We start from the raw sequence: 115,343 nt of genomic DNA, 5'->3' as shown, positions 1-115,343 counted from the left end.
AATCCGTAAAGCAGGTTCGGACAACGAACATGGAACATCTGACAACTCGTCTAAAAGCAAGCGGCAAGCTGGACAGGGTCGTGAAACGTTCGCTTCAGGTGCTGAATATCGCTTTTTATTACTTGGTTATTCTCAGCTTAACGTTCGTATTCCTATATCCCTTGTTATACATGGTATCCAAATCCATGATGCAAGTAACAGACGTGGCCGATGCCACAGTGCAATGGCTTCCGAAAAAGATAAGTTTTGGCAACTATTTTCTGGCATGGGATTCGCTAAAATTCTGGGCCGGGTTCGCAAATAGTACGATTATTTCCTTCGGGAGTGCGGTTCTGCAAATCTTAAGCTGTTCCTTAATCGGTTATGGCTTTGCCAGATACCGTTTTCCAGGCTACGCAGTGTGTTTCGTTCTGCTGTTGTTTACTTTTCTAGTTCCACCGCAGACGATTGTTGTGCCACTGTATTTGTTCTTTAGTGACTTGGGGTGGATTAATACACATTTGCCGTTTGTGGTTCCCTCTATGTTTGGGCACGGGTTGAAGGGGGCATTATTCGTACTGATCTTTATTCAGTTCTACCGCGGAATGCCTAAAGTGTTGGAGGAAGCAGCACGTATCGACGGTGCAGGCGCATTCAGAACGTACTGGAAAATCATGTTTCCTATCGCCAAGCCCGCAATGCTGATCGTATTCTTATTCTCTGTGGTATGGCACTGGAATGACAGCTTTGAACCGAATACGTATTTAACAACACCGGATTTCTATAATCTGTCGCAGCGATTAGCGATGTTTTATGGTTCCAATAATCAGGCAGCGGAGACGATGTCGCAAATGACTTCGGGTTCTATTGGGATGGCCCCAACTGGACTGAATCAGGTTATGGCGGCGTGTATTCTAACCATTCTGCCAATTCTGATTCTGTATTTGTTCGTACAGCGTCATTTCGTAGAAAGTGTGGAACGCTCCGGTATTGCCGGGGAATAAGAACAAAGCTCTAGTCAGAAAAAACCAGCAAGCCTCCCGTATGTGGGGGCTTGCTGGTTTTATTTTAGGCAAAGGGGCTTCAAATTAGTATATCAATTCGGTTAAGATGGATAAGTATTCGATAAACTGTATTAGAAATACACATCCAAACCAAGGGAGTCAGACGATGAATAAACGCACATCGGGATTTGAGCACAGTACAGCATCCATTGCTGAGAAGAAAGTTACTTGGCTGGAGCTATTTTATGATCTGCTTTTTGTAGCAGCAGTTTCAAAAGCGAGCCATGTCCTATTGCATGTAGAGGCGGGTAAAATCCCACTTGAATACTTATCTAAATTTATCTTGATATTTGTTCCGATCTGGTGGGCCTGGGTAGGGCAATCGCTTTTTGTAAATCGGTTTGGGCAAGACATCTTTTCACATCGGATATTTCTGATTCTACAATTATTTTTTGTATTAATAATGACGGCGAGCTTATCGGTTAACTTTGATCAATATTATATGCCATTCTTAATAGGTTATGTTGGTTTAAGAGCTATGACAGCCATTCAATATCTTACGGTAAATAAGAATGAAGAGGATGATAGAAAGGGCACTGCCCGGTATCTGGGAAGCAGATTTTGGATTGGATTAGTGATCTCTTCTTTATCACTTTTCTTTGACTCTTGGATGCGTTATGTAGTTTTGTATGCGGGAATTACTGTAGACATTTTGCTTCCATTAGTCGGTCGGAAATACTTGGTGAAAAGTCCGATCAATACTCATCATTTATTAGAACGCTTCTCGTTGTTTACGCTTATTCTGCTTGGGGAATCAGTGGTCAGTATCCTTGCGGTTTTACAGTCTAGCCACTGGACGTGGCAATCTATTGTATTTGCATTATTAACTTTTCTATTAATTATAGCTATGTGGTGGCAATATTTTGATAATGTTGAAAAGAAAGTGGACAAAACTATAGAGACTGCCGGGCAAACCATAATTTATGGACATTTATTTATTTATGTATCCTTGAGTATGATTGCAGCTTCGATCCAACTGTTATTTTTAGATCAATTAAATTATATATTTATGGTGTGTTTTATTTTTGGATCGGTCCTGCTTTACTTCTTCTCTACCTCACTGGTCTTCCATAAATATAGACGTATACAGCAACGGTTAGGGATATTCCATTTGGCGTTATTATTAGGTTTACTTGGTGTTTTTTTCGCAGTAGATTTGTTGTTCCTTATACCTAATTACCTGATCATTGGTGAAATGATGTTATTTTTTGTGGTATATGCAAAATTAACGACGTAAGTTTGTTGTGCCGAAGCTGAATAAGAAAACAAGAAGGAAGCCGATCCATGTGATCGGCTTCCTTCTTGTTTTAGATCCCATGAAATATAATCTATCTAGTTACGTTCGAACGGGGAGGCTTATTTCATAATATGTATAAGATTGTATTTTTTGATGTGGACGGTACTCTAGTAAGTGAAATTGATAGAAGCATCCCGCTTAGCACGATAGAAGCAATTGAGAAGTTGATAGAGAGAGGAATTAAAGTCGTAGTTGCAACAGGGAGACCGCATAACTTATGTGAAGAGTTCAAGTCTATGGGCATTGATACCTTTATTTCTGCTAACGGTGCGCTTATCAAATGTAAGGATAACGTTATCTATAAATCAATGCTTTCAACAGAAACCGTGCGGGATGTCTCGGCTTTTGCTGAGTTAAACGGACATGGCATGTCCTATTTAACCGAACTTATAACTATGAACGGAATGGGTTCCGAGGATGAGCGCGTTATGAAGGCATTAATGGAGACTTTGAGTCTTACACAATATCCCGAAAAAATGAGCGCTCTGCCAGAGGAGGTTTACTGTATATGCTTGTATGCGGACGAAAATGAAGCGCAAAAATTCCAAGATAGATTTCCTGAATTACGGTTCGAACGTTTTCACGGATACGTTATGAATGTGCTTGAAGAAACAAAAGTTTCTAAATCAATTGCGATTAAACAAGTGCTGAATTATCTGAATATTTGCAGGTCAGAAGCTATCGCGTTTGGTGATGGTGGAAATGATATCGACATGTTGGAGTATGTGGGATTGGGAATTGCGATGGGAAATGGTGCGGAACAGTTAAAACAAAAAGCGGATTTTGTTACAAAAAAAACAAGTGAAGGCGGGATAGCCTACGCATTAAAGAAATTTGGTGTCATTTAAGCTTGCAGCAAACTAATTGATGAAAAATTGAGAACGATCTTTCGTTCAAATCAAACAGCGACAGCCCAAGACTTTATCAGTCTATGGCTGTGGCTGCTTTATGGATTGTGTGGTATCCACACATAGAACTGCATGTGATTCCTGGTTCTTACTGCCCTAGAAGAGCAGGTACAATAAACCGGCCGAAAACATTTGCAGGAGAGCCTTTTTTGTACTTATCCGCGGTGATAACGGCAACCAGCTCGTAAGCAGGAACTACAATAATATGCTGCCCTTTGAAGCCGAGTGCAAAATAATAAGGGATCTCGTTCGGCTGCTGCTCTGAACCTGCATTGAACTGGGATACCCACCAATGCCAGCCGTAGAATCCTTTTTGCGGATGATTGGCTTCAACGTAAGGGCGAGTGGATTGCTGAATTGTATCCGAAAAAAGGATCTGCTGATTCTTCCAGCGTCCCTCCTGCAAATAAAGTAAGCCGAATTTCAGCATATCCTCTGGCTTCAGATGAAGTCCGAACCCACCGGTATGTATGCCTTGCGGATCGCTCTCCCAGTGATAGCTTTGAATACCAAGCGGTTGAAACAGCTGGTCTTCGGCAAATTCTGCAACCGCTTGTCCAGAACAATCACGCAGGATTGCGGACAAAAGCTGGGAGGAGCCTGAGTTATAGGTCATCACGGTTCCTGGTGTATGAGCTAATGGCTGTGCAAGCACGTATTTTATCCAGTCCGCGGTTTTAGTCATGGCCGGAAAAGAATTCTGCCCACCGAACTCTGTCCAGTTAAAGCCTCCGGTCATCGTTAATAAGTGTTCGATAGTGATCTCTCTTTTACGTGGGTCACGATCTTCTTTTAATGAAGGAAAAAATAAAGAAATAGGTGTGTCTGGAGGTGGAATGATTAGTTTATCTATGGCTATGCAAACTAAGGCAGAAAGTACGCTTTTGGTGCACGAGTTGATTTTGCCAAGCTCTGCAGCGATTTGTGGATCACGGTAATGCTCCAGTATGGTTTCTCCATGTTGAACGATTAGACAACTGCGAATGTCTAGGCTAGTAATACCGTCAATAAGCGGCTGAAGGTTCCAGTCAGTAATGTTGGTGACCCCCTTTCTAGATGAATTAAAGCTGCAACTGTTTACCATTATAGCTCACATCACCAAAATGTCGTAATTTCCTGTCGTTAAATAATTATGGAAAATACAAGAAAATATCTGTATAATAATATGAATCACGTGTTAGAGGAGGATGAATTCTTTTGAAAAGCAATAGTACTCTTTTTGTTCATCAAACGGCTAAAACGGTATTGATCACTTCAGTTGCACTCGCGTTACTCTTACCCCCTGGCTTAGCCGCAGCCGATTCTATATCTGTTAGCAGCAACACTTCCGTAACGCAGGTTAGTACGCAATCAGCGGCTCCAGCTACGACTACGAACTCTGAGGCTGATCCTACAAAAGTGAAATTCACGCAGGAGCAAGCCATTGCAAAGTTAAAAGAACTATTCCCATCCCTAAAAGATGCAACTGTAAACAATGTTCAACTGGGATCTAACCAAAGCTACCCAGCACCAGCAAATCAAATGATCTGGCATATTCAGTGGCAGGTTCAAGAAGGGAATATGGGATATGGTTTTAGCAGTGAGGTAGACGCCATTAATGGTGATATCATCAATACCTATCTCTCATTCTCGCAGGAAAAGAACGAGTCCTATTATCCACCGAAAGTATCGCAGACTCAGGCATTGGAGATCGCCAAGACTTTTGTGGCTAAGGCAGCCTCATCAGTTAAGAGCAGTGAGCTGCAATTAAATGAGAATGTCGGTTATAGTTATTTTTCGGAATCATTATTCGGTCCTGTTCAATATGGGTATAACTTCAGTATTCTGAAGAATGGTATTCCTTCTGGATCGGACAGCATTAACATAGTTGTGGATGGTAACGGAAATGTAACGCAATTCTCTAAGTCTTCTCAAGGGCTTGAGTACCCGTCTGCACAGCCCAAGATTACCTTGGAGCAAGCACAGAAGCAATTTGCGGAACAGTTTGATGTGGGCCTATTTTACATTCCTATTTATAAGAACGGAAAACCTAACAACTGGATTCTAGGCTGGCGTCCAATAGATCAGTCTCTATATCCTATCGATGCATTAACGGGCAAGCGGATAGATTATGAAGGAAAAGAATCCGTATCCACCTCAGTCGTGTATTCAGAAGTAGCGAAGAGTAAGGATGTTTTTCAGGCAAGAAGTTCTAGTACAGAGCTTTCTGCAAAAGAAGCAGCACAACTTGTAGAGAAGGTTGCTTATATTCCAGCAGACCGTAAATTGATCTCGCAAACCTTGAGAAATGACTATCAGGATTCAGATCGAAAAATCTGGCAGCTATACTGGGGCAGTAATGGAAATGATCGTTACATTGGTGCTGGCTTTCCAGAGCAATCCTCTGCCGAGATCGATGCAAAGACCGGTGAAGTATTGCAGTACCAGGTTCAAGCTTATGGTGCTATTCAGGATAAGAAGAAGGAAGAGCCGGCACCTGCTGGAGGTAAGAAGCTTAGTGAGGCTGAAGCGAAGGTGAAAGCGCTTAGTATAATTAATAGTCTATATCCTCAGGCGAGCCAGAAGCTAAAGCTGGTAGAATACGGGGATAATTCGAGTTTGACTTCAGACGGATCAGGATATGGATATCAGTTTATTAGATATCATCAAGGAATTCCTGTGAGTGGCAGCACCATTACGGTAAGCTTGGATCTTTACGGCAGACTGACTTCTTATATGGGGAATCGGATAAGCAGTATCGATGAAATCACATTATCGCCTGATGCAACAATTTCCAAGAAAGAAGCGCTCGAAAGTTATAAACCTAAATATCAGACTAAGCTGAAGTATACTCAGGTTGGCGGATATAATACTTATAGAAACTATGTCGCACCGAAGGTGAAGCTGGTATATGATACAACCTTTGATGAATCTAACGGATTGAATCAGGTTTTGGATGCAGTCACTGGAAAATGGATTGCGGTCTATGATTATCTCGGTCAGCAGGATGCTCAACTATCTGCAACGGATATCAAAGGCCATACAGCAGAGCGAGAATTATCAGAATTGGTAAACCACCATGTGATTACACCGGATGCCGATGGCAAAGTGAACCCGGATCAAGAAATAACTGTCGGTGATTGGTTAACCTATCTTGCCAAAGCTTCTAGCCCAAATTTCACCAATTATTATAATAATAATGAACGGAAAACTGTAGCAGGCGTGAAGCCAGAGAATTCATATTATGACGCTGTTATTTTTGCAGCAGATCGTAAATGGATCAATAAGGATGAAAGCCTGCAAGTAGAGAGTAAGTTAACCCGGGAACAGCTTGCTGTTCATCTGGCTAATTTCTTGAAATACAATAAACTTACAGCTTATCTTGATAAAGATGTGACTGTAAGTCAGTTTAGTGATAGCTCAGCTATAAACAATAAGGGGGCGGTGGCTCTTGTTGTGAAATTGGGACTCTTAAAGGATGACAACGGCAAGTTTAATCCGCAGCAGAATGTAACAAAAGCGCTGGCGGCTTCGGTGATCATGAAGCTAGTGGAGCTGCAAGGAAAGACTGATCAGATCATAGGTCAATAAGTGTTAAAAAGACAGCCAGGCAGCGATTCTCCGACGATTGGAGAAGCGCTGCCTGGTTTTTTAGTTTGCAGCGCGGCGGATTGACTAAAGCATCTCTATCTGGCAGATGCAGTTTTCGGTCTCCACCCAGCATTTTTTTTGTGCGCCGATTCTTGCTGGAATCCGCGAAATAACTGCATTCTATACAGTTATTTCTTATGCAAAAGGTGAATGTGTATCTTTAATTGCATTCTCTGCAACTAAAAACTAGAGAATTCACCTATCGGCGAGAAAAGCAAGCATATAAGTGTACGAAATACACTTATATCCTTTGGCTGAGTGATTTGATGCATTATAAGTGTACTAAATACAATTAAACGCGTAATGCCGCGTAATGCCGCGTAATTCAATGCTGAATTCAACGTTGAATTTATCCTCAGGGCAATCCTCAACGCAATCCTCAGTCCATACCTCCTACACTATGTACCGACGGCTCACTATATAGGTAATCTTGATGGCTAAGATTCTTAAGGGGTAGCATAAGGATCAGCCTCTTTTTCGTGTAATTAATTACCAATACATAGACACTAACAATCTCACAGTATTATGATAATCAGAGTGACCCTAAAGCGGAGCTTTGTTAGGCGAACATGAATAGGTAAAGAAAAGATACCGAATGTAAACGGTTCACACTCGCTGTGTTAACGCTTTCTTCTTACAATTAGGATATAGAAAATAAGGGAGGTTCAATAGATGAAAAGTAAGATTAAAGGCTTGCCTTTAATGGCATCGGCCATTGTTTTATCATTAGTTTTCAGTGGTTGCTCCAGCAATAATAGTGGAAACAGTAGTAGTTCCGCAGAGGGAAACACTAGTGCGCAAACGGAAATGGAAGGCGGTCCTTTAACCAAATATGATCCGCCGATCAAACTTCGCTCCACGATGAACGAAACAGGCAAAGAGACGTTGGCGCAGGGCGATACACATTCCAATAACATCTGGACCAGAGGATACGAGGAAGAACTTGGGATTAAAGTGTCCTATGACTGGATTGTGGCTGATGCCAACTATAACGATAAAATGAACGTTACCTTGGCGAGCGGCGATTTGCCTGATTTGTTAAAGGTGTCCACGGTGCAATTCGAGCAGCTTTATGAAGCTGGCATGTTGGAGGATTTGACCGGGGTGTTTGATAAATATGCTTCGGATCTTGTCAAAGAATATTACGCTGAAGAAGACGGAGCAGGACTAAAGCCGGTTACGAAAGATGGAAAACTGATGGCGATGGTAAGCTTCCCGGGTTCGCTGGATTCCTCTGATATGATATGGATTCGAAAAGACTGGATGGACAAGCTGGGTCTGGCAGAACCAACATCCATGCAGGATATTATTAAGATTGCAGAAGACTTTACATTTAAAGATCCAGACGGAAATGGCAAACAGGACACTTACGGCATTTCGTTGAACAAGGACTTGCCAATCAATGCGTTTCTTCTCGGGTACCATGCTTACCTGGAAACTTGGATCAAAAATGCCGATGGCGAGGTTGTGAATGGTACGATTCAACCGGAGGTAAAGGCTGGACTTGCGGAGCTGCAAAGATTGTATAAAGAAGGAGTCATTGATCCAGAGTTTGGGGTAAAAGACTTTGCCAAAGCGATGGAGGATGTGAATGCTGGTAAATCCGGTATGTTATTTTTGCCGCAATGGGCACCTTTCCAAGTAAAGGACATGATTAAAAAAGATCAAAATGTTAACTGGGTGCCTTATCCAGTACAATCTATTGATGACCAACCTGCCAAAACTCAAAACCATCTTACAATTGGTGGCGTATTCGCGGTCCGTAAGGGCTACGAGCATCCGGAGGCATTGATCAAGCTGCTTAACTTCCAAGCAGAGAAAATGTTTGGGGAGTCCGCTAAAACAGAACGGGCAAAATATTTGAACGGGGACACAGGTCTGGGCTTCCAAAACGCGGTTGTATCCAACCTGCCACCGAACAAAAATGTAAAGGCACAGGATGAAGTGGAAAAAGCCCTTGAATCGGGAGATACCTCAAACATGGGCCTTGAAGCTAAATTATTCTATGATGATATTCAAAGCTACCGCGGTGGAGATCTTGATAAATGGCATATGGAACGGATCTTTGGGCCGCTTAGCTCACAATCGGTTATCAAACACTACCGCGACAATGACTTGGTGTTGATGAATGAGTTCATTTATGCCCCAACCAAAACGATGAACAGCAAAGCGGCTACCTTGGATAAACTGCGTGCAGAGACCTTTGTCAAAATCATTTACGGAAGTCTTCCTATCGATGAATTCGACAAATTCGTAGCCAACTGGAAAAAGCTCGGTGGAGATCAAATAACGAAAGAAGTAAATGATATCGTAAAAGCAAACTAGTAAAAACTACGCAGAAGAGGACTGCCCCTAGTCATGATAATGACAAACGGGCAGTTCTTTTTTTGGCTGAGCAGCTATTCGGTTCGATAACCAGGTCAACAAAAGATACTTAAAGTCAATACGCTACACTATTAAGGCAATTTGGGGCTGCTCTATAATTGAGATACAAGGAGGAGAAAGCATATGCACTTTAATACTAAGCAATTTCTACGTAATATTCCGCTCCATTTAATGATTTTACCTGCCTTAATAGTAATCATTATTTTCAGTTATATTCCGATGGCTGGCCTTGTAATTGCCTTCCAGAATTTTTCCCCGATCTCAGGGTTTAAGAATATGAACTGGACAGGGCTCGAAAACTTTCGTTATTTGTTTGAGCTTCCCGGTTTTGGTCAGGTCGTATGGAATACTGTATTTATCTCCGTCATGAAAATTATTGCTGGCCTGACCGTGCCAGTTATAGCGGCTCTATTGCTTAATGAGGTTCGTGTAAACGGCTTCAAACGTTCGATTCAGACGATTATTTATATGCCGCACTTTTTCTCATGGGTTATCTTGGGCGGGATTATCGTAGATGTACTGTCTCCGAGCAGCGGGATTGTCAACATGCTTTTAAAAGCACTAGGCATGCAGCCTATTCAATTTCTAGCGGACAATAGCTGGTTCCCATACGTACTAGTGATCACAGATCAATGGAAGGAGTTTGGATTCGGGACGATCATTTATTTGGCGGCTTTAACCAGCATTGACTCCTCCCTTTATGAAGCTGCTGTAATCGATGGTGCCGGAAGATGGAAGCAGACCTGGCATATTACGCTTCCGGGCATTCGCCCGATTATGATCCTGATGCTTACACTCAGTCTTGGCAACGTCCTGAACGGGGGATTTGACCAAGTGTTCAACCTGTACAATCCGCTAGTGTATGAATCAGGTGATATTTTGGACACGATGATTTACCGAATTGGTCTTCAGGATGCTCAATACTCTGTATCGACCGCACTAGGATTGATAAAATCGGTAGTTTCCTTCGTATTTATCGGGCTGGGTTATTATCTGGCGTATCGTTTTGCTAAATATCGGATTTTTTAGAGAGAAAGGAGTGGACTAAATGCACCATACTTCAACTGCTTATCGTTGGTTTCTCCGCTGCAATTATGTATTTCTGACTTTGCTCGCAGTGCTTTGTCTTTTTCCGATCGTGAACATTCTGGCGATCTCCTTCAGCTCCAGCGCAGCTGTTAACGCGGGTAGCGTAACCTTCTGGCCTGTGGATTTCACACTTTCTTCCTATAAATATATCCTTCAGAACAACCAGTTCATTCACTCCTTCGGAACTAGTCTGCTCCGGGTAGTGCTTGGCGTATCCGTTAACCTGTTGTTTACGATTCTAGTAGCTTATCCATTGTCTAAAGAGGCAAAGTCCTTCCGCTCACGGACCGTGTATGCCTGGGTTTTTGTGTTCACGATGCTCTTCAGTGGGGGTCTGATTCCTGGCTATTTAATTGTAAAAGAAATGGGGCTGCTGGATAGCATCTGGGCGCTTGTTATACCGGGCGCGGTGCCGATCTTTAATGTTCTGCTTATGCTCAATTTCTTCAGAGGTTTGCCAAAAGAATTGGAGGAAGCCGCATGGATGGATGGCGCAGGACACTTACGTACGTTATGGAGTGTGTATCTGCCGGTATCTATGCCAAGTATTGCGACCATTACGTTGTTCGCTTTGGTGGGGCACTGGAATGCATGGTTCGATGGTATGATTTATATGAGAAGCCCGGAACATTATCCGCTGGCCACCTATTTACAATCCATACTTCAGCAGGTATCGATCCAGACTGAAAATATTACTTTTGAACAAGCTGCGTTATTAAATCAAATCTCAGACCGTACAACGCAAGCCTCCCAGATCTTCTTGTCTATCATTCCGATCCTGGCGATTTATCCGTTCCTGCAAAGATATTTTGTGCATGGACTAGTCGTGGGTAGTGTAAAGGGGTAAACTGGACTGGACCTAAATATAAGAAGGAGCCTGAACATGGCTCCTTCTTTATTATTATTCGATAGAAGAGGGAGAAAATTCCAATGAAATCATTCTCCATCGGGTGGAACCCCGATTCCATTGTGATCAAGCTGATCGGAGCTTTCCTATTGGTCATGCTTCCACTCTGTGCGCTGAGTATATCTATTACCTACTATAGCTCCAACCAAATGCAAGCTGAAGTGGAGAGGGCGAACGAATCGAAGGTTCATTTTTACTATAGCCATCTTGAATTTGAGCTGCAACGGATAACGGGCTTAGTCACGGAGTACTCTCAGGATGAAACGCTGGCTACCTTCAGTACCCGTATTCCAATTATGAGCCGGTACGAAGTGGATTCTAATCTGAACAATATATACACCAAGCTAAAACAAATCAAAGAAACCAGTCCTTATATTAGTGATGTTGTGTATTATGTACCGGAAATTAATAAGCGGGTTAGCGCTGCGGTGGGGGTTAGGGATGTCACCAATGAGGAATGGCAAAGTCTGCTGGCCACTATGGGCAATCTGAAGGGCGCTTTATCTAAATACGAAGACGAGTTGTATTTACTGCGCAGTAATCCCTATAACCTGGATCGCAATCTTTCACCTAATTTTTTGCTGGGAGTGAAGCTTTCCTCGCCTGAGCTTGAGTTGCGTTTGAAAGAATTTGCTGTATCAGGGGGGAGCGATATTACGTTGGCCTTCGGCAATAACGATTATGTGATATCAACTTCTGACCAGAAGCCCAGGTTATTCCCAGTAGAGAAACCGCTAAATAGTGAAGATACTGTAAGTGTGCAGCGGTATCGTTATGATGACTCTTTTTATTATTCGCTCTACGATCACAGCAATAACTTTAGGCTGACCGCAAATATTCCCAACACGGTGCTCATGAAGCCGATTCATGTGTACTCATTGCTGCTGTGGCTGTTGTTCGTTGTCTCGATAGTGATCATTATCTTGTTCTCTTTATGGACGTACAGGATGATTCATCGACCGATGTCTATTCTTATCAGAGGGTTTAAGAAAGCGGAGCAGGGGCAGACGGGGATCTTTATTACTCACTCCCGCAGGGATGAGTTTGGGTATCTATATTCTCGTTTCAATGAGATGCTTAAGCATTTAAATACACTAATTGATGAGAACTACGTGCAGCGTATCCGGACAGGGGAAGCGGAGCTTAAACATTTACAATCGCAGATCACGCCTCATTTTCTCTACAACAGTCTATTTAGCATAAAACAGATGGCTGAGGTGGAAAATGTAGAGCTGATCAAGGAGTTCTCTGATTATTTAGGGCAATATTTTCGGTACATGACCCGGGATTCCGCCCAGGAGGTTACTTTGCAGCAAGAGCAGGAGCATGCTTTGGTCTATCTGGCTATACAACGGATTCGTTTTGGCGCGAGAATTAGAGCTGAAGTAGATGAGATTGCAGCGGATTGCCGGGACATCAAAGTCCCACGGGTCCTCCTGCAGCCCATTATTGAAAATGTATTCGAACATGGGCTTAAGCAAAAAAGCAGCAATGGCCTATTAAAAATGAGTTATGAAAAAGTTGAGCATACGCTGACTATTATAATAGAAGATAACGGTGACTCGCTTAGTGAGGACAAGTTAAATCTCTTGCAGCGCCAGTTCTCCGAGCAGAATGCCATTCAGGGGGAGATCACAGGTTTATTAAATGTAAATCAGAGATTGAGGATCAAATTTGGTTCTCCTTATGGCTTGCAGGCAGAGAGAAGTTGTTTGGGCGGGCTTTGTGTAAGAGTCAATTTACCGCTTAAAGGGGACGTGCAGGATGCAACGAATGATGATAGTTGATGATGAGCCTAATATTTTGGATGGGCTGTACGAATTTTTTGTAAAGGCAGATTTTAAAGATTTGGAGATCATAAAGGTTCATTCAGCGGATCATGCCATAGATTGGCTTAATACCGTAAAAATAGATATTGTGCTTAGTGACATCTGTATGCCAGGTATGGATGGGATGGCGTTAATTCAGGAAATTGTCGACCGCTGGCCGCGTTGTAAAGTAATTCTGCTGACAGGACATAATGAATTCGATTTTGCCCATCAGGCGATCCGAAATCCATGTGTAGTTGACTATTTATTGAAGACAGAGGGGATGGATAAAATTCGTGCCGCTGTGGAGCTGACTTTGGAGAAAATATCTTCAGAAGAGGATTATTTCTATAAAAGCCAATGGCTTCGCGATAAGCTCCCGCGTGCTCTGCCCCAGTTACAGCAGCAATTATTACACGATATTCTAAGACGCACTGAACGGATAGACCGGCAGAGCTTACAGGTTGAATTTGACGCCATTCAGCTCCCGTTCAAAGCGGATGGACCCGTCCTGCCTATTATTCTGCGAATGGAGGCTTGGCGAAATTATGAAACGGCTTCAGACCGGAGCTTAATTCGTTATGCGGTAGCCAATATTGCGGAGGAGCTGCTCAGCGACAAAGTTGAAGTTAAGGCTGTGGATCTGGACCCGGGGACGATAGCTTGTTTTGTTCAGCCTAAAAGTGAAAGTGTATCCTCAATCAAGGAAGAAGAGCTCTGGTTAAAAACGCTCCGTTTCGTCCATGGAACCATGGAATCCGTTCAGCAAGCCTGTGGCAAATGTCTGCAACTATCTGTGTCTATTATCGCCAGTGATCAGGAAGTGCATTGGCATGAGCTGAACTATGCCTTGAACCGTTTACGATTAGCCATTTTTGATAGCCCCGGACTTGGGATGGAAAAGCTGCTGAGGATAAATACCAAGGAAGTGAGCCCAAGTCCAGGTTCTATGCATAATCGAAATGCAACAGCAGAACTACTGCTCGACTATTTAAAACAACGGCTGCTTGAAGGTGATCTCGATTGGGGCACATCTTTTCGCAAATGGGTGGAGCTCTCGGGGGAAGGTGGGCCGGAGGATCCTTTTTTGAGATTAAGATTAATGTCTGGGATCAGTAACACCCTGCTGCAGACTTTACAAGAGTTAGGTTTAACGGAAAAAGCCCATAGCGGTATGAATTTATCACGTATGTTATATTTTAATATCAATACACACTGGTCGGACGTCATCTCTTTTTATCACACGTTTTTTGAATGGATTATCTCGAACAGAAGCGCTACCTATAAACATGATGAATCGAATATCCTGTCCATGATCCACCAATATATTAAATCCCATCTGGCCGATGATTTGTCCTTAACCCGGATTGCGCAGGAAGTCTCACTTAATCCGTCCTATCTGTCACGCTGGTATAAAAGAACGACAGGGAAGGGGATTTCTGATTATATTCTGGAGAAAAAAGTGGAGCTGAGTAAGGAGCTGCTGCTTGGAACTGCTCTAAAAATGCACGAGATCTCCGGCCAGCTCGGGTTTAGTGATCAGCACTATTTTTTTCGATTCTTCAAAAAAACCGTTGGCTGTACGCCGCAGGAATATCGAGAGCAAAAACGAGGATAAATAACAATACCCCGAAAGACGTACACCTGTTCAGAAGGTGCATCTTACGGGGTATTGTTTGTGGCTGTATTTTAACGATTATTTACCGAGTTGTTTGTCTACTTCTCTAACCGGATTCTCGCCAACATTCTCTTCAACCTTGTGGCTACTCATAAACCAGCCGATTACAGCGATGAGTACAAGCACAACGTAGAAGGTGGCTTTCCACCAGGTACTATGAGCGAAATCTTCGGACAGAACACCAAGTGAAGGGTGCGCCAATGTAATGACTGAGAGCTTAACACCCACCCAACCTACGATAAAGAAGGCTGCAATTTCAAGTCCTGGACGGGAATGCAGCAGCTTAACGAAGAAGGAAGCTGCGAAACGCATAATGACCAGACCGATAAATCCACCGGCAAAGATGACGAGGAATTGTCCGCCATCGAGGCCTCCGATTTTTGGAAGACCACTTGCAGGAAGAGCAACCGCGAGTGCAACTGCGGCTAGGATGGAATCGACCGCGAAGGCGATGTCAGCGACTTCTACCTTCAGAACAGTAAACCAAAAGCTGGATTTCTTTTTATTGACCGCACCGTCAGTGCCGCTTTCAGCAGCTTCATCTGTGACGGGCTTCTTAAACAACAGTTTTCGGAAAATATGATTACCCGCGATAAATAATAAATAAATCGCGCCGATGGCTTGTACTTGCCAGATATCGACCAGATAGGAGATGACAAATAGCGAACCGAATCGGAACACGAAGGCCCCCGCTAATCCGTAAAACAGCGCTTTTTTTCTTTCCTCATCAGGAAGGTGCTTAACCATAATTGCCAATACCAATGCGTTATCTGCGGCGAGTAGTCCCTCTAGTGCTACCAGAACAAGCAATACCCAACCGTACTCTAATAATAATCCCCAATCCATTACTGTTGTCCTCCCTTTTTGAATGCAAATATCTACCAAAAGATATCTACCCTACCATTTTAACCAAATTTATATAAAAAAGACCTTTACCAAACAGATTAGCCTTTGGAATAAAGGTCTAACCTGATTGGTAAAGGTCTCGCTAACAATGTGAATTGCCAATAAAGCCGGAGAATATCCTCATATTCTCGTATTGACGACTTTATTTAACAGCTACTCCCCTTTACGGGATATATTAAATTTTTAAGATTATTCAATGTGTTCTTGCCTAAAGAGATCATATACGAGATGAAAGTCATTGTCAATAAAAGTTGCAGAAATAAATGGATTCTATCTTTTAAGAATCATTAAAATGGCCAGAAACATGACATGATGACGGAAATCAACAGAGATTGAATAAAAATGGAAACGGAAACATGATACATTTAGGTTATATAAACTAACATTTAATATGACGAAACTGCAAACGTAAGGAAAAACAGGGCTTAAAAAGGAAAAACTCGATTGACGATGTAGGTTGATGAAAATATGATGAAACTAATCAAAGCAATCGAACATGATTTGTGTTAACTAAAATTACATCAGTTGTTCTGTTGAAGTGAGTTTTACTGCGAAGAAGTACTAGAAGTTCATGCTGCATAAAACTTTTAGGAGGTGGGGAAATGCCGCAGACGTCATCGAGGTTATCCATTGAAGCAGAGGAGGAGCTCAGCCGCCATCCCTGCTACAGCGAGGAAGCTCATCGTTTTTTTGCTAGGATGCACATCCCGGTTGCTCCCGCCTGTAACATCCAATGTAATTACTGCAACCGAAAATTCGATTGTGTGAATGAAAGCAGGCCTGGTGTAGTTAGTGAAGTGCTAACTCCAGAGCAAGCTGAAAGAAAAGTGAAAGGTGTAGCCGCACAGCTGATGCAACTGTCGGTAGTTGGGATTGCAGGTCCGGGTGATCCGCTGGCGAATCCAGAACGAACCTTTGACACGTTCGAACGAGTCAAGCGGCAGGTGCCTGATGTTACCCTTTGCCTAAGTACTAATGGATTGACCCTTTACAGGCATGTAGACGCCATACTAGCGCTAGGTATCCGTCATGTCACGATCACCATCAATGCCATTGATCCCAATGTGGGCCGTGAAATTTATCCATGGGTTGTTGACGAAGGGATCCGGTACGAAGGAGAAGAAGCAGCGGAGCTGCTGATCAGCCGCCAGCTTCAAGGTTTGGAGCTGCTGGCACAGCAAGGCGTTCTTGTTAAAGTTAATTCCGTTATGATTCCAGGGATCAATGATCATCATCTCCCTGAAGTATCGCGAACAGTTAAAGCGCTCGGGGCAACTCTGCATAATGTGACGCCTTTAATTATCGCACCGGGAAGTCAGTATGAACGGGATGGGCGCAAGGCGCCGCGTCCTAAAGAACTGCACAACCTGCAGGAAGTGCTTGGGCGCGAAGGAATGAAGGTCATGCGCCATTGTCGACAATGCCGTGCTGATGCCATTGGGCTGCTAGGTCAGGATCGTAATCAGGATTTTATATTAGAAAAGATGGATGAAAATCCAGTTATAAATGAGCAAGCTAGAGCGCTCTTTCAACGTGAACTCGATGCTAAAATCCGTCAGCGTGTCAAAGCCAAAGAGCTAAGGCAGAACTCTTTCCAGCAAGGGCAGCACACCACCAAAGTCGCTGTTGCTACACGCGGTGGGGATAAGGTCAATCAACATTTTGGCCACGCGACAGAGTTCATGGTTTATGAAACAGATGGAGTAAGCGTGAAGCTGCTAGGTGTCCGAAAGATTCAGGCCTATTGCCACGGTAAAGCGGATTGTAATGGGGATAAGAATACCACGCTACAAGAAATTATTTCTATATTACAGGACTGTCAAATATTGCTCTGCTCTGGCATTGGCGATGTCCCTCGCGCCAGCTTAAATAAAGCCGGGGTATTGCCTCTGGTGCGTAAAGGTGAAATACAGGATGTGATTCTCGAAAGTGTGAAGATCAGCTCTTATTTTGAAAATATATCGATTTCGAAGGGATGATGAATGATGAGACAAATTGCTTTTTACGGTAAGGGCGGTATCGGTAAATCCACAACTTCGCAGAACACTTTGGCGCAGCTCGCCACTAAATTTGGTCAAAAAACAATGATCGTAGGCTGTGATCCTAAAGCGGACTCCACACGGTTGATTCTGAACACCAAAGCTCAGAATTCAGTGCTCCAATTGGCAGCTGAAAGAGGAACGGTTGAGGATTTGGAGCTTGAGGATGTAGTTCAGTTGGGATATGGCGACATTCTTAATGTGGAGTGCGGTGGACCTGAACCGGGTGTGGGGTGTGCCGGCCGCGGGATTATTACAGCGATTAATTTTTTGGAGCAGCAAGGGGCTTATGAAGGATTGGATTTTGTATCCTATGACGTACTTGGTGACGTGGTATGTGGTGGATTTGCAATGCCGATCCGTGAGAATAAAGCACAGGAAATTTATATCGTATGCTCCGGGGAAATGATGGCTATGTATGCGGCCAATAACATTGCGCGCGGAATTCTAAAGTATGCCAACAGCGGTGGCGTAAGATTGGGCGGTCTGATCTGCAACAGTCGTAATACGGACCGTGAGGATGAGCTCATTATGGAGCTGGCACGCCGTTTGAATACACAAATGATCCATTTTGTCCCGCGGAATAATGTGGTTCAGCATGCAGAGCTGAGAAGAATGACCGTAGCCCAATATAATCCTCATCATCAGCAAGCTAGAGAATATGAGATTTTGGCAGAAAAGATTCTGAATAACAATATGATGACAATCCCGACCCCGATTTCTATGGAAGAGCTGGAGGATTTACTCATGGAATTTGGTGTGATTGAGGATGAAGAGACCGCGCTGAAAAAGCTGAAGGCATCTGGCCAATAATTAGGTTCGTCCGGTGAACAGGAGTGGAGAGACGGCTGTTCACCGGATCACTCTAAGGGATGAGGAGGATTCAGAATGGGGCTAAATATCGAAGATAACCAAAAGATGCTCGAAGAGATTCTTGAGGTTTACCCGGAAAAGGCACGGAAGGATCGTCAGAAGCATTTTGAAATCAATAATGAAGAGTTAATAAACTGTGGCAAATGCGCCATCAAATCGAATATGAAGTCCCGTCCGGGGGTTATGACCCAAAGAGGATGTGCTTATGCCGGTTCGAAGGGCGTGGTCTGGGGCCCGATCAAGGATATGGTGCATATCAGCCATGGTCCTGTAGGTTGTGGACAATATAGCTGGGGAACAAGACGGAATTATGCCAATGGAACACTGGGCATTGATAATTTTACGGCTATGCAGGTGACGAGTGATTTTCAGGAGACAGATATTGTATTTGGCGGTGACAAGAAGCTTGAAGTCATTTGCCGTGAAATTAAAGAAATGTTCCCACTGGCTAAAGGAATTTCGATCCAATCAGAGTGTCCTGTGGGGCTAATCGGAGACGATATTGAAGCGGTGTCCAAAAAAATGTCTATCGAGCTAGGTATCCCGATCATTCCCGTTCGTTGTGAAGGGTTCCGTGGGGTTAGCCAATCCTTGGGTCATCATATTGCTAACGATGCGATCCGTGATTTTCTGATGGGGAAGAAGGAGCTTGCGGAATGTGGTCCTTACGATATTAATATTATCGGAGATTATAACATCGGCGGGGACGCTTGGGCTTCACGCATTTTACTGGAGGAAATGGGGCTGCGTGTTATTGCGCAGTGGTCTGGGGATGGAACCATCAATGAATTGGCGATCGCGCATAAGGCGAAGCTCAATCTGATTCACTGTCATCGCTCCATGAACTATATGGTAACGACGATGGAGAAAGCATATGGGATTCCTTGGCTGGAATACAACTTTTTCGGGCCGACCAAAACAGCTGAAAGCCTTCGAGCCATCGCCGCAAGGTTTGATGAGTATATTCAGGAAAATTGCGAGAAAGTCATCGCTAAATACACGCCACAAATGGAGGCGATTATCTCTAAATTTAAACCCCGGCTGGAAGGTAAAAAGGTCATGCTGCTGGTAGGCGGATTACGTGCCCGCCATACACTGGGGGCTTATGAGGATCTGGGTATGGAGGTAGTGGGCACAGGTTATGAGTTCGCTCACAAGGATGATTACGAGAAAACATTCCCTGAACTGCCGGAAGGCACTATTATCTACGATGATCCAACCGCTTACGAGCTGGAAGAGCTTGCGCAAAGACTTGATATTGATCTGATGGGCTCGGGTGTGAAGGAGAAATATGTGTATCACAAGATGGGTATTCCTTTCCGGCAAATGCACTCTTGGGATTATAGTGGTCCTTACCATGGCTATGACGGGTTTAAGATTTTTGCTAAGGACATGGACATGACCATTAACAGCCCAGTGTGGAGCTTGATCAATTCAGGGAAAACAGGATCACTCCCTAAAAAGGAGGCGGGCGTATGAAGGACAAACTGGAGATCCCGGATTACAATACATTATTTCAAACTGAACCCTATGTGAAGCAACGTGAAGGGAAAAAAGCATTCGAGGCACCCTGCAGTGAGCAAGAGACAGCAGAAGCATTAGCCTACTCGAAGTCGTCTGAATATAAGGATAAGAATTTTGCCCGAACCTCACTGGTAGTTAATCCTCATAAAGCATGCCAGCCCCTAGGAGCCTTGATGGCTGCGCTGGGATTCGAAAAAACTCTGCCGTTTATACATGGCTCCCAAGGCTGCACTGCGTATTTTCGTAGTCATTTGAGCCGTCATTTCAAGGAGCCAACCCCCGCGGTTTCTTCCTCTATGACAGAAGATGGTGCGGTGTTCGGAGGGATGAACAATCTTATTGATGGTCTTGAAAATAGTGTGGCGCTCTATAAGCCAGAGATGATAGCTGTATCCACTACATGTATGGCTGAGGTTATAGGGGATGATCTGCAGGCTTTTATATCCAATGCCCGCCAGAAGGGTGCAATTTCGAACGAAATTCCAGTGCCCTACGCCAACACGCCAAGTTTTTCCGGATCACATATTACAGGTTACGATTCCATGTTAAAGTCCATCCTCAGTACCTTGTTCATCCGCTCTGGGATTGAAGCTACCCCTGGCAGTGGAGAGGGAACTGGAGAGAAGCTGAATGTAATTTTAGGGTTTGAGCCTTATACGGGGAATTTTGCGGAAATTCGAAAAATCCTTGCCGCGTTTGATACAGGCTACACCTTCCTTGGTGACCACAGCAGCAATTTTGATTCCCCGGCTACAGGAGAATATTCCTATTATTATGGGGGAACGAAGCTGGCAGATGTGCCGAAGGCAGCTAATGCGTTGGGAACTCTATCACTTCAGAAATATTCTGTCAAAAAAACATTGGAATACATCAGCAGCACATGGAAACAACAGACCGTTGCGATGTCGACTCCACTGGGCATTCATGCGACAGATCGGCTCATAGAGTCTATCAGTGAATTAACGGGATTGCCCATTCCGCCTGAGCTTGTGGAAGAACGTGGCCGGGTAGTGGATGCTTTGCTCGATAGCCACCCTTATCTGCATGGCAAACGAGTGGCTTTAGTTGGCGATCCGGATTTGCTGATCGGCCTGATTGAATTCTGTCTGGAAGTCGGTATAGAGCCTATTCATATTGTGTGCTCCAATGGGGAAAACGGATTTAAAGAAGAAGCGAAAGCTCTGCTTGCTGCCAGTCCCTACGGAGCAGAAACAACGGTTCATATCGGAAATGATTTGTGGCATATGCGCTCGCTGCTGATTGATGATCCTGTGGATCTGGCCATTGGAAGCTCTCATCTTAAATTTGCTGCCAAAGATGCCGACGTTCCTTTGATCCGTGTAGGCTTCCCTGTCTTTGATCGCCATCATCTGCATCGTTATCCGATTATCGGTTATCAAGGTGCCTTGAACTTGTTAACTACTATAGTAAATACAATCCTGCAGGGGTTGGATGAGGATTCATCTGGCTTCAACCACGATCTTGTTCGTTAGTCCAATATTTATCGTAGTGACACTGAATAATTGAGCATTTTAAGAGTAAGGAGTATTCAGTTACGGGAGGTGGTACGATGGAGTCCATCAGAAACGATGTATTCGACGCGCAAGCTTGCGGGAGCTTAACTCCGAAATCGAAGCCATGTCCACGCCCCAAGCCGGGCGAAGCGGCTGGGGGCTGCTCCTTCGACGGAGCCCAAATCACGCTGCTGCCGATTATGGATGCTGCGCATCTCGTCCATGGGCCGGCTGCTTGTGCCGGGAATAGCTGGGAAAGTAGAGGGGCTTTGTCAAGCGGGCCATCACTTTCACAATACGGATTTACTACAGATCTCAACGATAACGACATTATTTTTGGCGGAGAAAAGAAACTTAAAGATAGCATTGACTATATTGCCGGGCGCTTTATGCCTCCGGCAATATTTGTATATGCGACCTGTGTGACAGCATTGATTGGCGAGGATTTGGATGCGGTATGCAAGGAAGCGGCAGGCAGATTGGGGCTTCCTGTGATCCCCGTGAACAGTCCCGGATTCGTAGGCAGTAAGAATCTTGGAAATCGGCTGGCTGGTGAAGCGCTGCTACAATATGTCATTGGCACAGGTGAACCAGAGATTGAGATTCCTTTAGGTGTGAATTTGATTGGAGAGTACAATATCGCGGGTGAAATGTGGGATATCGAGAAATTAATGAAGAGTGTTGGAATTACGCTAATGTCCAGAATTACAGGGGATGCAAGATATAAGGAAATTACATGGGCACATCATGCAAAAGTGAATATGGTTGTGTGCAGCCGTGCATTGTTAGGTCTGGCAAAAGAAATGGAGGCAAGATACCACATTCCCTATTTCGAAGGCTCCTTCTATGGGGCCAAAGAGACAACTTATTCCTTACGTCAAATGGCTTATTTGCTGAATGACCGTGAGATGGAGCGGCGTGTGGATCGGTTGACGGAACGAGAGGAAAACAGACTGATTCAGGAGCTGCGGCCCTACCGCAAGCTGCTTAAAGGAAAGAAAGCAGTTCTCTATACGGGTGGAGTAAAAAGCTGGTCGATTATTTCCGCACTGAAGGAGTTAGGCGTTCAGGTGGTAGGTGTAGGCACGAACAAAAGCACGGAAGATGATGTACGGCGTATAGCGGATCGTGTTGGTGATGACACCGAATATATTCCGGAGGGCGGGGCAAGCCGAATTATCAAAACCGTCCGGGATCGTAAGGCAGATATTATGATTGCTGGCGGACGGAATATGTATGTGGCAATGAAAGAGCAGATTCCGTTTATCGATATTAATCAAGAAAGACACAAGGCCTATGCTGGTTACGAAGGTTTACTAAGGCTGGCTAAGGAGCTGACGTATTCTCTTGCTAATCCAATCTGGAAGCTGGCTGCCAGTGCCGCTCCCTGGGATAAGGGGGAACCTTCCTATGACCGTTAACAAAAGGAGTAAACCGACTTCGGTTAATCCAATGAAAATAGGCCAATCCCTTGGTTCCGTACTGGCATTTCAGGGTTGCTACAAGGCATTACCTATTGTGCATGGTGCGCAAGGTTGTTCCGCATTTCCGAAGGCGCTGCTTACCCGGCATTTTCGTGAGCCTATAGCCGTACAGACCTCTGCTTTGCAGGAGATGGATGTAATCTTTGATGCGAATCGTAATTTAGAGGAAGCTCTAAATACCATACTCAGTAAACACCGACCAGACATTATAGGCATTATTGGGACTGAGCTGACGGATGTGGCAGGAGTGGATTATCAATCCATGCTCAAGACCTATAAAAGGGAGCGGAACATGCGGGGTGGGCTTGCTTTTTCCGTCACCTTACCAGACTTTCGTGGTTCATTGGAATCGGGGTTCAGCTCTACCGTGGAGGCGATGCTTGATGAGATGATCCAGCAGGTAGGCCATCGGGGTTCAAGGAGTGTAAATACACGTCAGATTACCCTCTTGCCGGGATCGTTTCTGACGCCGGGTGATGTGATGGAGCTGAAAGAAATGATATCCTCCTTCGGTTTTGAGGTAATCGCTGTACCTGATATTTCGACCTCTTTGTCTGGGCATCTGCTGACAGGATTTTCACCGCTGACAAGAGGTGGGGTGCCTCTGGATTCGATGCTGCAAAGCTTGCATTCGGGTCTAACCATTGCCATCGGCGGAAGTATGGAGCGTCCAGCTAGAAGACTGCATAATGCGCTGGGAACTCCCTACAAAGTATTCGAGAGTGCGATGGGGCTTAAAGCAACGGATGATATTTTGCAATTCCTGCATCAAATTAGCGGGGAGCCGGTACAGCTTCGTTATTGCTGGCAACGGGAGAATTTATTGGATAGCATGCTGGATGCTCATTTTCAATTTGCGGGGATGTCTGCACTTGTCGCGCTGGAGCCAGATCATTTGTATACCGTATCTTCTTGGCTCGAAGAGCTGGGGGTGGAGCAAAAGGCCCTGGTCACCTCCTATGAAACTCCTTTGGTGGTTGAGATGGAACGAGAGGTATGGGTCGGTGATCTGGATGATGTTGAGCTTTTGGGCAAAGGTGCAGATTTATGGATCGGTAACTCACATGGGATAAATGGAGCGGCGCGGTTAGATGCTGCTTTTATGGCGGCTGGATTTCCCGTTTGGAATGAGCTTGGTGCTTATATGGCCACCTCTGTAGGGTATCGGGGAGCGATGGAGTGGTCGAATAAAGCGGCGAATCTGTTAATGCGAAGGGAGGAGGAACATCGTGAAAGTAGCATTCGCTACAGAGGATGGAATTAGAGTGAATGCCCATTTTGGGCAGAGTCCGATGTTCGCAATTTATAAAGTTACCAAAGGTGGCGGGGAGCTTATAGGTCTTCGTAAACTGCCAACGATTCTCAATCAGGATGAAGCAGGCAAAATAGAGAGTCGTCTGGAGGTGGTAGAGGATTGCACGCTAATATTCATCATGCAGATTGGAGCCTCAGCAGCGGCAAGAGTCACACGTCGTAAAATTATGCCGGTAAAGGTTCCACCAGGCAGTCCTATTGATGAGCAAGTGAAGCGGATTGTTGAAATGCTACAGGGCAAACCACCGATGTGGCTAGCCAAGGTATTACATGCTGAAAATGAAGCGGAAGGGGCGAGTGTAGATGGATCCCATAGCTAATGAGAGTGCTGCATTAATGGGCCGGGTTGCTCCGGAAGCGGCAGTATTAAAACGCCGTTGTCGAACCACGGAGAAAAAGCTGGATAAAGATATAGCAGAGATGCTCATACGCCGGTTGTGTCAATTGCTTGATACAGAAGACTTTTTTGGAAGGCATGCTTCTCTTTCACCACAGAAGAAGATCGAACGATTGTTTCTCGCTTCCCCTGAAGACAAGAACAAATCTGATTTTAACTGCGCGGTTTCTCCAAAGGTCCGTTTGCAGGTTCCTCTCTTGTTTCAGGCGGTGGCGGGCGTGATCGAGGAGAAAAGTGGGGTTCTGGTTCAAAGCTCTTCTGAAATAAATGGGGAAGGATTTGGGCGTGCTCTTTTATATAGTGATCGGATTATTCTTGTGTTAAAAAGCTTGAGAGCAGGTTTTCCGTTTCCTTTTACCTCGGAGGATAAAGTAATTCGCTACGGCGTTGCTTGTGTAGAAGAAGGGCTGGCCTTTATGGATAAATTTAATGAAATGACAGCTCTCTATGGAACGGATGGTCTGGAGGGTTAGATTCCAATGATGCAGCTCAGCCACAGGGAGGGAGCAAAATGGAGCAGCTTGTAGGCGGCACCGAACTGGAACGATACGCACGCCAATTGAAGCTGCTTGGAGAAGGCGGGCAGAAAGCGCTAAAAGAAGCTACAGTGATGATTGCTGGAATTGGTGGGCTTGGAGGCACTGCCGCACTTTATTTAGCTGCTGCCGGAATCGGCAAGCTGATCTTGGCGCATGAAGGAAACATTGTGCCTCCAGATTTAAATCGACAGATTTTGATGGACAGTGATCATTTGGGTATGGAAAGGATGAGCACAGCAATTCAGCAGCTAAAACGTCTGAATCCAAATGTTGAAATTGAAGGATATAATTCGAAGATTGAATACAATATGGCAAAACCTTGGGTAGAGCAAGCTAATATAGTGATTGATGCACGGTATGATTTTCCGGAAAGATATACGTTGAACCGCCTATGTGTAGAAACCGGCACGCCAATGATAGAGGCGGCGATGTATGGATTTGAGATTTCACTAACAACGGTTATACCTGGTGAAACCCCTTGCTTAGAGTGTCTTTATCCGGATGTTAATCCAGAATGGGAACCGTTTGGCTTTCCAGTATTGGGAGCAACCTCCGGAATTGCGGGTTGTCTGGCTGCGTTGGAAGCCGTAAAATGGGTTACAAGGGTAGGGACGACTTATGCGGGCGTAATGCATCGCTTCAATTCACTCGACTTCGCCTGTTACAGCGTCCATATTACCCGTAATCCGAATTGCACTTGCTGCGGAGAGGAAGGTAAACCGTGAAAAGTCTCAGGCTATGTGACACGACACTTAGGGATGGTGAACAAGCGGCTGGAGTTTCATTCACGAGGGAAGAAAAGCTGGAAATCGCAAGGTTGCTGTCGGAATGCGGAGTGGAGCAAGCAGAGGTAGGAATTCCTGCCATGGGCAAGCAAGAGCAAGAAGATATTGCGGCTATCGCTGATTTAGGTCTTCCTATGAAGATGATGACCTGGAATCGGGCCTTGGAAAGTGATATCGACAAAGCATGGGCGACGGGTGTGAACTGGAGTCATGTATCGATCCCTGTCTCGGAAATTCAATTACAAGGTAAGCTAGGTTTAACACCTGCCAAAGGTCTGACAAGATTACTGCATGCGACGGAATATGGTCAACGGCTAGGAATGACTGTGTCGGTGGGGATGGAGGACTCTTCAAGGGCAAGTATGGAGTACTTGGTTGAACTGGTAAATACATTATATAAAGAAGGCATTCGTTGGTTCCGTTATGCAGATACGGTATCTGCTCATCATCCGGGTCAAATGGCAGAGCGGGTAAGCACATTACTTAGTGCTGTTCCTGCAGATGTAGAGCTTGAGGTACACTGCCACAATGATTTTGGTCTTGCGGCAGCAAACACACTTAGCGGTATTGCCGCGGGTGCGGTCTGGGCAAGCACTACGGTGGCAGGGATTGGTGAACGCACCGGGAATGCAGCAATGGAAGAAGTAGTGATGGCTTGGCGTTATCTTTATGGCGGGGAGAACAGCGTGCGTCCAGAGTGTCTGAAGGGGGTGGCGGATAGGGTGATCGCAGCCTCGGGCCGAAGTGTCGGCGATGCCAAACCAATCGTCGGATCACTCGCCTTCACACATGAATCTGGGATACATGTTGACGGTTTGTTGAAAGAAACAGCCACCTACCAGACCTTTGATCCCACTGAGGTGGGGAGAGCACATCATTTTGTGTTAGGTAAACATTCCGGAAGTGGTGGAATCATGCATGTTCTGAACGCACATGGTTTAGAGGTTAGTGCGGGAACCGCGGGACGTTTGCTGGAACGGGTGAGAGATTATGCCGAAGTTAATAAAGTGAATGTGCCAGAACTCCTCTTGGTTGAATGGCTGAGGGAGGATTGGCAACGACCGTAAGAGATATCAGTAAGAATGAATAAAGGCTGACAAGACGGGTACGAAACCTGTCTTGTCAGCTTTTTTATGTTGTTATGATTAAGTTTATTGTGTTAGCCCTTAACCGCCCCGGCGGTAATTCCCTTGGTCATCTGTTCTGTGAAGAGCAGGTAGATCAGGATGGTTGGGATAGCGATGATCGTCATAACCGCGAACTGTGCACCATAGTTGGATGAATACTCACCAGTGAATTTCATAATGGAGAAGGGAATCGTCTTAAGATCTTCCGAGGTGAGGAAGGTGTTCGCCATAATGAATTCATTCCAAGTGCTGATGAAATTGAGTACACAGATGGTTGCCAGCGCCGGTTTGGTGATGGGCAGGATGATACGGAAGATTAACCCGTAAATGCCACTGCCATCAATAACGGCGGACTCTTCAATAGCCCGTGGGATGGTCTCCAGGAACCCGGTCATAATCAGGACACTCATGGGGATGACAATGGCTGAGTAAGGCAAAATCAATGTGTACATATTGTTCAGCATCCCAAGCTTGTTAAACAGAATGAAGTTTGGCAGCAATGTGGCGTGAATGGGAATGATCATGCCTAACATGATTAGAGAGAGGACGATGCCACTTAGCTTCCATTTCATCCGGGTAAACGCATATCCCATCATCAGGGACACCAGCGCAGAGAGCATAACAGTAATCACTGTAATGATAAGACTGTTGGCAAAATAACGTGGCACACGCCCGTAGGTAAAAGCGTTTCGATAGTTCTCCCACTGGGGTGGAGAGGGCCATTTCAGAAATGAGCTTCCAAAGAACTCACCGCTCTTGAGCAGGGAATAATCGATCAACCAAATAAGCGGAAATAACTGAATCAACGCCATGATACACAGGAACACCATCATTAGGATTTTGCCCGTTGTAGGCTTTCTGCGTTCTTGTTTGTGAAGGTTTAGCTTAGGGGGTGAAGCGGCAGGCGATAAGGAATTATTCATAGGATTTCCTCCGGTTACAGGGTTTCTTTAAAATTCTCCGATATCTTTCTTTAAAATCTTGTTGAGGATAACGGTTAGGATCAGGCAGAACACAATAAACAGAATCGAAATGGCATTACCATAACCGTATAGCGATGATGAGAAGGCAGTTTTGTACAGATAGTTCCCTAGGAACTGTGTGCTATTTGCAGGGCCACCGTTGGTCATTAAGAATACGGTTTCCATTTGCTTAAGGCAGGTGGTGACGGCAATGATGATGGCAACCCGCATCATCGGCGAAAGCAGCGGAATGATGATACGCGTGTAGAGGGTGAAGTTGTTGGCGCCGTCGATTCTTGCGGCTTCGCTTAAATCTTCCGGAATGCCTTGCAGACCTGAATAATACAGCAGCAGTGCATACCCAAAGCCTTGCCACATAACAACAATGATGATGCACCAGATGGCCGTCTTTGGATCACCGAGCCAATCATGCGTAAGTGCATCCAATCCAACTCCGCTTAGCAGCTTGTTGAGCAGTCCGTAGTTTGGATGGAAAATTCCGGTCCACAGCTTGGCTGTAACGACGACGGAAATTACAGCGGGGATAAAAAAGATCGTCCGGAATATTTTTTCGTATTTGCCGGAATTGGTTAGGAATATCCCCATGAGAATGGCAAAGGGATGTTGTAAAAATACAGTGGCGGCGGTCAGGAGCAGGGCATTGACTAGCGATCTCCAGAACACTTTGTCATGAAATAGAATTTCACGGTAGTTATCAAAGCCGATGAAATTGTATTTGCCGATTCCGCCCCAATCCGTAGAACCGTAATAAGCGCTCATGAAGATAGGGATGCAGATCATAAAAGCAAATAGGAACAGTCCAGGTGCGATGAGTAAGAATATCGCTTTTTTGTCGCTTAACACTCTGTGCATGGAAATCTCCGTCCTTTTAAAGAGTAATCTATCTATTACCATCGTAACGGGAAGCCAGGCACCGGAACATGCCGTAAATTTCAGATCGGTGTATACATTTTTTCGAAAACAAAACCCCGGCCTCTGGGGGAAGCCGGGGTTTGCGCACTGCCATCTATTAGGTTACTTCAGGAGCGCTAAGGTTCATGTTTTTTGTAGTTCTCTGGTTTATTTACCAGCGAATTTATCGGATGCAGCATCCAGTGCTTTGGCGAATTCCTCAGGGGTAATTGCATCAGAAAGCAGGCTTTGATGCGCCTCCATTACCTTTTGCTTGAACTCATCGTCACCCACATCCTGCAGTGGAGTACCGCTGGAAGAGGTCATGGAGCTGAATACTTCAATCAATTCTTTTTGCAGCTGGGTTTCGTTACCCGTTAGGAATTGATCGAATTGCTGCGCAGGTGTACCCGCGCCGGCTTGCCATAGCATTTTAGACCAATGCTCTGGAGCGAAGAAATATTTCAAGAAATCAACAGCGGCTTCAGCATGTTTGGAATTTTTGCTGACTGCATATCCACCACCATACCAAGCGGCATCATCGGTTGCTTTACCTTTATCTGAAGCTGGGAAAGCGAAAGCACCTACGTTATTGCGGAATTCTTCAGAGAAGTTCTCGTCTGTTGCCAGACCCGACTCCCAAGCGCCCATAAAGAACATGGCAGCTTGCCCTTGTCCGAACAAGTTGCGTGCAGCACCGTAATCGGCAGTCAGCCAGCCATCGGCAAAACCTTTAGCATCGGCAAATTGCTGCATTTCAGTTGCGGCTGCAACGAGACTAGGATCTGTAAAGGATATTTTACGCGCAACAGCTTCATCCATTGTATTGAAATCGCCAGTCTGACGTTGGGCTACAAATTCATACCAGATAGGCAGTGTCCAAGCGTCCATACCATTCATAGCGATCGGGTTAATTTTCTTGGCACGAAGTGTTTTGACGGCGGCAAGCAAATCATCTGTGGTTTTTGGAACCTCGATGCCGTTGTCAGCGAATATTTTTTTGTTATAGTACATGACCATGTAGTCGGCACCACGCGGCAAGCCGTAAAGTTTACCATCTTTACTGAAGCCGTCCATGGATCCGGACACAAACTGATTACCTTCGAAGTCAGCGCTGTTCAGTTCAAGCAGCAGATCGTTATCCAGCAGGGGACTCAGGAAGGAGGGCTGACCCCAGGCTTGAATGATATCAGGCAGCTGATTGCTGGAGGCATACACTTTGATTTTTGATTTGTAAGGCTCATCTTGAAGCGCTTCCACTTCAATCTTGACGTTAGGGTTCTCTTTCATGTAAGCATCGATAATGTCTTGCTCTACCTTACCTGAACCATTTGCCCGATCCGCGAGCGCGGTGAAGAACTTCAGTGTGATTTTTTCGGCGGGTGTGTTTTCCCCTGCACTTGCTGTTGCTTCGGCAGTAGCTTCGGCCTTGTCATTTGTAGGTGCATTGGTAGCTTTCGCATTGTTATTTCCGCCACCGCAGCCTGCGAGCAGAGCTGGTAGCATTAGACTCATAAGTGCTAGCTTTATTCCTTTACCTTTCATCAAAAACCCACCTTTTTTATGAGATATATTTCCACGAGAACGGCTGTCATCAAACGAGGACGACAATGTCGTTTCTTCTTGCATCCCCATCTTAAGAGTTTATGACCGATAGAAACATGGTCCATATTTAAGAACTATGTAGGCATTTTTCAGTGATTGTAAAAAGCTGGTTCAGGGTTTAATGATTTCAGTTATACTTGGTTTACACATTTATTGATTATACATGAAGGTGGTTCTCATGAATCGAAACATCCGCTTATTAAGCCGTTATCGCCATCTTCCGCTCCAGTTTAAGCTGTTATTATGGTTTGTGCCGCTGCTTCTCGTGACTATATTCGCTATGGGGTGGAACTCCTATCAGATCTCTTCGCAGCAGGTGGTGGAGAAAATGAAACAGTCACAGGATCACCTGACCCGAAAAACAGCAGAGCAGATTGATGAGATGGTGAGGGGAATGATTTCTTTTTCCAATACACTCTTTCTGGATGAAAGTGTGCAGCGGCTCTTAGTGTCGTCAGAAGCACAAAAAGAACGAAATTCCGTATTTAAAACGGTCACCAACCTGATGGTCGCTGGCAACTCGATTCAATCCCTGATTCTATACTCTTTGGAAGACCAGAATAACGGGGCGGAGCCTTTTGCTGCGAACCAAGCCGGATTGACAACTGGCATGAAGTTCTCTAACTTTATCCAAACCTCGTACTACAAGGAAGCCGTTGAAGCCGCAGGTAGTCCAACCTTTGGATTGTCCAGACCCACGGATGGCATATTTGTTGGTGATCATTATCATAAGATTGTACTTTCCAGAATTATCAAGAATGTATATACTTTAAAACCGGCAGGGCTTGCGGTGATCGGGGTCGATGCTGGTAAGATTGGAAGCCAATATCTAGACAACTCTGAAGATGATGTAGATATGTTTGTGGTAGATCGAGACGGGCTCATCATTACGGCTTCTAACAAGAGCTGGATCGGCAAAAGAGATCTTGATCTTCCGTATTTTGCGGACAGCGATCCTAAGTTGAGCCTAAAGGAGAGGCTGGAGTCTACAGCGGATCACAAACAGTGGATTGTCTCGCATCTGCAGTCAGAAACGACGGGTTGGTATGTAGTGGTGGTGCATTCCAAACGGCAGCTTGTCAAAGAGCTGGGACAGATTTCACAGGTCACGGTGACGATCGCTTTTCTGTGCTTAGCAGTTAGCTTAATGGTTACCTGGCTCGCCGCCGCCTCAATAACGAAACCGCTGAAAAAGCTTTCCCGCTCCATGCGCAGATTGCAGACAGGGGATTTCACGCAGCGCGTATTTTTTGAAGGAAATGATGAGATTGGTCTCTTGGGCCATGGTTATAATCTAATGGTGCAGCGGATCAAATCGCTCATCAATGATGTATATGCCTCCAAACTGAAGCAGCAGGAAGCAGAATTGAAAACGCTTCAGGCGCAGATCAGGCCGCACTTTTTATATAACACGCTGAATACGATTTGTTGGGAAGCTGAGAAGAAGGGCGACAAAGAAATAGCGGATATGGTCTATTCGCTTTCTCAAGTATTCCGGCTGAGCTTAAATGATGGGCGGGATACGTTTACATTAGAACAGGAAGTAGAGCTTGTGACGAATTATTTGTTCCTGCAAAAAAATCGGTTTCGAGAACGTTTTGAGTTCGAAATTGCCTTGGATGAGAGTATCAAGGATTTCACAGTTCCGAAGCTGCTGCTCCAGCCACTGGCGGAAAATGCAGTGATTCATGGGATCGAGCCACTGGCTGGAAGTGGACTCATCTCGATTCGCGCCTTCCGCAAAGATAGAACTATTGTGCTCGAGGTTCAAGATAACGGGGTGGGAATCACGCCGGAAAGACTTCAGGAGCTACATCAGCGTTTAGCGAGAGGAAGCTCTATTTCGGAGGAAGAGGAGAATGCTGGACGTTCGGGGTTTGCACTCTCGAATGTACAGGAACGTTTAGCTTTGTTTTTTGCCGGAGCCTCATTGCAAGTAGAGAGTGTAGAAGGAGCAGGCACACGTATTATCATTCATATCACTGTGGAGGGTCCCTAAATGATGAAGCTGAAGCTGCTGATTGCTGAAGACGAAGACACCATCCGTGAGGGTATCGTCAATATGATTGACTGGGATTCGCATCAGATTGAGGTAATGGGCGAGGCGGGGAACGGAAGTGAAGCGCTGGCTCTGATGGAGTCTGAACAGCCGGATTTATTGTTAACGGATATCCGCATGCCGCAGATGAATGGTCTGGAGCTAATCGAAGCGGGACGGCGTCGAGGTTACGACTTTCGCTCGATTATTTTATCTGGATACAATGAGTTCTCTTATGCAAAACAAGCGATTGCGCTGGGGGTTGTCGATTATGTGCTGAAGCCGTGCCGGCCGGAAGAAATTCTGAAGACGGTACTCAAGGCTAAGGAGCTAATTGAAAGGCAGCGTTGTCAGGAGAATGAACAGCTAAAAAGAGATCGTTCCTGGCATAAAAATGCACCGCTTGTCAAAAGCCAAGTGCTGTCCCAATGGATTCATCATCCTCCGGTTCCGCTGGAGCGGCGGCAGGAGCTGATCGGTGAATTAGCTATGGCTATTAGCCATGAAGGTCCGCAGATTGGGCTGGTCAGCTTTGATTTTGATCCTCCCTCTGCCGGTGGGTCTGGACAGGATTTTGTACTTTTACGTTACGCGGCCCTAAATATTATTAGTGAGACCTTGTCTCCTATCTATAAAGGAAAAATCGAGACCTTTCATGATGGCAATCTCCTGCTCTGGATCGGCAGTGGTTTAGCTGGAACGGATTCCCGCAAGTCTTACCGAACCCCCATCTATTTAAAAGAGCAAATCGGGATGCTGCAAAGCAATCTGGAGAAATACCTCAAGCTGTCAATCAGTATTGCTGTAGGCTCCTGTCGTGCGGATATTTCGGAAGCTCACCTGTCTTATAAAGAAGCGCTTCAGGCCATGGAATCCCGCTTTCTGAACGGGAAAGGCGGCGTTTATTTTTATACAGAAGGCTCGGGAGTTATTGGGGGTGGCGCACAGGAGATCGGGATTTTAGATGATCCTGAATTAAATGTGCTGGAGGATGAGATGCTTGTGGCAGTCGGTGCAGGAAGTAATGAGCTTGCCCTCGATCTACTGGAGCAATGGCTGGAACGTTTTCGCGGAAACCCCGGATGCCTCAAGCAGGAGGTGAATATTCGGGCAACAGCTTTTGTCGTTCGCCTTAAGAGGCTTGCGCAGGAAAAACAAGTAGCTGGATTCGAATGGAAGCAGCATTTGGTCAATTGGATGGAGCAGGCACCACAGATCGAGACGCTGGAAGAATTGTCTACGATCCTGAATAAGATCATGCAGAATGTGGTGGAGGCTTTTTCTAAACATCGCCCTCTGCATCGAACAGTAGTTACAGCGCTCGAGATCATCCGTAACAAATATAATACCAATCTGTCTCTGGAATATGTTGCGAAGGAAGCTTATGTATCTAATACTTATTTAAGTTCACTGTTCCGCCAGGAGCTGGGTGTGAATTTTCTCGATTATTTGCATCAATACCGGGTAGAAGAGGCAAAAAAGCTGCTCCGCCAAAACTTAAAAATGTACGCTGTTGCAAAGTTAGTAGGCTACGGGGAAGAACGCCACTTCAGTGCTACTTTTAAGAAATGGACCGGACTTACGCCCTCACAATATCAAAAGGGACTAGGGAAGTAGGAGCAAATTGTTATCTACTAGGCTTTGTGTGGTTAAACTCTACATATAGCTAAATAGGAGGTAACCGAGAAATGAACCCGAAATGGTGGAAAGAAAGTGTCGTGTACCAAATTTATCCGATTAGCTTCATGGATAGTAACGGAGATGGGATTGGAGACTTGCAAGGAATCATATCCAGACTGGATTATTTGCAGGATTTAGGTGTAGACGTGATTTGGGTCTGCCCTATTTATAAATCGCCAAACCATGATAACGGTTATGATATCAGTGATTACTGTGACATTATGAAGGAATTTGGCACGATGGATGATTTTGACCATTTGCTGAGGGAGATGCACTCACGTGGGATGAAGCTGATGATGGATTTGGTTCTGAACCATACGTCACATGAGCACCCATGGTTTGTTGAATCCAGATCGTCGAAGGATAATCCGAAACGGGACTACTATATTTGGCGAAAAGGAAAAAATGGAGGTCCCCCGAATAACTGGGAGTCTTATTTCAGTGGCTCGGTGTGGGAGCTTGATCCGCGGACCGATGAATATTACCTTCACCTCTATTCCAAATATCAGCCTGATCTGAACTGGGAGAATCCGGTGGTCATTGATAAGCTGCATGAGATGGTGGAATGGTGGCTGAAGAAGGGTGTGGACGGATTTCGCTTTGATGCCATTGCACATATCGTGAAGACGAAAGGTTACCCGGATGCGGATAATCCAGGTGGAACACCTACCGTACGGGCTTATGGAATGTTCTCCAATCTGGCAGATGTGCATACCCTGCTACAGAATTTATATGATAAAGTGCTTTATTTCTACGATATTATGACGGTAGGAGAGACCTCAGGACTTGGACCGGAGCAGGCGCTAGATTACGTAGGTGATGGTCGCCGGGAGCTGAATATGACTTTTCAGTTTGAGCATATGTTTCTGGATGCCGCTTCGGCAGGTAGTGGAAAATGGGATGTCGTCCCATGGAGTCTACTGGAGCTGAAAAAGATTATGAGTAATTGGCAGACGGTTCTGCATGACAAAGGCTGGAATGCGAATTATCTCTGCAACCATGACCAGCCGCGCGCAGTGTCCCGGTTTGGGAACGACCTTTTTTACCGGATTCCTTCGGCTAAAATGCTGGCGACCTTCATTCACATGCTGGAAGGCACACCTTATATTTATCAAGGCGAAGAAATTGGAATGACGAATGTCTGTTTCGAATCCATTGATGATTACCGGGATGTAGAGACGCTTAATTATTATGAAGAAAAGCGAAAAAACGGCGTTCCAGAAGAGCAGATTATGTCTGCCATTCATCATAAAAGCCGGGATAATGCCCGCACCCCGATGCAGTGGGACGATGGTCACGCAGGTGGTTTTACGACGGGGACACCTTGGATTGAAGTGAATTCCAACTATATGGAAATCAACGCTGGCAACGCGATTAAAGATCCCGATTCCATCTACAACTACTATAAACAGCTGATTGCCCTGAGAAAAAAACATAAAGTCATCGTTTATGGAGCCTACGAGCTGTTGCTTGCAGAGCATACAGAGATATATGCGTATACCCGGACATTGGAAGATCAGCGGCTGCTGGTTATTCTGAATTTTTATGCTGGAGAGCCTGTATTCGAATGGCCAGCAGAGTTCCAACCAGAAAATATAGAGCTGTTAATTTCTAATTATTCCGTGGAAAAAGATGAGCAGATCCAACCGCTTAAACTTCGACCTTATGAAGCACGAGTATATTTGCAGCAGCTTGTGTAAAGGAAGCTGTAGGAATGAGTTGTCATGAAGGGGCTGAACGCTCACTGTGACAACTCTTCTTTGAGTTTGTGAGTAAAAGACTGTACAATGGCGATACATTAACATACATAGAGTGGAGTTACAGGAAGACGCCTGTGGGAGGAGAGACAACATGACTGAATGGTATGAAAAGAGCTTCGGAGAGGATTATCTGGTCGTATACAAACATCGAGACTTTGGTGGAGCTCGTAAAGAAGTTGAACGAATGATCTCGTGGCTGGGACTACCGCCAGGCTCCAAAGTGCTGGATTTATGTTGTGGGATGGGACGTCATTCACTGGCGCTTGCGGAAGCAGGGTACGAGGTAACTGGAGTGGACTTATCAGAGGTATTGCTGCGTGAGGCAAGATCTCAAACAGGAGCGGAGCAGGTAACTTGGCTGCGTTCTGACATGCGTGACCTACCGTTAACTGGAGGTTTCGATGCTGTGGTTAATCTATTCACTTCCTTTGGTTATTTTGAAGAGGATGAGGAGCAGGTAAAGGTTTTGCGTGAAATCTATCGGATGTTGAAGCCGGGTGGCAAGTTTGTTATTGATTATCTGAATCCTGCGTATGTGATTCGTCATCTGGTGCCGCATTCTACCCGCGAGGATGGAAAAAATCTGATTGATGAGTCGCGGCGGATCGAGGATGGGTACGTGAAGAAGGACATCATTTTAACCTCTAAAAATGATTCTACACCTCGCCAATATCATGAACGTGTGAAGCTGTATTCCTTGGAGAAATTCAGCGGGATGATCGAGGAAGCGGGTTTACAGCTCGAAGCTGTGCATGGCAGCTATGAAGATGAGGTTTATAATGCAGAAAGCTCCACGCGGATGATTTTTAGTGGAATTCGATCGTAATGGTATCAGGAAAAAGATTCAAAGGCGGTGATCGCACCATGTCTAAGGCGGATATCACTTCATGGGACGAGAACATTCTTCAGGTCTCGGTGCCCATGGACTCGCCGCTTCGTCAAGTGAACAGCTATATTCTGCCCGATGAGGATGGCAGAATTACTATTATTGATCCCGGTCCGCGTAGCCCGGAGACAGAAAAATGCTGGCAGGCGATCCTGCAGGAGCTGGGATTGTCGTGGAAGGACGTGTGGGATATCGTCGTAACACATCATCATCCCGATCATTATGGATTGGCGGGATGGTTGCAGTTACAGACCGGATGTAAGGTATGGATGACTGAACGTGCTCATGCCGAAGCGATGTTGATGTGGGGCAGTGACACGGATATCAATGAAGTTTTGCCGTTATATTTCATTGGACACGGAATGTCGGAAGAATGGTCGAGTGGAATAAAAACGCATTTGGAGAGCTTTGACGCTCAAGTGGAGCCGCAGCCGGTTGTAACTTATCTGAATGAGGTAGAGCCTTTCGGGATGGGGGGCCGTGAATGGCAATTGATTGTAACTGGCGGACATGCACCGGGACATGTGAGCTTGTATCATGCGGACAGCGGGCAAATGATCTGCGGCGATGCTGTGCTGCCGCAGATTTCGCCCAATGTCAGCCTGCTTCCAGGCAGCGATCCACAGCCGCTGCAGACGTTTCTTCAGGGGCTGCGGGAGCTGGGCAGCTATCCGGTCAGCATGGCGTTCCCGGGCCATCGGGAACCGTTCACGGGCTTCACGCACCGGGTCAGCAGCCTGCTCGCTCATCATGAGGAGCGGCTGGATACCGCTGCAGCCTTGCTCGCAAACTGCCCGCTGAGCGGCTTCGCAGTCTGCGAAATTCTGTTTCGCAGCCGGGTAACCACCGTTCACCAGATGCGCTTTGCGATGAGTGAGACACTGGCGCATTTAGCGGAGCTGATGCGCCGGGAGCGGGCAGTGATGATAGAGGCGGACGGTGCTATATTATTTGCAGCATCTCAAAGTGCTGGAGACCATGTTAGTTAGAGTTTCTAGCGGGCTCGAAGAGTGATGAGTGATGAATGATGATTGATGAAATGAATTGAGATGTGAAGGTTATGATCAAGTAGAGGTACAGAGCAGTCCTGTGTTATTGGGACTGCTCTTTTTTTGGGTTTTGGTTTTAGTGACTAAGGAGAGAGTATAATTCGGTGCTATTTATATGAATATTGAGCTCCTCAGTCCGATCGCATACCAAACTAACCTTTGATTACATACTCATGCGTTAGGCTGATCATTTGGACTAACATTTGATTACTTTGCTTACGCGTTACACAGGTCATTCGGACTCAGATGCAGCTATTCGTGAGTTTTGGGGCTTTTGAGGTTAGTATCGGACCGGAGAGGCGTTATTGCTAGTGCAGAGGGTAGTTATTGGTCATTTTTGAGTGAATAGCGACTCTGGAGTCCGAAAGTGACTAAATCAAGGGTGTTTTATGGAAATAGGGTCACCTGAGTCCGATCGCATTACCAAACTAACATTTGATTACTTAACTCATGCGTCAGGCTGAACATTCGGACTAACATTTGATTACTTTACTTATGCGTCACACAGATCATTCGGACATAGATGCAGCTATTCGTGGATTTTGGGACTTTTGAGGTTAGTATCGGACCGGGGAGGCGTTATTGCTAGTGCAGAGGGGAGTTATTGGTCATTTTTGAGTGAATAGCGACTCTGGAGTCCGAAAGTGACTAAATCAAGGGTGTTTTATGGAAATAGTGTCACCTGAGTCCGAACGCATTACCAAACTAACATTTGATTACTTAACTCATGCGTCAGGCTGAACATTCGGACTAACATTTGATTACTTTACTTATGCGTCACACAGATCATTCGGACATAGATGCAGCTATTCGTGGATTTTGGGACTTTTGAGGTTAGTATCGGACCGGGGAGGCGTTATTGCTAGTGCAGAGGGGAGTTATTGGTCATTTTTGAGTGAATAGCGACTCTGGAGTCCGAAAGTGACTAAATTAAGGGTGTTTTATGGAAATAGTGTCACCTGAGTCCGATCGCATTACCAACTAATGTTTGATTACTTTACTTATACGTCACACAGATCATTCGGACTCAGATGCCGCTATTCGTGGGTAGAAACACATCTTGTCGAGTAACTAAGTATTGGTATTGACTAATTGGGGAATTCCTCCCTGTTTTTTGAGGATTGTTGAGGTGTAGAGCGGATATTAGGGAATTTCTCCCTAATATTCTACGAATGTAGCTATAAATTAAGGTTTTCGTAGAGTTATTAGGGAAGAATTCCCTAATACCTTAGGTTTTGAACGATTTTCGGTATTTTTTAGGGAGTTTTTCCCTAAAACGGTCCCAAGCCAAGCCAACCCAACCCAAGCCAACCCAAGCCAACCCAACCCAAGCCAAGCCAAGCCAACCCAACCCAACCCAACCCAACCCAACCCAACCCAACCCAACCCAACCCAACCTCAAAAAAAGCGATTGTCTCATAACCCGCAAGGGTTACGAAACAATCGCTTTTTAATTCTCAGAGTGTACCCAAAACACCGGTTACTCCGGTTGTTTTTCATGTTCTGCAAGTTTCCTTGCAGCTTCTTCGCGATCCTCAGGTGAATGCGGAAGTTCGAGGTCTATCTCACGCTCCGCTTGCTTACGGTGTGCGATTCGGCTACTAGCTGCAGCGGCTACAGCTCCGACGATATCGTCGAGAAAGGTGTGGATCTGCCCGGTGTTTTTGTCGTTCAACCGTTCAAGAACGCCTGGCTTAAGCTTGTCCACATAACCATAGTTGGTGAAGCCAATGCTGCCGTATACATTTACGATGGAGAAAGCCAGAATCTCATCCACTCCGTATAATCCCTCATCATTTTCGATCATATCCTGAAGCGGCGGAAACAACTTCCCCTCCTCCGCGAGCATGTCCAATTGAATGCCCGTAAGTACTGCATTTTGCACTTCCCGTTTGCTGAGTACCATCTCAACGTTATGGACACATTCTTCCATTGTTAAGTTTGGATAATATTTTTTTTGCAGAAACATAACGAGCTCTGCGATTTCCTGCAGGTTCACTCCACGCTTATTCAACCACACTTTGGTCGCATCTGCGACTGCCTTGCTGTTCAGACTGTAAGGTATTTTTGCGATTGGTTCATCAGCCATGATTAGTCACCTCGTAAGTTAAGTCTTTGCATTACAACGTTCGTTAGCATGATGTTAAGCGCTGGTGTTATCTCAGATTGTACGTTTAGAAGAAGTATTTGTCCAGAAAGCGGAGTCTATGTGAATTAAAATCTAGATCCAACCCAACCTGAAAATAAAGTACACAGGCTTTTCCAACAATTTAGGATAAGCAGTTGTTATTTTTTGGACAAAGGTCTCGTATACATAGCAGTACAAATGCTATCTAACCTTGAAAGGGGTAATAAATGATGAAAACAATGCAACAAATCCGCGGAATTTCCGCAGTCTGCCTACTCGCAGTTCCACTGGCACTGTCCGGTTGTGGCTTGTTCGGTTCGGAATCAGCATCGATTGATGCTCCGCCACCTGAGGTTGAAGCGCAGATGCTACAGACAGAGGGAAATAACACTTTGGATTCAGGTGTATTTGGTCCAGTGGCTCAGGATGATGCACAAACAGCTGTTAAGGACAGCACCAAAACCGCTAAAGCAACGGATAAAACAACGGCTTCCGGTGACCGGACGACCGTATATTTGGAAGATGGAAACGGCTTACTCGCTCCAGTGTCGCTAAATCTGCCAAAAAGCAAAGATTCCAGCACGCTCAAGAACTCTTTAATGGCATTAGTGAATAAGGGAGAATATGCGTCCTCATTGCCAGAAGGCTTCCAAGGCATTCTACCAGCTGGAACTGAGGTGCAAAGCATTACGGTAGACAAGTCGAATCTGGCAGTTGTTGAGTTCAATTCGGAATTTAACAACTACGATGCTGCGGATGAACGCAAAATCCTTGAAGCGATCACTTGGACGCTGACCGGTCAAGATGACATTAAAGGTGTACAGTTCTGGGTAGATGGTAAAAAGCTTACGGAAATGCCGCTTCAAGGTACTCCGCTGGATCGCCCGCTGTCCCGCACAATGGGCATTAACCTGCCTAAACAAGGTCCATCTTTGATGAACTCTAGTGCGGTTACTGTTTATTTTTCCACAACATCTCCTGACGGTATCCAATATTATGTTCCGGTTACGCGCTTTGTACCCGCAGGGCAAGAACAGCTGACAGCTGCTATAAATGAACTGATTGCGGGACCTGAATCTGGAGATGGTCTGGAAATGGTTATGACACAGGGCACATCACTTGATTCGGTTGAAGCCGGACAAAACGGTGTTGTTACTGTATCCTTGAATGACGATATGTTCGCAGATGGGAAGGAAGTTCCTGCCGAATTGCTGGAATCGGTTGTTCTGACTGTTGCGCAAAATACGGAAGATGCTTTAGTTCAAATTCGTTTGAACGGCAAACAATCGATTACCGACACTGACAATGTGGACTATAGCAAACCTGTTTCTGAACCTGAATTTTTGAACGAGCTCCCGTTATAGAATGACCTTCTAAGGTTTAAAAGATGCTTTTGTGCCTCCTCTTTGGTAGAATAAAAGTTGCTCAAAAAGACGTAACGTCCCGAACGGTGAACTGCCGCAATGAACAACAGGGAAACGGGACTCACACTAAACTATTAGCTATACGATGTAGGAGGCAGAAAAGATGAGATCAAACGGGCGAACTGACGACCAATTACGACCGCTGACAATAACGACCCAAACGAATAAATATGCTGAGGGCTCCGTGATCATTGAGATGGGAGACACCAAAGTCATTTGTACGGCTACTGTAGAGGAAAAAGTGCCTCCGTTTCTTAAAGGACAAGGAAAAGGCTGGGTAACTGCCGAATATTCGATGCTTCCACGGGCCACCCAGTCCCGTAATCAACGTGAAGCTGCACGCGGTAAACTTACCGGACGTACAATGGAGATCCAACGGCTGATCGGCCGTGCGCTTCGCTCCGTGGTGAATTTACAAGCGTTAGGTGAACGCAGCATTACGCTGGATTGTGATGTGATTCAGGCGGATGGGGGAACTCGGACGGCTTCGATAACAGGCGCTTTTGTTGCCATGGCATTTGCTATTAATAAAATTGCACTACAGCACAAGCTGGCTGTTTTTCCTATAACAGACTTTTTGGGAGCAATTAGTGTAGGTGTTGTAGGGGATAAAACACTGCTCGATCTGAATTATGAAGAGGATTCCAAAGCCAAAGTGGATATGAATGTAGTCATGACCGGCGGCGGTGCTTTTGTTGAGGTACAAGGAACTGGCGAAGAAAGACCATTCTCGCGTCAAGAGCTGGATCTTTTGTTGGGTCTAGGTGAGAAAGGGATTTATGAACTGATTGCCGCACAAAAAGAAGCGCTCGGAGCGATTGCTCTGAAAATCCCTTCCGGCCAGCCGGGCCAAGAGGTGTAACATGAATTCCACAGGCAATATTCTCATTGTCGCTACGAAGAATAAGGGGAAGGTGCGCGAATTCGAGCACGCTTTTGCCCCGCTGGGCCTGACAGTTAAGAGTATGTATGACTATCCGCATCTGCCCGATGTGGTAGAAGACGGAGCTACTTTTGCAGAAAACGCATTTAAAAAATCCAAAGCCGTAGGTGACGCACTTGGAATTCCGGTACTCGCTGATGATTCGGGTCTTTGTGTAGATGCTTTGGATGGCAGACCTGGTGTGTACTCTGCACGTTTTGCAGGTGAAGATGCTACGGATGGGGAAAATAACCTAAAGCTGCTTAGCGAGCTAGAGAGATTGAAACAGGGGGAAGACACAGATCAGCCTTTGCTGAGCACGGCTAGGTTCGTCTGTACTTTATCGCTGTACGATCCAGTTTCCAAGCAGGAGCTAACCGCAGAAGGTGCGGTCGAAGGTTGGATTACTTCAGAACCATCAGGTGCCGGTGGTTTCGGTTACGACCCGCTATTCTACCTGTCGGAACATGAAAAAACTATGGCCGAGCTTACGCTGGAGGAGAAGCAGCAGATCAGCCATCGAGGAACTGCACTGCGACTGCTGACGGCGAAGCTGGAGAAGAAACTGGCGGCTGAAGGCGGCCTATCGCCGGAATAGAGTTTTTTTAAAAAGTGGGGGTGTCCAAAAGCCGCGAAATGGCTGCTGGGCACCCCCGTTTTTTATACCTTCCCTTTGAACTAAGCCTCAAACTTCGTTCGATTCTAACACATTTACCCGTATGAAGCTGCCACCCGGACACAGCTGACCTTAAACGTAGCTATTTCCGATAATTGAGATTCTACTGGACCCCAAAGTCGCTATGGGCACGAAAAAAACCCCAAAAGAAGCATTTCATAAGGAATAGCAGCACTGGAGTCCGAAACATAGCTCCAAAGGCTTGAAATTTGTAAATAACGTCAACTGGGTCCTTAACGTAAGCCCCAGAGAATGAGTATGACTCTGCACTAATAATGGGATGTTCTTCTTGTAATGGGACAATCTTCTTGTTGGAATCAAAGAGAGCACCCGATTATATCAGCTTCCAAAGAGCAGGTGTAGAAGCTGGCTCCCACCCCTGAAGTGAAGTGTGAGGCTGCAAGCAGGTATACGTTTTTCCACTGTAGGCAACGACATCACCTACTTTATAAGCAACTCCTGTTACCCAGCTAGACCCTCCCGAAGTAGGTGTAGCAGTCGGTAATGGAGTTTGCGTGGGTGTTACGGTTGCAGTAGGCGTCGGTGCCACCGTAGGTGTCAAAGTCGGTATTACCGTTGTAGCTACAGTTGCCGTTGGTGTAGACGTTGCTGTTTCACATACGCTGATGTATTTCCAGACACCGTCCGGTCCGCTAAGATCGGGACGATCGCCTTGTGTCCACCACTTGGCTTCATAGATTGAGCCGTTGTAGGAAACACGTTGTCCGCCAGTATATGCGGTTGCCGCATTCCAGGTCGCTGCCGAGCATTGTCCCGGCGTAGGAGTAGGTGTTGGCGCTACAGTTGGCGTTGGCGTCACGGTTGCCGTCGGAGTCGGTGTTGTTGTAGGTGTTGCCGTTGGTGTTGCTGTTGGTGTAGTCGTCGGAGTAGGTGTTGCTGTCGGTGATGCAGACGGTGTTGGTGTTGGCGTAATGCCACCGTACAGTTTATCGTATTCCTGTTGGGACGAGTTTCCGTTCAGGGTGATTCGCTGTGGACCGCCTGAAAAATTCAGCTTCATCATACCCGGAATTTCAAGTGAAGCTCCGTTTGCAATGGTTTGAGTAGCTGTACCTGTAATACGGTAGCGGTTGAAATCCCAGGTCGTGGAGATTTGCTCAACGCTACCGGCTCCCCATGCCGAGGTTAGGGTTGTAGTTGTTGGCAGGTCGAATTCCAGCTTCCAGCCACCGGGAATATCCGCACCGGTGTTGTTCGTTATTTTTAATGAATAGGTATAGTTCGGATGATCATAAGCGCCGCTGAAGCTGAGGTTGAAGTTTTTAGGTTCAGGCAACTGCGGCTTAGGAGCTCCGCCCGGCGGCGAGGCTGTCTTCAGCTGATCATAGGCAAAATCGGTCAGAGAATTGCCGTACGTATAAGTGCCATCGCTCTGCTCAGAGTAATCGCCCGTTAATTCCCAGAACATCATGCCTCCCAAGCCTTTTTGTTTAATGTAATCCAGCTTGTAGCCTAGAGATTCCTTATCTTCATACGTAAGAAAAACCTTCTTGTCTGCGTTGAACAAGTACGGTGTTTTGGTAACAGGATCGAAGTAACGTTTATTCGCTGGATCTTTGAGCAGATTTAGCACATGCCAGATCGGATTTGCACCAGCAGGCTGCTCTGGTGCGGGATCATTCCAGATGCCGTATTGGCCATCTGCTCCCCCACCGGTTGTCGGAGCTGTGCCGTAAAAGCCGGTATTGTTGATGCCTCCATTCACATTTTTCCAGCCTCGTGAATAATAAGGAACTCCGATCACGATTTTTTCCGGAGGAAGCGTACCGAGATAGTATCGGACCGCCCAGTCGGTATTCAGAACCGGAGTACCCAGCGCAGCAGTTTCAGTATCGCGGGAATCCGGGTACAGTGCAGAATGCGGCCCTACATAACCATTCCACGCACCATGGAAATCATAGGTCATAAGGTTCGCCCAGTCTAAATACTGATTGGCTTCCCCAAGCTTCATGCCCCCAAGAATCCAGGAAGAGGCGGTGGCCGCAATAGTCAGGTCATATTTCTGATTGTCTTGTGAACCTGCCAGATCGAGCTTTTCGCGAAGTTTTTTCATAAGAAGAACGTAGTTGTTGTAATTAACTGTACGCAGCGGTTCTGCCACGGCAAAATCGTTAGGATTACCGGACTGCCCAGTGCCAGAAGGGTACTCCCAATCGATGTCCACTCCGTTGAACTGATAGGTACGCAGAAAATCCACAACACTATTGGCAAAAGCTTCTCGCCCGGCTTCCGAATTCGCCATGTTGAAGAATCCTCCGGAACCCGACCAGCCGCCAACAGAAATCAGGGTGCGTACATCAGGATAGAGCTGTTTGTACTTGATCAGTTGGTTAAAATGCCCCTTAAAAGGCAGGGTAGTCAGCTGACCGGGATAGTCTTTTTCGATTGCAGCTGTACGGTCCATGAGATCAATCTTGTTCGTTTGAGGATTTACCTTGGCGAAGGCGTAGTTAATATGGGTAATTTTATCCCACGGAATTTTGTCTACGGTGTAAAATCCTTTGTTCTCCTGATCGCCCCACTCTGGGAAGTAAGCAACGATTTTGCGAGGATGGTCAGCTGCTGGAGCGGGAGCGGAAGGTGTTGTTTCCGTTGCATGGGCCACTGGTAAGGATGCACCTGTCCCGGTGTAAAGTGGAACCAGAACGATTAGGCTCATTAGCGCAGCAAGGTAACTTATGGATATTTTGCGCTTAGCACGTGCTTTTGCAATCATATTTAATATACCTCCAAGGGGGGGATAATGTTATTTAGGGAACGCTGCTTCCTGCATGACTTTAATTGAGCTTCCAAAGAGCAGGTGTGGTGGCTGGCTCCCAGCCCTGAAGTGAAGTGTGGGGCTGCAAGCAGGTATATGTTTTTCCGTTGTAGGCGACGACATCACCTGTTTTTTACGCAACGCCTGTTCCCCAGCTAGACCCTTCCGAAGTAGGTGTAGCGGTAGGCAAAGGAGTTGGCGTAGGTGCAACGGTTGCAGTTGGCGTTGGCGCGACAGTAGGCGTAGGTGCAACGGTTGCGGTAGGCGTTGGTACTACCGTAGGTGTTAAAGTTGGGACCACAGTTGCAGTTGGCGTTGGTGTCGCTGTTCCGCATACGCTGATGAATTTCCAGACCCCATCAGGTCCGCTAAGATCAGGACGATCCCCTTGCGTCCACCACTTGGCTTCATAGACTGAGCCATTGTAGGAGACACGCTGTCCGCCAGTGTATACGGTTGTTGCACCCCAGGCCGCTGCCGAACATTGTCCCGGTGTAGGCGTTGGGGTTGGCGTCACGGTTGCAGTTGGGGTTGGCGTCACGGTTGCAGTTGGCGTTGGCGTTGCTGTTGCCGTAGGAGTTGGAGTTGCCGTAGGTGTTGGTGATGTGGATGGTGTCGGTGTCGGCTGCACCACTCCGCCACCAAGATCGGCGTTTAGTTTGTTGGTTAATGTTTTGTTCCGGTCACCACTTGTTTCCCAGAACATGACACCTGCAAGACCCTTGGACTTCAGGTAGCTGATCTTGTGGCCAAAGGATTCTACGTCGTCATAGCTGATAAAGGTTTGATTTGTTGGATTATAGAGATAAGGCACTTTGGATGTATCATTCCAATAGCGGGTATAGCCGTTTTTGTTGATATAATTAGCTTCGAGATCATAGAAATCATAGCTGCCTTTTTCCCATGTTCCTGTTGGTGAGATGCCAGCGGATACCTGATATTGGCCGTTTCCTGAAGCCGGAGCTCCGCCCCAACCACGACCGTAAAAAGCCATGCCAAGTACAAGCTTGTTCGCAGGTACACCATTCGCAAGATAGGAGGTTACCGCTTTATCGATGTTAAAATTTTGCGGTTCGGTTAAGCCCGAAGCGGAAGCTGCGGGATCATAGTACAACGGAGCATTATGTCCGGTGGTGGTGTTCCAGCTCCCATTAAAGTCATAGGTCATAATATTGATCCAGTCGACAACGGAAGCAATGCCGGCCAGGTTATTGTTGTTGATATACGTTGGGCCTGCCCCGGAAGCAATGGTCAGCAGATAGGTTTTTCCATCCGCCGCGCCGGCTGCATTTAGCTTTTCGCGAACTTTTTGCAGCAGCAGTACATAGTTTTCTTTATCTTCAGGACGGTAGCTATTGCCTGCGAGTCCACCACTTACTGGATATTCCCAGTCGAGATCCACGCCGTCCATCTTGTATTTTCGAATAAAATCAACCGCGGAATTGGCAAAAACCTCACGGGTCGCAGCTGTCGCAGCTACATCCGAGAAACGGTTCGACCAGGTCCAGCCCCCAACGGAGATTAGGGTCTTCAGGTTCGGGTTCTTTTCCTTCAGCTTCCATAGCTGCTTCAGGTTACCTTTGATGGGATCATCCCATTTGTCATCCCCGAAGCTTTTTCCAGTGTCAATCCAAGGGTCACCAAGAACAATCGTACCGTTCGGAACGCTGATGGCTTGGCCTTGTTCATTCTGGCAAGACCAGGTCACCGGATTAGGGCCGGTGGGGTCGGGATTGCCATGAATGCCATTCCAACAAATATCCGCAAAAGCGTAGTTAATGACATTCATTTTGGTAGGATCGATATCTGTTACATTGTAAGCACGCCCGTAAGCGGCCCATGAAGCGTAATAACCAACCAGTTTGTAATCCTGTGCGGCGTTGGCTGTTTTGGGACTGCCACCCAGGGTGGAAAAGAGTGTCAGAACAAGCGCGGCGATCATCGCAATTGCAAAGGTTTTGCGTGAAGCTTTTTTCGTGAAGATCATTGAATTTCTACCTCCTAGATTCAAAGTGTAGTTCGAAATTCTTTTCGGCAAGATGTCCTGACCTTCACCTCCCGTCGGTTGTAGTGCACCATCACCCTTGGCGTCCCTATCATTCTATTGAAGTTCAATTCGTAGATTCAGCAGCAAAAAAGCAGCGGTCCAAATCAAGCCTTACCCAATCAGTAAGCGCTTTCTTTTATGCTTTTTGTGTGCTGCTGTTTCATTGATTTTAAAAGATGTAACATGCTGTGTATGGTTTGAATGAATAGAGGAGGATGTTTGGAAGTTGGATAATTAGGATGAATTAGATATAAATGGGTGATGGTAACTCTTATTCTCAAGCATAGCTTGCAATTGCGCTAGGGATAAAATCAGGTGATATAGGGGGAGAATTTTCTAATTTATAGTGACTCGTCAAAAAGTGAACCCTTTTGGATTTGTATACTCGCCTTTTATCAAGAAACTCATGAAGAAACACATAACCACCGATGTAATGAATATAAATTATATACATGCCTGAAATATTTTTTTATGGAACTATGCAACGCATCGATGTTTCTTTTCGTTATAGTAGTATCATACGGAAGGTGGTGGGCTCACCGATGGTTGTGTGGGTGTTTTGGCTGATCGCAGCCGGTGTCCTGTTTGTTGTAGAGATGATGACGCTTACTTTTTATTTATTGTGGCTTAGTATTGGTGCTTTGGCCGCAGGTTTGGTGTCGCTGATTGTTCCCGAAGCCATTTTGTTTCAGGTGGTCCTTGGATCACTGGTCGCACTTGGTCTGACTATATTCTCGAAACCACTGGTTTCTAGATTTCGCCATTCACGTGGGTTCAAGGATACAGGTACAGAAATCATCGGTAGGCAAGGAGTAGTTGTTGAGCCGATAGAGCAGGGACGTTACGGGCAAGTGAAGGTAGGCGGAGATACGTGGAGCGCGACCTCTGAACAGTCTCTAGGCAAGGATGAGGTTGTAAGAGTAGTGAAAAGAGGCACGACGATTATCGAAGTAGAACGATGGGGGGAAATGAACTAATGCAATGGGCAATTATCGCAATTATTATTGTAGTGGTCGTAGTTTTTGTGGCATTAACAGTCAAAATCGTACCACAGCAGCGGGTAGGCGTAGTGGAAAGGCTCGGTAAATTTAATCGTCTGCTGACACCGGGGCTGAACATTCTGATTCCTGTAATTGATCAGGTGCGCACCTACCATGATTTACGGATTCAACAAGCAAATGTACCTCCGCAAACGGTAATTACAAAGGATAACGTGCAGGTGCAGATTGATACGATTATTTTCTACCAGGTGGTTGGACCAGAGGAAGCTACTTATGGTATTTCTGATTATGTCTATGGGGTAAGAAACATTTCGACGGCAACGATGCGGCAAATCATCGGTAAGCTGGAATTGGATGAGACCTTGTCTGGACGGGAAAAGATTTCGACGGATATCCGTCTTGCTCTCGATGAAGCTACTGAGAAGTGGGGCGTACGGATCGAGCGTGTGGAAGTTATCGATATCAAACCGCCGTTGGATATTCAGGAAGCGATGGATAAGCAGATGAAAGCAGAGCGGAGCAAACGTGCCATTGTTTTGGAAGCGGAAGCTGCCAAGCAGGATATGATCCTGCGCGCTGAAGGGGATAAACAGAGTAAGATTCTAAAAGCAGAAGGCGATAAAGAAGCGCGTATCCGTCAAGCAGAGGGTTCACGGCAGGCGCAGGAACTGGAAGCACACGGTGAGGCTAAAGCGATTCAAGCCGTGGCAGAAGCAGAAAAATCACGCATTGAGCTGATTCGTTCAGCAGGTCTGGATGAGCAGGTGCTGGCTTATCGTTCCTTCGAGGCTCTGGCTGAGATTGCCAAAGGCCCTGCTAATAAAGTGTTCTTGCCAACTAGCGCTGTTGAAACGCTGGGAAGTCTTGGAGCGATTGCGGAAGTCTTCAAAGCGAGCAAGGACAGTAAATAGATTTTACAATTCGAGCTTATTCCGTTAAAGTAAAAAGCAAAAACAACCTTATGCATATGAAGCTATTGTTGTTCATGCTAACTTTGAAGGAGAGAAGCTACTGTGACGCAAAAAGAAATTTCACCGCTAGTTGAACTGCTTGGATTACAGCCTCACGTTGAGGGTGGTTGGTACAAAAGACTTTGGAATTCGGAATTTGAAATTTCGCAGGAAGTGTTAGGCGATAGCTATTCTGGATCACGTCATTCGGCATCTTCAATTTATTTTCTGCTTCACGAAGGCGAACAATCTGATTGGCATACTGTATTGTCCGATGAAGTTTGGTTGTGGCATTCCGGTAGTCCAATCGTGCTTAGTCTCGGAGGTAATGGAGATAAGCCTGAGGATGTGCAGGAAGTTATTCTGGGTCTCGATATTGCTGCAGGCCAGCAGCCACAAGTGGTTGTTCCAGCGGGAGTATGGCAGGCCGCGCGTTCGTTAGGCAAAGAGCCGACGCTGGTATCCTGTATTGTTTCTCCTGAATTCCATTTTGATGATTTCAAACTAATTGAGAAATAAAGAAGAGCGGGGGCGCTTACGCCTCCGTTTTTTTATAAGGATTTGGGGAATGATGAAGCCATCTGCTATACTTTTTATGGTAGTGTTTGCTTCTTAAGTGGGTAAAAAGGTTAAGTATGTTTAACGAAATAACAATAAGCTTGGAGGGTTAAGCGATGAGTGAATTGAATGCACCGTTCTCGGGTGGTCCTACTTTAAATGATGGGGTGACCATGCCGTGGCTGGGTCTTGGCGTGTATAAGACTAAAGATGGCGAAGAGGTTATTCATGCGGTCAAAACCGCAGTGGAATTAGGATATCGAAGTATTGATACGGCAGCCGGATACAATAACGAAGAAGGCGTAGGACAAGCTATTCGTGATTGTGGAGTGGCCCGGGATGAGCTGTTTATTACGACTAAAGTACGAAATCCTGATCAAGGTTATGAGTCTACGCTAAAAGCGTTCGAGGATAGCCGGCGCAAGCTAGGTCTGGACTATCTGGATCTGTATCTCATACACTGGCCGGTGGCAGGAAAATATCGTGAGACATGGAAGGCCTTAATTCATCTGCAAAAAGAGGGCCTCATCAAATCTATCGGCGTGAGCAATTTTCAGGTTCATCATCTGAAAGATATCATCGAGGATACCGGAGTGGTACCAGTGGTGAATCAGGTGGAATTCCATCCGCTGTTGACTCAGCGTGAGCTGCTGAAATATGCCAATGAACAGAGCATTCAGCTTGAAGCATGGAGTCCATTAATGCAAGGGAATCTTGATCTACCGCTCTTAAACGAGCTGGCTGAGAAGTATGGCAAGACCCCTGCTCAAATTGTACTTCGCTGGGATTTGCAGCAAGGTGTCATTACGATACCTAAATCCGTACATGCGGATCGAATCAAGGAGAATGCGGGGTTCTTTGACTTTACGCTTAGTGATGAGGATGTCAAAGCTATCGAGGGCTTGAACAAAGACCATCGATTTGGCCCGGACCCGGACAACTTTAACTTTTAAGGATCGTTCAGATAAGATCGTAGAGTAATTATTGCAAATACAAGCCAAACAGCAAGTCCCCGTATCCGGTGACTTGCTGTTTGGCTTGTCGATTATCTCAGTTCTCTACGCGCTTATTGGATGGAGACGTTATATTTACGCAGCCAGAGATCCACTTGGGCGAGGTAAGCAAACAGCTGAGGACCGGACATGAGCTGGCCGAACCAAGGCAGATTGGTTGAGGATTCCGGAGAAGCGGCGATCTCACGGATTTTGGCAGCATCAATTAATGGAAGTATGGGTGAAGTAGAGTCATCCAGAATGTTTAATACCTGAGTTCGTACCGCATTTAAATAGGCAGGATTATGAGTTTTGGGGTAAGGGCTTTTTTTGCGGTAGAGCACATCGTCTGGAAGAATGCCTTCAAGAGATTTACGTAAAATCCCTTTTTCACGGCCCCCCAGATTTTTGATTTCCCACGGAATATTAAATACATATTGAACGAGTCGGTGATCACAATAAGGAACACGTACCTCTAGCCCTGCACCCATGCTCATTCGGTCTTTACGGTCTAGCAGAGTAGGCATGAAGCGGGTGATATTCAGATAGGACATTACGCGCATTTGTGCTTGTTTTCCCGTTTCTCCATCCAACTTCGGAACTTCAGCCACCGCATCGCTATATCTGTCACCCAAATATTCCAGTGGACGAATCCACTCGTTAATTTCTGGGGAAAGTAGACTTGCACGCATTTTCGGAGCAACTGACCAAGGAAAAGTGCCTGAGGAGAGCATTTCCTCACGGTGGAACCAAGGGTATCCGCCAAAAATCTCATCCGCAGCTTCACCGGAAATAGCTACTGTCGCGTTCTTTTTAATCTCCCGGCAAAATAAGTACAAGGAAGAGTCCACATCGGTCATCCCTGGTAAATCCCTAGTGTACAAAGCATTATCCAGCGCTTCTACAAGCTCCGGGGTATCGAACGAGATGTAGTGGTGGTTTGTATTCAATTCATCGACCATTCGTTTAATCCACGGCCCATCTGCTCCCGGCTGGAAAGTATGACTTTTGAAATGTTTGTCGTTATCTACATAGTCTACGGAATAAGTATCCACTTGTCCCTGACCATTCCGGTTGTAGTAATCCACTGCAAGTGCCGTCAGCGCACTGGAATCCAGCCCTCCCGACAAAAGAGAGCAAACAGGGACGTCTGAGACCAGTTGACGTTCGAGTGTATCTTGGAGCAGTTCACGCACCTTAGCGGCTGTCTCTGCTTCATTGTCAGTATGCTTTGCGCTCTCCAGCTTCCAATAGGCATAACTGCGCAGACCTTCACGGCTATAGATCATAGCATGACCTGGACGAAGCTCTTGCATATCCTTATAAACACCATGACCCGGTGTACGCGCTGGACCGATGATGAAGATTTCTGCGAGACCTTCAGGACCCACAATTGGTTGTACCTTAGGATGCTGCAGCAACGCTTTAGGCTCTGAGCCAAAAACTAGCACATCATCAACCTTGCTATAGAACAGGGGTTTCACACCTAAACGGTCACGTGCAAAAAAGACTTGGTCGCGAAGACCGTCCCATACTGCAAAAGCAAAGATTCCATTGAGCTTCTCTGCGCAATCCGGGCCCCATTCGATATAGGAATGCAGCAGCACCTCTGTATCGCACTGGGTGCGGAATTGATGCCCTCGCTGCTTAAGTTCTTGTTTGAGTTCGAGGGCGTTATATAATTCGCCGTTGTAAACAATCGCGTATACCTGTTCCTCATGGCGGGTGATCATGGGCTGGGCACCGTTCTCCGGATCGATAACGCTAAGTCTGCGGTGACCGAAAGCACAGGGGCCTGAGATCCAGGTTCCGGCTGCATCGGGGCCGCGGTTTGCTAAAGTTTCAGTCATTTTGACCAGCAGCTGCGAGTGCTGAGTGAGATCTCCGCGCCACTGGATAAATCCGGTTATTCCGCACATGATGGTTCATCCTCTCTTTTGTGCGATTGTTGTCCTTACTTTTTTGCCAAGTAATACAGATATATGCCGAAGGAAGGCATAAAATGTATGTCCTTATCCGAACACTAGGGGAGAGGGGAATTTGCCAGGAGGGAAGGATGACAGGTGTATTATATTAAAGACGCCAAAATTCGCAGAATGATGGAGTACGATGGTGCGCCTTGTGCAGAAGTGGGTGTTTTGCCGGGTGCTGTTAGTGATCCTGCGCTTTTGGTGTATATCGTTGAGGATCGGCGTGAAGAAGGATATGAGATTGTCCGTATTCTGACTAATGATGCTGATACCTCTACCGATTGGTTTGATAACAATATGCATGACGCTTTTCAAGATGTGACCTCGAGTGCATTTACAGGCAGCAACTTCATGTCGCCAGAAGATGAGCATTCCAAGTTTCAAAGAGAATTACTCACTTTTGGGGATTTGAAAAAGCAGCTGGAGAAGCGTTTTCGAAAGCTGGAGTAAATAACGAAGGCTTGTAAAGTGTACACTGGAATCGCTGAAAAGGACGGCAGAAATGCCGTTCTTTTCATTTCCTGTGGTTACGCTGACGTGTGAAAAAACCACACCGAAAACTCTTTTATTATTTTTCTAAGTTGTTTTGACTTGAAAAATCCGCTGAATAAGGTATAATAAATATCGTTGCGTCAATACATAGTATTTATTTCTTATATGTCCCGGTAGCTCAGCTGGATAGAGCATGCGCCTTCTAAGCGCACGGTCAGGGGTTCGAATCCCTTCCGGGACGTCAATTAACAGCCTTCCTTCGGGAAGGCTGTTTTTGCGTGCGCGAGTTTTAGTTCGAGGTCACACACGGGATACCTTTGTCTTCCTTCTTGAACTAAACGTCGAAATTCGAGTCATCGTTGAACATTAAACTTCAAACGACTAGATCACATTTGTACATACGCAGCAGCTATCCGACTCAGAGGACCTTAAATGCTGAAAAGTATGGGATTTTCGATGTTATCGGACTCCATTATCGCTATTGGTATCAAACGTGCCCCAAAAGAGCCGCTTTCTCAGGAATAGCTGCACTGGAGTCCGAAACGTTGTTCAAAAGACGATAAATGAGCAAATAAGGTCATCTGAGTCCGCGAGCCTCCTCAGCAACAGAAAGTGCTGGTTACTTGGTGTGATGAGCTACTTGTAGGCGGTGGAGAATTACGGTTTGAGCATCGATTGGTGTGAACGCTTGGGCGTGTTTAGCTACTAATCATCGTTGAACATCAAACTTCGAACATCTAGACCACATTTGTACATTACGTAGCAACTATCGGACCCAGATGACCTTAAATGCTGAAAAGTATGGGATTTTCGATGTTATCGGACTCCATAGTCGCTATTGATGCCAAACGTGCCCCAAAAGAGCCGCTTTCTCAAGAATAGCTGCAGTGGAGTCCGAAACGTATCTCAAAAGGCGATAAATGAGCAAATAACGTCATCTGAGTCCGCAAGCCTCCTCAGTCTCAGCAAGTGCTGGTTACTGGTGTGTTGAGTTACTTATTTTGCACATACCCAGCTGCTATCGGACCCAGATGACCTTAAATGCTGAAAAGTGCGGGATTTTCGATGTTATCGGACTCCATAGTCGCTATTGATGCCAAACGTGCCCCAAAAGAGCTACTTTCTCAGGAATAGCTGCACTGGAGTCCGAAACGTTGCTCAAAAGGTGATAAAAGAGCAAATAAGATCATCTGAGTCCGCGAGCCTCCTCGGTCTGAGTAATGCTGGTTACTTGGTGTTGTGCCTCTATTGTTGTTGACTGCATGGCGAGTTTGATGGTGGGGACTTACGGTTTGAGCATCGATTGGTGTGAACGCTTGGGCGTGTTTAGCTACTAATCATCGTTGAACATCAAACTTCGAACATCTAGACCATATTTGCACATACGCAGTAGCTATCGGACCCAGATGACCTTAAATGCTGAAAAGTGCCACATTTGCGATGTTATCGGACTCCATCGTCGCTATTGGTGCCAAACGTGTCCCAAAAGAGCCGCTTTCTCAGGAATAGCTGCACTGGAGTCCGAAACGTTGCTCAAAAGGCGATAAATGAGCAAATAAGGTCATCTGAGTCCGCGAGCCTCCTCGGTCTGAGTAATGCTGGTTACTTGGTGTGTTGAGCTACTTATTTGTGTACATACGCACCAGCTATCGGACCCAGAGGACCTTAAATGCTGAAAATTAAGGGATTTTCGATGTTATCGGATTCCATCGTCGCTATTGATGCCAAAGGTGCCCCAAAAGAGCTGTTTTCTCAGGAATAGCTGCAGTGGAGTCCGAAATGTTGCTCAAAAGGCGAAAAATGAAAAAATAACGTCATCTGAGTCCGCGAGCCTCCTCCTCAGTTTGAGTAATGCTGGTTACTTGGTGTTGTGCATCTATTGGTGTTGACTGCATGGCGTGTTTGGCGGTGGGGACTTCGGGTTTAAACGGTTTGAGCATCGATTGGTGTGAACGCTTGTGCGTGTTTATCTTCTTATCATCGTTGAGATCAAACTTCGAGCCTCTAGACCGCATTTGCACATACGCAGCAGCTATCGGACCCAGATGACCTTAAATGCTGAAAAGTGCCACATTTGCGATGTTATCGGACTCCATAGTCGCTGTTGGTGCCAAACGTTCCCCAAAAGAGCTGCTTTCTCAGGAATAGCTGCACTGGTGTCCGAAAGGTTGCTCATAAGACGATAAAAGAGTAAATAACGTCACCTGAGTCCGCAAGCGTCCTCAGTCTCGGAAAGTGCTGGTTACTTGGTGTGTTGAGTTACTTATAGGTTTTGGGCACTTACGGTGTTGGGCACTTACGGTGTTGGGCACTTACGGTGTTGGGCGCTTACGGTGTTCAGCACTTATCGTCGTCGAGCACCAAACTCCGCGAGCCTCCTCAATCGCTAATCGCCGAAGAATGTAAATTACCCATTATGCGCACGCTAACCTCAAGCCATAAAAAAGACCGCTCCTAAAGAAGCGGCCAGATTTCCTCCCAGACGATATCCAGGATGCCCTGCATGTTATCTTCCATGCTGTTAATTGCAATGACTGCTTGAGCATCCGGCACCACAAGACAGAATTGTCCATGAGCGCCATCGGCACGGTAAGCGTCGTGGGAGCAGAGCCAGAATTGGCAGCCGTATCCTTCTCCCCAGTCGCCGTTTCCATCATTGTCGATCTGTTTTTGTGTAACAAAATCGATCCATGCTGCGGGGATCAGTTGCTGGCCCTGCCACTTTCCTTGCTGTAAAAGCAGCTGTCCAAACCGGCTTAACTCTTCCGTGTTAATCTGAAGTCCGGCACAGCCAAGGGTTACCCCTTGAGGTGTTGTTTCCCAATCCACATTGTTTATACCCAGAGGTGCAAACAAACGAGGTACCAGATAATCCTTTACGGTTTGCCCGACGCGGGCTTGCACCATTGCAGAGATCATAATGGTATCTCCGCTGCTGTATGTAAATTTCTCTCCGGGAGCTCTGTCTAAAGTCAGAGATAAATAATGCTGCACCCAATTTTTATCCTTCAAGGCTAATCTCTCTTCAGCCCAAAATGGAGGGGAGTCGTGCCCTGTACTCATTCGCAGCAAATCGAACAAAGTTATATCTCCGGGCTGCATGGAAGGAAGTGTTTGTTTAAGAGGAGAGGCATACTCCGGAAAAACATCTCTAAGCGTTGTTTCCAGTGTCAGCTTCCCTTCATCAATGGCAAGACCTACTGCCATACAAGTAAAAGACTTGCTGACGGAATGCTGCAAGCGCCGAATATCCTCCGTGAGATCCAGCTTTCCCACAAGGTTACCGTTTTGAAGCACACGAACATTGAAGATATTGAGGTTTCGTTCACGAGCCGTAGCTGCGAATTGAGCCATGTTCAACATAAAAAGAGTCCTTCTTTCTCTTGATATTCCTAGCTAGGATAGCGAAGTGACAAAAAGAAAAACTAGAAAAACGAGTGGAAACGTTTTCTGTTAAAACGATAAAAATCACTAAATTGATGGTATTCCATTCTTATTTTAAAGTCAATAAAGTAAGGAAAACTATTGTTTGATATATAAATACCAATTACTTCTAATTTCTAGATTGAGTAACTATAGACTTATTGTAATTTTAACCAAATAAAAAGTGATGAATCACAATTTTTTTTGTGTTTTTAGTTGACTTATAAAAATTACCTGTTCATAATGGACGAAGTAAGCGGAAAAAACGCGCTAAGGACTCAAAATGATGTCGTGGGAAACGTTTCCCATCATTTCATGCGTTTCCACAACCTGATTTTCATCGGGTGAAGGGGGGACTCATCATAGGAGTGGAGCAAGGTAAATATGAATATCAAAGATATTGCAAAGCTATCAGGCGTGGGTATCGCCACAGTCTCCAGAGTAATCAATAATAGCGGTGTTGTAAGCGATACAACTAGAGCTAAAGTAATGGCGGTTGTTAGAGAACATAACTATATTCCAAATGGTAATGCGAGCAACTTGAAAAAGACGCGATCTAATACCATAGCGCTAATGGTAAAAGGGATCTCAAACCCGTTTTTTGCAGACATGATCAAGGAAGTTGAACGCCAGGTGAACCTGCGGGGATGTCCGCTTATGATCCAGCATGTAGAAGATGGAGTAGATGAGATCGATATCGCTCTACAGCTTGTAAAAGAAAAAAATCTATATGGCGTAATTTTTATGGGCGGAACGTATGATCATTCCGAAGATAAATTCAAACAATTAAAAGTTCCATTTGTTCTGACTACCATCACGACTACAAAAGAAGTCGATCCTGCTGTTTTTTCAAGCGTGATCATTGATGATCTTCAGGAATCTTATAAGGCTGTCAGCTATTTAATCTCATTAGGACATCGCAATATCTGCTTTTTGGCCAGATTTCCTCTGGTACAAAATACGACAGGCAACCGGCGGCTTATGGGATATATCAAAGCGCTTGAGGAGCATGGAATTGAGTACGACCCTTCAATGGTAGAGGATTGTGAATATAGTCCAAGCTCTGGCTTTACAGCTACCAAACGTCTGCTCAATAAGAAAAAAGATATCACTGCTGTTTTTGCTGCATCAGATACGATTGCCATTGGGGCTGCTAAGGCGTTATTGTCTTTGGGCTTATCAATTCCAAATGATGTTTCGATTATCGGATTCGACGGGATTGAAATGGCAGAATATTATCATCCATCTCTGGATACGATCAGCCAACCCGGAGTGGATATGGCGAAGGCCAGTGTTGAAATTTTGTTTGACCTGATCACAGGTGATTCGCAAAACAAACATATGGTATTCGAATCCGTACTGGTTAAGCGGGGATCTTGCAAGAAAATAAACAAATGAATAAGAACGAAAAGGAGATAACTCATGGCATTATTAACAGTTGAGACAGGCTCTCCTACTTTGAGAATGACAACGACCATCAGTATTATCTCCCCCGTCGATTCAGGCAACATGTCTGGAGGAACGCTCTACCTGCTGCATGGTGCTGGTGATAACGCCAGTACTTGGCACAGGATGACTACTATTGAGCAGTATGCAAGTCAATATGGTTGTACAGTCATAATGCCGCAAGTAAACAGGAGCTATTATACAGACATGGAGTACGGACTGGACTACTTCCACTATGTGACCCATGAGCTTCCCGAGCTTTGTGGCCGAATGATGAGGTTGGATGATAATCCGCAGAAGACGTATATCGCTGGTTTATCGATGGGCGGGTATGGCGCTCTGAAATGTGCACTTACCTATCCCGAGCGTTACAGCAAAGTGGTTTCGTTATCAGGAGTTACCGATCTCCAGAAACGATTAAACGATCCGCAAATGTCCAAGGACATGGCGAGGGAGATGGCGGGTACTTTTGGAAAACGCTTACAAATTAAGCCGGATCAGGATCTGTACGCTTTAGCCGCTAAATTGGTCGACGATAAACGTAACCTGCCTTCGATTCTGACTTGCTGTGGTTCGGAAGATCCGTTTGTGGAGATGAATCGGGAATTCGCAGCTCACCTGGAGACGACCCCTTATGAATTTCAGTATGTTGAGACCCCTGGAACTCATGAATGGCGATTCTGGGAGGAGCATCTGAAGACAACCTTTGATTTCTTGTACAACTAAAAGACATAAGCAGAGTGAGGAGATGCAAATTGAAATCCGAAGTTGCAATACCGGCTAAAAAAATGAACGACAGCAGATTCCAACTGTTCCTAAGAGAAGTCTGGAAGAACAGAATGGTCTATACTCTGGTGCTTCCTGGACTAGTGTGGCTTTTCCTATTTGCTTATCTGCCGATGGGTGGTCTATCTCTGGCTTTTAAAGATTTTAAAGCGAATTTAGGAATTTGGGGCAGCCCATGGAGCGGATTCGAGAATTTCACCTATGTGTTCCGTGACCCGGCTTTTATTGACGCCGTATGGAGAACGTTAACCATTAACATCGGTAAGCTGATTATTCAGTTCCCTTTTCCAATCATATTGGCATTGCTGCTGAATGAACTGCGCATGAATCGTTACAAAAAAGCTTTACAGACGGTGTTTACATTTCCAAACTTCCTGTCATGGATCGTAGTATCCGGGGTTGTTATCAATGTGCTTTCCTATGATGGTCTGGTCAACAGCCTCATTCAAATGTTTGGCGGGACAGGCATTAACTTCCTGGGTTCTGAAAAAATGTTCGTTCCGATGTTGTATCTTACGGATATCTGGAAATCAGCAGGTTGGGGAGCCATTATCTTTATGGCCGCTATCTCTGGTATTGATACAGACCAATATGAATCCGCACAGATTGATGGTGCCACACGCTTGCAGCAAATGTTCCGCATTACTCTGCCTAACATTCTTCCGACGATTACGATTATGTTTATCCTTTCCGTCGGTGGCCTGATGTCATCTGGATTTGACCAAATCTTTAACTTGAGCAACGCTGCAACGAAAAACGTCTCGGAAGTACTAGATGTGTATATCTACCGAATCACGTTCCAGTCCTCAACAGACTTTTCATTCTCCACTGCAGTCAGTTTGTTCCGTTCACTTGTTAATATGATTCTGCTGATTCTGGCAGATAGAGCTGCCAAACTTATGGGCGGAGACGGTTTATTCCGGTAAGAAAGGAGTGCAAATGTATGAGTAAAAAAAAGCTGACCATTATGCAAGACCATAAAAAAATGACCGCTATGGATTATGTGATTTTCGTAATTCTGAGTGTGGGCGCTTTGGCCATTCTTATTCCATTCTGGAATGTCATTATGATTTCTTTTTCTACGCAAAAAGAATACGCTGATAACCCTATGATGTTATTTCCGAAGAACCCAACACTGGAATCCTATCGGGCACTCTTTGCTGATGGGCGGATCGGGACAGGGTATTGGAATACCTTTAAGATCTTAATCTTAGGACTCCCGCTTAGCTTGTTCTTAACGACAAGTATGGCTTACGGCCTTAGCCGCAATAAATTCCCGGGTAAAAAGCTGATTTTTATGCTTGTCCTGTTCACAATGATTTTTAATGGCGGGATTGTACCTTTGTATCTGGTGATGAAGGATCTGCATCTGACAGGTAACCTTTGGTCAGTTATTCTGGCTGGAAGCTTCAGTGCGTTTAACCTGATTCTGATGTCGAACTATTTTAGCAGTCTGCCTGAGTCCCTGATGGAATCTGCGCGACTTGATGGTGCTGGGGAATGGAGAATCCTGTTCTCTGTAGTCTTGCCATTATCTGCTCCAATCGTAGCTACCATCACATTGTTCTACGGAGTAGCCTTCTGGAATGGATGGTATGACGCCATGATCTTCCTGCGGAAAGCGGATCAGATGCCACTGCAGAACGTGTTGCGATCTATCATTATGGAAGCCCAAGTGAATGCATCGAATGCAACAAGTGTTGACGCAGTGGGTAAACAATCATTCTCCATGGGTATGAAAATGGCGGCAGTGTTCGTTACCATGGTTCCTATTATGTGTTTCTTCCCGATGCTCCAAAAGCACTTTGCCAAAGGGGTACTGACAGGGGCTATCAAGACCTAGGGATTTATGATTTATCCATACAAAAGAGGGTCAGTCACACAATTTAAGGAGGACAAAATGAATATTTTAAAAAGAAAATCTGTAAAGTCAATCCTTGCCGGTGTTTTATGTCTTACTCCAATCATGTTGGCAGCATGCTCAAGCTCAGACAATAATGCTAATAGCGGAAATTCAGGCAATCCAACAGATGGATATAAAGATGAGTTGAAGATTTCGTTAGCCAGCACCATTAAGACAACAGAATCTGATTTTGATAACGTGTATCATAAATATTTTACGGATAAGTTCAATATTAAATGGGATTACAACTATATTGAATGGGATTCATGGGCTGAGAAGCTGCGCCTGTGGATTAACTCCGGTGATCTTCCTGACGTAGCAAGCTGGAACTATGTTCACGGTGATGCTCTTAATTACATTGATCAAGGGCTGCTGTACAAGCTGCCAGATGACTGGAAAGAACGTTGGCCGAATGTGGCAGCCGCTTATAAGCTGACAGGACTTGGCGATGAATTGGAGAAAGCGGTAGGTGGCACTTATGTTCTGCCAAGACCGGTATACTTTGAGAACAAGCCGGCAGATCCGCTCATTAACCAAATCGGAGTAATTGCTCTGCGTTCTGACTGGGCTAAAGCCGTTGGTTTTGAATTGAAAGATGCCTACACTACTACAGAACTGATGGAATTTGCTAGATTGCTTAAAGAGAAAGACCCTGGCAAGGTAGGAGATAAACTCATTCCTATTTCTTATGACATCAACGATGCTTTGACTAATATTGTAATGGCTAATAGCGTGCACTCCAGAGTAGAGTCAGCATTCTATAAAGATGCAGATGGCAAATACCAATGGGGTCCAGCCAACGATGAGACGTTAGCGGCACTGAAAGAACTTCAAACTACTTATAAAGAAGGACTGCTGCACCCTGAGTTTTATACTTGGAAAAATGGCGAATCTGGCCAAAAGTTCACAGTTAACGGTGTTTCCGGTATTACGAGTCTAGGTGGTTTGGCTTCTTACAGAAAAGACATGGACGTTAAAATGAAAGATAACCTAGGTGTAAATAGTGATGACCTAGTGCACACAGCTATTGTACTTGGCGATGACGGTAAATATCGTAACCTCGATCAAGTTAACTTCTGGTCTGCTGTAATCTTCTCGCCAGATATCAGCAAAGAGAAATTTGAACGGATTATGGACTTCATGGAATATACAACAAGTAAAGAAGGTCAATTGACCGTTAACTTGGGCTTTGAAGGAACAGATTGGAAAAAAGGCGAAAATGGCGAATTAATCAGCTTACTCCCTGAAGGAACAACATTGGATAAGAAATATCCGAACCGTTTTGAAGGACTGTATGTCTTGGCGGATGACTTTAGTATCGTGAACCCTGCGATCAAAAAAGAATATCGCGATCGTTCTGTAGAACTGTTCAAAGAAAAAGCTGAGCTTGCTTTAAAAGACAAAGCAACGGCTGAATATGACTGGGATTACCAGTTGTATGATTCCAAGGCTAAAAATCAGGCTTCCTTTGACTATGCTACAGAATACACTAACCTGATTTTGAAACCAGGCGATCTAGAGACGAACTGGAAAGAATGGGTTAAGAGCAAACAATCCCTCGTTCAGCCGGTTCTAGATGAACTAAACAATCTAAAAAAATAGCTTTCGCCCTATGCATGTAGGAATGAACCTACAGGACCCGCGTGCAATTCTTGCACACGGGTTTTTCCATTCATAGGCATCGGCAGAATTGAACAATGGAGGATTTGAAATGAATGAGCAGCAACTGACTACCTTGTTGAACCAGATGACGCTTGAAGAAAAGATTGCACAATTGCAGCAGCTAGCCGCTAATTTCTATGAAGGGGCAGAGGATGGAGGACAAATCACTGGCCCTATGGCATCCATGGGAATTACGGACCACATGATCGAGAGCAGCGGCTCTGTACTTGGTCTATCAGGTGCAGCGCAAGTCATTGCGGTTCAGGAAGCCCATTTACGCAAAAATAGATTGGGCATTCCCTTGCTGATGATGGCGGATATTGTGCATGGCTTCAAGACGATTTTTCCGGTCCCGCTGGCAATTGGCTGCTCTTGGGATATGGATCGCGCAGAGCTGAGCGCCGAGATTGCGGCAAAAGAAGCGGCAGTCTCCGGTGTGCACGTTACTTATGCGCCAATGGCGGATCTTGTACGGGACCCGCGTTGGGGAAGAGTAATGGAGTCTACAGGAGAAGATCCATATTTGAATGGTAGGTTTGCCCGTGCGTTTGTGCGCGGATTTCAAGGAAGTGACTTGACTGGTGATGTAGATCGTCTGGCGGCTTGTATTAAGCACTTTGCTGCCTATGGTCTATCCGAAGGCGGCCGCGATTATAATACGGTGGATTTATCGGAACGGCAGCTGCGTGAATATTATCTGCCGGCCTATCGTGCAGCACTGGATGAAGGTGCAGAAATGGTCATGACTTCATTTAATACGATTGATGGGATTCCGATAAGCGGCAATGTCAAACTCCTTCGCCAGCTGCTTCGTGAAGAATGGGGATTTGATGGCGTATTGATTTCGGATTGGGGTGCAGTGAAGGAACTGATCCCACATGGTGTCGCCGAGGATGAGGCTGAGGCAGCACTTAAAGCCATCAAAGCTGGTGTAGACATCGAGATGATGACGGCTTGTTACATTCATCAGCTTCCGGCGCTTGTTGCAGATGGGCAAGTAGATGAGAAGATTATTGATGAAGCTGTGCTTCGTATTTTGAAATTGAAGCAAAGATTGGGCTTGTTCGAGCATCCGTTCCGCGGAGCTGACGTCGAGAAAGAGCGTGAGGTAATCTTCTGTGAAGATCATCGAAATGCGGCGCGTGAGTTGGCGGTTAAATCCTGCGTACTGCTCAAGAATGATCAGGTTCTGCCGCTTGCTGCAGAGCAACGGATTGCGCTAATTGGACCGTTTGCTACTAGCGGAGATATTCTTGGACCGTGGTCGTGGTTGGGTTCAACGGAAGAGGCAAGCCGTCTTGCACCAGCACTTCAAGCTCGCGCAGGTGCGGGTAAGATTACTGTTGCAGAAGGTTCTGGAGTCGATAGCTTTACAGAGGTACAGTGGCTGGAGGCGGAAGCGGCTGCTAAGCAAGCTGATGTGATTGTACTGGCGCTTGGTGAACATTCAGAGATGAGTGGAGAAGCGGGCAGCCGTTCAGATATCCGTTTGCCGGAAGCGCAGTTTGAGCTTTTACAACGTCTGAAACAGCTGAATAAGCCTATCGTGGTGGTGTTGTTTAATGGACGTCCACTAGACTTGGCCGGTGTGTACGAGCATGCAGATGCTATTCTGGAAGCTTGGTTCCCGGGCAGTGAAGGCGGAGCGGCAATTGCCAGTCTACTTTATGGAGATGAGAATCCTTCAGGAAGATTAACGATGTCTTTCCCGGTATCCGTTGGGCAGATTCCAGTCTATTACAATCATTTCAACACTGGACGCCCACTTCATGCTCCGGGTGCCGACAAACGTTATGTCTCGCAATATCTGGACATTCCTAATGAACCGCTTTTGCCATTTGGTTTTGGACTGAGCTATACGACATTTAGCTATAGTGAACCAATTCTGTCCGGTGATATCATGACTGAAAATCAGCCTATTGAAATAAAAGTTACGGTGACCAATACTGGAGAAGTGGATGGGGAAGAGGTAGTGCAGCTGTATATCCGAGACATTTCCGGAGAGGTCGTCAGACCAATGAAGGAACTGAAGGATTTTGCCAAAATCAACCTCTCACCAGGGGAAAGTCGTGAAGTGACCTTTACACTTACCGAACAGCAGCTTCGTTACTATCATAGCGATCTAAGCTTTAGCAGCGATCCGGGACGATTTAAATTATTCGTCGGTTCGAACAGCAATGAGGTTAAAGAACGGGATTTTTGCTTAACATTAGCATAAGTAGAATATATACGGCAGTAACGCCGTAATGGAGGAAGTGTATAATATGACTACTAATTTGAATACTAACATCCGTTTAAACGCCGGGGATCTATCCTTCACTTTTACAAACAGCGGGGACTTGTTCCAAGTCCTCCACGAACGGACAATGATCAATCAATTGCTGCCAAGCATTGTGGATGGTTCATTATCCAATCTATATTTGCGAGTGCACAATGATGGAAACATTCAAGCCATTCCTTTGCTGGGCATTCATTCTTCAAGCACTGTACGTAAGGCTGGAAACCGTTTGGTTTGGGAAGGTACTGCAGAAAATATTGAATATCAAGTTATTTTCACCCCTACTGCAGGAGGAGCTTGGTTCTGGGATGTGAAGCTTACTGGACAAAATGCAGAGGTAGATCTCGTGTACGGACAGGATGTAGGGATTGCTGATATCGCCGCTGTCCGCAGTAATGAAGCTTACCTGTCACAGTATATCGATCATGCGGTATTTGAGGATCAATCCAACGGGTACGTTGTTTGCTCTAGACAGAATCAGCCGCAGGGCGGGAAATTCCCATATCTGCAACAGGGTTCACTTACCAAGGCAACAAGCTTCTCAACAGACGGTTTTCAATTCTTTGGACTGTCCTATAAAGAAACCAACCAACCAGAGAGCTTGGGTCGTGAGCAATTAAGTAATGAAATCTATCAATATGAATTCGCATATACTGCGCTGCAATCGGAACGGGTGAAGCTGAGCGGGGAAACACGGTTTGTGTTCTACGGATTGTTTAAGCAAGATCATCCAGAAGCGATCACTGCGTTAGAATTTGCTAATGATATTGCTGCGGCTTGGGATGCTGTTAAAGATTTACCTTTAGAAGCTGAAGCAGCACTTGAACGTTCTTTCTTCTCGAAGGAGCTGGGAGCACCGCTGGCTGCAGATTCGCTGACAGAGAAAGAGATCGAGGTCTTGTTTCCGGTTCGTTATCAGGAGGAGAGAGAAGGAGACACACTACTTTCCTTTTTCACTGAGAATTATGAGCACGTAGTATTAAAAGAGAAAGAAATGCGCGTAGAACGGCCACACGGCCATATCCTGATGAGTGGGGATAACGCTCGACTTAATGATAAGGTCATCACAACAACTTCTTATATGTACGGGATCTTTAACTCCCAAGTGGTAATTGGAAATACCAATTTCAACAAGCTAATGTCCAATCCAAGAAATGCGCTTAACATTCCAAAAGCTTCAGGACAACGCATTTATGTAGAGTGGAACGGTGAATATCGTTTGCTGACCATGCCTTCTCTATTTGAGGTTGGTTTCAACTATGCTCGTTGGTATTACAGAACAGATGGTGAATGCTTCATTATTACGAACTACACCACCGAAGATTCGCCAGAGATATTCCTGAATGTGCGTTCGGAAAGCGGACGAGCTTATCGTTATTTAGTCACTAATCAAATCACTATGAACGTTAATGAATACGAGCTTCCATATCAATCTAAGCAAGAAAGTGGAGCAGTAATCTTCTCCGCTGACAGAAGCGCACTAAGTGCTGGTGAATATCCTGACTTACAGTATAAATTACAGGTACAGGGTGCGGTGTTAACTCTGCAGGATGAAGGTAGACTTGTCTCTCCTGTTCAACCAACTGAAGCGCCGTTAGCAGTTCTGGAGCTGTCTGCCAGCAGTGAATGGACCTTGAATATTCAAGGGCTTCTGGATGGTAAGTCACTTGCTCCAAGAAATCGTTCAGCTGAGGAAGAAATTTCTGCTTATCGCGCGTTTTATGCTGGTGTGATGAATGGCTTCCGCCTGACGCTTGGGGACGGAACAGAAGGTGAACTGTTTAAGGTTAACGCTCTGACTTGGTGGTACACACATAACATGCTGGTTCACTATTCGGTTCCACATGGTTTAGAGCAATATGGTGGCGCTGCTTGGGGAACCCGGGATGTATGTCAGGGACCTGTGGAATATTTCATGGCTACGCAAAAATACGAACAGGTTCGTGAAATTTTGCTGACGCTGTATAGTCATCAATATGAAGATGATGGCAACTGGCCACAATGGTTCATGTTTGATAAATACACGAAGATACAACAAGAAGAGAGCCATGGAGATATTATTGTGTGGCCGCTTAAGGTGCTTGGAGACTACTTGGCAGTAACTCAGGATTACAGCATCTTGGGAGCAACAGTGCCGTATACCCGTAAGCACAGCTTTGACTTTACAGAAGAAAAAGCGACGTTGCTGGATCATGCGCGGAAGGAAATTGCTTATATTAAGGATCATTTCCTGCATGACACACATCTGTCTTCTTACGGTGATGGAGACTGGGATGATACACTCCAGCCTGCAAATCCACAGCTGAAGCAGTATATGGTTAGCAGCTGGACAGTGGCGCTTACCTATCAGACACTTAATCAGTTCTCAGAGGTACTTCGTTCAGTTGATCAAGCTGAGGCAGAGGAACTGAAGGCGATGGTGGAAGGAATCCGTAAGGATTTCCATACTCATATGCTTCAATCCGAAGTAATTCCTGGCTTCCTGTATATGGAGGACCCTGAGCAGATTAAGCTTATGGTGCACCCAAGTGACACAGAAACAGGTATCCAGTACCGTCTGCTGCCAATGACGCGCAGTATGATCAGTGAGCTGCTTACTCCGGAACAGGCCGAAGCACACTATGATGTCATTCAGGATAAACTATTCTGCCCTGACGGTGTACGTCTGATGAATCGTCCAGCTCAATATGTTGGCGGGGTCAGCACTCATTTCAAACGTGCGGAGCAAGCGGCTAACTTTGGCCGGGAAATTGGACTTCAGTATGTGCATGCACATATCCGTTATGTAGAGGCTATGGCCAAGCTCGGTAAAACCGATCAGGTCTGGAAGGGTCTGGCAGCGATTAATCCGATCGGAATCCGCGATGTGGTGCCAAACGCTGAACTACGTCAAGCTAACTCCTATTTCAGTAGCTCGGATGGTAAATTTAACACCCGTTATGAGGCACAGGAGAATTTCGATAAACTGCGCAATGGTGACGTAGCTGTTAAAGGTGGCTGGAGAATCTATTCCAGCGGTCCTGGGATCTATATGAACCAGTTAATCTCGAATGCACTGGGGATCCGTACGGAAGGTGGAGACTTAATTGTTGACCCGATTCTGCCGGAATCGCTGGATGGAATGCACTTTAGCTTTGAATATGCAGGCACTAAGGTAGATTTTATCTATCATCTTACAGGTCGTGAGATCAGTCGAATTACTATCAACGGTACGGAAGTGCAAACAGAAGGTACACCTAACCGCTATCGTAGCGGTGGTGTTCGCATCAAGCGTGCGGACTTTGACCGTCTCAGCACGGAAGCTGGAAATGTGATAGAGATTTATAAGTAACATTATATATAGAAGGGCAATCTCCGCGTTAACGCGGAGATTGCCCTTTTTTTGTGTTTTTTACATTCGGCTCGGTGTCGGTAACCCAAGCACTTCGAGCACATCTCCCAAGATGTCCTTGAATCTTGAAGTGAGCCAGAGGCGGAATTCGATCGTGGCTGAATCGCCTTTTAGAATTGGACATACAGAATAGAAGTTGTTGAACAGGGTAGCTAGGGTATGGGCGTAAGTGCAGAGCGTATTTGGCGTTAACTCTATACTTGCTGAATGTAATATCTCCGGCCAGAGGCTTAGCTGTCTTAGCAGCGCAAGCTCTGCTTTTTCCAATTTGGAAGGGAACTGAAGCTGTGCGGCAGCTGTAAGGATTGGGATCGTAGCTTTACTCAAAACGCTTGTCGCACGCGCAAAAGTATACATCAGATAAACTCCGGTATTGCCGGATATTTCGGTAGCCTGTTTGAAATCAAACACGATTTCCGTTCCTAAATTAAACCGTAGCAGATAGTAGCGAATCGCAGCAGTGGCAATCATTCGGCTGGAGAGGCCGTCTTTATCGGAACGTGAGTGTTCGATGTTCTGTTCCATGAGTTCCACCAGATCGCTTACCTTAATCCCGATTCCCTGTCGTCCGGACATAGCATAAGAAGATTTGCCTTCTGAAATATCTATACCCAGCTCGGCAGCCGAGGCGGGACTAAGAGATACAACACCATAACTCACATGATGGAGTTTGTCTGCTTGCTCGTTATAACCTAGTGCCCCTAAGGCTTGCTTAACCATCTGTTGTGGATATTCCTGTCTGTAATCGATCACATTGATGACTCTGTCCGCCTGCCCATAAGACTCTTGGGTTCCAGTTAATCCTGTTGTCCATAAACCGGACGAGAATTCGCTATAGGAGAAATCTTTGGTTAAAAGACCAAATTTCCAGAGATGATAGGCAATATCTTTGGCTGTATACGTTAAAATCCCATTCGAACGCACCAGCACCTTATCGAGATGATGCTCCTCTGAATCCGCTCCAATGTTAGCCTCTGTTCCTTGCTTCAGCACCCAGCAGCCTGCGAGTTTACCTTCAGTCTCTTGTACAAAAACGGCTGTCTGCTTCAGTAGCTCAGCTGCGGCTGCCCAAAATCCCTCTTTTAAAATACTGCTCTCCCATACCAGCAAATCATAATAAATCCCAAAATGTTTCATTTCCTCTACATGCTCTCTAACGATACGTTCAGCTACAAGGTTGCCCAGCCAGGCTTCATTGCCGCCACCTTGTTCAAGGGAGTGCAGTATATCTGTGCGCTTGTGTGTCATCTCAGGGTTCAGCGCATATTCTTTGTTCACTTTGGCATAAAGATCCCAGCAAAAATCACCGAAACGTTGATGTTCCCCTTCTAAAGGTATATTTAATAATCCAACAACTGTATCCGCCAGCTGATTGCCGAGATCATCAATGTAGTTATGGACCTCTACGTTATACCCAGTTCTTTTCATAATTCTGACTAGAGTATCGCCAATACAGGCGTTTCTTAGATGACCTACATGAGCGGCTTTGTTGGGGTTGATAGAAGTGTGCTCGATGATGACTTTTTCCCCAGTGCTGGCAGGCAGTTCAAAGGAATGTTCAGCCCAGCTTTGCCAATTCATATACAAATTGATAAATCCGGGAGCAGCGACTTCAACTTTTTGCAATAGACCGGCGAAACGCCCTTTGAATTGAAGTTCTGCTTTCACTAATTCTGCTATGACCATTGGGGATTTACGTAGAGTTTTGGCTAGCTGCATAGCGATATTACATGAATAATCACCATGTTCTAGATTTGCTGGCTGTTCGATCAGAATGGCAATGTCCTCTGGATAGTCAGCTCCTAAAGTATTGAATACACGGTGTACACTGTGCTCGATTCCGTCTTTGATGATTTGATTTAACATGGTATACCCTCCTTTGAAAATACAAAAAAGCCCTCGTCTCAAAAGAGACGAGGGCTTTAGCGCTCGCGGTACCACTCTCGTTGCTGAACAAGTTGTTCAGCCACCTTACGGGATAACGGCCTTCAGTCGGGACTTCCTACTAAGATTCAGAAGTCCATCTCACGGGTGCGCTTCATTAAAGAAATCTGTACCGGCTTACACTCTCCCGGCTCGCTGAGGACTAGATCTCGTTAACTACTCTCCCGCTCATCGATGCTTAATTAATTTTTACCAGTATACCCAATATTTCATAAAAAGCAATAGTGTTAGCTTCTTAACAATCTTGGTTGCTCTTTGTTATTAGATTATCAGTTTAGTAGATTATAAATTTGGAAAAAGAAGGCTGTCTTGTTATAGGACCAGCTGTTCCTTTGCACAACAGTCCACACGCTAACTCAAGCCAAGGAATATTACTATACGGAGCCACTAATCTTTCAAATTGTAGTGGAAGGGAGGAGTGAATAAAACATGGCTATTTTTTCTACTGGACCTATAGATAACAGCCCGATCCTAGGGGTCAGACCGTCGCAACTGGTAACCGTAAAAGTAGTTAATCGGGATTCTCTTAATCCTTATAATCTAGTTATTCAAGGTTTCCTTCTTAACGGATCAAGAACGATGTATGTGAATGAAACAGTAAATCTAGCACCTAATCAAGTTTTAACTAAGAACTATTTTGCCGACTTGGACGCATTTGAATTTGTATTTACAACAGTAGAAGCAGTTGAAGCAGAGGTTGGGATTTCAGTCTGGGGAAAACAGAACTCGGGGGCATTGGTAGATCCTCATCGCATAGTTGCGTGGGAGAAGCAGGCAGTATTAATTTAATAATTATTTTTGTGACACAGTTAACGTTAAAGGAGTGATGAGAAATTGAGTTATTTATCTACCGGACCGATAGACAATAGTATGGTAGGGGGTGTAAGACCTACTCAGCATGTTACTGTCAAAATTGATAACCGAAGTGACATTGATTCATCAATGGCTCTTGTTCAAGGATACTATATGGATGGGACAAGAACTTTATATGTAAGCGAGCTGATAAATGTAGCACCTAATGAAGTTATAACACGTGATTATTATGGCGATTTTGATGCGTTCGAATTTATTTTTACAACTACAAGTCTGGTAGATGATCCGATTCAAATCTCAGTATGGGGAAAAAATAGCGTTGGCCAGATTGTGACTGCCCATCGACTTGTACATGCAGAATTGCTTGGTGTAACGCAAGGGATAACTGGTGCGACCGGGGCGACTGGTGCAACCGGAGCGGATGGAGCAACGGGAGCAACAGGAGCGACCGGAGCAGGAGAGACAGGAGCAACGGGAGCAGACGGAGCAACTGGCGCGACTGGTGCAACTGGAGCGGATGGAGCAACAGGAGCAACCGGAGCAGGAGAGACTGGAGCGACTGGTGCAGATGGAGCAACGGGAGCGACCGGAGCAGGAGAGACTGGAGCTACAGGGGCAGACGGAGCAACTGGAGCGACTGGTGCAACTGGAGCAGATGGAGCAACGGGAGCAACCGGAGCAGGAGAGACTGGAGCGACTGGTGCAGATGGAGCAACTGGCGCGACTGGTGCAACCGGAGCGGATGGAACAACGGGAGCGACAGGAGCAGGAGAGACAGGGGCAACAGGAGCAGACGGAGCAACTGGAGCGACTGGAGCAACTGGAGCAGATGGAGCTACAGGTGCAACAGGAGCAACGGGAGCAGACGGAGCAACGGGAGCAGACGGAGCAACGGGTGCAACAGGAGCGACCGGAGCAGGAGAGACTGGAGCTACAGGAGCAGACGGAGTAACTGGGGCGACTGGTGCAACGGGAGCAGACGGAGCAACCGGGGCGACCGGAGCAGGAGAGACTGGGGCAACAGGAGCAGATGGAGCTACAGGTGCAACGGGTGCAACGGGAGCAGACGGAGCAACCGGGGCGACCGGAGCAGGAGAGACTGGGGCAACAGGAGCAGATGGAGCTACAGGTGCAACAGGAGCAACGGGAGCAGACGGAGCAACGGGAGCGACTGGAGCAGGAGAGACTGGAGCGACTGGTGCAGATGGAGCAACTGGGGCGACTGGTGTAACTGGGGCGACTGGTGCAGACGGAGTAACTGGTGCAACGGGAGCGACTGGTGCAGGAGAGACTGGAGCAACTGGAGCAACGGGTGCAACGGGAGCGACTGGAGCAGGGGAGACTGGAGCGACTGGTGCAGACGGAGTAACTGGAGCAACTGGAGCGACTGGTGCAACAGGAGCGGATGGTGCAGAAGGAGTAACTGGTGCAACTGGGGCGACTGGTGCAGACGGAGTAACTGGTACAACGGGTGCAACCGGAGCGGATGGAGTAACGGGAGCAACAGGAGCAACGGGTGCAACCGGAGCAACAGGAGTAGCTGGTGTAACCGGAGCAACCGGTGAAGTTGGAGTGACCGGAGCAACGGGAGTAGCTGGGGCGACAGGAGCGACAGGAGTAGCTGGTATAACCGGAGCAACGGGAGTAGCAGGAGCCACCGGAGCAACGGGTGAAACAGGAGCAACAGGAGCAACAGGAGCCACCGGAGCAACGGGTGAAGCTGGAGTGACCGGAGCAACGGGAGTAGCTGGAGCAACTGGAGCAACGGGAGTAGCTGGGGCGACAGGAGCGACAGGAGTAGCTGGTATAACCGGAGCAACGGGAGTAGCTGGGGCAACAGGAGCGACAGGAGTATCTGGTGTAACCGGAGCAACTGGGCTTACTGGTGCAACAGGTGTAACCGGAGTAACTGGAGCTACAGGTCCGAACATTCAACAAGAAGGTTTTTCTGCTTTTAAGCCCTCATTGGCAATTTCCACATCTACCCAATTAACTGGCTGGACTGTGACAACACCTTTTTATGATAGCCCGTCCTTCGACGAAGTTGGGGGAAATTATACTATTCCGACAACTGGTAGATATTCGATTGAAGCGACTATCAATTACTCCACAACTGCCTCACTCACTGTCAGTCTTGGTACTGGAATTAATCCGGCTTTCGTAGTTCAGAGAACTTCTCCTACTGCAACAAATCTGGTAAGTGGCTTGTTCCCAGTACTTGATGTGAATGTTGCACTTATATTAGATTTGAGAGCAATTTTGGGAAGTGGTACTGTGACGCTGGCTGGAGAATTTGCATTAACCGCAGGTGATGTGATTGGCTTGTTCTATGTGGCAAATGGTTTGACGGTTCCTTTGAATTTGGGTGGCGCGAACTCAGCAGGTATCGTCTGGTCTGTTCATGAATTAACTTAAGTTTATCTTCGAGTTCAGTATTTACAACAGGGGTAATTCGGTAGCCGTAAGTATGGCTTTCGGGTTATCCCCTGTTTTGTTGGCGATATGTTATAAGTTGACTAGAGCGATGCTTATTAGGTTCTTCTTCTATTAATCCATTACGGATTTTCAGATTGCTATAATGTATCAAATATGTGTAACAGTAGTTTTTAAATGGATGTCCACACCTTAATTCGAAATAAGAATAATACTATAAAGAGCCAAAAATTATGAACTAATTTTATAGGCTCATAGATTATCAACCTAGAGTAGGTGGGAGGAATGATTATAGATAGAATCATATTTTATACAGAACTATTGAGGAGGATTTTGTTCGGTTGGTTTGATTTTCGCAATTCAAATAATAAGCGTATTTTAAAATTCATAAAAAATGAGGTGTTGAAAATTGAGTCAACTATCTACTGGTCCTATAGAAAATAATCTGGTAGGCGGTGTAAGACCTACTCAGCTTGTTACTCTTAAAATTGTCAATCAGAGTGATGATACTCCGTCAACGGTTCAAGTCGAAGGCTATTATATGAATGGGACAAGAACTTTATATGTAAGTGAACAGGTTAATTTAGCTCCTAATCAAGTGGTTAATAGGGATTATTATGCAAACTTTGATTCATTTGAATTTCTATTCACAACACCTATTACGATTGATGATCCCATTCAAATTTCAGTTTGGGGGAAGAGCAGCACAGGTCAATTAGTGACTGCTCATCGCCTTGTCTACTCTGAATTATATGGAGAATATATAGGAATTACAGGTGCTACTGGAGCTACTGGAGCTACAGGAAGCGTTGGTGCAACGGGAGCGACAGGAGGTACTGGCGTAACCGGAGCCACAGGTGCTGGAGCCACGGGAGCGACAGGAGCTGCTGGAGCAACGGGAGCCACAGGAGCGACAGGAACTGCTGGAGCCACAGGAGCAACAGGAACTGCTGGCGTAACTGGAGCAACAGGAACTGCGGGAGCCACAGGAGCAACAGGAACTGCTGGAGCCACGGGAGCGACAGGAGCTGCTGGAGCAACGGGAGCAACAGGAACTGCTGGTGTAACCGGAGCCACAGGTGCTGCTGGCGCAGGCGCAATCATTCCATATTCTTCTGGACTTCCAGTTGCTATGACCACTGTATTAGGGGGTCTTTTGAATACTTCAAGTGCAGTTGGTTTTGGTAGCAGTGCGACCAATATCAGTATTACAGGCGGTACTATAGATCTTACTGGAGCGGCTGGAACCTTGCTGAACTTTGCGTTCTCGGTTCCTAGAACAGGAACGCTTACGTCTATGGCAGCCTATTTCAGTGCGACATCTTCCGTTAGTTTGGTGGGTTCTACGGTAACAATCACGGCTCAATTATACAGATCTACTACACCTAACAATACCTTCACAGCAGTACCTGGGGCTTTAGTTACGTTAAGTCCTCCGCTTACAGGATTAATTGCTCTTGGAACTATTAGCAGTGGTAATACCACAGGCTTAAGCATTCCTGTAACTGTGGGAGAACGCTTGTTGTTGGTCTTCACTTCGACGGTCACGGCTGGCATTGACGTTGCAACTACTGTTGCTGGCTACGCTAGTGCAGGAGTTACAATTGCATAATCTGAAGAAAAGGGATATCCCGATAGTCATAGAGGCTGTGGGATATCCCTGATTTTTTCTCAAACATTGTTATTTAGATCATCAGAATCTCCCGGATGTCTTGCTCTGTGAGGGTAGACAAGCTTTCTTGACCTGGCTGGATGACCTCATCGATCAAGTTCTTTTTCTTCTGCTGCAGCTCATACATCTTGTCCTCTACGGTGCCTTGGGTGACGAGACGAATTACTTGTACTACATTTTTCTGTCCGATCCGGTGAGCCCGATCTGCTGCTTGCTGCTCGACGGCAGGGTTCCACCATAAATCGTAAAGGATTACAGTATCTGCCCCAGTTAAGTTGAGCCCGGTCCCGCCGGCCTTTAAGGAGATTAAGAAAATATCCCGCTCTCCTTCATTAAATTTATTACATAAATCTACTCGTTGAGAAACAGGCGTTTGACCATCTAAATAAAAGTATGGAATGCCCTGATATCCTAGTTCACGCCCAATCAGGCCCAGCATCTCTGTGAATTGTGAGAATACTAACATACGTTTACCCGAACTGCGACATTCTTCTATGATTTCGAGCAGCTGCTCGAATTTAGCAGAGCTTCCTTCATATCCATCGACAAAAAGAGCAGGGTGGCAGCACAACTGGCGCAGACGAGTTAGTCCCGCCAGAACTTTGATCCGATTATTATTGCCGAAACTATCTTGGGTCAAATGCTTAAGCGCCTCTTTTTTCAAACGGGCAAGATAAGCTACATATAACTTTTTTTGCTCCGGCAGCAGTTCACATGCTTGTACGGACTCAATTTTGTCCGGAAGTTCCTTTAACACATCACTCTTTAAGCGCCGCAGCAAAAAGGGACGCGCCCGCTTCGCAACCGTTTCTCTTGGTAAATCGTGAAAAGCTTTTTTGCCTGGAAATAACCCAGGGAACACGGTGCCGAAAATGGACCATAAATCTTCCAACGCATTCTCCACAGGAGTACCCGTAAGTGCAAAACGGTGCCGGGCTTGAAGCGCCATTACAGCTTGGGCTGTCTGTGTAGTATGGTTTTTTATAGTTTGTGCTTCATCGAGAATCAGGGTATGAAAAGACTTTTTGGCATACAACTGAACATCTCTGCGGAGCAACGGATAAGAGGTGATGATTACATCAGCTTTTGCTGTATTTTTTAAAATCCGCCCGCGCTCAATTAGACTACCGTCTGCAATGACAGCTTTGATCTCTGGCGTGAATTTTTTAAGCTCATTAAGCCAGTTATAAGTGAGAGACGCAGGAGCGACAATTAGGGCAGGCAGCCCATTCTGGCGGATCTCTGGAAGTTCTGACAGTAGAAAAGCGATACTTTGCAGCGTTTTGCCTAACCCCATATCATCCGCCAAAATACCACCAAAACGGTAATGGGCCAACGTCTTCAGCCACTGAAACCCATACTGTTGATAATCCCTTAGCACAGGAACCAGACTGTCAGGTATAGGGAAATCAAGATTCTCCGGATTCCGCATGTTCGCAAGTAACCTTTTAAAGGATCTGCCCAGCTTAATGGAGTCACTCTTAGTATCCGTGGAGGTCAAATGTAACCCACGAACAACGGGCAGAGAAAACTCCACCCCTTTGATCTCACCTTCCCGGATGCCTATATCATTCATAAAGGTAATGATTTCTTGAAGCTCCTCGCTCTCCAGCGGTAGCAGGGCCCCATCAGGCAAGCGGTAATATCTGCGTTTTTCCTGCAGGGATTTCAGAACCATAACAATCTCAGCTTCTGGAATCCCCCCCATATCGAATTTAAAATCAAGCCAGTCCGTCTTTTCATTCCAACTAATGCTCACCTTAGGGGGTGTAGTGCTCGTGAACAGTCTTGCTTTGACTGCGGATGTCGCATAGACCGAAAGCAGCGGTTCCAGCAGCGGAATGGTATGGTACAAAAAATCGTATTCGCCTTCTTCGTCTGTCATAATATAACCGCCCTCGGTTTTAGCGAAAGATTCGTGCTCCATCAGCTCCAGAATACGAGCTTCTCCCTCCCCGTCTCGCAAAAGAATCAAACTCGTCCCGCGAACATGGGCTTTTTCATCTAAAGGATTGATCACAATGTCACCATATTGGAATTCTAGTCCGGCGAGCAGCCGATCTCTCACACGATCCAGATAAAGCCTCGCGATAAGCCTATGTTGGACAATCCGATCCGCAATGGAGTCGGCGATATGGACGTTGCCCAGCTTTTTCAGACCAGGAATAACCTTGTCCATAAAAGACTCCATTTGCTCGGGGGCAATATTGATACCATTTCGGCGGGAGGAATCCAGCATTTTTTTCATTTCAGCAAGGCGTATACATTCTTGAGGGGATAGCTTCAGCAACTTACCTTCCGATAGTACCATCCCGTAATCTTCTAAGACCGAAATCTGCTCAAGTCCTTGAATATCCAGATGATATCCATCCTCTTCTGCCTGTTCAAATTCAAAGCTGAGTGGAGGCGCCTCATTAGACAAATGGATGCCTTCGTATAGCATCTCTTCTTGTTGCAAAAATACCGAAGAGACCTCTGAAAGCGCAGGCTGAAGTGACTCCCAGAAAAAAGGAGGGACGGCCAGTAACCGATCTCCCCCAATACTCCCCCCATAAGGTGAGTAAGGAGTGACGTTATCGCGGTACATTTTTTCATTTAATACAATATCAATCAGCTTCTGTAGAACAACATTATCTTCCTTCCGGAAGCTGTAAATGGCAGGATCATAGATAAAATGTTTCGTGAACTCAAAGGATTCTCCGCGGTGTACACTTTCTAGAAATCCCCTTATTTTCTGAACAATATATAGACGTTTTGGACCGACTTTCATTTCTATACCCAGCATGGTGTGGCTGTAACTATAAGTGAACGGCTTGCATGTAAACTCTATATTTAGAGGAAGTCTGTTATCTACAAAAGCCCCCGTACCGCTAGGACGCGGTGTATGGTTGCTGAACATCCCCAGTAGGCTGCTCACGAGCTGTTGATCTCTGGACTTTCCCCCGTTGTCTTGCGCAGTATCTGTAAAAATACGTGGGGTTAGAATCTCAGTATCTTCTATAGAAGACAGGTGCGAAGCTCCGGTAAGCTCTGAACGATCTCGGCCAGTTTTAAGGGCGTCAACGTTGATCATTACAGCCGCGATATGTTTACAGAATGGCCCCCCATGGGAGTAGGCTGGACAATTACACTCTGCCTGGACATCCCCATCAATATCAATGACCACCATAACTTCATAGTCGATCGCCCCCTGAACAATGGCTTCATATCGAGAGCGGGGCAAATCTGGAATGGAGTCATTGTATTCTTCAACTTCAATTATATCGACACTTTCAGTTTGGTAATAAGCTAATCCTTTTTCAAAAATAGACTTGCCGCACAGCAGTTTGATTACCCGTTCTGATACACTAAAGCCCATAACATAATTCCTTCCTCATAACTTGATCTCGAAAAGTCCGAATTTAATATAGTACTTATGATAACAGAACGGGAGTGCGCATCAAATAGGGGGTGTTGCTTTACTTATTCCATGCATGATAAAAGCGATCGTCAGGTTGATTTCTTCCTCGTCGTTCCAGTCCTTATCTGGCTGCAGCAGCAAGCGATTCATCAAATAACCTACGACAGATGAGAGTGTGAAGCGTATAAGTGTGGGTGTAGGCACCTCGATGATTTCACCCTTTTCTTTAAAATGTTCAACAATATCAATCACGCGCTCCAGTATTTTGCTAAGAATATTCTCTACAAACTGCGCTCTAACTGTTGGCTGAAAAGGAATCTCCTGAATAAGAATCTTAAGAATTTTAAAATTCTTGCGGGCGAAATCCAGCCGATTGATCATAAATGCCCTCAGGAACTCTTCGAAGCTGTCGTAGGGCATATCGAGCACGCCGTTGAAATTCCGCAGCACAAAAGGCGCAAGCATGCGACTCATGGTAGGACCTACTATGGCAAGCAGCAGATCATTTTTAGTCTTGTAATAGCGAAAAATCGTTCCCTCCGCCACGCCCGCTTTCTGAGAAATTTCACTCGTTGAAGTCGCAGAGTATCCTTTTTCGGAAAATACCTCAATCGCCGCTTGTAGAATAGAAATCTGCTTCGGTGTCAGTTTCTCGTCTTTGCCAAGGGTCAGCAGCTCTTCTATCCACTGCTCTTCTATATTTTGTTCCGTAGAAACTTGCTCTTTCATTACAATAACCCTCCATGCTTGATTCATTTTGTTTCAATGATAATAGCTTTTGTGAAATTACATTTTGCGATGTTTGCGCAGTGCCAATACATTCAGCAGCATAAATAGCAGCGAAAATCCTATTAGTACATAGACATCCAGTGCAATTGCGCTCCATCCTTTGCCACGGACCATAATGTCCATCAGAGCTTCTGATCCGTAATAGATCGGTGTAGCGAGGCCAACGCGCTGGAGCCACAGTGGAAGGGTATCGAGCGGGAATAATCCACTGAGGAAGATTTGTGGCACTATAATGAGCGGAATGAACTGAATCATCTGCAACTCATTGGCTGCAAAAGCCGACAGCAGTGTGCCCAACGTCAGCGCTGTCATCGATAGGAGTAATGTGATCAGCAATACGTAACCAAAGCTGCCTGTCATCATAATGCCAAGAATCTGTATGGAATACCATGAGATCAATAGCGCCTGAAAAACGGTAAATATGCCGAAACCACATACATACCCGAGCACAATCTCCCATCTTTTTAATGGAGTCGAAAGTAGGCGTTCAAGAGTGCCTGTGGTTCGTTCCCTTAAGAAGGATACACCTGCAATCAAGAATACGAAAAAGAAAACAAATACGCCAATCATAATGGGACCGAAACGGTCGATCGTCTTCATATTCTCAGAACCGTAAAGATAGCTGATCTGCGGCTGTAATTGTTCCTTTGTGCTTGGATGAAGCTTCTGGGAGATTTGTTGAAGCGTCATGATTACTGCCTTGTTGGCTGTAGGGTTGCTACCTTCTAACAGCACTTGAGGCGTAACTTGCGAATCTCCGGCGGTTCCGTTCAAAGTGATCAAAGCGTCAATTTTCCCTTCTACTAAAGCTTCTTTTCCCAGCTCTGCGCTGGCATATTCTTTGATGGTGGCATTTTGTTCTTTTAACGCAGCTGACATATTTAGCGGTACACCGGACACACCGATTTTTGGTTCATAGGCGTCACCGTTGAAGACCAAGCTCATTAAGCTTAGAACGAGGAGTGGTGCAATGAACATTAATGCCATCGTTCTTTTGTCATGAATAAATTGCCGCAAAATCCTTAAGGTGATCGCTCGGATTCTCATGAACGCACACCTCCATAATATAAAAAGGCTTCTTCAATAGAAGCTGAACCGGTGGCTTGCAGCAGTCCGGCAGGCGTGTCGGCGGCAAGTAGCTTGCCATCACGGATCATTCCGAGCCGGTCACATTTTTCAGCTTCATCCATGACATGCGTGGTCAGCACAATAGTGGTGCCTTTCTGGTTCAGAGCTTTTAGTTCTTTCCAGATGGATAGCCGCAATACCGGATCTATGCCAACTGTAGGTTCATCAAGAATAAGCAACGGCGGTTCATGCAGCAGCGCGATCGCCAATGATAAGCGGCGTTTCATCCCGCCGGAGTATTGGTCTACTCTTTTTCGCAAATGATCTTGTAAATTAACGATCTCCATTACGGCTGTGATGCGTTTGGAGCGTTGCTCCCCCTTTAGTCCATATAGCGCTGCAAAAAACTCCAGATTCTCCTTCGCGCTAAGCTCCGTGTACAAGGCATCAGACTGGGCCATATACCCAATCTGTTGCAGCATAGTCAGCTTCGGCATCGTCACGCCAAGTATTTTCACCTCGCCGGAGGTTACCTCATCGATACCTGTAAGCAGCTTCACTAATGTTGTTTTTCCTGAGCCCGATGGCCCTAGTATGCCAAAGGTTTCCGCACGTTCCACTTGAAGCGAAATATCCTCGAGCACCTGTTTCTCTCCAAACGCTTTCCCGACATGGCTCACTGAAATAACTGAAATCTTTGAACCCATGTTTATCTCCTCGATTCTGAATGTTCTGGGATACTTACTTGAGTTGAAGGTGTTGAAGGTGTAGAAGGTGTAGAAGGTGTAGAAGGTGATGGTGATGGTGATGGTGATGGTGATGGTGATGGTGATGGTGATGGTGATGGTGATGGTGATGGTGATGGTGATGGTGATGGTGATGGTGATGGTGATGGTGATGGTGATGAACTGCATTGCGTTAAACACTCTAATTATATAATGAGTGAGTACTCACTCATTACTGTGCATCAAAAGTTAGGAATTGTAAACCATATATTTTATACAAAGGTATCCCACAGTATTAGCTTAATCCCGATTGACGTTTGTTAATTCAACATGTCCTTTTACTATGTATATAGATAGAGATGATCTGAATAAAAGGCAAAAGTGCCACTAAATAGCGCCAGTCCGCCTAAACTAGGTAATAGAAAGGCATAAATGCCCTTAAATGGCGTCGATCTACTTAAATCAGCTAAAAGAAAGGCATAAATGCCTCACAATAGCACGGGTTTACCTAAACCAGACAAAAGAAGGGCATAAATGCCACTAAATAGGCATGATTTAGATAAATCAAGTAAAAGAAGGGTCTAAATCCCGTAGAAAGAACCTAATCCCGCTGAAGTCAGCAAAAGAACGGCATAAATCCCGCACAGTGAGCTCAATCCCGCTAAAGTTAGCAAAAGAACGGTATAAATCCCGCACAATGTACCCAATCCCGCTAAAGTTAGCAAAAGAACGGTATAAATCCCGTACAATGTACCCAATCCCGCTAAAGTTAGCAAAAGAACGGTATAAATCCCGCACAATGAGCCCAATCCCGCTAAAGTTAGCAAAAGAACGGTATAAATCCCGCACAATGAGCCCAATCCCGCTAAAGTTAGCAAAAGAACGGTATAAATCCCGTACAATCAGCCGAATCTCCTACGATGCCCCTTACGCAGAAAGCGCCCCAACAGACCAGTTAGTTTTTAAATCGTAAGCAGCAGCCACATAATTGATAGCAGACTCTCGCCAGTAACAAGCTTCCCCCACCCGCCAAGCGATCTCCGTAATACGCTCCCCACGCGCCCAAGCGAACTCCACATATACTCACAGTGCCCATCGACCTCCTCAAAAAGCTTCCCCCACGCGCCCAAGCGAACTCCACATATACTCACCGTGCCCAGCGACCTCAGCAACAAGCTTCTCCCCACCCGCCTGCAATCTCAAATTAGTCCCTACGTCTCACCAAATTCCAAACAATTCTCCAACTAAATAAGGTAGCCACACCAAGCACCTTTTTACGAAAAGAGGCTGTTTTTGCTGTTTAGTTCATTTGGTTTAGATCAAGAAAATTGTTAAATGATCTAATATACCTGATTTTTTTAAAAAAAGAATACTAGTTAATATTTCCATTACATTCCTCTGCAACAGAATTGACAATTGTAGACGAAAATGACATTAGCAGTTACCTATACGAAAAGGGTGAATCTAATTGAAAAACAGTAAATGGATTAGCGCAACGTTGGCTTCAGCACTTCTTGCAACAGTAGGCGTTGGAAGTGTATCTGCAGCTAGCACCGGCAGTAATGTAAAATCTGTAGCTACCAATCAAGTCGCTGCTGTTACAGCAGTTAAAGAAGGTACAACTACTTGGAATGTAAACGGAACGCCGATTGTGTTTAACACCATTAACAGCAGTGGTTACAAGCTTTACTCGCTGACTCAGGTAGCTGGTGAAATTGGGGCTAAGGTAGTACTGGGAACAAGCGGGTTTGAACTTAACGACAGCAAAGGACTACATAATGTGCAACTCAAAACAGGCTCAAAGAGCTATCAAGTAGATGGTAATTCCGAATCGTTCACAGTGGCTCCAGTGTTTTATAACGGTAAAACCTATGTAGAGCTGACTAAGTTAGTTATTGCATTAGGTGGAGAGCTGGATGCTGATGCTAGCACGATTTTGAGCTTTGCACGTCCGGAAGGATTGTTTGATACTTTGCACTGGACGGCAGCTGGTAACCTGATTGCGAACAAAAGTGATGCTGAAACTACTCAGCTTATCAAATTCAGTACAGAACCAGGTAACTATGAAGTGTTTTCGTCAAATGACAGTGCGGTGGACTTTGCAGTATCGCCGGATCAACAGTGGGGAGCTTTTAATGATGAGAAAGGTTTGCTGAATCTGATTAACTTGTCTAGCGGAGCTGTTAAAACACTAGGCACCGACAATAGCGTGAAGACAGATCTGGTTTGGTCCAAAGATGGGAAAAGCATTTATTTCATCCAAGGAGACAAGCAAGAAAAAATCGCTAAAATCTCAGTAGAGACTGGTGATGTTAAATCCGTTTTGGCTGACAAGGTTGAGAATAAATCTGAACTGCGCATTTCTGCTGACGAAAAAAGCGCCGTTTATATCGTTAATTTGACGGGTGTTGCTAAAAATGATGCAGACAGCACAGAAGATTCTCTTACGGTAGACTTTAGCTCGGCAGGAGAGCAGCTTTACAAGCTTGATCTGGCTACAAAAGATGCTAAACCAGCTGCATTAACAACCACAGCGGATAACAAGCTTTACCCAGAGATTTTGGCTGATGGAAATGTGGCATACCTGAGCGCAGATGCAGACGGCAATGCGAAGAATACCCTGAAGCTTGTAAAAGCGGACGCAACCAGCACTAATATTGCACTTGATATCGAAGTGAATTGGTCCACTGGCGTTAGCAATGGTTTGGTAGTGGCAGGTACTACGGCAGACGGAAGCACAGTGATCTATTCTATCGATGGTAGTGGTGCAAAGACCGAACTGTTCCGTACGACTGAAGATGTATCTGAAGTATCTGTATCTAAAGACGGAAGCAAGCTTGCGATTGTGAGCGGCGACAGCGTATGGGTTATCCAAGGCGGTAAAGGGCTGCAACTGACTAAATAATGATTATCCCAAACATATTTTAACGGCCTAGAGCCGAGAGGAGAAAATAGTACAATGAAAATCTTCAAGAAATTAACAGTAACGGCTTTAACAGCCGTAATCGCGGTAACCGCATCTTTTGCAGGGATTGCAGCAGCAGCAGATTCACTTAGTGGCAAAATCACCGTTAACGGTTCAACCGCACTTCTTCCATTGACCTTGCAAGCGGCAAAAGAATTCCAAAAGCTCCACCCTAAAGTGAAAATCGCAGCATCTGGTAAAGGTTCTGTAACTGGACCACAAGCTGTGAAAAAAGGCATCGCTGATATCGGCGCTTGCGACTGGGATGCTAGCATCGACGTACCAGGCTTCAAAGCTTTTGACGGACAGGTAGCGAACAAAGTAGCTGTCATTCCTTTTGCAACGATTGTAAACAAAAATGTGGGTGTAGATAACCTCACAACAGAACAACTTAAAGGCATTTTCGCTGGCAAAATCACCAACTGGAAAGAAGTAGGCGGCGCAGATGCAGATATCGTTGTCATCACTCGCTCATTCGGTTCTGGTACCCGCGTTAACTATCAAGCTAAAGCCTTGGATGGCGGAGATATCGTTAAAAAAGCTAAGAACTACAAAGAAACAGGTTCATCCGGCGACATGAAAACAGCAGTAGGAACAACTCCTAACTCCATCGGTTATATCGACCTTGTTTATGTAAGTGGCGACGTAAAAGCAGTGAAACACAACGGTATCGCAGCTACTACAGACAACGTAATTAACGGTTCTTATAAGATTTGGGCTTATGGTTACTACATGACTAAAGGCCAGCCTACTGGTGCAACTAAAGAATTTATCGAATACGTACAAAGCAAAAAGTTCCAACAAGGTTCTCTGAAAAAGCTTAAATTCATTCCGATCGCAGCAATGAAGGGTTAATAACATCTGAAGATCATATTGAACGGTAACAGCGGCCAGCCCCGATTTTGATACGGGGTTGGCCGCTTACAGGAGGGAAAGTATGGGGGCACCAGTCCACAACCTGGCAACTAAGGTTAAGGAGGGCGTTACAGAAGTTAGCGCCAACTCCAAACGTCACAGTAGACATATGTTTAGCAACCGATTATTCCGCTTTTATTTCTTATTCAGCATTCTTGCACTTTGTTTCGTGCTTGGACTTGTAATCCTATTTATCGGCAAAACGGCGCTGCTTCTGTTTGGTCATCTCTCGCCTGCGGACTTTTTCTTTTCGTTTAACTGGACGCCTGAAGAGGACTCCTTTGGGGCTGCTGCCTTCATTGTAAATACACTTTCACTGACAGCTTTGACCCTGCTGATCGCAGTTCCTATTTCGGTAGGCATGGCCGTGCTCTGTGCGGAGATTGCTCCGAAGTGGATGAAGACCTTCATTCGCCCGGTGCTCGATCTGCTCGTTGGTATTCCTTCTATAGTATATGGTTATTTAGGCTTAACGGTATTACTTCCTTTCCTGCGTAGAGTTAGTGGGGAGAGCTTGGGTGATGGTTTGCTGGCTGCGGCCCTCGTACTCGCATTAATGGTCCTGCCAACGATTTGTCGAATCAGTGATGATGCTATCGTCGCTGTCCCACGCAAATATCGGGATGCTGCGTACGCTCTTGGATCTACCCGTCTGCAAGTCATTATGCGTGTTGTTTTACCTGCGGCTAGCAGAGGAATTATCTCCGCGGTCATCCTCGGGATGACTCGTGCTGTGGGGGAGACAATGGCTGTAGTTATGGTTATCGGAAACACACCACAGTTGGCGAAAACCTTATTTACACCTGCTTCGGTCTTGACTAGTAACATCGTTATGCAAATCTCGAATGTAGAGTTTGAGTCAACCTGGAATTATGCCCTCCATATGATGGCCTTTCTTCTGCTGGTGATTTCCTTTGTACTGATTCTGATCATCCGCGTGCTGGGTAGAAAAAGGAGGGATGCAGCGTGAACGGATTCGCAAGTACAAAGCATACAGCGCGTGCTCAGAGACGCAATAAGCTCGCGACTATTGGGTTTTATACGCTTGGGGCTTTAGTCATGCTGCTAATCTTCTGGCTGCTCTTCACGATTCTTAGTAAAGGTCTGCCAGCGCTGCGGCCTGATTTCCTGATCAAACAGCCTGAAGAGATTGACGTTGGTGGCGGGATCGGTCCTGTACTTTTCAACTCTTTTTATATTTTGTTCATCTCGCTGCTTATTTCCGTCCCTATCGGTTTAGGAGCGGGGATTTATATGGCGGAATACGCTCCGGATAATGCTTTTACAGGTGGCCTGCGTATATGTGTAGAGGCGCTCTCTTCGGTTCCCTCGATTGTATTCGGTATGCTTGGTCTTGCGATATTTGCTGAATATTTTGGGATCGGTCTGACGATTCTTGGCGGTGGGGTAAGCTTGGCGCTTTTGAATCTGCCTATGCTTGCACGTGTGACGGAGGAAGCGGTCCGTGCTGTTCCTGGGGAGATGCGCGAAGCTGGATATGCACTGGGCATGACTAAATTCCACGTGATCCGCACAGTTGTCCTACCCGTTGCAATGTCTGCCATTGTTACTGGGATTTGTCTCGTTGCTGGACGCGCCTTCGGGGAGTCTGCGGTTATTATCCTTACCGCTGGTCTCAGTACCTCGGGCGAAATGTGGGACTTTAATCTGTTCTCGCCGGGAGAAACCCTGGCCGTACACCTTTGGTATGTACAATCTGAGGCAATTGTAGAAGATGCGCGGCAAATCGCTGACAAATCAGCGGCAGTACTAGTATTTGTAGTTTTGTTTATTAACTTTGCTTTCCGTTTTCCGCTCTGGCTTGGAAATCGCCGCAAAGGGCGCTGATTCGCTTATAAAGGAAGAACATGCATAAAAAACTGTCTCTCGGCGGAAGAAAACGCCGTGAACAGTTTTTTTATTCTCGATTAAATAAGTAGGATAGTCTCATCCTTCGATAATATTGCTAATGCGCGTGTCTTTTGAGTAATTAGATTGGCCACGCTTATAGAGAGCTAAAAATGTTCCCAGATTTAAAAATCAGAAATGGGAATGTGAAGATTAATATTCGATGAGTAGTGAGTAATGTGTGGTGAGTAATGAGTAGTGAGTAGTGAGTAGTGTGTAATGATTGGTGGTTGGTGAGTAATAAGTAATAAGTAATAAGTGATAAGTGATGAGTAGTGGTGATAAGAGTGGTTTTTAATTGCACTTTATGCACTTATTTTTGATGGTGATAGGTTTGTTTGGGTTTAATTGTACTTTGTGCAGTTAAAAATGGTGAAAAGACCATTCTAGGCGTAAATCTGAGAATATAAGTGTATGAAATGCAACTAAAGCGAGTTTTGGGGGTAAAAGGGTACTTTTAGTTGCAGAAAATGCAATTAGATAGCATGTAGCTGCGTTTCTACGGAAGAGCAGCCGTAATGTTCTAATGCGGCGGGGTATGATGTGGTACTGACTCATAGAAACTGATCATCGATTGCTAAGCTTCACAGAACCCTGAGCCCCAACGAGATCTAAGTGTGACCAAGTCCGAGCGAGCATCAAAAGTTAAGCTCCATCGACTCATAGCCCGACGAGGCCCAGGTTTTCACCAAATTCTAAGTTTCGAATGCTAAGCTTTATCGGACCCTGAGCTCCGACGAGGCTAAGTTTTCATCAGGTTCTGAGCTTCGAATCCAAGCTCCATGAATCCCTGAAACACGGGTAATCCAGAGCCGCGAATCTTAAGCTCAGTCGTTCAGTCGTCTATTCGTCCCAGTAGTGACTCCCTGAGCTCCGCCCAACCCTTCCCCTGAATATAGAAACAGCCTTCCCGAAGGAAGGCTGTTTCTATATGACGTCCCGGAAGGGATTCGAACCCCCGACCGTGCGCTTAGAAGGCGCATGCTCTATCCAGCTGAGCTACCGGGACATGGTTGCTGGCAGAAAAGCAAGCAGGAATTATCATATCATATGGGATGATCTTTTTCAAGCTGTTTTTTAAAAAGAGTACGGGGTATGCTATAATCTACAATTATTAAGTTTCGGAAGAAGCTTAAGGTATTAATAACTTTTATAATGGTTAGGATTCCATTCACATAAGTAGACATAAGGAGGTGCCCTCATTAAACATTCGGATTCCCCCGCCACCAAAGAGAATATTGTCTTGTTCCCCAAGACACTGGACTATTATCAAATCCAGCTGACGGTGATGCTGGAAAGTGAACGCTACGGGGAAGCGATGGAGCTGCTTCGTTTTTTGCTGCAGTGTCAAGGACAGGAAGAGCGAAATTACGAGGAATGGCAGTCCCTGCTGGAATGGCTCGAAACTGCATTTCCTTACGCGTCCCAGAATGGAGATGCGGAGGGAGCTGTTCACCCCGAAGACGAAGATTTAAGGGAAGAGGATATGGCCCGCTTTTTGGCCAAATCCAAAATGAACGAGGATGCGGGGTATCCCAAAAAGCTGCTGCAGCGGGTGATGAATGAACCTCTGTCTGAGGCGACAATACTTGCACTAGAGCAGCTATCCTATCTGGAAGGTGGCGGCGTTGACGAGGAGCTGACCACTTGGTTGCAGGGGGATAATGTTCATCCACTGCTACAATTTCGGACCTTGCAGACGCTTAAGCGGCGTGGGATGCAGGGAACAGTGAAGCTGATTCGCGGACATGAAACGGTACTCGTAGAGATCGAGAGCGTGCCACTGCAGACGGAGGATTTTCCTCCGGAGGTGAGTCATGTGCTGGAGCGGGTAGCCGAGCAGGCTGAGGTGCATGAGCCTACGCTGTATTATTTTGCACAAGAGCTCTGGGGTCAGTTCATCATGTCGATTTATGGGTCGGACGAATATCGGAAATTGCTGGAAGGCGAAGACGTTTTGCTGGATATTTGGGCAGGAGCTTTGCACCAATTTGTTTCTGAAAGTTTAAACGGCTCCCGACAAGAGGAAGAGACACGTGGAATGTATGGCATCACAGACGGCATGCGCTTTCAATTTGAGGGAGCTTATCGTGCTCTCAAGGGTTTTGTAAAGACTTCTCTACTTGATAAATAAAGTAATGTTGTATATAATATAATGGTTATTCTGTGCGTGGATTGTATCATTATTTGAAGTAAACTTGTGAACCTATATTTTGGAGGGAAAAGTATAATATGAAAGCAACATGGGAAAAAATAGAGAAGAACCTTGGAGTTCTTGAAGTAGAAGTAGACGCAGAACGCGTAACAGCAGCACTTGATAAAGCTTTTAACAAAGTCGTTAAAAAAGCTAACGTACCAGGCTTCCGTAAAGGTAAAGTACCTCGGCCGATCTTTGAATCCCGTTTTGGTGTAGAAAGCTTGTACCAAGATGCAATCGACATTCTTCTTCCTGAAGCTTACGGTGAAGCAGTTGAACAAACTGACATCTTCCCTGTAGACCGTCCTGAAGTTGATATTGAGCAATTTGCTAAAGGTCAATCCTTTATCTTCAAAGCGAAGATCACGGTTAAACCTGAAGTGAAGCTCGGCGATTACAAAGGTCTGGAAGTTCCAGTACAAAAAGCTGAAGTGACTGAAGAAGAGTTGAGTGCTGAACTTGCTCGTCTGCAAGAACGTCATGCTGAGCTTGTAGTAGTTGAAGAAGAAGCAGCAGCTAACGGCGACATCGCTGTAATCGATTTTGACGGATATGTAGATGATGTACCGTTTGAAGGCGGAAAAGCTGAACGTCACTCTCTTGAGCTTGGCAGCAACTCCTTCATTCCTGGATTCGAAGAGCAAGTGGTAGGAATGGCTACTGGAGATTTCAAAGATGTTGAAGTTACTTTCCCTGATGAATACCATGCAGAGAACCTTGCGGGTAAAAAAGCAGTATTCAAAGTGAAGCTGCACGAAATCAAACGCAAACAACTTCCTGCACTCGATGATGAGTTCGCTAAAGATGTAAGTGAATTCGAAACTTTGGATGAGTACAAAGCAGATCTGAAAGCTCAGCTCGAATCCCGTAAAGAGGAAGAACTGAAAGGCCTTCGTGAGAATGCAGTTGTTGATAAAGCAGCAGCTAACGCTGAAGTTGAAATCCCTGAAGCTATGATCAACAGTGAAGTTGAGAACATGGTTCGTGACTTCGACACTCGTCTTCGTCAACAAGGCATGAACATGGATATGTTCCTTAGCTTCTCCGGCCAAACTCGTGAAGACTTGCAGAACCAAATGAAAGGCGATGCTGAAAAACGCGTTCGCAACAACCTGGTATTGGAAGTTATCGCAAAACAAGAGAACATTGAAGTTTCCGAAGAAGAAGTTAACGAAGAGTTGGCTACTATGGCTGAAGCTTACAAACGTACTCCAGAAGAAATCCGCAGCATCTTGGCAGCTAACGGTTCACTGGGCAGCTTGAGCGAAGAGCTTTCGTTGCGTAAAACCATTGATTTCCTTGTTAGCAATAGTGTAGAAGTTGAAGCAGTAGAAGAAGCACCAGCTGCTGAAGACACTAAAGCTGAGTAGGATATTTTAAAATTATAAGAAGGTATAAGTTTCACTTTATACTTTATTCTTATAATTCTCGCATAAACGCTTACCGTCCTCAAAAGGACGCCGAAGGCGTTTTAGCTTGACACTACCTAGAACGGCCAAGTTACACGGCCTCCATACAGATATGATAAGGCACGTAAGTTTCGTTACGTGCCTTATTTTTATCCTCGGCCGCAAATATATGTGACTACATAGGTATCCGTATGAACGTATGGCAATAAGGTAATAGGGGTAGTAACGTCACAATTCACAAGCAGCAGACAGTCGACTGTAGTGAAAAAATGACATCGCGCCTTGAACGTGTTAAAATATTTCTGAAACGATAAGACTAATCTGTACAGAGAAAAGAGGTTGGTGGCATGAGTCTGGTACCAATGGTTGTGGAATCAACAAGTCGTGGAGAACGTTCATACGATATCTATTCCAGATTGCTCAAGGATCGCATCATTTTCTTAAGCAGTGCGATTGACGATGATGTCGCCAATCTGGTTATTGCTCAATTGCTGTTTTTGGCAGCAGATGATCCCGAGAAGGACATTCACTTGTACCTCAACTCACCCGGTGGTTCAGTAACAGCCGGCATGGGTATATACGATACGATGCAATATATCAAACCGGATGTTTCAACCATTTGTGTAGGGATGGCAGCAAGCATGGGATCGCTCCTTCTAACAGCTGGGGCTCCGGGCAAAAGATATGCGCTGACCAACAGCGAAGTTATGATTCATCAACCGCTCGGCGGTGTTCAGGGTCAAGCGTCTGATATTTGGATTCACACTGACTGGATCCTTAAGACGAAACAGAAGCTGAATCAAATCTATGTAGATCGCACAGGTCAGCCCCTTGAAAAAATCGAACGGGACACAGACCGCGATAACTTCATGAGCGCGGAAGAAGCCAAGGAATACGGGCTTATTGACCAAGTTCTTTCTTCACCGATGAAATCTTAAAGGGGTGGTTAGATGTTTAAATTTAATGATGAAAAAGGGCAATTGAAATGTTCTTTTTGCGGTAAATCACAAGAGCAGGTTCGTAAGCTTGTAGCAGGACCGGGCGTTTATATATGTGACGAATGTATCGAGCTTTGCACGGAAATTGTGGAAGAAGAGCTCGGTCATGAGGAAGAGCTTGATCTGAAGGATATTCCAAAACCAAAGGAAATTCGCGATATTTTGGATCAATATGTAATCGGTCAAGAGCAAGCGAAGAAATCTCTTTCTGTAGCGGTGTATAACCACTACAAGCGTGTGAACAGCCAAAGCAAGATCGAAGATGTTGAACTGACGAAGAGTAATATCCTTTTGCTTGGTCCAACAGGTTCTGGTAAAACCTTGTTAGCACAAACGATGGCGAAGATTATCAACGTTCCTTTTGCTATTGCAGACGCTACTTCCCTGACGGAAGCTGGTTATGTCGGCGAGGATGTTGAGAACATTCTGCTCAAACTCATTCAAGCTGCAGATTACGATGTGGAGAAAGCCGAACGCGGCATTATCTATATTGATGAAATTGATAAAGTAGCACGTAAATCCGAGAATCCGTCCATAACTCGTGACGTTTCCGGCGAAGGTGTACAGCAGGCGCTTCTGAAGATTCTGGAAGGAACTGTTGCTTCTGTGCCTCCGCAGGGCGGACGTAAGCACCCTCACCAGGAGTTTATTCAGATCGACACGACGAACATCCTGTTCATCGTTGGCGGTGCCTTTGACGGTCTGGAGCAAATGATTAAACGCCGTATCGGTAAAAAAATCATTGGCTTCAACGCAGCAGTTGAAGGACAAAAGGATCTTAAGCCTGGCGAATATTTGTCGATGGTATTGCCTGAAGATTTGCTCAAATTCGGTCTTATTCCTGAATTTGTAGGCCGTCTGCCAGTCATCTCGACTTTAGAGCCGCTTGATGAGAATACGCTTGTACGTATCCTTTCCGAGCCTAAGAATGCACTCACTAAACAATATATCAAGCTGCTGGAAATGGACAACGTAGCGTTGAAATTCGAACCATTGGCACTCGAAGCAATTGCCAAGGAAGCGATCAAACGTAATACGGGAGCCCGTGGACTGCGCGCGATTATTGAGAGCATCATGCTCGATGTGATGTATGAAGTTCCTTCACGCGATGATATTAAAGATTGTGTGATCACGGAACAGGTCGTTCAGGAGAAAGCTTTGCCTGAGCTCAACCTTAAGAAAGACAAGAAGAAAGAGGAAAGCGCGTAAGCCGCTTTTCCTTAACAATACATGTCACAGTCTCCACCTTTCTTCCGCTTATCCCGCTTCACATTAGCGGGAGCGAAGGGGTGGAGCTTTGGCGTTATGGGGGAGAAAAATCATGTTCTTGAGACACCAAACCCGTCCTGTCAATGTTGGCGGGCTCATTATTGGGGGAAACAACGAGGTTGCGATTCAAAGCATGTGTACAACCAAAACCGCTGATGTGGAGGCTACTGTAGCTGAAATATTGCGGCTTGAGGAAGCAGGCTGCCAGCTGGTACGCGTAACTGTCAACAATGAAGAGGCGGCTGCCGCAATCAAGGAGATCAAGAAACAGATTCATATCCCACTCGTAGCGGATATTCATTTCAACTATAAGCTAGCGTTGATGGCTATTGAGAACGGCATCGATAAGGTACGGATTAATCCGGGGAACATTGGTCGCCGCGAAAAGGTAGAAGCGGTAGTTAAAGCATGTAAAGAAAAAGGGATTCCGATTCGTATTGGTGTAAATGCTGGTTCTTTGGAGAATCACCTTTTGGAGAAATACGGATACCCAACCCCAGAAGCCATGGTAGAAAGTGCGTTATACCATATTGGTATTCTGGAGGAACTGGATTTCCACGACATTATCGTCTCTCTAAAAGCATCAGATGTGCCAATGGCCATCGAAGCTTATCGTCAGGCTGCGGAAGTCATTCCTTATCCGCTACACTTGGGGATTACAGAATCCGGCACATTGTTTGCGGGTACAGTGAAAAGCTCCGCTGGTATCGGTGCACTGCTCTCTATGGGCATCGGCAGCACCCTGCGTATCTCGCTTAGTGCCGATCCGGTTGAAGAGGTTAAGGTGGCGCGTGAGCTGCTGAAGACGTTTGGTCTGATCTCTAACGCGGCGACGCTGATCTCTTGTCCGACTTGCGGACGACTGGATATCGATCTTTTCTCCATCGCTAATGAGGTGGAAGAATATATTTCGAAGCTTAAGGTGCCTATTAAAGTTTCTGTCCTTGGCTGTGCTGTTAATGGTCCTGGTGAGGCACGTGAAGCAGATATCGGTATTGCTGGCGCTCGTGGGGAAGGTTTGCTTTTCCGTTACGGACAAATGATCCGTAAAGTGCCTGAAGCTGAACTCGTGAACGAGCTGAAAAAGGAAATTGATGCGATCGTGGTGGCTTACGAGGCAACGGGCGAAATCCCAGGCCGCGCCCACGCTAACCTTGCACCTCCGGTGCAGTCGAAGTAACTTGGTCTTTTACGAATATATAATTCGTTAATAATACGTGGCGAAGAACGCCCTGTGCAGCTCCGGTAAATCCGGGGCCCATGGGGCGTTTTTTTTGCGTTTATTCTTATTTTGGAGGAAGGGATGAGTAAACATGAACTATGAACAAGCCCATGAAAAATTTATTGCGCATCATCTTGCAAACAGAACGGGCGAACGGCGGGGGAGGCTGGAGAGAGGTCATGGCCACGCAGAAAAATTATTTTTGCAGAACGTCTGGTGGCCGCTTCGTGGTGACTTCAATGATCTTCATCCGGAGTATGAGGTGCTGGATTTACAGAGACGGGCTTATTTTGCTGATTTTGCTTTTTTGCCGGGGCCGATCAAGCTCTTGTTTGAGATTAAAGGGTATGCAGCTCATGTAAGAGACATGGATAGGCTGAAGTATTGTAATGAGCTAAATCGTGAAACTTTTCTGTACGGAATGGGTTATCAAGTAATTTCATTTGCCTATGATGATGTTGAACAGCGCCCTGAGTTATGTGTTACACTGCTGCGTTTGGCGTTAAGCCGCTACCAAATTTTAGATGCGCCACGTGACAGACTGCTAATCGCTGAGAAGGAAATCATGCGTTTAGTGGTACGAAACGCTGGGATAATACGTCCTAAAGAGGTAGCTGATTATTTCACGCTAGATCCTAAAACAGTACGCATGATGCTAAAGAGTCTCTGTGAAAAAGGCTGGCTAACCCCCATAAAAAGGGGAATCGGCGTCAAAAATGTTGAGTATAAGCTGGCTCGTGATGTTCTCTATTACTGGGATTGATAATTGTAAAGGTTGATGGTTGATGGTTGATGGTTGATGGTTGATGGTTGATGGTTGATGGTTGATGGTTGATGGTTGATGGAGCCTATATGATGGAAGTTGTTAATATAGAAGTAAATGATGCAAAGGTTTAGCCAATGTAATTGATATAACTGGTGTAACTTATGGAGTTGTTGGTGCCATTGTAGCTGATGTAACTGGTGTAGCTGATGTAACTGGTGTAGATGACGTAGCTAATGTTGAAACGGATAAAGTAGTAAAATTGGCTGATGGAGCAGGTGTAGCTGAAGTGGTTTGATGGGGCTGATCATATAGGCGTAACAATTTTGGCCATGACTTTTGCTGAAGGTGGGGATTTGAAAAGAAGGTATGTGAGGGAGCTTGATGTGAAGTCGGTTATGAATTGAAACGCAACAATTAGGGAAATTCTCCCTGAAATAAGCCGATTATGGCTCAAAATCGAGCTTTTTAGGGAAAAACTCCCTAATAAAAGGAGCATTTCCCTCATTATGTGTGATTTTACCGATAATCAGGGAGGATTTCCCTAATTAGCAGTTGAAAGGTCGTGAATTACTGATAAATAGGGAGTATTTCCCTAATTATTTGGCTGGGTACCAATGATACTTAGATTTTGTACTAAATAGGTTGTTTCTACGAACATAGAAGATACAAACTCATACGTTCAGCAAACTAAGTTAACTCTGCGTCTTAGAGGTAGTCCCCCGAACTTAACTAACTCAGCCTCTAGAAGTAGCTCACCGTCCCCAACTGACTTAGCCTCTAAAAGTAACTCACCGTGCCCAGCTGACTTAGCCTCTAGAAGTAACTCACCGTGCCCAGCTGACTTAGCCTCTAGAAGTAACTCACCGTGCCCAGCTGACTTAGCCTCTAGAAGTAACTCACCGTGCCCAGCTGACTTAGCCTCTAGAAGTAACTCACCGTGCCCAGCTGACTCAGCCTCTAGAAGTAGCTCACCGTCCCCAGCTGACTTAGCCTCTAGAAGTAACTCACCGTGCCCAGCTGACTCAGCCTCTAGAAGTAGCTCACCGTGCCCAGCTGACTTAGCCTCTAGAAGTAACTCACCGTGCCCAGCTGACTTAGCCTCTAGAAGTAGCTCACCATTCCCAGCTGACTCAACCTCTAGAAGTAGCTCACCGTCCCAGTTGACTCAGTTTCTAGAGTAACTCAGCTTCTAAAAGTACCTCGACGAACTCAACTAACTAACATCTACAGGAAACTCCCAACTTCCTCACCCTTAGCTGTAAAGTCGCAGAATTAGGTTCCTCACCCTACATAGCATCGATCACGATCCTCAGTTACTAAGTTCAACGGCTCGACATATCACCACAGTTCCTCAAATTCCCTTTCCACTAATCTCTCCCGTATTTCTCCGCGATTTTCCGCATTTCTCCGCATTTCTCCGCATTCCTTCTTCTCCAATCTCCTTTCTAACTACCTCAACAATCTCCTTTTTAAAATTTACATAAGCTACATTTGCACTCCCCACACTCATTATTGCCCTTATAGTTAATTATCAGAGTCTATCCTACTGCAACAATTCAACAAATCCTCAAATTCGCGTTTACTAATTACCGAAACGGCTATACTACCTAATAGTAGCCAAGGGTGGAAAGGTAGACTGAACGAAACAGGAGGATGACCTATGGAATTAAGTATAGTTGTGATGATCGTGCAGCTCTTTTTCGCGCTGGTTATCGGCGTATACTTTTGGAATCTGCTGCGGGGTCAGAAGACAAATAAGTCAGCGGTAGAACGAGAGTCGCGCAAGGAACTGGACAAGTTACGGAAAATGCGGATGATTACATTAACTAAACCATTGTCGGAGAAAACACGTCCGGCTTCTATTGGAGATATTGTCGGGCAAAAGGATGGGCTGCGCGCCCTGAAAGCCGCACTTTGCAGCGCTAATCCGCAGCATGTGATTATTTATGGTCCGCCGGGAGTCGGCAAGACTGCGGCAGCGCGTGTTGTCATGGAAGAGGCGAAAAAGAATGTGCTTTCTCCTTTTAAAAGTGACGCCAAATTCACAGAGATTGATGCCACAACCGCTCGTTTTGATGAGCGTGGTATTGCTGACCCGTTGATCGGATCCGTGCATGATCCTATTTATCAGGGTGCAGGAGCCATGGGGGTGGCGGGCGTGCCACAGCCGAAACCGGGAGCGGTGACTAAGGCGCATGGCGGGATTCTTTTTCTGGATGAGATAGGAGAGCTTCACCCCATTCAGATGAATAAGCTGCTTAAAGTGCTTGAGGACCGGAAGGTACTGCTAGAGAGCGCTTATTATAATTCGGAGGATAATAATACTCCGGCTTATATTCATGATATTTTTCAAAATGGATTGCCTGCTGATTTCCGGCTAGTTGGCGCTACTACGCGTTCTCCGGATGAGATTTCACCTGCATTGCGTTCGCGCTGCATGGAGATTTATTTCCGCCCGCTGCTGCCGGATGAGATTGCCGTCATCGCGCGTGACGCGATACAGAAAATCGGGCTTAAACCAAGTCCGGAAGCTGTCACTGTGGTGCAGCAGTATGCAACCAACGGCCGGGAAGCAGTTAATATGATTCAACTGGCTGCCGGATTAGCTTTAACTGAACAGAGAGATACACTAAATGCTGCTGATGTGGAATGGGTAGCGGGCAGCAGCCAGCTTCCGCTGCGTACGGAACGCAAGATTCCTTCGGCACCGCAGATTGGATTAGTCAATGGTCTTGCCGTGTATGGACCGGGGATGGGTACTCTGCTCGAAATCGAAGTCTCCGCAGCGCCTGCTGTGAACGGCCAGGGCAGACTGAACGTGACAGGTGTGGTGGATGAAGAAGAGATCGGTGGAGGCTCCCGCACGATTCGGAGAAAAAGTATGGCAAAGGGCTCGGTTGAGAATGTATTGACCGTACTGCGTACGATGAATCTGGAGCCCGATCGTTATGATCTACATGTGAATTTTCCAGGTGGAACACCGATTGACGGGCCTTCGGCAGGGGTGGCGATGGCAGTAGCAATCGTATCTGCTATTCGTGGACTTCCCGTGGATAACACTGTAGCGATCACAGGTGAGATAGGCATCCATGGACGAGTCAAGCCAGTGGGTGGTGTAATTGCCAAAGTGGAAGCTGCTTTTCAAGCTGGAGCCACTACAGTGCTTATTCCAAAAGAAAACTGGCAGTCTCTCTTCGCTGACCTTGCGCCATTACGCGTTATTCCAATGGAAACAGTAGAAGAGGTGTTCCGTCACCTGTTCGGTGCCGATACAGCAGATGTAAGGCTGCCTGCAGTTGCTGGAGAGCTGTTCTCTGCAGCACCCTCACTCCTAAAGGCCGATGCCGCTGGTGAATCTGCAAAGGGTTAAACAAAATTGATCCCTAATTCGAAGAATAAGGTGAGATTTGTCGCTGTAAAATAAAGGAGGCTGCAGGCAATTCTGCTGCTTCCTTTTTAAATGCTACAAGAAACGTTGTCTCTATTTAAGGAAAAGCAAGTCGGTTCTTCTTGAAATCTAAGGACTCTGTTGGTGTTTTGGGGCTGCTTTTGTTAGAATGAATGCATATGAGATTAATTGAGAGCCATGGGAGGTGCGAAAGCGATGATGACAAATAAAACAAAAGGTCGTCGTTTTCCTTTATTGCCGCTAAGAGGGCTTCTTGTGTACCCAAGCATGGTTCTTCACTTGGATGTGGGCCGTGAGAAGTCAGTTCGGGCGTTAGAGAAAGCTATGGTTGAAGATAATTTGATTCTTCTTTGTTCCCAGTCGGAAGTGAATATTGAAGAGCCAGGTCAGGACGATATTTTTCGGGTCGGTACTGTCGCCAATGTGCGGCAAATGTTGAAGCTTCCAAACGGTACGATACGTGTACTGGTTGAAGGTGTAGAACGGGCCGAAATTATTAATTATATCGATAATGATGAGTACTATGAGGTTATGGCGCGTGAGCTGCCGGAAGATGTAGATAGCGATCAAGAATGTGACGCGCTGATGCGTACAGTACTCAATCAGTTCGAACACTATATTACGTTATCCAAAAAAGTGACCCCAGAGACCCTCGCTGCTGTATCCGATATAGAAGAGCCTGGTCGACTTGCGGATGTCATTACGAGTCATTTATCGCTAAAAATTAAGGATAAGCAAGAAATTCTTGAGACGATTGATGTTAGTAAACGGTTGGAGAAGCTTCTTGATATTCTTAATAATGAGCGTGAAGTGCTGGAGCTTGAACGTAAGATCAATCAACGTGTCAAAAAACAAATGGAAAAGACGCAGAAGGAATATTATTTGCGTGAGCAAATGAAAGCGATCCAGAAAGAGCTCGGCGAGAAGGAAGGCCGGGTAGGAGAAGCGGAAGAGCTGCGGACGCTAATGGAAGAGAAAAATGTTCCAGAACGTGTGAAGGAAAAGATGGAGAAAGAAATCGATCGTCTGGAAAAAATGCCAGTCAGCTCTGCGGAAGGCGGCGTCATTCGCAACTATGTAGATTGGCTGCTCAGTCTCCCTTGGAGTGAACAGACAGAGGATGATCTTGACATCAAAAAGGCCGAGCAGGTACTTGATGAGGATCACTACGGTTTGGAAAAACCAAAGGAACGGGTATTGGAATATTTGGCCGTTCAGCAGCTGGTTAAGAAGCTTAAGGGTCCTATTCTATGTCTTGTAGGTCCTCCAGGTGTGGGCAAAACCTCACTGGCTCGTTCCATCGCCCGTTCGCTCAACCGCAAGTTCGTCCGTATCTCGTTAGGCGGTGTACGTGATGAGGCGGAGATTCGAGGTCATCGCCGGACTTATGTAGGTGCGATGCCGGGGCGGATTATCCAAGGCATGAAGACGGCGGGTACGATTAATCCGGTTATCCTATTGGATGAAATCGATAAGATGGCTGCGGATTTCCGTGGAGATCCATCTTCAGCGCTGCTTGAGGTACTGGATCCAGAACAAAACAACACGTTTAGTGATCATTTTGTAGAGCTGCCGTTCGACTTGTCGAACGTAATGTTTGTAACAACAGCGAACGTAGTGCATAATATTCCGCGTCCATTGCTGGACCGGATGGAAATGCTGTTCATTCCAGGTTATACGGAACTGGAGAAACTGCAAATCGGCAGCCGTTATCTGTTGCCTAAGCAGAAGAAAAACCATGGTCTTGCAGAAGATCAACTGATTATCGAAGACGATAGCTTATTACGCATTGTCCGCGAATATACCCGTGAATCCGGTGTGCGTAATTTGGAGCAGCAGATTGCAGCATTATGCCGCAAAGCTGCGAAACAAATCGTGTCTGAGGAAAAAGAGAAAGTGATCATTCTTCCTGACGACATCAAGGATTATCTTGGGGCTTCCAAATATCGTTACGGTATGGCCGAGCTTGAAGATCAGATTGGTACCGTCACTGGGCTGGCTTGGACTGAGGTCGGTGGGGATACACTGCTGATCGAAGTTACGGTTGTGCAGGGAACAGGTAAACTAACCCTCACCGGACAGCTGGGCGATGTAATGAAGGAGTCGGCACAGGCCGCATTCAGCTATACTCGTTCGAAGGCGGAGGAGCTGGGACTCCAGCCCGATTTTTATGAGAAGATTGATATTCATATCCATATTCCGGAAGGTGCAATTCCGAAGGATGGTCCGTCTGCAGGGATTACGATCGCAACCGCATTGATCTCCGCACTCACGAAACGTTATGTTTCCAAGGATGTGGCGATGACAGGTGAGATTACCTTGCGGGGACGTGTTTTGCCAATTGGTGGATTGAAAGAGAAATCTCTTGCCGCTCACCGAGCTGGATATAAAAAGATCCTTCTTCCCAAAGACAATGAACGGGATTTGAAAGATATTCCTGAGAGCGTACGTAATGATGTTGAGTTCGTACCGGTATCTAATATGGATCAGGTCTTGCATCATGCGTTAGTTGAGCATCATAATGAAATTAGCAGTGAGCCACCGAGTAGTGTGCATTAGAAAGGAAGTCCTATGAAAGTTAATATTGCCGAATTTATTATCAGTGCCGTTGGCCCTGATCAGTACCCTGATGATTCCTTGCCAGAGGTTGCTCTGGCAGGGCGTTCCAATGTGGGGAAGTCTTCCCTCATTAACCGAATGATTAACCGTAAGAATCTGGCTCGGACAAGCTCCACGCCTGGTAAGACACAACACATGAACTATTACCGTATCAATGAAGACAGCATGTATTTTGTTGACTTTCCAGGTTACGGGTATGCCAAAGTCTCCAAGACGCAACGTGCGGTGTGGGGGAAAATGGTTGAGAAATACCTCTCTGAGCGCGATACGTTAAAGCTGGTTCTGCTTATTGTGGACCTGCGGCATTCGCCTACCAGCAATGATAAGATGATGTTCGACTGGTTGAAGCATTATGATCTTCCTATGTGTGTTGTAGCGACCAAAGCGGATAAAATTCCGAAGACACGCTGGCAAAAACATATCAAGACCATGAAGCAGGAGCTGGGTGTGCTGCCAGGGGATAATTTTATTCCATTCTCCTCGGAAATTGGTCTCGGCAAAGACGAGCTTTGGGGCTTAATTGATGGGTATATTCGCCCTTCTGAGAATGAATCTCCGGATTCAGAGGATGCTGAAATGATAGCAAATGAATCTCAGCAAGAGGAGTCAACCGAAGCGTAAGATATGAACTCATTTACAATCAAGCAACCATTCCTGGTGGGAATGGTTGTATTTTTTTTGTTGATAAAACTAAAATTTCTATGGAAAAGGACCGATAGATAACATATGATAGATATTCACTGCCACATCTTACCCTTTTTGGATGACGGAGCCTCTGATTGGGAAGCTGCTCTTGCCATGGCGCAAGACGCCCACAGAGAAGGGATTACTTCAGTCATCGCCACGCCACATCATGCCAACGGTCAATATATGAATAACGCCCCCAAGATTAAAGAAGCTGTGGAGTTGATGAATGAGAGACTTCGTCAGGCTGGTAATCCACTGCTTGTTCTTCCAGGTCAAGAGATCCGTATCTACGGGGAGCTGCTGAATGATCTGGAGCGGGGGGAACTGCTGAGTCTTGCAGATTCGCGGTATATTTTACTGGAAATGCCTTCTTCACGAGTACCACGTAACATGGAAGAAATCTGCCACGAGCTGATCATTCAAGGGTTCGTTCCGGTCATCGCCCATCCGGAGCGCAATGCTGAAATAGCTGCTGATCCTTCTAAACTAGAGAGATTGATAGAGCTAGGATCACTTGGGCAGGTAACCGCACAGAGTCTTGCAGGCGTTTTCGGGAATAAGCTACAGAAATTGTCGCTGGAGCTATGCCGTAGAAATGCAGTACATGTGTTGGCCTCTGATGCACATGACAGTGTTCATCGTCCTTTTGGATTAAACGCTGCTTATGTGGTTATGGAGAAAGAATTAGGCCCTGAGCTGCGTGACTATGTTCGCGGCAATGCTCAGCAAATTATGACCAATGGCGAGGTTATTCATGGAAAACACGTACAAACAAGGAGAAACCGACAAAAATTGTTTGGATTTTTTTTCCGAAAGGGCTGACTAATCTACCTTATAGTGGTAGAATGGGTTTTATTGGGTGATTTAATGCTATTCGTAATAGTGTAGCATTTGGGCGAATTGTTCTAGGTCTATGGTAGTACAGTATTTTAATACATAAGAAGAGGTGGATATTTAGTGACTTTGAAAAAGAAACTAGTAGTATCAACATTAGCAGCAAGTATGGTAGCAGCATCCGTAGCGGGTCTTCCGTTGGGAAGCCTTGGAGCAGTAGGTACAGCATCTGCGGCTACAGTTAGTAGCAGTACAGCAGTTAAGGATAAGGTTCTTGCTGTTTACAAACAATTGACCGCAACAGATGCAGTTTATCTCTACAATTTGAAGACTGAGGTTGCAGCACTGGATGAGGCAGAATTCGTAGAAATTTTTGCTCCAATTCTGAAGAATCTTTCACTGGATGCAGAAGAAACAAAAACATCACTTAAATTGTTCCAAAGCGTTACTAGTGTAGTATACGACGTCTATGGCAATGACTTCTCCGAAATTCAAGTGATCCGTAACGACGACAAAAACATTGCTTTGGTAAGCAAAATTGCAGCTAAAGCGGGTGTGTCTGGACTTACTGTTGATAGTGTTGCTGAATTCTTGAGCAGTATTGAAACAGAACTTCGTGAACTGGTAGGTAACAAGTCATCAGCAGATTTGTTGGCAATTCTTACATCTGAATCTGGTTACGAGACTTTGTTGGATGAAGCCATTGCGAAAGTGATGAACCACACTACAGGTGCAGGAGCTCTTACAGTAAGTCAGGCTTTGAACAAGCTTGGAGTTACTGCTAATGATGTTAAGCAAACATTGAAAAACCTGAACAATAATATTAAATCCGCAAAACCTGCGGCAAAATCACTTGCTGTTGCTTACGTTAAAGCTTATGGATTTAGTACTGGCGGCGGAGTCGGTCCTGGTAGCGGTGGCAGTGGGAGTGGAAGTGTTACAACGCCTGTAGCTCCTGTTCAAACTCCAGGAATCTATGACGTATCTAAGCTCGTAAGCATTGTTGACGGTAAAGCAACCTTGAAATTGGTTGATGCTGATGTAATTAAAGAATTTGATAAGCTGGTTGCAGCGAACCCTGGTAAAACTGGTCTTACTTTGACCCTGAATCTGGGAACAGTAAACGCTACTACAGTTGAAGTTCCACTTTCCCAAGCCATTATTGAAGCTGCAAAAGCTAAAGGTATTGCGAATATCGCCGTTACTTTCAATGGTGTAACTGTAACGATTCCTGTAAGCCAATTCAGCACAGCGATTTCATTGACAGTAACTACAGCTAAACCAGAAGTTGTAACTTCCGTTACCAAGCTGAAATTGGCTTCGGATGTGTATGAATTCACACTTAGTGTGAACGGTGTAGTACAAAGCACATTTAAACAACCAATTACTATCAAATTGCCACTTAAGAATACTGATGGTCTTGATAAAGAATTGCTTTCCGTTGGTAAGCTTGTATACGGCGACTTGCAATTCCAAGGTGGAGTACTTGATGGAGAGTTCATCGTAGAACCACGTGATACATTCTCTTCTTATGCAGTACTTGAGAATAAAGTCTCCTTTAATGATATTGCTGCTGTACAAGCATGGGCTGGTAGACAAATTCAAGTCGTAGCTGCTAAAGGTGCGATTGAAGGAGTCGGAGCAGGTAAATTTGCACCGAAGAACAACGTAACTCGTGCTGAGTTCTCCAAAATGTTGATTCGTGCGCTTAACCTGGAAAACAACTCTGCTGTACAAAGCTTTAGCGATGTAAGTTCAACTGCTTGGTATGCACCATATGTAGCAGTTGCAGCAGAAAAAGGGATTATCACTGGACGCAGTGCGGCCAAATTTGATCCTAATGCAACTATTACACGTGCAGAAATGGCAACAATGATCTCCCGTGCGTTGAAATCTATCAATCCTGATGCGAAAACCGATTCTACTGCAATCAGCAAATTCTCTGATGCTGCTAAGATCAGCGCATCCCTAAGAGATGGCGTAGCGTTTGCAGCAAGCCACAACCTGGTTATCGGAAATGCTGGCAAGTTCAACCCGAACGATACAGCTACCCGTGCTGAAGCAGCAGTAATTATCTACCGTACTATTAACTTCAAGTAAATAAAACTTATAGTATACAGCCTCCTCTCATGTAGGTGAGAGGAGGCGATTTTTTTGCAAATAGGGAAGATTTGAACAGGCATCGAAATATTTCAGAAATAGCTTGGGGGTAATTTCACTTGTCATCACAAGAATTGGATCTTCGCGATTATTTTCAGATCGTCAGGAAGAGACTATGGCTCATTTTCAGCATAGTTGTATTGGTGTGCGGTATTGCTGGTGTATATAGTCTGTATATTAAAAACCCGGTATATGAGGCATCCACGAAGATTATCGTTAACCAAACACCGACGCAGTCAGCGGTGGGGCAGCTTGATTTAAACCAGATTAATACCAATATTCAATTAATTAATACGTATAAGGAAATTATTAAGACTCCGGCCATCCTTGATATTGTTACAAAGGATTATCCGCAATTCAATATTACTGCGGAAGAGCTATTAAAAAAGGTTAATGTGAGTTCCGTAAATAATACGCAGGTGATGACACTTGTCGTTCGAGATAATTCTTATCAGCGGGCTGCTGAAATCGTGAATGCCATTTCACTTGTGTTCAAGGAAGAAATTCCAAGTCTATTTAATGTGGAAAATGTATCGATTCTGAATGAAGCTAAAGTGAATCCAACTGTTGAGCCACGGCCGGTAGAACCGAATGTTTTACTGAACATGGCTATTGCTTTTATCGTCTCTTTGATGATTGGATTAGGGATTGCCTTCCTGCTGGAATATATGGATGACACCCTGAAGACAGAAGCTGATATTGAGAAGTATCTTGGTTTGCCTACCATAGCTATGATTACTAGATTGGGTCAAGATGAAAGCAAGCAAGGTGCCGCACAAACACAGAAACAATCATCCAGAAAGGCGGGGGACCTCGAACATGTCACAGCTTCCAAATAAACAACGCCATCTGATCACCGTTACGAACCCACGCTCTCCTGTCTCTGAAGCGTTTCGCGCATTGCGCACGAATATTGATTTTTCTTCTGTAGATCAGACTATTCAAGTGATTATGGTCACTTCATCCGGACCGGAAGAAGGTAAATCTACGGTATCTGCTAACCTGGCGGCAGCTTACGCACAAGCAGATAAAAGAGTATTGTTGATTGACGCCGATTTGCGGAAGCCGACGGCACATAAGACTTTTACACTAAGCAACCGTTTTGGTTTATCCTCCCTACTGTCTCAACAGGCAGTTCTTGAGGACACTGTCCAAGACTCCGGTGTTAATAATCTTTCAATTATGACCTCTGGACCAATCCCGCCCAACCCGGCGGAAATGATGGCATCTAATCGGATGAGCACTCTTTTACAGGATTTGCGTCAGCGGTATGATGTCATTCTTATTGATACTCCACCATTATTAGCGGTTACGGATGCACAAATTGTGGCCTCGAAGAGTGATGGCGTTATTATGGTTGTCAGTTATGGTAAGGTGAAACGCGATATCGCAGTAAAAGCTAAAGCTAATCTAGATCGTGTAGGTGCAAAAATGCTCGGCGTTGTTCTCAATAATGTAAAACGTAAAGCTAGTGAAGGGTACTATTACTACTACTATGGAAATTGATTTATTCATAATTAAAAATGTTATTTTTGGAGGCACTGAAAATGACAGCGAAATCTAGAGTGATTCTTTTATTCTTCATTGATCTTGCGATCATTTGGTTCAGTATTGTGACATCTTATTTGTTTCGGTACCCTAACCATGCTCTTCAGGAATACGTTGTACAGATGCTGCAATTTGGTTTGATTGCAACATTTGCATTTGGTGGAAGCCTGATATACTTCGGTCTTTACCGAAGAATGTGGCAATATGCCAGCATCGGTGAAATTATATCGGTTTCTAAAGCTATTGTAGTAGGGTCTTTATTTTCATTTGCACTGGCATATCTAATTTTGCCGGATAGAGTACCTCTTGCCATAGAAGTTCGGTCGATGGAGACTATTCTTTTATTAGTAGGTGGAGTCCGATTTTTGTGGAGAGTACTTCATAATGATCGAATCAATTACAAAGACACTAAGACCCATACACTAATTGTAGGTGCTGGTGATTGTGGGATATTAATTGCTCGGGAAATGATGGGACCCTCTTTTGCGCATACCAAATTAGTCGGTTTCATTGATGATAATGCGAATAAATACCATATGTATATTATGGGTGTTCCTGTAATTGGAAATCGCTATGCAATCCCAGCTATTGTGAAAGAAAGAGAAATTCATGAGATAATCATCGCCATGCCCTCTGTTTCACGTACTGAGATTTCTGAAATTATTAATCTTGCCAAAAAGACTGGAGCAAAGCTTAAGATTATACCGGCTCTTAATGATCTGATCGCTGGGAAAATATCAGTTAAGAAACTTCGCGATGTTAGCGTAGAAGATTTATTAGGTCGTGAGCCGATCGTAGCTGATTTAAACAGTATTTTAGGTTATGTACATCATAAGACGGTGTTAGTTACGGGGGCTGGCGGCTCTATTGGTTCGGAGTTATGTCGGCAGATTGCTCCTTTTGGTCCGGACAAGCTATTGTTACTTGGACACGGTGAGAATAGTATTTACACGATTGAAATGGAACTTCGTAAGAGTTTTCCGGAGTTAAACATTGTGACCGTGATAGCAGATGTGCAGGATCGCAGTCGGATGATGGACATATTCAGTGGCCATAGACCGCATGTAGTCTTTCACGCAGCAGCACATAAACACGTTCCTTTAATGGAGCGGAACCCTTCGGAAGCCATTAAAAATAATGTTTTTGGCACCAAAAATGTTGCGGATTGTGCAGATAAATATGGTGCCGAGAGATTTGTAATGATCTCTTCTGATAAAGCGGTTAACCCAACCAGCGTAATGGGTGCCACTAAACGGATTGCGGAAATGTATGTGCAGAGCCTGCACACCACAAGTCAAACGAAGTTTTCTGCTGTGCGTTTTGGAAATGTTCTTGGCAGTCGTGGTAGTGTAATTCCAGCCTTTAAGCAGCAGATCGCTGCCGGAGGTCCAGTCACTGTGACACATCCAGAAATGGTGCGTTATTTCATGACGATTCCGGAAGCAGTACAGCTTGTCATCCAATCTGGTTCTTTCGCCAAAGGTGGAGAAGTGTTCATTCTGGATATGGGAGAGCCAGTTAAGATTCTAACGTTAGCGGAAGACTTAATTACGCTCTCTGGATATGAGCCTTATAAGGACATTGATATTCATTTCTCCGGTATTCGTGAGGGTGAGAAGCTCTATGAAGAGTTGCTTACAGATGAAGAAAATCTAGGCTCAACCGATCATGGAAGAATCTTTATTGGTAAACCTAATGTTATAAGTCTGAATCAGTTAGAGCTGGAGTTTAAACGTTTGGAACGTGTTCTCGCTGAGGAACCAGAAGTCATACGCGAAATTATCAATCAGATTGTACCAATGCAGCCCGTTGCCCAAGTTGCTATTAGCTAACTATTCATAAAGGGGGATATAAAGTGTTCAACAAACGATGGAAAAAGATCCTTTTATGGACGCTGTCAGTTATTGTAGTGCTGGGTGTTGGCGGCTTATTCGCCGCGAATTACGCTGTCGATAAGCTGATGAATTCAATGGTAGATGGTTTTGATCTGGAGTCTGAGGATAATGTTGGTGGTGGTCAGGACCAAGGAATAGCGACAACTGATACAGTTGATGTTAGTAATGTCGATCCTGTAGAGTCCGCGGTACCTACTACTCCACCAGCAAATGATGAGGGAAGTAGTAATCAAAGTAGTGAAAATAACGATAAACCTAGTGGAGAAACAACAGCTTCTACTACTAGTGAACCGACCAAAGCTCCATCATCAGAACAAAAAGATGGTTATACAGCACAGGTCTCCACGGATAAAGCTAAGCAAATTCAAGAGAATGTAACGATTAAGGATAAAGCTGATGTAGCTTCTATTGTGCTTGGTCAGCTTAGTGTATCGGATATTAATCGTCTTAAAGATTTGGCAAAGGGTGGCTTAACGACTGAGGAGAAGCGTGAGGCGCGCAGTATCATCCTAGGTAAAGTATCCACAGAGCAGTACAATGAGCTTTCTCAGATTGCTAAGAAGTACGGAGTCAGTCAAGGGAAAACACATGACCAAATCATTGCTGAAGAAGAACAATTAAAAGCGAAAGAAAAGGGAAGTGAATAAATATGTCTAAAGCAACATTATCAGTCGTGGCTTTATCGTTAATTGCTTCAATTGGTTTAGCACCCTTAACAGCATCAGCACCTATATCAGTATCAGCAGCGGCAGTACCAAGTGCAACGCCTAAGGCTGCAACTAATACGATTAAAGTGCAAAGTATGAACGTGAATTTGATTTTTGACGGTGTGAGTATTCAGCCACCCGCAGGTCAGTATGTATTCATGTACAACAATACAACTTATGTTCCATTACGGTTTATGTCATATGCTTTACAGAAGAGCGTAGCTTGGGATGCTAAAAACGTTAAAGTTACCGTAGCAGAGCCTAGCAGCTCAGAGCTAGTTGTGATTAAAGAATATCTAATGAATGCAAAGAACGGGAATAGTACTTCAGCAGCAGCGAAGAATATTGTCCTCAATCAAGTTAAGGCAAGTTATGTATTTAACGATGCAACCAAGGCTTTGCCTACAGGTCAATCTAGCTTCATCCTGAATGGTTCCTTATATGTGCCTCTACGTTTTTTATCGGAATCTGTAGGTCATAACATTAGCTGGGATCAGAAGACGAAGACCATTACTGCAGCTTCCAAGGCTTATCAGGAACAAACCACTAATGGATCGACAAACAATGACAATGTTAAGGACCCATCTCCAGTAGCGACACCAGTGCCAACGGATACAACAGGTGCACCAGGTGGTGGTTCTGCAGGAACTGGAAAGGTTTCATATGAAACTATCACTAGTGACACAGAAGCTAAGCTTACGGCGCTTAAAAATCAAAGTCAATCGACATTAATGAGTATTGGGTTTGAGTATCTTGGAGCGACAGATGAAGCGAGTAAGAAAAGTATTAAAGAAAAAGGGTTGCAACAACTTGCCTCATTTACTGCTAGCTTTAATAGTATAGTTGCTGACACTGAACAAAAACTGAACAGCAATGGCTATAGTACGGAAATTATTAGTCAATATAAAAGTGAATTTGAAGCACAGCTTCAGGCGGGTAAAGATATAGCTGAGAAGATGGCGAATTAAGAGAGTAGTAAGAACATCATCTCTATGCTCATTTGGCATAGAGATGATCTACATATATGAAGAGATAGTAACTTAAAGGATCAGGTGAACTTATGAAACCTTATGTTTACGTGAAACAAACCATTGATTTTCTATTAGCATTAATCGGGATGCTAGTATTATGGCCAGTTTTTTTAATTATTGCGATCGTAATTAAGACGACCTCCAAAGGGCCTATATTATTTAAACAAAAACGATTAGGTAAAAATAAATCAAAATTTTATATTCTGAAATTTAGAACGATGCGAACAGATACTCCACAAGACATGCCAACGCATCTACTGGAAGATCCTGATTTCTTTATTACTAAAGTAGGAAAGTTTCTAAGAAAAACAAGCTTGGATGAATTACCTCAGATTATCAATATCCTAAAAGGTGAAATGAGTATCGTGGGACCTCGCCCTGCATTATGGAATCAATATGATTTGATTGCTGAACGTGATAAATATGGAGCTAATGATATTAAACCTGGGTTGACTGGATGGGCTCAAATTAATGGTCGAGATGAATTGCCTATTGAGAAGAAGGCGAGTCTGGATGGGGAGTATGTTGCAAGTCTTTCTTTTAAGTTTGATATAAAGGTATTTTTTATGACGATTCTAAGTGTTTTGAAGTCTGATGGTGTAAAAGAAGGAACAACAAAACAGGAAGTGTCTTCTACTAAAGGAGTAACTTTATAAGATGAGTAAACGAAAGATATTAATAACTGGTAAAGGTAGTTATGTGGGTACAAATTTTATAAAGTGGCTGGAACAATGGCCAGATCAATACGAAGTCGTGGAGCTATCGGTTAGAGGTACGGAATGGAAGGAACATGATTTTTCAATTTATGATGTAGTACTCCATGTTGCTGGAATTGCTCATGTATCTACGGACCCAAGTATGGAACAGCAATATTATAAAGTTAACCGCGATTTGGCGATTGAAGTTGCGGAAAAGGCAAAAGAAGAACACGTTAAGCAGTTTATTTTTATGAGCAGTATGATTATTTATGGGGCAGATAGCAAAATAGGTGAGGATAAAATAGTTACCCAGGATTCTTTGCCTACCCCAATTGATTTTTATGGTAGGAGCAAGTTGGAAGCTGATATTGAAATTGAAAAATTAAACAATACCATTTTTAAAACAGTTTGTGTCAGAACACCAATGGTATATGGTCCTAATTGTAAAGGGAACTTTCCTAGACTAAAGCAATTAACTAAAAAATCACCTATTTTTCCAAATATAATAAACCAAAGAAGTATGATCTTTATAAATAATTTATGTGAATTTCTTAGAATAGCTGTTGATAAATCATTGGAAGGTATTTTTTTTCCGCAAAATAAAGATTATGTAAGCACATCCGAAATCATTAGAATAATGGCATTAGAAATGGACAGAAAAATCGTATTTACGAAAATTTTTAATCCTTTTCTGAAAGGATTATCATATAAAATAAACACGATTAATAAGATTTTTGGTAATAAAGTTTATGATCGTGCAATTTCCCCATCATTCGAGTACTGTGTTGTGGACTTTGAAGAATCTATAAAAATAAGTATGTAATTAGGTGAAGAAAATTGATTAAGAAAAAAGTTTTGCTACTAGGGAATCATGGTTTCGTAATCTACAATTTTCGTAAAGAGTTAATACAAAATTTGCTGAAGGAAGGATATGAAGTTTACATTTCGCTTCCAGAGGACGAAAAAGTAGAAATCATGGTGGGTTGGGGGTGTAAGTTCTTAGAGACGAAAGTGGACAGAAGAGGCACTAATCCCGTTTCTGATTTTCAGCTTATTGTACACTACATGCGAATTCTTAGGGAAGTAAACCCGGATGTAGTCCTTACCTATACTATAAAACCAAATCTTTATGGTGGATTAGCTTGTAGATTGCTGAAAATACCATGTATTAACAATATTACTGGATTAGGAAGTGGATTTAATCAAAATCCGGTCTTGAAAAAGTTTTTATCAATTCTCTACAAAGTTAGTTTGAAAAAGTCATATTGTGTATTTTTTCAAAATACTGAGGATAGAAATACTTTATTAGAGAGTAACACTATTACAAGTAATCATGAATTAATTCCAGGATCAGGAGTTAATTTGAATGACTTTGAGGTTAAACCCTTTCCACCAGAAGACCAGGCAATCACCTTTATTTTTATTGGGAGAATTATGAAGGACAAAGGAATAGATCAATATTTAGAAGCTGCTAAGATTATAAAAGAGAAATATCCAGAGACTATCTTTAATGTTATTGGTTTTATTGAATCAACTCATCAACATTACAATGAAATAATTGAAGACTACAGCAAAAAAGGATACATACGCTACTTAGGGTATCAGTCAGATGTAAAGCCATTTATAGAGCATTCCCATTGTATTATTCAAGCTTCTCATGGTGGAGAAGGTTTATCAAATGTCTTATTGGAGACAGCAGCTACAGGACGTGCTTTGATAGCTTCTGATATTCCAGGTTGTCGGGAAACTATAAATGAGGGAAGTAATGGGTTTACATTCAAGGCAAAACACACTGAAGATCTAGTGGAAAAAATTGAAAAGTTTATTGGCTTATCATATGCTGAAAAATTACAAATGGCAAGTGAGTCTAGATTGAAAGTAGAAAAGGAATTTGATCGAAAGATAGTTATTGAAGCTTATATGGATAAAATCGAAGAGATTGTTTGAAGAATGTATTAATTCTTGTTTTGAGTTGGAGGTAAAATGAAAAAGTATGCAATAGCTATAGTTTCTTTAGTATTTTCATTTATTAAGTTTAGTTTAATAAAACTTTTTCACATAAAAAATTTCAAGTTCACCCTATTTAATCTGGTTTCTCCATTTACGGAATTAGAAATTGGAAGAAAAGCTTCAATTACGTTAGGTAGAAAGATAAATATAAAAAGTGGAACAAAAATACGTGCTAGATCAGGAGCGGAAATAATAATTGGAAAGAACACATTTATTAATCATAATTGTATGATAGTAAGTCACAAAAGGATATCTATTGGACAAAATGTGCGATTTGGTCCTAATACTTTGATTTATGATCATGATCATGATTATCAAAATGAAGACGGATTTGAAAAAAATCTCTATAAAACTACTTCAGTTGAAATTGGAGATAACGTTTGGATTGGTGCAAATGTCGTTATATTAAGAGGAACTACAATTGGTGATAATTGTGTTGTAGGAGCTGGATCTATTATTAAAGGTAATTACTCTAGTAACCAGACTATTGTTCAAAAAAGAGAGACGACTGTATTTACACATAAGTAGGTGGAATCAATTTATGATTAGAATTTTACATGTGATAGGTAGCTTGAACAATGGCGGTTCTCAAGCAATGGTAATGAATCTATATAGAAACATTGACAAAACAAAAATACAATTTGACTTTATTATCGATAGAGAAAACGAACTTTTTTTCGCTGATGAAATAAAAGCATTAGGTGGGAGAATACATGTTCTTCCTATTTTTAAAGGGTGGAATATTGCGTGGTATTTGAAATCGTGGAATAAGTTTTTTAAAGATCATTCCGAATATAGAATTATACATGGGCACGTAAGAAGTACAGCTTCTATTTATTTGAAAATTGCTAAAATGTACAGATTAAAAACCATATCACATAGTCACAGTACATCCTCTGGTAAAGGATTATCAGCCATCGTGAAAAATATAATGCAGTATCCAATCAGATACTTTGCAGATTATTTCTTTGCTTGTTCAAAAGAGGCAGGAGAATGGCTATTTGGGAAAAAAATATTGAACAAGAAAAATTTTTTTATATTTAAAAATGCTATTGATACTAAAAAATTTATTTTTAGTAATGAAACAAGACACCAAATTAGAGAGAAATATAATATTTCAAATAATTTTGTTATTGGGCACGTTGGAAGATTCCATCCGACTAAAAATCATGAATTCTTAGTTGAAGTATTTTACGAAGTATATAAGAATGAACCTAGCGCTAAATTAATGCTTGTAGGTGATGGTGCAGAAATAGAATATATTAAAGAAAAGTCCTCTAAACTGGGGATTTTAAATAACATTATTTTTGTCGGTGTTAGTTCTGATGTGCCCAAACTTATGCAAGCAATGGATGCTTTTGTATTTCCATCATTATATGAAGGATTAGGTATTGTAGTAATCGAAGCGCAGGCTTCTGGATTGTTTTGCGTTGTAGCTGACACTATTCCTAAAGATACGAATATTTCTGGAATCGTTGAATTTATTTCATTAAATGAGCCTTCTACTTATTGGGCGGGAAAAATACTTGATTTACGTAATACTTACAAAAGAACAAATATAGTGAATGAGCTTATTCAATCTGGTTATGATATCAAACAAACATCGTACTGGTTACAAAGATTTTATTTAGAGAAGTGGGAATGAATTGAAATTGTTTAAATATGCTTCAGTTGTAGTTTTTTTAGCCCCGATATTGATATGAAAGATAACATCAATACTTATATTAGCTTTAATGATAAACTGTTTGTTATTGATAATTCGAATTCTATAAATATACCTCTGTTTGTATCTGAAGATTGAGTATATAAATTTAAATGGAAATAAAAGATTTAGGATGGGATAAGAGGAAGCGGATAAAAATCCGCAAGGTACGATAGATAGAGAGGATAACATTAATGGTATATGCAAGCATAATTGGTTGTTTATTATTAGCGATATTTACTTGGCAGAAATCCAAGGATGTTATTGCACCTTCTTTTATTATTAGTGCTATTTGGACCGTGATGTATTTTGTATTGCTTTTAAGGAGAAATACTGTCGATTTAAGTAGTGTCTATTATTCATCTTTTTTTGTAGCGCTTCTTTGTTTTATAGTAGGGTTCTCTTTTGTTGTAAGGAATAAAAAGAAAGAGCTTTCTGTTGAAAAGCAATCTCTAAAGAAACTGAACTTTAATCCATCTTTTATAAAAATTGCTATGTTGGTAGAGATTATTCTATTTTTATATTTCCTTTTTAAAGTTGGAGTGTATGTCACCGGGAATTATTCGTTTAATATTTTTCAAAC

At 44.8% G+C, this 115,343-nt stretch carries 86 protein-coding genes, 2 tRNA genes, 1 pseudogene and 1 other annotated feature (2 of these 90 running past the window's edge); of the genes and pseudogenes, 70 read left to right on the top strand and 19 right to left on the bottom strand.

Annotated elements, in window-relative coordinates; genetic code table 11:
• The 3 genes from NSQ50_RS25375 to NSQ50_RS25365 all read left to right on the top strand — a co-directional run.
• Positions 1-983 carry the 3' portion of a carbohydrate ABC transporter permease gene (locus NSQ50_RS25375; protein ID WP_081382488.1) on the top strand. 10 nt of this gene lie to the left of the window's left edge, so the window shows 983 of its 993 coding nt (coding positions 11-993); its start codon lies beyond the left edge, outside the window; it ends in the stop codon at positions 981-983.
• 208 nt (positions 984-1,191) lie between these two features.
• Complete coding sequence (locus NSQ50_RS25370) at positions 1,192-2,280, top strand: low temperature requirement protein A (RefSeq protein WP_036679744.1); 1,089 nt, start codon at positions 1,192-1,194, stop codon at positions 2,278-2,280.
• 131 nt (positions 2,281-2,411) lie between these two features.
• Positions 2,412-3,188, top strand: a complete 777-nt coding sequence (locus tag NSQ50_RS25365) for a Cof-type HAD-IIB family hydrolase (RefSeq protein WP_036679618.1) — start codon at positions 2,412-2,414, stop codon at positions 3,186-3,188.
• 148 nt (positions 3,189-3,336) lie between these two features.
• On the opposite strand, the gene NSQ50_RS25360 is transcribed toward NSQ50_RS25365, so the two are convergent.
• Positions 3,337-4,332: a serine hydrolase domain-containing protein gene (locus tag NSQ50_RS25360; RefSeq protein WP_081383658.1), complete on the bottom strand. Its 996-nt coding sequence runs from the start codon at positions 4,330-4,332 to the stop codon at positions 3,337-3,339.
• Positions 4,333-4,445: 113 nt separating this feature from the next.
• On the opposite strand from NSQ50_RS25360, the gene NSQ50_RS25355 reads away from it, so the two are divergent.
• The 6 genes from NSQ50_RS25355 to NSQ50_RS25330 all read left to right on the top strand — a co-directional run bounded on the left by NSQ50_RS25355 (position 4,446) and on the right by NSQ50_RS25330 (position 14,685).
• The gene (locus NSQ50_RS25355; protein WP_036679615.1) at positions 4,446-6,818 is read left to right on the top strand and encodes a YcdB/YcdC domain-containing protein; all 2,373 of its coding nucleotides are present in this window, start codon (positions 4,446-4,448) and stop codon (positions 6,816-6,818) included.
• 732 nt (positions 6,819-7,550) lie between these two features.
• Positions 7,551-9,203, top strand: coding sequence for an extracellular solute-binding protein (locus tag NSQ50_RS25350; RefSeq protein WP_076179392.1), 1,653 nt, complete (start codon positions 7,551-7,553; stop codon positions 9,201-9,203).
• A gap of 183 nt (positions 9,204-9,386) precedes the next feature.
• Entirely contained in the window at positions 9,387-10,292 is a 906-nt protein-coding gene (locus NSQ50_RS25345; protein ID WP_036679607.1) for an ABC transporter permease, read from the top strand.
• Positions 10,293-10,311: 19 nt separating this feature from the next.
• Entirely contained in the window at positions 10,312-11,199 is an 888-nt protein-coding gene (locus tag NSQ50_RS25340) for a carbohydrate ABC transporter permease (protein ID WP_076099478.1), read from the top strand.
• Positions 11,200-11,282: 83 nt separating this feature from the next.
• Positions 11,283-13,046 (top strand): sensor histidine kinase, encoded by a 1,764-nt coding sequence (locus NSQ50_RS25335; RefSeq protein ID WP_036679602.1) that lies wholly within the window; start codon positions 11,283-11,285, stop codon positions 13,044-13,046.
• A complete protein-coding gene (locus NSQ50_RS25330; protein ID WP_076099476.1) occupies positions 13,024-14,685 on the top strand; it encodes a response regulator transcription factor in 1,662 nt (553 codons plus the stop codon). Before NSQ50_RS25335 ends, NSQ50_RS25330 begins: the two co-directional genes overlap by 23 nt.
• Positions 14,686-14,763: 78 nt before the next feature.
• Here NSQ50_RS25330 and NSQ50_RS25325 read toward each other — a convergent pair whose 3' ends face one another.
• Positions 14,764-15,591 (bottom strand): TerC family protein, encoded by an 828-nt coding sequence (locus NSQ50_RS25325; protein WP_036679597.1) that lies wholly within the window; start codon positions 15,589-15,591, stop codon positions 14,764-14,766.
• Between the two features lie 662 nt (positions 15,592-16,253).
• Between NSQ50_RS25325 and nifB the strand changes: the two genes are divergently transcribed.
• The 10 genes from nifB (at position 16,254) to NSQ50_RS25275 (ending at position 27,187) form a co-directional block, all read left to right on the top strand.
• The gene (gene nifB, locus NSQ50_RS25320; RefSeq protein WP_076223457.1) at positions 16,254-17,630 is read left to right on the top strand and encodes a nitrogenase cofactor biosynthesis protein NifB; all 1,377 of its coding nucleotides are present in this window, start codon (positions 16,254-16,256) and stop codon (positions 17,628-17,630) included.
• Positions 17,631-17,633: 3 nt separating this feature from the next.
• Positions 17,634-18,503 carry a nitrogenase iron protein gene (gene nifH / locus NSQ50_RS25315; protein ID WP_235219430.1) on the top strand — a complete coding sequence of 290 codons (870 nt, stop codon included), beginning with the start codon at positions 17,634-17,636 and terminating at the stop codon, positions 18,501-18,503.
• A 75-nt stretch (positions 18,504-18,578) separates the two neighbouring features.
• Positions 18,579-20,042 carry a nitrogenase molybdenum-iron protein alpha chain gene (gene nifD / locus NSQ50_RS25310; protein WP_076179397.1) on the top strand — a complete coding sequence of 488 codons (1,464 nt, stop codon included), beginning with the start codon at positions 18,579-18,581 and terminating at the stop codon, positions 20,040-20,042.
• Positions 20,039-21,580, top strand: a complete 1,542-nt coding sequence (gene nifK, locus NSQ50_RS25305; protein ID WP_076223455.1) for a nitrogenase molybdenum-iron protein subunit beta — start codon at positions 20,039-20,041, stop codon at positions 21,578-21,580. The genes nifD and nifK overlap by 4 nt, the downstream gene beginning before the upstream one ends.
• A 77-nt stretch (positions 21,581-21,657) precedes the next feature.
• On the top strand, positions 21,658-23,022 hold the full coding sequence (gene nifE / locus NSQ50_RS25300) for a nitrogenase iron-molybdenum cofactor biosynthesis protein NifE (protein ID WP_036679585.1): 1,365 nt from the start codon (positions 21,658-21,660) through the stop codon (positions 23,020-23,022).
• The gene (gene nifN / locus NSQ50_RS25295; protein WP_036679582.1) at positions 23,012-24,349 is read left to right on the top strand and encodes a nitrogenase iron-molybdenum cofactor biosynthesis protein NifN; all 1,338 of its coding nucleotides are present in this window, start codon (positions 23,012-23,014) and stop codon (positions 24,347-24,349) included. The genes nifE and nifN overlap by 11 nt, the downstream gene beginning before the upstream one ends.
• Positions 24,315-24,719 (top strand): NifB/NifX family molybdenum-iron cluster-binding protein, encoded by a 405-nt coding sequence (locus NSQ50_RS25290; protein WP_036679578.1) that lies wholly within the window; start codon positions 24,315-24,317, stop codon positions 24,717-24,719. The genes nifN and NSQ50_RS25290 overlap by 35 nt, the downstream gene beginning before the upstream one ends.
• Positions 24,703-25,269, top strand: coding sequence for a DUF269 domain-containing protein (locus NSQ50_RS25285; protein ID WP_038573089.1), 567 nt, complete (start codon positions 24,703-24,705; stop codon positions 25,267-25,269). The genes NSQ50_RS25290 and NSQ50_RS25285 overlap by 17 nt, the downstream gene beginning before the upstream one ends.
• 38 nt (positions 25,270-25,307) lie before the next feature.
• Entirely contained in the window at positions 25,308-26,060 is a 753-nt protein-coding gene (locus NSQ50_RS25280; RefSeq protein ID WP_076223453.1) for a HesA/MoeB/ThiF family protein, read from the top strand.
• Positions 26,057-27,187 carry a homocitrate synthase/isopropylmalate synthase family protein gene (locus NSQ50_RS25275; RefSeq protein WP_076223451.1) on the top strand — a complete coding sequence of 377 codons (1,131 nt, stop codon included), beginning with the start codon at positions 26,057-26,059 and terminating at the stop codon, positions 27,185-27,187. Before NSQ50_RS25280 ends, NSQ50_RS25275 begins: the two co-directional genes overlap by 4 nt.
• Positions 27,188-27,279: 92 nt before the next feature.
• Here NSQ50_RS25275 and NSQ50_RS25270 read toward each other — a convergent pair whose 3' ends face one another.
• The 3 genes from NSQ50_RS25270 to NSQ50_RS25260 all read right to left on the bottom strand — a co-directional run bounded on the left by NSQ50_RS25270 (position 27,280) and on the right by NSQ50_RS25260 (position 30,666).
• Positions 27,280-28,170: a carbohydrate ABC transporter permease gene (locus tag NSQ50_RS25270; RefSeq protein ID WP_038573086.1), complete on the bottom strand. Its 891-nt coding sequence runs from the start codon at positions 28,168-28,170 to the stop codon at positions 27,280-27,282.
• A gap of 27 nt (positions 28,171-28,197) precedes the next feature.
• On the bottom strand, positions 28,198-29,082 hold the full coding sequence (locus tag NSQ50_RS25265; protein ID WP_036679565.1) for a carbohydrate ABC transporter permease: 885 nt from the start codon (positions 29,080-29,082) through the stop codon (positions 28,198-28,200).
• A 207-nt stretch (positions 29,083-29,289) separates the two neighbouring features.
• A complete protein-coding gene (locus NSQ50_RS25260) occupies positions 29,290-30,666 on the bottom strand; it encodes an ABC transporter substrate-binding protein (protein WP_036679562.1) in 1,377 nt (458 codons plus the stop codon).
• Between the two features lie 238 nt (positions 30,667-30,904).
• Between NSQ50_RS25260 and NSQ50_RS25255 the strand changes: the two genes are divergently transcribed.
• From NSQ50_RS25255 to NSQ50_RS25235, 5 genes are all read left to right on the top strand, one after another.
• Complete coding sequence (locus tag NSQ50_RS25255; RefSeq protein WP_076212905.1) at positions 30,905-32,725, top strand: sensor histidine kinase; 1,821 nt, start codon at positions 30,905-30,907, stop codon at positions 32,723-32,725.
• Positions 32,726-34,381 carry a response regulator gene (locus tag NSQ50_RS25250; RefSeq protein WP_036679554.1) on the top strand — a complete coding sequence of 552 codons (1,656 nt, stop codon included), beginning with the start codon at positions 32,726-32,728 and terminating at the stop codon, positions 34,379-34,381.
• A gap of 71 nt (positions 34,382-34,452) precedes the next feature.
• Entirely contained in the window at positions 34,453-36,144 is a 1,692-nt protein-coding gene (locus NSQ50_RS25245) for a glycoside hydrolase family 13 protein (protein WP_036679550.1), read from the top strand.
• 151 nt (positions 36,145-36,295) lie between these two features.
• Positions 36,296-37,030: a class I SAM-dependent methyltransferase gene (locus NSQ50_RS25240; protein WP_076099469.1), complete on the top strand. Its 735-nt coding sequence runs from the start codon at positions 36,296-36,298 to the stop codon at positions 37,028-37,030.
• Between the two features lie 38 nt (positions 37,031-37,068).
• Positions 37,069-38,079, top strand: coding sequence for an MBL fold metallo-hydrolase (locus NSQ50_RS25235; RefSeq protein ID WP_076223520.1), 1,011 nt, complete (start codon positions 37,069-37,071; stop codon positions 38,077-38,079).
• 1,540 nt (positions 38,080-39,619) lie between these two features.
• Here NSQ50_RS25235 and NSQ50_RS25230 read toward each other — a convergent pair.
• Entirely contained in the window at positions 39,620-40,228 is a 609-nt protein-coding gene (locus tag NSQ50_RS25230; protein ID WP_036686950.1) for a phosphatidylglycerophosphatase A family protein, read from the bottom strand.
• Positions 40,229-40,497: 269 nt separating this feature from the next.
• Between NSQ50_RS25230 and NSQ50_RS25225 the strand changes: the two genes are divergently transcribed.
• From NSQ50_RS25225 to NSQ50_RS25215, 3 genes are all read left to right on the top strand, one after another.
• The gene (locus tag NSQ50_RS25225) at positions 40,498-41,631 is read left to right on the top strand and encodes a GerMN domain-containing protein (protein WP_340949952.1); all 1,134 of its coding nucleotides are present in this window, start codon (positions 40,498-40,500) and stop codon (positions 41,629-41,631) included.
• A gap of 163 nt (positions 41,632-41,794) precedes the next feature.
• On the top strand, positions 41,795-42,553 hold the full coding sequence (gene rph / locus NSQ50_RS25220) for a ribonuclease PH (RefSeq protein WP_036686952.1): 759 nt from the start codon (positions 41,795-41,797) through the stop codon (positions 42,551-42,553).
• Between the two features lies 1 nt (position 42,554).
• Positions 42,555-43,211 carry an XTP/dITP diphosphatase gene (locus tag NSQ50_RS25215; RefSeq protein WP_038573081.1) on the top strand — a complete coding sequence of 219 codons (657 nt, stop codon included), beginning with the start codon at positions 42,555-42,557 and terminating at the stop codon, positions 43,209-43,211.
• Positions 43,212-43,623: 412 nt separating this feature from the next.
• On the opposite strand, the gene NSQ50_RS25210 is transcribed toward NSQ50_RS25215, so the two are convergent.
• The 3 genes and pseudogenes from NSQ50_RS25210 to NSQ50_RS25200 form a co-directional block, all read right to left on the bottom strand.
• A complete protein-coding gene (locus tag NSQ50_RS25210; protein WP_076225257.1) occupies positions 43,624-46,026 on the bottom strand; it encodes a glycosyl hydrolase family 18 protein in 2,403 nt (800 codons plus the stop codon).
• A 61-nt stretch (positions 46,027-46,087) separates the two neighbouring features.
• Positions 46,088-46,189: pseudogene (locus NSQ50_RS25205) on the bottom strand (carbohydrate-binding protein); the annotation flags it as partial.
• Between the two features lie 12 nt (positions 46,190-46,201).
• Positions 46,202-48,055, bottom strand: a complete 1,854-nt coding sequence (locus NSQ50_RS25200) for a glycosyl hydrolase family 18 protein (protein ID WP_081387018.1) — start codon at positions 48,053-48,055, stop codon at positions 46,202-46,204.
• Positions 48,056-48,567: 512 nt separating this feature from the next.
• Here NSQ50_RS25200 and NSQ50_RS25195 point away from each other — a divergent pair.
• The 4 genes from NSQ50_RS25195 (at position 48,568) to NSQ50_RS25180 (ending at position 51,577) form a co-directional block, all read left to right on the top strand.
• Entirely contained in the window at positions 48,568-49,092 is a 525-nt protein-coding gene (locus NSQ50_RS25195; protein WP_256718601.1) for an NfeD family protein, read from the top strand.
• A complete protein-coding gene (locus NSQ50_RS25190) occupies positions 49,092-50,027 on the top strand; it encodes an SPFH domain-containing protein (protein WP_036686962.1) in 936 nt (311 codons plus the stop codon). Before NSQ50_RS25195 ends, NSQ50_RS25190 begins: the two co-directional genes overlap by 1 nt.
• A gap of 102 nt (positions 50,028-50,129) precedes the next feature.
• Entirely contained in the window at positions 50,130-50,585 is a 456-nt protein-coding gene (locus NSQ50_RS25185; RefSeq protein ID WP_036686965.1) for a cupin domain-containing protein, read from the top strand.
• Positions 50,586-50,740: 155 nt separating this feature from the next.
• Positions 50,741-51,577, top strand: coding sequence for an aldo/keto reductase (locus NSQ50_RS25180; RefSeq protein WP_076225256.1), 837 nt, complete (start codon positions 50,741-50,743; stop codon positions 51,575-51,577).
• 113 nt (positions 51,578-51,690) lie between these two features.
• On the opposite strand, the gene asnB is transcribed toward NSQ50_RS25180, so the two are convergent.
• Positions 51,691-53,535 (bottom strand): asparagine synthase (glutamine-hydrolyzing), encoded by a 1,845-nt coding sequence (gene asnB / locus NSQ50_RS25175; protein WP_076099465.1) that lies wholly within the window; start codon positions 53,533-53,535, stop codon positions 51,691-51,693.
• 144 nt (positions 53,536-53,679) lie between these two features.
• Here asnB and NSQ50_RS25170 point away from each other — a divergent pair, with 144 nt between their 5' ends.
• Positions 53,680-54,036, top strand: a complete 357-nt coding sequence (locus tag NSQ50_RS25170) for a hypothetical protein (protein ID WP_036686975.1) — start codon at positions 53,680-53,682, stop codon at positions 54,034-54,036.
• A gap of 209 nt (positions 54,037-54,245) precedes the next feature.
• Positions 54,246-54,319: transfer RNA gene (locus tag NSQ50_RS25165), tRNA-Arg, on the top strand.
• 2,213 nt (positions 54,320-56,532) lie between these two features.
• Here NSQ50_RS25165 and NSQ50_RS25160 read toward each other — a convergent pair.
• On the bottom strand, positions 56,533-57,441 hold the full coding sequence (locus tag NSQ50_RS25160) for a serine hydrolase domain-containing protein (RefSeq protein WP_076225255.1): 909 nt from the start codon (positions 57,439-57,441) through the stop codon (positions 56,533-56,535).
• A 444-nt stretch (positions 57,442-57,885) separates the two neighbouring features.
• Between NSQ50_RS25160 and NSQ50_RS25155 the strand changes: the two genes are divergently transcribed.
• From NSQ50_RS25155 to NSQ50_RS25125, 7 genes are all read left to right on the top strand, one after another.
• Positions 57,886-58,899 (top strand): LacI family DNA-binding transcriptional regulator, encoded by a 1,014-nt coding sequence (locus tag NSQ50_RS25155; RefSeq protein WP_076225254.1) that lies wholly within the window; start codon positions 57,886-57,888, stop codon positions 58,897-58,899.
• Between the two features lie 24 nt (positions 58,900-58,923).
• On the top strand, positions 58,924-59,673 hold the full coding sequence (locus tag NSQ50_RS25150; RefSeq protein WP_076101013.1) for an alpha/beta hydrolase: 750 nt from the start codon (positions 58,924-58,926) through the stop codon (positions 59,671-59,673).
• A 62-nt stretch (positions 59,674-59,735) separates the two neighbouring features.
• Positions 59,736-60,659 carry an ABC transporter permease gene (locus NSQ50_RS25145; RefSeq protein ID WP_036687012.1) on the top strand — a complete coding sequence of 308 codons (924 nt, stop codon included), beginning with the start codon at positions 59,736-59,738 and terminating at the stop codon, positions 60,657-60,659.
• A gap of 17 nt (positions 60,660-60,676) precedes the next feature.
• Entirely contained in the window at positions 60,677-61,576 is a 900-nt protein-coding gene (locus NSQ50_RS25140; RefSeq protein WP_036686985.1) for a carbohydrate ABC transporter permease, read from the top strand.
• A gap of 57 nt (positions 61,577-61,633) precedes the next feature.
• On the top strand, positions 61,634-63,238 hold the full coding sequence (locus NSQ50_RS25135) for an extracellular solute-binding protein (RefSeq protein WP_038573076.1): 1,605 nt from the start codon (positions 61,634-61,636) through the stop codon (positions 63,236-63,238).
• A 109-nt stretch (positions 63,239-63,347) separates the two neighbouring features.
• A complete protein-coding gene (bglX, locus tag NSQ50_RS25130) occupies positions 63,348-65,516 on the top strand; it encodes a beta-glucosidase BglX (protein WP_076225252.1) in 2,169 nt (722 codons plus the stop codon).
• A gap of 46 nt (positions 65,517-65,562) precedes the next feature.
• On the top strand, positions 65,563-68,907 hold the full coding sequence (locus NSQ50_RS25125; protein ID WP_076225251.1) for a GH36-type glycosyl hydrolase domain-containing protein: 3,345 nt from the start codon (positions 65,563-65,565) through the stop codon (positions 68,905-68,907).
• A 60-nt stretch (positions 68,908-68,967) separates the two neighbouring features.
• On the opposite strand, the gene NSQ50_RS25120 is transcribed toward NSQ50_RS25125, so the two are convergent.
• Positions 68,968-70,833 carry an arginine--tRNA ligase gene (locus NSQ50_RS25120; RefSeq protein WP_076142391.1) on the bottom strand — a complete coding sequence of 622 codons (1,866 nt, stop codon included), beginning with the start codon at positions 70,831-70,833 and terminating at the stop codon, positions 68,968-68,970.
• A 40-nt stretch (positions 70,834-70,873) separates the two neighbouring features.
• Positions 70,874-71,092: a binding site (T-box leader), on the bottom strand.
• Positions 71,093-71,340: 248 nt separating this feature from the next.
• Here NSQ50_RS25120 and NSQ50_RS25115 point away from each other — a divergent pair.
• From NSQ50_RS25115 to NSQ50_RS25105, 3 genes are all read left to right on the top strand, one after another.
• The gene (locus tag NSQ50_RS25115) at positions 71,341-71,700 is read left to right on the top strand and encodes a hypothetical protein (protein ID WP_036687001.1); all 360 of its coding nucleotides are present in this window, start codon (positions 71,341-71,343) and stop codon (positions 71,698-71,700) included.
• A 45-nt stretch (positions 71,701-71,745) separates the two neighbouring features.
• Positions 71,746-74,139, top strand: coding sequence for a collagen-like protein (locus NSQ50_RS25110; protein WP_340949787.1), 2,394 nt, complete (start codon positions 71,746-71,748; stop codon positions 74,137-74,139).
• Positions 74,140-74,566: 427 nt separating this feature from the next.
• On the top strand, positions 74,567-75,769 hold the full coding sequence (locus tag NSQ50_RS25105; RefSeq protein WP_340949786.1) for an exosporium glycoprotein BclB-related protein: 1,203 nt from the start codon (positions 74,567-74,569) through the stop codon (positions 75,767-75,769).
• A 73-nt stretch (positions 75,770-75,842) separates the two neighbouring features.
• Here NSQ50_RS25105 and NSQ50_RS25100 read toward each other — a convergent pair whose 3' ends face one another.
• The 4 genes from NSQ50_RS25100 to NSQ50_RS25085 all read right to left on the bottom strand — a co-directional run bounded on the left by NSQ50_RS25100 (position 75,843) and on the right by NSQ50_RS25085 (position 81,793).
• Positions 75,843-79,187, bottom strand: coding sequence for a DEAD/DEAH box helicase (locus NSQ50_RS25100; RefSeq protein ID WP_076224644.1), 3,345 nt, complete (start codon positions 79,185-79,187; stop codon positions 75,843-75,845).
• Positions 79,188-79,268: 81 nt separating this feature from the next.
• Positions 79,269-79,958 (bottom strand): TetR/AcrR family transcriptional regulator, encoded by a 690-nt coding sequence (locus tag NSQ50_RS25095; RefSeq protein ID WP_038573072.1) that lies wholly within the window; start codon positions 79,956-79,958, stop codon positions 79,269-79,271.
• Positions 79,959-80,015: 57 nt separating this feature from the next.
• Positions 80,016-81,065, bottom strand: coding sequence for an ABC transporter permease (locus NSQ50_RS25090; protein ID WP_076224641.1), 1,050 nt, complete (start codon positions 81,063-81,065; stop codon positions 80,016-80,018).
• Complete coding sequence (locus tag NSQ50_RS25085) at positions 81,062-81,793, bottom strand: ABC transporter ATP-binding protein (RefSeq protein ID WP_076224639.1); 732 nt, start codon at positions 81,791-81,793, stop codon at positions 81,062-81,064. Before NSQ50_RS25085 ends, NSQ50_RS25090 begins: the two co-directional genes overlap by 4 nt.
• 85 nt (positions 81,794-81,878) lie before the next feature.
• On the opposite strand from NSQ50_RS25085, the gene NSQ50_RS25080 reads away from it, so the two are divergent.
• Positions 81,879-82,025, top strand: coding sequence for a hypothetical protein (locus tag NSQ50_RS25080; RefSeq protein WP_340949785.1), 147 nt, complete (start codon positions 81,879-81,881; stop codon positions 82,023-82,025).
• 367 nt (positions 82,026-82,392) lie between these two features.
• Here the strand turns inward: NSQ50_RS25080 and NSQ50_RS25075 are convergent, their stop codons facing one another.
• Both NSQ50_RS25075 and NSQ50_RS25070 read right to left on the bottom strand, forming a co-directional pair.
• Positions 82,393-82,713: a hypothetical protein gene (locus NSQ50_RS25075; protein ID WP_340892757.1), complete on the bottom strand. Its 321-nt coding sequence runs from the start codon at positions 82,711-82,713 to the stop codon at positions 82,393-82,395.
• Positions 82,714-82,738: 25 nt separating this feature from the next.
• Positions 82,739-82,888, bottom strand: a complete 150-nt coding sequence (locus NSQ50_RS25070; RefSeq protein ID WP_179087769.1) for a hypothetical protein — start codon at positions 82,886-82,888, stop codon at positions 82,739-82,741.
• A gap of 391 nt (positions 82,889-83,279) precedes the next feature.
• Between NSQ50_RS25070 and NSQ50_RS25065 the strand changes: the two genes are divergently transcribed.
• The 4 genes from NSQ50_RS25065 to pstA all read left to right on the top strand — a co-directional run bounded on the left by NSQ50_RS25065 (position 83,280) and on the right by pstA (position 87,539).
• Complete coding sequence (locus tag NSQ50_RS25065; RefSeq protein WP_076129434.1) at positions 83,280-84,716, top strand: stalk domain-containing protein; 1,437 nt, start codon at positions 83,280-83,282, stop codon at positions 84,714-84,716.
• Positions 84,717-84,770: 54 nt separating this feature from the next.
• A complete protein-coding gene (locus NSQ50_RS25060; RefSeq protein ID WP_038573065.1) occupies positions 84,771-85,631 on the top strand; it encodes a phosphate ABC transporter substrate-binding protein in 861 nt (286 codons plus the stop codon).
• Between the two features lie 82 nt (positions 85,632-85,713).
• Positions 85,714-86,661, top strand: a complete 948-nt coding sequence (gene pstC / locus NSQ50_RS25055; RefSeq protein ID WP_036685038.1) for a phosphate ABC transporter permease subunit PstC — start codon at positions 85,714-85,716, stop codon at positions 86,659-86,661.
• Positions 86,658-87,539 (top strand): phosphate ABC transporter permease PstA, encoded by an 882-nt coding sequence (gene pstA, locus NSQ50_RS25050; RefSeq protein ID WP_036685040.1) that lies wholly within the window; start codon positions 86,658-86,660, stop codon positions 87,537-87,539. The genes pstC and pstA overlap by 4 nt, the downstream gene beginning before the upstream one ends.
• A gap of 995 nt (positions 87,540-88,534) precedes the next feature.
• Here the strand turns inward: pstA and NSQ50_RS25045 are convergent.
• Positions 88,535-88,608 (bottom strand) — tRNA-Arg (locus NSQ50_RS25045).
• A 234-nt stretch (positions 88,609-88,842) separates the two neighbouring features.
• Between NSQ50_RS25045 and NSQ50_RS25040 the strand changes: the two genes are divergently transcribed.
• The 22 genes from NSQ50_RS25040 to NSQ50_RS24935 all read left to right on the top strand — a co-directional run.
• Positions 88,843-89,733: a hypothetical protein gene (locus NSQ50_RS25040; protein WP_179087768.1), complete on the top strand. Its 891-nt coding sequence runs from the start codon at positions 88,843-88,845 to the stop codon at positions 89,731-89,733.
• A 98-nt stretch (positions 89,734-89,831) separates the two neighbouring features.
• Entirely contained in the window at positions 89,832-91,166 is a 1,335-nt protein-coding gene (gene tig, locus NSQ50_RS25035; RefSeq protein WP_036685045.1) for a trigger factor, read from the top strand.
• A 386-nt stretch (positions 91,167-91,552) separates the two neighbouring features.
• Positions 91,553-92,143 (top strand): ATP-dependent Clp endopeptidase proteolytic subunit ClpP, encoded by a 591-nt coding sequence (gene clpP / locus NSQ50_RS25030; RefSeq protein WP_036685049.1) that lies wholly within the window; start codon positions 91,553-91,555, stop codon positions 92,141-92,143.
• 12 nt (positions 92,144-92,155) lie between these two features.
• On the top strand, positions 92,156-93,412 hold the full coding sequence (gene clpX / locus NSQ50_RS25025) for an ATP-dependent protease ATP-binding subunit ClpX (protein WP_036685052.1): 1,257 nt from the start codon (positions 92,156-92,158) through the stop codon (positions 93,410-93,412).
• Positions 93,413-93,524: 112 nt separating this feature from the next.
• Entirely contained in the window at positions 93,525-94,652 is a 1,128-nt protein-coding gene (gene ispG / locus NSQ50_RS25020) for a flavodoxin-dependent (E)-4-hydroxy-3-methylbut-2-enyl-diphosphate synthase (RefSeq protein WP_036685055.1), read from the top strand.
• A 133-nt stretch (positions 94,653-94,785) separates the two neighbouring features.
• Positions 94,786-95,457: a BlaI/MecI/CopY family transcriptional regulator gene (locus tag NSQ50_RS25015; protein ID WP_076224631.1), complete on the top strand. Its 672-nt coding sequence runs from the start codon at positions 94,786-94,788 to the stop codon at positions 95,455-95,457.
• 1,663 nt (positions 95,458-97,120) lie between these two features.
• A complete protein-coding gene (gene lonB, locus NSQ50_RS25010; protein WP_076224629.1) occupies positions 97,121-98,830 on the top strand; it encodes an ATP-dependent protease LonB in 1,710 nt (569 codons plus the stop codon).
• 234 nt (positions 98,831-99,064) lie between these two features.
• On the top strand, positions 99,065-101,428 hold the full coding sequence (gene lon / locus NSQ50_RS25005) for an endopeptidase La (protein ID WP_076099438.1): 2,364 nt from the start codon (positions 99,065-99,067) through the stop codon (positions 101,426-101,428).
• Between the two features lie 12 nt (positions 101,429-101,440).
• A complete protein-coding gene (yihA, locus tag NSQ50_RS25000; protein WP_036685063.1) occupies positions 101,441-102,109 on the top strand; it encodes a ribosome biogenesis GTP-binding protein YihA/YsxC in 669 nt (222 codons plus the stop codon).
• Between the two features lie 105 nt (positions 102,110-102,214).
• Positions 102,215-102,997: a tyrosine-protein phosphatase gene (locus tag NSQ50_RS24995; RefSeq protein ID WP_076142033.1), complete on the top strand. Its 783-nt coding sequence runs from the start codon at positions 102,215-102,217 to the stop codon at positions 102,995-102,997.
• A 135-nt stretch (positions 102,998-103,132) separates the two neighbouring features.
• Entirely contained in the window at positions 103,133-105,109 is a 1,977-nt protein-coding gene (locus NSQ50_RS24990; RefSeq protein ID WP_076224626.1) for an S-layer homology domain-containing protein, read from the top strand.
• 119 nt (positions 105,110-105,228) lie between these two features.
• Entirely contained in the window at positions 105,229-106,008 is a 780-nt protein-coding gene (locus NSQ50_RS24985; protein ID WP_036685072.1) for a YveK family protein, read from the top strand.
• Positions 105,989-106,675: a CpsD/CapB family tyrosine-protein kinase gene (locus NSQ50_RS24980; protein ID WP_036685074.1), complete on the top strand. Its 687-nt coding sequence runs from the start codon at positions 105,989-105,991 to the stop codon at positions 106,673-106,675. The genes NSQ50_RS24985 and NSQ50_RS24980 overlap by 20 nt, the downstream gene beginning before the upstream one ends.
• 41 nt (positions 106,676-106,716) lie before the next feature.
• Positions 106,717-108,549 (top strand): polysaccharide biosynthesis protein, encoded by a 1,833-nt coding sequence (locus NSQ50_RS24975; protein ID WP_076224623.1) that lies wholly within the window; start codon positions 106,717-106,719, stop codon positions 108,547-108,549.
• Positions 108,550-108,572: 23 nt separating this feature from the next.
• On the top strand, positions 108,573-109,259 hold the full coding sequence (locus NSQ50_RS24970) for a hypothetical protein (RefSeq protein WP_076224620.1): 687 nt from the start codon (positions 108,573-108,575) through the stop codon (positions 109,257-109,259).
• A gap of 2 nt (positions 109,260-109,261) precedes the next feature.
• Complete coding sequence (locus NSQ50_RS24965) at positions 109,262-110,287, top strand: copper amine oxidase N-terminal domain-containing protein (protein ID WP_076186109.1); 1,026 nt, start codon at positions 109,262-109,264, stop codon at positions 110,285-110,287.
• 92 nt (positions 110,288-110,379) lie between these two features.
• Complete coding sequence (locus tag NSQ50_RS24960; protein ID WP_076186107.1) at positions 110,380-111,006, top strand: sugar transferase; 627 nt, start codon at positions 110,380-110,382, stop codon at positions 111,004-111,006.
• 1 nt (position 111,007) lies between these two features.
• On the top strand, positions 111,008-111,871 hold the full coding sequence (locus NSQ50_RS24955) for an NAD-dependent epimerase/dehydratase family protein (protein ID WP_076186105.1): 864 nt from the start codon (positions 111,008-111,010) through the stop codon (positions 111,869-111,871).
• 14 nt (positions 111,872-111,885) lie between these two features.
• Positions 111,886-112,995, top strand: coding sequence for a glycosyltransferase family 4 protein (locus tag NSQ50_RS24950; RefSeq protein WP_370511391.1), 1,110 nt, complete (start codon positions 111,886-111,888; stop codon positions 112,993-112,995).
• Between the two features lie 36 nt (positions 112,996-113,031).
• On the top strand, positions 113,032-113,586 hold the full coding sequence (locus NSQ50_RS24945) for an acyltransferase (protein WP_076224617.1): 555 nt from the start codon (positions 113,032-113,034) through the stop codon (positions 113,584-113,586).
• 13 nt (positions 113,587-113,599) lie between these two features.
• Positions 113,600-114,703, top strand: a complete 1,104-nt coding sequence (locus NSQ50_RS24940) for a glycosyltransferase family 1 protein (protein WP_076186101.1) — start codon at positions 113,600-113,602, stop codon at positions 114,701-114,703.
• 251 nt (positions 114,704-114,954) lie between these two features.
• A protein-coding gene (locus NSQ50_RS24935) for an O-antigen polymerase (protein WP_076186099.1) crosses the window boundary here: on the top strand, positions 114,955-115,343 show its start. 838 nt of this gene lie beyond the right edge of the window; 389 of the gene's 1,227 nt are visible here — the first part of the coding sequence; its start codon is at positions 114,955-114,957; its stop codon lies off the right edge, out of view.

The sequence above is a fragment of the Paenibacillus sp. FSL R10-2788 genome, from assembly GCF_038003885.1.
GTDB lineage: Bacteria > Bacillota > Bacilli > Paenibacillales > Paenibacillaceae > Paenibacillus_AQ > Paenibacillus_AQ odorifer.
This window is presented reverse-complemented; position numbering and strand designations above follow the sequence as displayed.

Coding starts and splice junctions, on each gene's coding strand:
- NSQ50_RS25365 (WP_036679618.1), top strand. CDS start 2,412: ATGTATAAGATTGTATTTTTTGATGTGGACGGTACTCTAGTAAGTGAA.
- NSQ50_RS25360 (WP_081383658.1), bottom strand. CDS start 4,332: ATGGTAAACAGTTGCAGCTTTAATTCATCTAGAAAGGGGGTCACCAAC.
- NSQ50_RS25350 (WP_076179392.1), top strand. CDS start 7,551: ATGAAAAGTAAGATTAAAGGCTTGCCTTTAATGGCATCGGCCATTGTT.
- NSQ50_RS25345 (WP_036679607.1), top strand. CDS start 9,387: ATGCACTTTAATACTAAGCAATTTCTACGTAATATTCCGCTCCATTTA.
- NSQ50_RS25340 (WP_076099478.1), top strand. CDS start 10,312: ATGCACCATACTTCAACTGCTTATCGTTGGTTTCTCCGCTGCAATTAT.
- NSQ50_RS25335 (WP_036679602.1), top strand. CDS start 11,283: ATGAAATCATTCTCCATCGGGTGGAACCCCGATTCCATTGTGATCAAG.
- NSQ50_RS25330 (WP_076099476.1), top strand. CDS start 13,024: ATGCAACGAATGATGATAGTTGATGATGAGCCTAATATTTTGGATGGG.
- NSQ50_RS25325 (WP_036679597.1), bottom strand. CDS start 15,591: ATGGATTGGGGATTATTATTAGAGTACGGTTGGGTATTGCTTGTTCTG.
- nifB (WP_076223457.1), top strand. CDS start 16,254: ATGCCGCAGACGTCATCGAGGTTATCCATTGAAGCAGAGGAGGAGCTC.
- nifH (WP_235219430.1), top strand. CDS start 17,634: ATGATGAGACAAATTGCTTTTTACGGTAAGGGCGGTATCGGTAAATCC.
- nifD (WP_076179397.1), top strand. CDS start 18,579: ATGGGGCTAAATATCGAAGATAACCAAAAGATGCTCGAAGAGATTCTT.
- nifK (WP_076223455.1), top strand. CDS start 20,039: ATGAAGGACAAACTGGAGATCCCGGATTACAATACATTATTTCAAACT.
- nifE (WP_036679585.1), top strand. CDS start 21,658: ATGGAGTCCATCAGAAACGATGTATTCGACGCGCAAGCTTGCGGGAGC.
- nifN (WP_036679582.1), top strand. CDS start 23,012: ATGACCGTTAACAAAAGGAGTAAACCGACTTCGGTTAATCCAATGAAA.
- NSQ50_RS25285 (WP_038573089.1), top strand. CDS start 24,703: ATGGATCCCATAGCTAATGAGAGTGCTGCATTAATGGGCCGGGTTGCT.
- NSQ50_RS25280 (WP_076223453.1), top strand. CDS start 25,308: ATGGAGCAGCTTGTAGGCGGCACCGAACTGGAACGATACGCACGCCAA.
- NSQ50_RS25270 (WP_038573086.1), bottom strand. CDS start 28,170: ATGAATAATTCCTTATCGCCTGCCGCTTCACCCCCTAAGCTAAACCTT.
- NSQ50_RS25265 (WP_036679565.1), bottom strand. CDS start 29,082: ATGCACAGAGTGTTAAGCGACAAAAAAGCGATATTCTTACTCATCGCA.
- NSQ50_RS25260 (WP_036679562.1), bottom strand. CDS start 30,666: ATGAAAGGTAAAGGAATAAAGCTAGCACTTATGAGTCTAATGCTACCA.
- NSQ50_RS25255 (WP_076212905.1), top strand. CDS start 30,905: ATGAATCGAAACATCCGCTTATTAAGCCGTTATCGCCATCTTCCGCTC.
- NSQ50_RS25250 (WP_036679554.1), top strand. CDS start 32,726: ATGATGAAGCTGAAGCTGCTGATTGCTGAAGACGAAGACACCATCCGT.
- NSQ50_RS25245 (WP_036679550.1), top strand. CDS start 34,453: ATGAACCCGAAATGGTGGAAAGAAAGTGTCGTGTACCAAATTTATCCG.
- NSQ50_RS25240 (WP_076099469.1), top strand. CDS start 36,296: ATGACTGAATGGTATGAAAAGAGCTTCGGAGAGGATTATCTGGTCGTA.
- NSQ50_RS25235 (WP_076223520.1), top strand. CDS start 37,069: ATGTCTAAGGCGGATATCACTTCATGGGACGAGAACATTCTTCAGGTC.
- NSQ50_RS25230 (WP_036686950.1), bottom strand. CDS start 40,228: ATGGCTGATGAACCAATCGCAAAAATACCTTACAGTCTGAACAGCAAG.
- NSQ50_RS25225 (WP_340949952.1), top strand. CDS start 40,498: ATGAAAACAATGCAACAAATCCGCGGAATTTCCGCAGTCTGCCTACTC.
- rph (WP_036686952.1), top strand. CDS start 41,795: ATGAGATCAAACGGGCGAACTGACGACCAATTACGACCGCTGACAATA.
- NSQ50_RS25215 (WP_038573081.1), top strand. CDS start 42,555: ATGAATTCCACAGGCAATATTCTCATTGTCGCTACGAAGAATAAGGGG.
- NSQ50_RS25210 (WP_076225257.1), bottom strand. CDS start 46,026: ATGATTGCAAAAGCACGTGCTAAGCGCAAAATATCCATAAGTTACCTT.
- NSQ50_RS25200 (WP_081387018.1), bottom strand. CDS start 48,055: ATGATCTTCACGAAAAAAGCTTCACGCAAAACCTTTGCAATTGCGATG.
- NSQ50_RS25195 (WP_256718601.1), top strand. CDS start 48,568: ATGCCTGAAATATTTTTTTATGGAACTATGCAACGCATCGATGTTTCT.
- NSQ50_RS25190 (WP_036686962.1), top strand. CDS start 49,092: ATGCAATGGGCAATTATCGCAATTATTATTGTAGTGGTCGTAGTTTTT.
- NSQ50_RS25180 (WP_076225256.1), top strand. CDS start 50,741: ATGAGTGAATTGAATGCACCGTTCTCGGGTGGTCCTACTTTAAATGAT.
- asnB (WP_076099465.1), bottom strand. CDS start 53,535: ATGTGCGGAATAACCGGATTTATCCAGTGGCGCGGAGATCTCACTCAG.
- NSQ50_RS25160 (WP_076225255.1), bottom strand. CDS start 57,441: ATGTTGAACATGGCTCAATTCGCAGCTACGGCTCGTGAACGAAACCTC.
- NSQ50_RS25155 (WP_076225254.1), top strand. CDS start 57,886: ATGAATATCAAAGATATTGCAAAGCTATCAGGCGTGGGTATCGCCACA.
- NSQ50_RS25150 (WP_076101013.1), top strand. CDS start 58,924: ATGGCATTATTAACAGTTGAGACAGGCTCTCCTACTTTGAGAATGACA.
- NSQ50_RS25145 (WP_036687012.1), top strand. CDS start 59,736: ATGAACGACAGCAGATTCCAACTGTTCCTAAGAGAAGTCTGGAAGAAC.
- NSQ50_RS25140 (WP_036686985.1), top strand. CDS start 60,677: ATGAGTAAAAAAAAGCTGACCATTATGCAAGACCATAAAAAAATGACC.
- NSQ50_RS25135 (WP_038573076.1), top strand. CDS start 61,634: ATGAATATTTTAAAAAGAAAATCTGTAAAGTCAATCCTTGCCGGTGTT.
- bglX (WP_076225252.1), top strand. CDS start 63,348: ATGAATGAGCAGCAACTGACTACCTTGTTGAACCAGATGACGCTTGAA.
- NSQ50_RS25125 (WP_076225251.1), top strand. CDS start 65,563: ATGACTACTAATTTGAATACTAACATCCGTTTAAACGCCGGGGATCTA.
- NSQ50_RS25120 (WP_076142391.1), bottom strand. CDS start 70,833: ATGTTAAATCAAATCATCAAAGACGGAATCGAGCACAGTGTACACCGT.
- NSQ50_RS25115 (WP_036687001.1), top strand. CDS start 71,341: ATGGCTATTTTTTCTACTGGACCTATAGATAACAGCCCGATCCTAGGG.
- NSQ50_RS25100 (WP_076224644.1), bottom strand. CDS start 79,187: ATGGGCTTTAGTGTATCAGAACGGGTAATCAAACTGCTGTGCGGCAAG.
- NSQ50_RS25095 (WP_038573072.1), bottom strand. CDS start 79,958: ATGAAAGAGCAAGTTTCTACGGAACAAAATATAGAAGAGCAGTGGATA.
- NSQ50_RS25090 (WP_076224641.1), bottom strand. CDS start 81,065: ATGAGAATCCGAGCGATCACCTTAAGGATTTTGCGGCAATTTATTCAT.
- NSQ50_RS25085 (WP_076224639.1), bottom strand. CDS start 81,793: ATGGGTTCAAAGATTTCAGTTATTTCAGTGAGCCATGTCGGGAAAGCG.
- NSQ50_RS25060 (WP_038573065.1), top strand. CDS start 84,771: ATGAAAATCTTCAAGAAATTAACAGTAACGGCTTTAACAGCCGTAATC.
- pstC (WP_036685038.1), top strand. CDS start 85,714: ATGGGGGCACCAGTCCACAACCTGGCAACTAAGGTTAAGGAGGGCGTT.
- tig (WP_036685045.1), top strand. CDS start 89,832: ATGAAAGCAACATGGGAAAAAATAGAGAAGAACCTTGGAGTTCTTGAA.
- clpP (WP_036685049.1), top strand. CDS start 91,553: ATGAGTCTGGTACCAATGGTTGTGGAATCAACAAGTCGTGGAGAACGT.
- clpX (WP_036685052.1), top strand. CDS start 92,156: ATGTTTAAATTTAATGATGAAAAAGGGCAATTGAAATGTTCTTTTTGC.
- ispG (WP_036685055.1), top strand. CDS start 93,525: ATGTTCTTGAGACACCAAACCCGTCCTGTCAATGTTGGCGGGCTCATT.
- NSQ50_RS25015 (WP_076224631.1), top strand. CDS start 94,786: ATGAACTATGAACAAGCCCATGAAAAATTTATTGCGCATCATCTTGCA.
- lonB (WP_076224629.1), top strand. CDS start 97,121: ATGGAATTAAGTATAGTTGTGATGATCGTGCAGCTCTTTTTCGCGCTG.
- lon (WP_076099438.1), top strand. CDS start 99,065: ATGATGACAAATAAAACAAAAGGTCGTCGTTTTCCTTTATTGCCGCTA.
- yihA (WP_036685063.1), top strand. CDS start 101,441: ATGAAAGTTAATATTGCCGAATTTATTATCAGTGCCGTTGGCCCTGAT.
- NSQ50_RS24995 (WP_076142033.1), top strand. CDS start 102,215: ATGATAGATATTCACTGCCACATCTTACCCTTTTTGGATGACGGAGCC.
- NSQ50_RS24980 (WP_036685074.1), top strand. CDS start 105,989: ATGTCACAGCTTCCAAATAAACAACGCCATCTGATCACCGTTACGAAC.
- NSQ50_RS24975 (WP_076224623.1), top strand. CDS start 106,717: ATGACAGCGAAATCTAGAGTGATTCTTTTATTCTTCATTGATCTTGCG.
- NSQ50_RS24965 (WP_076186109.1), top strand. CDS start 109,262: ATGTCTAAAGCAACATTATCAGTCGTGGCTTTATCGTTAATTGCTTCA.
- NSQ50_RS24960 (WP_076186107.1), top strand. CDS start 110,380: ATGAAACCTTATGTTTACGTGAAACAAACCATTGATTTTCTATTAGCA.
- NSQ50_RS24955 (WP_076186105.1), top strand. CDS start 111,008: ATGAGTAAACGAAAGATATTAATAACTGGTAAAGGTAGTTATGTGGGT.
- NSQ50_RS24945 (WP_076224617.1), top strand. CDS start 113,032: ATGAAAAAGTATGCAATAGCTATAGTTTCTTTAGTATTTTCATTTATT.
- NSQ50_RS24940 (WP_076186101.1), top strand. CDS start 113,600: ATGATTAGAATTTTACATGTGATAGGTAGCTTGAACAATGGCGGTTCT.